The organism is Campylobacter sp. BCW_4338, from assembly GCF_001763255.1.
Classification (GTDB): domain Bacteria; phylum Campylobacterota; class Campylobacteria; order Campylobacterales; family Campylobacteraceae; genus Campylobacter_D; species Campylobacter_D jejuni.
This window is the reverse complement of sequence record NZ_MJYJ01000065.1, coordinates 1-115,343: the sequence shown is the minus strand read 5'-3', so window position 1 is coordinate 115,343 and position 115,343 is coordinate 1. Positions and strand designations below refer to the sequence as shown.

Below are 115,343 nucleotides of genomic sequence, written 5' to 3'. Positions count from 1 at the left end.
TGTTGTTTTAGATGATGCTTAGAATTGTGTTTAAAAAAGAGTTTGTTGCTGTTTAGGGTTTTTAAGAGAATAGGGTGTTTTTAGGAGTTTGGAAAGTTTAATATATTTGTATGGATTGTATAAATTTAGTTCTTTTAAAAAAGTTGTTTGGGTGATCGGCTACTTGGTTTATTGATATAATTTTAAATAAAAAATAGAAATTAATATATAAATTCACGATGAAATTGTTAATTTTATTAATTATTAAGTTTAATTAACATAAACTTTATATATAAAAGTTAATATAATTTAAATAAGATAATTTATATCTTAAACTATTTATTTCATAATTATATTATCTTAAAAATTTTATTTATAAGGTGTATCTTATGAAAAAGCTTATTTCTAAGGGAAAGGTTTTAACCCTATTACTTGGGGTGGGATTTGCTTTAAATGTGAGTAGTGCAGAAAATTCAAATGTTCTTATTCAAGGAGAAGTTGCACAAGATGGCGATACTAAACCAAGAACACTTGAGGGTTATGTGCACCAAGAAGATGCGTTTTTTAAATATCTTAAAGAACATCATCCTATGTTTAAATATGAAAAAGAAGGTCGTATAGTAGGTAAATATGCTATTAGTGATAGGGAAGAAGAATATGTAGAATTTTCTAATGGTCCTACTTTTGCACAGCAAAACAATCTAGCTCATACTTCAGTAACTTATCGTTTAGGAATGGAATCTTTTTTAGATTTTCCAAACAAATTTGTAGGTCCAAAAAAATGTGGTGAATGTCATCCTGCTCAATATAAAGCTTGGGAAAGATCACGTCATGCAAAAACCGTTCGTTTTCCTGATGAGTTTGAAGAAGTAGGAAATGATTTAAAAAAACCTATGTATAACTCACAATCTACTATTTTACCAGATGGAATTTATCCTGATGATGTCTATGCTGTAATTGGAACACCTAGAACAAAATATGGTTTTATTGATAGATGGTTGGTTCGTGGAACTTATCATGTTGAAGATGGAAATCTTAGCAATATGACAGGAAAAATAGTAGCCGGAGGTAATCAATTCTCAAGACTTTGGAGTGAGTTTTTAACACCTGAAATGACCAAAAAAATAGCAGAATTTTCTCCAGGTTTCCCTACTACTATGGAACAATTTGGAGGTAATGGCTCTCAAGTTTGGGGAACAAATTCTTATGCAGCACAATATCGTAAAAATATGCTTTTTCAGCCTGCAAGTTCTTATTGTGAAACCTGTCATAGTTTTAAATTTGATTTTAAAAGCAAAGAAGAATTTTATAAAGCTTTAGGAAATACTCAAGAGCTTAGAAAACATACAATTTCAAAAGGTATTTCTTGTGAAGAATGTCATGGTGCAGGTGCTCATCTTTATGGTGCTAGAGGTGCAGGTATGCCATCAAACTGCGAAAGATGTCATCAAAGATTTTCTTATAATGAAGAAGATGCTAAGAAAAATCCTAGAAAACCATTTAATGCCTTCTTCAAATCTAGCTGTCCAGCTTGTGGAACTGAAGGTGCGCAAATGTATAGTTCAGTTCACTATGATAAGGGTATGAGATGTTCTACTTGCCACGATCCTCATGAGGTTACTTTCAATGATTGGAAAGATGGATATACTAAAGTAGGGCTTAAAAAAACTTGTACAGATTGTCATGACACACAAGCTAGCTTCTTTAAACAAGGAGGAATTCATTCAAAAGATAATTGTACAGCTTGTCACATGCCAAATATGATGAGTTGTGAAAACTTTGGAGCAGTTCAAAATCCCGATAAAGGTGGATTTGATAATGTTAGAGCTTCTCACATTTGGAAAATAAAAGTTGATAAAACTGCTAAAACTCTTAATCCGCCAGAAGGTAAAGAAAGATCTCCAAAAACTCCAGGATGGACCATCGCTAGAGATGATGATGGAAGATTTTTCCTTGATTTAATGTGGGCTTGTGGACGTACAAGTTTTAGTGATCCAAATTTAATGGGGCCAGGTGCAAGTGGATGTCACAGTGCGGTTCAATCAAATTTACCTAAAAAACTTCATTTTACAGATCAAGAGACTATCTACGACATTGTCTTAGGTTGGCAAAAACCCGTAAAAGATGGATATGAAAATATTCTTAAAGGCGTGAAAGAAATTGATAAAGCTATGGCTGAAAATCCTAAACTTTCTGTAGAGAAAAAATCTCGTGTTATTACTTTGGCAAATCAAGCAAGGGCTATTGCAGAAAAATTGCAAAAAGATGGTTCTTGGGGTGTGCATGGTCCTGTTTACTCCAAAAAAATAGTAGATGAGGCTTTGGTTTATATACAAGAAGCTAAAAATATTTTAAAATAAAATTTTCGCCCATTTTTTGGGCGAGTCTAAGGAGTAAATTTTGAAACAAAGTTTAATAAAATTTATATTGCTTGCTGTTTTTTGTTTTTCAACCCCTTTTTTACTTGCCGACGGAAAAATTCAAATAGGTATAGTTGAAGGTGTAACTCCTATCAGCATGAAAGATGCTGAAAAACTTTTAGGGCAAAAAAATGTATATTTTGTGGATATTAATTCCAAGGAAGAAAGAGAAGTTGCAGGTAATATACCTAATGCTGTTTTAGTTGATGCGCAAAATTGGCAAAATTTATTACCTGATGATTTTAATGCAACTTTAATTTTTTATGGGTCGAATCGTTTTACTTTTGATGCTTCTAATATTGCAAATTTAAGCCAAAAATTAGGTTATACCCATGTTTATGTTATGTTAGATGGTATAGAATCTTGGGTGCTTTCTGGAAGAAAAGTTCAAAAAGAACAAATAGAAAAATGGCAAAACGCTAAAAATTTAGATGATTTTAAAGATAGCATTCATTCAAGAATGTATTTTGGAGATGTTCCAAGTTGTAGGGATTGCCACGGAAAAGGCGAAGATAAAAAATCTATTCGCTACAATAATGCTGCAAATTTGGAACTTATTAATAAAAACTGCGCAAGTTGTCATAAAGATGTAGATAAAGAATTTAAACACAGCATTCATCAAAATATCAGCCAAATACAACTTGATAAAGATGGAAAAAAGAAAAAAATTCCAACTTGTACCACTTGTCACGATATCCACAACAACGATCCGTTAATGAATGCAATGACCTTAAAACAAAGAAGTGATTTTAAATGTGGCGAATGTCATCAAGATAAGCAAGATCGCTATCATGATACTTTCCATGGTAAGGCTATGGTATTAAATAGTCCCGGTAGCGCTCCAAAAATCGCAGCCTGTTATGATTGTCACGGCAAACACAATATTTTAAAAGTTGAAGATTTAAACTCAACCCTATCGTCTTTAAATCGTGTTCAAACTTGTGCGCAATGTCATCCAAATTCTAATGAAAATTTTGCCAATTTTATTGCACATGCTGATCATAGTGATGGAGAAAACTATCCTTTACTTCACGGTGCTTATATCTTTATGACCGCTTTAGTAATAGGAGTTTTTGTGTTCTTTGGTTTGCATACTTTACTTTGGAGTATAAGACTGATTTTAGCAAGACTTTCACATCCTATAGAATGGAAAAAAGCAAAAGAAAATGCACACAATGACAAGGTTTTAATCAAACGTTTTTCAACCTTCCATAAAATTCAGCATTTCTTTATGGCGGCAAGTTTCTTAGGACTTGCTTTCTCAGGTTTGCCGCAAAAATTTTATACCGCTCCTTGGGCGCAAACCATGATAGATCTTATGGGTGGACCAATCGGTGCAACCATAGTGCATCATATTAGTGCTATTGTTATGTTTATAGTCTTTTTCTCTCATATTGGAGAAATCATACTTGTAAACTGGAAAAGAAGAGATTTAGTGCGTGATCCACAAACAGGAAAACTTGATAAAATGAAAATTTTAAAAGCCCTTTTTGGACCTGATTCTTTAATGCCAAATTGGCAGGACTTTAAAGATATGAAAGCACATTTTAAATGGTTTTTTGGCATGGGTGAAAGACCACAATTTGACCGCTGGACTTATTGGGAAAAATTTGATTATCTAGCAGTATTTTGGGGTATGTTTGTTATAGGACTTTCAGGATTGGTTTTATGGTTCCCTACTTTCTTTAGTACCTTTTTACCAGGTTGGATGATCAATCTTTGTTCTTTAGTGCACTCTGATGAAGCTTTACTTGCAACAGGATTTATCTTTGCAATCCACTTCTTCAATACTCATTTTAGAGCAGATCGCTTCCCTATGGATATGGTAATTTTCTCAGGAACCCAAAGTGAAGCCGAGATTAAACAAGAAAGAAATGCGTATTATCAACGCCTAAAAGAAAGCGGAAAGCTTGAAAGTTTATATGAGAAAAACTCTAAATTTAATTCTTATAAAGGCATTGCTAAATTAGCAGGTTATTTGATGCTGATTACAGGAATGATCTTTTTATTCTTGATGATTTATGCTTTTATAGTGGATTTGTTAAAATAATAATTGCCTAGATTTTCTAGGCAATTTTAAATGAAAGGATTTGATGTTAAAAAAACTGATTTTAGGATTTATAATATTATTATTTTGTGCTTGTAATGATGAAAAAATAGATGAAAATATTCTTTCCAAAGGAACAAAAACTACAGAACAATACAAACAAGATACAAACAATCTTGATCTCAACTCTTACAAAGAAATCGCAGAATTTTTTAAAGACAATCAAAATATTGTTTTTTCTGACAAACCTGTGCTAATTATTTTTAGTGCAAATAATTGTGTTTATTGCGATAAATTAAAACACGAAATTCAAAACAACAAAGAAGTTCAAAATATCTTAAAAAACACATATAATTCTTATTATATCAATACAAGTTATCATAAAATTCATAATTACGACAATAAAAAAACAAGCACAGAAGAACTTTCAAGAGAATTCAATATAGACGCTACGCCTACTTTGATATTTTTTACTCCTAAACATAAAACTTTACTGATTTATCCTGGTTTTATGAGTGCTAAACGCCTTGCTTTGACTATGGAAATTTTAAAAGATGAAAAAAATCAAAAGCTTAATGAAGATGAGCTTTTTAAAACACTTTTTCTAGCATACAAGGAGAAAAATGTTTAAGAAAATCTTTTTTTCCTTTTGGATGAGTCTTATTTTACTTTTTATCTATGCTCTTTCTTGTGCAGTAGCGACTTTTGTCGAAAATGATTTTGGTGCAAATACTGCTAAAGCCTTAGTTTATAATGCTTTATGGTTTGATATCTTACACTTTTTGCTTTTAATCAATCTTATAGGTATTATTTTTATACATAAACTTTTGCAAAGAAAAAAATACGCTTCCTTGCTCTTGCATAGTGCTTTTATAGTAATTTTACTTGGCGCTGCAATCACGCGTTATTTTGGCGTAGAAGGAGGTATGCACATTAGAGAAGGGCAAAGTTCTGATATCATTGTGACAAGAGATGAATTTATAGCCTTAATGCTTTATAATGATGAAGGTAAGGTTATAGAATATCAATCCTTTGGGGTGGCTTTTAATCCTTTACTCCATAATAGTTTTGAGAAAAAAGTTTCCATGCAACAAAATAAAACTATAAATTTAAAACTACTTGATTATGAAAAAGCCCATAATGCAATGAGCAATCCTATCATCAAAATGCAAATTTCTTTTAATAATGAAAGCAAAGAAATTTTACTCACTCCAAATTACAACAATGAAAATGTTTTACCTTTTAGACTAGGAGGTGAAATTTTTGCACTCAACTGGGGTCCTGAAGAGATCAAATTGCCTTTTTCTTTGGCTTTAAAAGATTTTATCCTAGATCGCTACGCAGGTTCTATGAGTCCTTCTTCTTATGCTTCAGATATCGAAGTGATCGATCAAGATAAAAGTTTTGAGTATAAAATTTTTATGAATAATGTTTTAGATTATGGCGGATATAGATTTTTTCAAAGTTCTTATGATCAAGACGAACAAGGCACGATACTTTCAGTCAATAAAGATCCTGGAAAAATTCCAACCTATATAGGCTATACTTTGCTGACTTTAGGTTTTTTATGGATTTTATTTGCTAAAAACTCAAGATTTCAAAAATTATCAAACTATCTTAAAAATCAAAAAAATCTTTTATTAATTCTTTTTTGTCTTTTTGCTTTTAATATAAAAAGTTTTGCCGATGAAAATACCTTAAAGCTTATACAAAATATCAAAGAAAATTCTGCAAAACATTCTATGCTTTTTGGAAGCTTACTTGTGCAAGACTTTGATGGCAGGATAAAACCTATCGATACTTTAGCGATGAATTACATCCATAAAATTACCAAAAAAAATGATTTTTTAGGTTTAAACTATAATCAAATTTTTCTTGGCATGATGATGTATCCACAACATTTTAGACAAATAAAAATGATTAGCGTAAAAACTGCAAAGCTAAAAGAAATTTTAGGTGTAGATAAAAATGAAAAATATCTTGCTTACGATGATGTTTTTGATGGAGATTTTTACAAACTTTCAAACTATATAGAAGAAGCAAACCGCAAAAAACCTGCTCTAAGAGATCAGTTTGATAAAGATATTTTAGCTCTTGATGAAAAAATCAACACTGCTTTTTATATCTATAGCGGAGAAATTTTTAGAATATTTCCTGATCCAAGCCAAAAAACCTATACTTGGTATTCTCCTGCTACACCTATGCCTTTTGATTTAAAGGATATAGAAAATATACAAAGCTTATTGGCAAAATATTTTTTTGATTTTGAACAAGCTCTTAGTACCAAAGATTTTTCTAAAGCCGATGAAAGTTTAGAAAGACTTAAAAATTTCCAAAATTTTTATGGATCAAATCTTATCCCTACACCTACTCAAATTTCTTTAGAGCTTTTTTTAAATCATTATAATATTTTTGATAATCTCACCCCTATTTATCTTTTACTAGGTAGTATGCTTTTTATCTTATTAGTCTATGAAATTTTAAGCCTTAAAAAAGCTCCAAAAATGCTTAAAAATGCCATTTTCATTCTCATTGCTTTAAGTGTTTTAGCTCATGCTTTAGCTTTAATCTTTCGTTGGTATGTAGGAGATCACGCTCCTTGGAGTAATGCTTATGAAAGTATGGTTTATATAGCTTTTGCTTGTGCTTTTGCGGGACTTGTTTTTTATAAAAGATCTTCTTTAGCGCTTTGTACTGCAAGTATTATGGCTGGAATTTCTCTTTTTGTAGCACATCTTGGTTTTATGGATCCACAAATTACAAATCTTGTGCCCGTTTTAAAATCCTATTGGCTTAATATCCATGTTTCTATCATCACTGCAAGCTATGGATTTTTAGGACTTTGCTTTTTGCTTGGAGTATTTAGCTTGATTTTATTTATGTTAAGAAATCCAAAAAAAGCTCAAATAGATCAAAGTATTTTAAACTTACATTGTATCAACGAAATGGCGATGATAATAGGACTTGCTTTACTCACTATAGGAAATTTCTTAGGTGGAGTTTGGGCAAATGAAAGCTGGGGAAGATACTGGGGCTGGGATTCTAAAGAAACTTGGGCTTTAATTTCTATTATTGTTTATACTATGATTTTACATCTTAGATTTATCTCAAAATTTAACAATCCTTACGCCTTTGCAAGTGCGAGTGTTATAGGATTTTATTCTATTTTGATGACTTATTTTGGGGTAAATTTCTATCTTTCAGGATTGCATTCTTATGCAGCAGGAGATCCTGTGCCTGTGCCTAAATTTTTATATTTTTTCATTGCTTTTACAGTGATTTTAATTTTAGGAGCATTTTTTAAAAGAAGACTTAAAAATCCTGTATAAATTTACCCTTGAAATTTCAAGGGTAAATAAGAAGTTAGAATTCTTTTCTTGTATCCATGGAGCCTACGATTTTTCCAGTTTTTGGATCGACCATGATAGCATTTACATCACCCATATAAGGTTCTTTGGTGATTTTATAGCCCATTTTTTCAAGATTGTTTTGCACATCTTTGATGATTCCAAAAGGCTCTATTCTGATTTCATCAGGTAGCCACTGCATGTGAAATCTTGGAGCTTCTACTGCTGTTGATATGTCCATTTTATGATCGATCACATTTGAAATCACTTGTAAAACTGTCGTGATGATCCTAGAACCACCTGGACTACCTACTACCATAAATACTTTTCCATCTTTTAGTATGATAGTTGGACTCATAGAGCTTAAAGGTCTTTTTTTAGGTTCTATAGCATTAGCTTCTCCGCCTACAAGTCCGTATAAATTTGGCACGCCTGGTTTGATTGAAAAATCATCCATTTCATCATTGAGTAAAAACCCTGCCCCTTCAACCGCAGCGCCCGAACCATAACTCGCATTGATAGTATAGGTAATGCTTACAGCATTGCCTTTGCTATCTAGTACAGAATAATGAGTGGTATTATGTCCTTCGTGAATTTGTCCTAAACCAGGTTTTACTTTTGAGCTTGGTAAAGCCTTGTCTTTTGGAATTTTTGCATAAATTTCTTTGGCGTATTCTTTGCTTGTAAGTTTATCAAGTGGGATTTTTACAAAATCAGGATCACCCATGTATTCTGATCTATCCGCATAAGCTTGACGCATAGCTTCAGCCATTATGTGTAAAGTTTTAGAGCTTGCAAAGCCTAAATTTTCTATATTGGCATTTTCCATGATATTTAAAATTTCGATAATATGAGCACCCCCACTGCTAGGTGGCGACATGGAAATGATATCATAACCCCTATAAGTGCCTTCTACAGGTTTTCTCCAAATAGCTTGGTATTGTGCTAGATCTTCTTTAGTGATAATGCCTTTGTTTTTAGCCATATCCGTTGCTATTAAATCAGCGATTTTTCCCTTATAAAAAGCATCAGGACCTTCCTTTGCGATAAGTTTTAAAGTTTTTGCTAGATCTTTTTGGACAAATAAATCCCCGCTTTTATAAGTGCTACCATCTTTTTTAAGGAAATATTTGCTTGAACTAGGAAATTCTTTAAACATATCTTTAGCTTCTAGCATGGTTTGTTCTTGTCTATCATTGATGAGATAACCTTTTTCAGCTAGTTTTATAGCAGGAGCCATCAAGTCTTTTAGTTTCATAGTGCCGTAGCGATCAAGCATAGCACTCATACCTTTAACCGTTCCTGGTACTCCAGCAGCTAGATAACCTATAGTTGAAGCATCTTTTATAACTTCTCCTTTGCTATCAAGATACATATTTCTGCTTGCTTTTAAAGGTGCCATTTCTCTAAAATCAAGCGTGGTATTTTCTCCATTGGCTAGATGAATGACTGCAAAGCCACCACCACCTATGTTTCCTGCTGCAGGATGCACTACAGCCAAAGCATAACCTACAGCTACAGCTGCATCTATGGCATTTCCGCCTTTGTCAAGAACTTCTTTGCCTATTTTATTGGCTAGCTCGTGACTTGATAAAACAAGTCCTGTGCCCGTTCTATCTTGTATAGGTGGATTAGCTGCACCAAAACTTAGCGTGATTGAAATCGCAAATATAGCTAAATAACGCATTTTACTCCTTTTTAATGATATATAGAATTATTGTAACAAAACTAGGGGTATTGATAAATTTAAAAAATGATATATTTTTATAAAAATATTTAAAATTTTAAAATTTTGTATCAAATATTCTCATTTTATATAATTATTTTTTTATAAAATTACAAAAAGTAACTTTTAAATTTTATACCAAACTTGAGATTTTTTTGCTAAAATATTTAAAATTTATTGAAAGTGCAATATGAAATTTGAAGCTATAAATGAAAAAGAATTTTTAAATCCCTACCACCGCAAAAAGCCTATCTTAGAAACAGAACTAAACGAATTTATCAAAACTTTAAAAGACTACAAAATAAATTTAGAAAACAATCTCAAAAACAACGAAGATTCCCTTGTGGCAAACGCTCTTAGCAAATTTTTTGAAAATTTATCTTTTCAATGCGAAGTCAAAAGCATACACAAAGGCAACAGCGGTATAGACTTAGCCTTAAAAAAAGATGGTCTTACTCAAGTCATCATCGAAGCAAAACTGCCTAATTCTAGGGAATTTTTTAGCCCAAGCAAACCCAACTGCAAGGCTTTGCATGAGTGCATTTTATACTATCTTCGCGAAAGAAAAGCGTTAAATTCATCGCTTAAGCACATCATCATCACGGATTTTTATAGCTTTTTTATCTTTAAGGCGGATTTGTTTGAAGAGCTTTTTAACAAAAACAAGTATTTTAAAGAAGCTTTTGAAAATTTTGAAAGCAAAAACTCGCTTTTTAAAGGCAATACCGATGAAATTTATCAAGAATTTGAAAAGATTTTAAATGGCGATAGCACTTTAAAAGGGCTTTTTGTGGATTTAAAACCTATCTTAGAACAAGATAAGTTAAGCTTTAGTAAGCTTAAGCCTTTGCTAAAAATTTTTAGCAAAGATTGTTTGCTAGGTGAGTTTAACTCCAACGATGCAAATTCACTCAACAACGCTTTTTACAAAGAGCTTTTATATATCTTAGGGCTTTATGAGAGCAAACAAAACTCAAAACTCATCATCACAAAAAGTGAAGAAAGCAAAGAAGAGCAAGGAACTTTCTACACCGCTATAAATTCTAAGCTTAAAGAAGAAAATTTTGAAACCATCTTAAAACTTTTGATCTTATGGCTTAATCGAATTTTGTTTTTAAAGCTTATAGAGTCAAATTTGGTGCGTTTTAATGATGATAAAAATTTGAAATTTTTAAATTTCAAAAAAATCCCTGATTTTGACAAGCTTAGCGAACTTTTCTTTGAAGTTTTAGCCAAAGAAAAAAGCACGAGAAAGAAAAGCGAATTTGCTTATCTGCCTTATTTAAATTCTTCTTTGTTTGAAAAACAAAGCATAGAAAACACACTTGAAATTTCAAGCTTAAGCAATGACTTAAAGCTTTTTTACTATAAAAACACTGTGCTAAAAGACGATAAATGCAAGGCTAAAAAAGGACAAGTGGGGCTTTTAGAATACTTGTTTGAATTTTTGGATAGCTTTGATTTTGGTAGCGATGATGAGCAAAGCGAAATTTTAACTCAAAAAGAACTCATAAGCTCAAGCGTTTTAGGAAATGTGTTTGAAAAACTCAATGGCTACAAAGAAGGGAGCTTTTACACGCCAAGCTTTATCACTTCTTATATGTGTAAAGAAAGTATCACAAAAGTTGTGATTGATAAATTCAACGCTCAATTTGATCTTGATGCTAAAAATATAAACGAACTAAGAAAGTCTTTAAGAAAAGAAGACAAAAAAGCACAAAAAGAGCTTTTAAACTCTATAAAAATTTGCGATCCTGCAGTGGGAAGTGGGCATTTTTTGGTTTCTGCTTTAAATGTTATGTTGAGCATTTATGATGAGCTAAATCTTTTTGATGAAGAGTTTTACCTAGAAGTACAAAACGATGAAATTCTCATCACGGGTAGAAAAGGCGAGTTTATAGAGTATAAACGCCCAAGTACGCCTAAAGATAAAGCCCATCTTATCCAGCAAGAACTTTTTCATACCAAAAAAGACATCATAGAAAACAACCTTTTTGGAGTCGATATCAACCCTAACTCATGCGAGATCACCAAGCTAAGGCTTTGGATAGAGCTTTTAAAACACAGTTTTTACCAAAACTTTGATGATGAGAATTATCATGATCTTAAAACCCTGCCAAACATCGATATAAACATAAAATGCGGAAATTCTTTGGTATCTTACTTTGAAACAGGCAAAAGTCTAAACCACTATCCTAACATCAAAGAACGCATTAACAAATACAAACGCATAGTAAAAGACTATAAAGAAGGCTTTTACACAGATAAAAGCCACATCAACCAAGAGATAAAAAATCTCAAAATTTCTTTTAAAAATTTCTGCTTTGCGGATAAATTTAAAAAAGAAATGAAAGGCTTTAACGACAAATGTGAAAAATACTCTAAAAAATACGGAAATTTCTTAGCTATAAATGATGAAAATTTGAAATTCTTTGTTAGTGCGAATTTGACTCTTTTTGACTTTGATGAAAAAGAAGCCACAAAAGAATTTGCAAATCTTAAAAAAGAATACGACAATATCTTCAACCTAGAAAGCAATCACCCTTTTGAATGGCGTTTTGAATTCCCTGAAATTTTGGACGATGATGGAAATTTCAAAGGCTTTGATCTCATCATCGGCAATCCACCTTATATAAGACAAGAGGAGCTTAAAGAACTCAAGCCCCATTTAGCTAAAAATTATAAGGTTTATAAAGGCACGAGCGATATTTATACTTATTTTTATGAACTAGGATTTAATGTTTTAAAAGATAGGGGGGGGGGTATTGAGCTATATCACTTCTAACAAATACACGCGTGCAGGATATGGGGAAGCTTTGCGTGAATTTTTGCTTAAAAATGTTAAGTTTTTAGAATACACTGATTTAAACGGCATAAAAGTTTTTGATAGTGCTACAGTGGATACTTCTATACTTTGTTTTGAAAAATCAAAAAGCAAAGATAATAAATTCAAATACCTTGCCCTAAGCAATGAAATTTTAAAAACTTGTGCTTATGACATTGGCTTATATAAGGACTTTGCAGAATTTTCGCAAAATTCTTTAAGCAAGGAAAGCTTCACTTTTAGCGATGAGAATACTAGTGCCTTAAAGGCCAAGATAGAACGCATAGGAACTCCGCTTAAAGAATGGCATGGGCTTAATATATATCGTGGAATTTTAACAGGCTATAATGAAGCCTTTATCATCACTACTGAAAAAAGAAATGAAATTTTAGCAAATTGCAAAGATGAAGCCGAAAAAGAACGCACCGCTAAACTTATGCGCAAAATGCTACGTGGACGCGATATAAAAAGATATAGTTACGAGTGGGCGGGACTTTGGGTGATAGGAACTTTTCCAAGTTTAAAAATCGATATAGAACAATATCCTGCTTTAAAGCAATATTTATCTCAATTTTTACCACGCATAGAACAAAGCGGAGAAAAAGGTTGTAGAAAGAAAACTAGCAATAAATGGTTTGAAACTCAAGACAATATCGCTTATTATGAAGAATTTGAAAGGGAAAAGATAGTGTATCCAAATATGAATAAGGAATTTATAGCGTTTTTTGACAATGAATTCTTTTTGTTAAATCAAAAATGTTTCATCTTATCTCATCAATCAAATAATAAAAAAGAATTATTATATTTAACGGCATTGCTAAATTCTAATGTTAATTTTTATTATTTTAAGCAAATTGGAGCGAAATTAGGTGTTAGTGGTTATGAAATGAGTAAAATATTTGTAGAAAAACTTCCTATACCAAAAATAAATTCTAAAAATGAAAAATTAGCCGATGAGCTTATAAATTTAGTCGATGAAATTTTAAAAGCCAAAGAACAAGACAAAAACGCAAATATCCAAGAACTAGAAAATAAAATCAATTCTTTGGTTTATAAACTTTACAACCTAAACGAAGAAGAAATAAAAATCATTGAAAATAAGGAGTGAAAATGAAATTTGCAGAATGTAATTTATTGGTAAATGAGCAAACGGTTAATAATTTTAATATTTTTTACAATATTTGCGAGGATCAATTTTCATATGAGAATACAGAGTATGTTATTAATTGTGAAATTATTAATCAAAATATTTTTTGGATATATGCTAGATTTGGAAAAATAAATCCGTATTCTAATGAAGTTTTTGATATAGAAACTAAAAAATCTGGAAAAAATCCAAAACAAAAGAAACAGGTAGAATTAAACAAGCAACTTTTTTGCATTTATGATTTACGCAGTCTTGTTTTATATATGTCAGATTTTCGCAAACAAAATTTTTTATCTTTTTATTTAAAAGAAAAATTCGGACAAAATTTTTTAATAAAAAAATATTTTATTAAGCCAGAAGAATTCGTAGAAACTATCACTTCTATTGAAAAAATTTCTTTTACATTTAAGAAAAATATTTTTACATCAGATATTTTTAATATGGTAGAAGATGAATTAGGATATGGAGCAACAGAATGTTTTTCATTGGAAACAAAAATAAACAAAAAAAGTATTTTTGATAGCGTTAAGAGTTTAAATTTTTTATTAAAAGTGCAGAAAATGAAAGATAATCATCAAATAGAAAAAATGAAATGTATAGGCAAAAACGATGATGGTATAGAAAGTATTTTTAATCTTGATAGTTATTTAAAAAAAATCGAGTTCAATTTAGAATTAGATGAAAATGGAATTTATGATGCACAAAAAGTTAAAGATATGGTTTTAAGAAAAATTAACTCTAAACAAGGATAAAATTATGCTAGGTAACATTTATGATGAGGATAAAAGAAAAATATTTATTTCTTTTACTTTAATTATTGTTTTGGTTTTTATAAGTAATTTTTATTTAAATTTTGAATATAGCAAAATAGAAAAACTTATAGAAAATTTTATTAGCAATGCAATTACTTTTGTTTCAATATGTTTTGGTTTTTATTTAACCACTCTTTCGATTCTTTTTTCATCAAGATACATTAAATTATTAAACAACGAAGACTCAAAAAAGAAAACTCAAAGACAAATTCATACTTTAAAAGAATATTTTAGATTGGCTATATATTGTGCTTTAATTACTATTGTTTTTTGTTTTTTAATTTTAATAACACTGAAGTTAGAAAATAAAAACATAACATTTATTCTTTTTTCCTTTTTTTTGGGATTTTTTGCTGAGAATTTTATTTTTATTTTTTTATTACTCAAGGTTTTTTTAAATGCTCTTGTTATTCAAGCAAAAAACGATAAAGAATAATTCAAATATGTTTATTTTAAAACACGATTTTTAAAAAATTCCATAGTGCCAAGTTAAAATGATGTAATAAAAAAATGAAAGGTTAAAAATGACAAATACACAAACCGGTGATGGGATTTTAGAACTAGCTAATTATTTAAAAATAGACGATAAATGTGTTGCCCATAATGCTAGATTACAATCCATACAAATCAATAATGCTACTATAAAGAATTTTAGTTTTAAATTATTTAATGAGTATAAATTATCATTTTTTCAATGCACATTTTTGTGTGAAATAAACGAAGTTCCTGGTTTTTTCGAGATAGAAAATCCAGTTTATATCTATGATTGTACTTTTGAAGAAAATGTTATTTCATATAATATCAAATTTAAAAGCAATGTGGTTATAGCTCATTGTAGTTTTAATAAAAATTTTTATTTTGAGGCAAATACATTTTGTAATTCGTCTAATTTTGAAAGAAATTTTTATAATTATGCTAGTTTTAAAAAAAGCCATTTTGAAAAAAGTGGAACTTTTTATAATTCTACTTTTAAAGGTTTAAATTTTTCACAAGTAGTTTTCAATGAAAATTTAAATATGGTTAATACAAAATTAAATTTTACTTTTGCTAATTTAGAAGAAAAAATCAAACAAGAGTGTAAAGATTTTAATGAAAAAAATGAGCAAGATAAAAAACTTTTAGATGAAATTGCAAATGATTTTAGAGATTCTTTTAGGACTTTTAAAAGCGCTTTGATAAAAGATAACAATGCCTTAGACGCTTCAAATTTTCATAAATACGAGCTTTATTGCAAAGAAATAGAATTAAAAAATAAAAAAGGCAAAACATTTAAAGATGTAGTTGATAGATGGCAACTTTTCTTTTATCGCAAGCTTTGCGATCATCATACGGATATTTTACAAAGTTTAAATTCGCTTATTTTAGCGATAGGAATTTTTGTGATATCAAGCGTTGCGATAGTTGTTGGTTTTAACTATAGTCTTGGATATAAGCCTATTTTGGAACATGGGTATTTTTTATTGGATTTTTATAATCATCATATAAATTCTATCATACAGGATAATTATTTACTTATGATATTTGTAAATTTTATGATATTTTTTATTTATTTGGGTTTAGTTGGATTTGCTTTATGCCTAAAATACATGAGAGAATTTTTTATAATCATATCTTATGTGATAACTCTTTTGGTTCTAGCGATTTCACCAAAAATTCTTATCCCTGCTATGGGAATTTTTACAGATAAAAGAGCTATGTTAGATCCGCTTAGTGTGCTTGGTGGAATTTATACAATAATTTTTGGTTTTGTTGCATTTTCTTTTATAAAGACAATTAGAAAAAATTCTATAGTGCCAAGTTAAAAAAGATAGGAAGGAAAAATGATAAAAGAAACACTTGAAAAAATACTTAATACCTTAGAAAAATGTTGTGAAGAAACACATCAAAATCATAAGAGTGAAAGTGATGGCAAAGAAACTGCTGATATTGACGAATTGTCCAATGATATTGACGAATTGTCCAAAGTTTTATCTATAGATAAACGATATATATTTGCTCCAAGTCATAAAGAAACAAATGAAATAATAGAAAAAATAAAAGGAAAAGAAGACTTTAGGCAAAGGGATGATTTATTTTCTAGTGATGAAAAATGGTATTTGGTTTGTGGCAAAGAAGATAGCAAAATAGATATATCTTTATATAATAATAAAGTAAAGAAGATTCCGTGTAATGTTATTTTTAATAATTACAATATTGATTTACATATAGATGAGTCAAAAGGCGTGAAAAAAGATAATACAGAGACAATTAAAAACCATCTATATTTTTACAATTGTGCTTTTGAAAAAGGATTAATCAAATTAACAAATATTATTTTTGAAAAAACATTAACTTTTAATCAATGCAATATCGAAAGCGAAGTGCAAATATACAAGAATCGCTTTTCAAGCCATTTAGTTTTTCGAGATTGCTACGATAAACAAAGTAAAAAAATTACATCCTTAGATTTGCAAGAAAACAAATTTGAAGGATATCTTTTTATAAAAAACTGTGCTATAGAAAAAATAAATTTGTGGAAAAATAAATTTAAAAATAGATGTTATTTTATGGATTCTGTTTTTGGAAACAAAAACAATGAAAATATTAAATTAAATTTTTCAAATGCCCATTTTGAAGATAATGCTTATTTTAATAATTCTGAATTTTATAGTTATGCTGATTTTCACGAGTGTGAATTTGATGATATAGCTTGTTTTTATGGAGTAAAGTTTCATAAGATTCCGAATTTTTCTCAAGTAGTTTTAAAAGGTAATTTTAATGCTTTAAATATAACTTCAAATTTTGTATTTGATGACTTAAAAAAACAAATCAAACAAGAATATGAAAATTTCAATAAAGATATAAAAGAAAAAGAAAATAAAAAACCTTTAGATAAATTTGCAAATGATTTTAGAGATTCTTTTAGGATTTTTAAAAGTGCTTTGATAAAAGATAATAATCTTTTAGACGCTTCAAATTTTCATAAATACGAGCTTTATTGTAAAGAGATAGAGCTAAAACAAAATTGGGATAAAAAAGGTGAGAATGTAAAAAATATGACAAATTTAGAAAAAAATATTTCGAGAATTCGGGATTTTGTGGATTTTTTACTTTTAGGATTTTATAGAAAGCTTTGCGATCATCATACAGACTTTTTAAAAGTTTTTAATAATCTTATATTATTAATTGCTTTGTATGCTTTGTTTGTTTTTGGTTTTACTTGGCTTCACGATGATAAACTAGAAGATACAAGAGCGATTTTAACTTTATTTGGATTTTTTGATAAATTTAAGTTTTGTTTTAATATCGGAGTTGGTATTTGTATAGTCATTGGGGGTATTTTGATATTGTATAAGATGGATAAAATTTCTATTGAATCTTTTTTGAATATTTTAAAAATTTTTCAATTTTTGTCTCATATAAGAAAATGGTTGCTAAAAATCTTTAAAAAAGAAATTTTTGTAAAACTTTCTTTAGCATTAAAGATAATATTATTAGATTTAGGATTTTTGGTAGAAAGTTTAATTATTATATTGTTTATCCCTTGTGTTTTTTATGTGTTATTTTCATTATTTGGATTTTTTTTAAATTTAGGTAAAGACTTTGAATATTCGCTACTTATAAATACTTTGTTTGTTAGTTTATATATTTGTTTAGTTTATACCAAATCTTTGTTTTTTGGTAGATATGTGGTGCTTATCTTTTCATATATAGGATTTATTATAATGCTCATAAAACAACCTAATGTAATTCACCCTTTAATAGGAAAAATCGCAAACGAATCTGATAAATTTTTTAATTACCCAAGTTTAATAGTGCTAAACATACTATATACCATACTTTTAGCTTTAGTCCTTTTCTCACTCCAAAAAACCGCACGAAAAAATTCCATAGTGCCAAGCTAAGCCTTAAAGCTTAGCTTGAAATTTTATCATCAGTCTTTTAAGTAGTATTCTATAGTAGAAACCACTCTTATGGTTTTGATATAAGGGGTGTTTTTATCTCTGTTATTGATGCTAAATTGTCCTTGAGAAGCCTTTTTTATCTTGCCTAGATGGCTGTTTGAATCTTGTGCGAATTTTATCGCTGCATTTCTAGCATTGAGCGTTGCTTCTTCTATCATTTGAGGTTTTATCTCATTGAGTTTAGTATAAAGGTATTCTATGTCATAATTATCGATTTTCGTTACTATGCCAAATTTTGCAAGACTTGAAATGTTTTCTAGTATGCTTTTTCCAAGCTTTACATTTTGCGTATAGATGAGTAAATTTGCAGTGCCTATGTATCGGTATGTAGCTTGAGTGTCGTTGCTATAAGGATCGCTTAAACGATCTATGATATTTGGCGAATTGTAGCTGATCTCATCTTCTTTTACGCCTTGTTTTTCTAAAAATTTGATGATATTTTCTTTATCTTGTTCTAGTTCTTCGTATAAATTTGTAAGATTGTTATTTGATCTTGTGAATTTTATAGGAAGTATCAAAGTATCCGCTTCGACTTCTTTTTGGCTTAAACCCTTTACGCTTACACTTCTTTCAAGTGTTTTAAAATCACTTAAAGCCTTGTTAAATCCAAAAGCTAGAATCAAACTTGCCAAAACTATGGCTAAAGCCATAAAGATATTATTTGTTTTCATTTTTTCTCCTAGTTAAAAAATACACTCCATTAGCAACCAACACACAAGCACACATTACAAAAGCAAGGATTATCGGCGTATTTGCGTTAATAGCCCCAACCACAAAAGAAATAAGCCCTGCAAAACCAAATTGCACCGTTCCAAGCACCGCAGAAGCAGTTCCGCTATGTTCTTTAAACCTTGCCATAGCCAAAGTCGTGGTATTGGGTGCGATGAAACCAAGCATAGCGATACTTGTAAAAATACTAAGTTCAAAAAGCAAGAAATTTGGATGAAAAAAGGCATTTACAAGTAAAATCACGGTCGATATAAACATTATCATCAAAGCTTTTGCCAAAATTTTTTCGCTTTCGTATTTTAAAACCAATCTTGCATTGATATTTGCACAGATGACAAAACCTAAAGCATTTGCCCCAAAAAGCAAGGCAAATTTTTGCTCACTTAAGCTAAAAAACTGCGTAAAAACAAAGCTTGATCCTGTGATATAAGCAAACATCGCCGCCAAAGCAAAAGAAGCACATAGTATATAAACTAAAAAGCGTTTATCGCTTAAAACAAATTTGTAGCTTTTCATCGCTTCATGATGGGAAAATTTTTTGTTTTTAAGATGAGGTGCGGACTCTTTTAAACCAAAAAGTATCATCAAAAAAAGCAAAATTCCCAAAGCAAACAAAGTCGCAAAAATACTATGCCATGAAAAATACTCTAACAAAAATCCCCCAAAAGTTGGTGAAAGCATAGGAGCAAGAGAACTAAAAACCATCATCAAAGCAAAAATCCCTGCAGCTTCTTTGATCTCAAACAAGTCATTGACAATAGCCCTTGCGATAACCACACCTGCACAACCCCCAAGTGCTTCAAAAAATCTCAAAGCGATAAAAGCATAAATATCATCGATAATCACACAAAACAAACTCGAAACGATGAAGAAAAATATCCCTACCAAAGCTGGAATTTTACGCCCAAAAATATCACTTAAAGGACCATATATAAGCTGTCCTAAGGCAAAAGCGATAAAAAAACTTGCGATACTAAGTTGGGTTAAAAAAGAATTAGTTTGAAAACTTTGCTCCACATGAGAAAGTGCAGGCAAATACATATCTGTAGAAAGCGGTGCTATGCTTGACATCAAAGCAAGGATAACGATGAGTTTAAATTTAGCAAAGCCGTGAATTTTGGTGTGTTTTTGCATTTGTAATCCTAATTATTTTAAAAGAATGATTTTAACAAGTCAATCTTAGAATAATCTTTGTTTTTCTATGTTAAATTTAGGGAAAAATTCTAAGGAAATTTTATGCAAAATTTAAACCAAAATGAACAAATCAAATGCCCAAGTTGTGGAAGTTTTATCGATATCAGCACTGCTTTATATGCTCAAATTTTAGATAAAGCTAAGCAAGAAATGCTAAAACAAAAAAAAGAATTTGATGATGAGGTAAATGCTAAAAGAGCTGAATACACCAAAGCTTTAAATGATTTAAAAACTCAAAAGATAGAACAAGAAAAACTCATAAGCGAGCAAGTAAGCCAAAAGCTTCTTTTAGAAAAGCAAAAATTTGAACAAGAACTTCTCACGCAAAAGCAAAATTTCCAAAAAGAATTCAGCGAGAAATTTAACAAAGAGCATGAAAATGAAATGAAAATCATGCAAGAAGAACTCGAGAAAAAAAGCAAAGAGCTTAGCGAGTTTTTAAGCATAAAGGCTGAAAATGAAAAACTCAAAAGAGAGCAAAAAGAAAATGAAGAAAGACTGAAATTTCAAGCCAAAGAAGAGGCTTTTAAAGAATTTAAAGAACAAGAAAGCAAAAATTTGGAATTTGAAAGAGAAAAAATGCGTCTTGAATTTCAAAAAAGCACTCAAGAGCAAGATCTTAAATACAAAGAGCTAGAAACGAATTTTAAAAGTGTAGCCCAAAAGTTAGAAGACGCACAACGCAGGATAGAACAAGGCTCACAGCAACTCCAAGGCGAAGCAGCCGAACTACTCATAGAAGAATACATACAAAGTGAGTATTTAAGCGATGAAGTAAAAGAAGTGCCAAAGGGCGTAAATGGAGCTGATTGTCTGCATATAGTAAAGGATAATTTTGGAAATATTTGTGGAAGTATTTTGTATGAGAGCAAACGCACTAAAGAATTTAATAAAGAATGGCTTGATAAACTTAAACTAGACAGTATAGCCGCAAAAAGTGATATAGCGGTTTTGATTACAAAAACTATGCCAAAAGATAAAGAAAAAACGCATTTTAAAGAAGGAATTTTGATCTGTACTTTTAATGAATTCAAAGGTGTTTTAGCAGTGCTTAGAGAAAGCATTATAAACGCTTACAAACTCAAAAATGCCTTGCAAAACAAAGATGAAAAAAATCACATTTTATACGAATACTTAAATTCTAAGGAATTTAACACGCAAATCACTTTTATACTCAAAACTTACCAAAATATGAAAGAAGAGTTAGAAGCTGAAAAAAGGGCTTTGCAAAATATATGGAAAAAAAGAGAAAGAGCTATAGAAAATCTAAGTTTTAATTCCACTGCCATAGTGAGTTCTTTAAATGCGATATTTAGCGACTTACAAGGTGGAAATTTGATAGGCGAAGAAGGGATTAAAAGTCTTGAAAATTTAGCAAAAGATGAGGATTAATTTTGGGCTTAGCCCAAAATTAATCATTCTCCTGGGAAGTGATTTGGATTTTTCCAAGGTCCGTATTTTACTTTTATGTATTCTTTAGGGTCTAAATTTTGTTGCGGTGAGGCAAAATACTCAGGTTTTAATGATGGGGATTTGCTATAAGCTGTATCAAGTCCTGCACGATTTTCTGTAGTGGTTATAGGCATTCTTACAAAACCTGTATTGACATAAGCTGCTATATCTAGTGCATCTTCATCGCTTAATATAGGATTATCTGCACTCGCACCAAAAGGCATGGCTGATTTTAAAAATCTTGCTAAAAATGGTATCATAGCCATGTGTCCACCATCAGGATAGATAAGTAAAGATGGATATAAATGTCCGCTACCTTGTTCGTAATTATCATTTTTTACCCCAAGTCCTCTTTCGCCATGGCAAGCAACGCAATTTTCTTCAAAGAGTTTTTTTCCACGCACAGGGTCAGCTGGGCGATTTGGAAAATTCATCTTAGCGAAAAAATCTCCTTCAAGCTTTACGCCGTCTTTGATACCATAAGCTTCTTTTAGCCATTTAAAATAAGCTAAAATTGCTTTCATTTCTTTAGAATCATTAGGAAATCTATGAGAGTCAGTTCCGCCCATTCCGCGAATTCTATCTTCAACAGAGATGATTTTCATCGTTTCTATATCAAGTCTTGGATAATTGTTTAGGACATTTAAAAATGGAATAACATATTTTTTTGTCCCTGGTAAACCATTGCCGTCATTGTCCATGTGACAGGAAATACAGTTTACTTCGTTGCTTGTCTTTTTTAGCTTGCTATAGGGTCCTAGAGTACTTTCTGTCTTGCTTAAAAGCTCTATGCCATAACGGATTAAATCCCCTTGCTTGCCTTTTGGAACATCATTGATGCTTAAATTTTTATTTGGCCATTCTTGCACAGGTCTTTTGGAAAGTTCCTTAAAATACTCTACTCCTTCCTTGTCGCTTAATTCTTCTCCTACTTTGTAATCACTCACGCTTTTAGCACTAAGACTCAAACTAAGACATAAACCAAGCAATAAAATGTGTTTTTTCATGATTTTCCTCCTTTTTATTTGCAGTTCAAATTGATTTTAGTGTATTTTTTCTTAAATATTAAGCATAATAAGAATAATTTAAATAAAATTAAATTTTAAAGTGTTACTAAAAGTAATATATTTTTAAAGTATATAATTAATATTTATTAAAATTTTATGATATTAACTTTATGTTAATTATTTAAATAGTTTGTTTTTTATAGAGTTTAGATTTTCTTCTAAATTTTTGAAATTGTTTTCTAAATCTTTTTTTATATCTATAAAGAAAGGATTGCTTAAAGTAGCGATAAGATAATGATTTTCTTTAGAAAAGATATGATTTAAAGTGAAATTTTTATCTTTAAGTTTGATATAAATTTGGTCTTCGTTTTCAAAGCTAGGATTTTTGTTTGCACTTAAAATTTCGAGTAAAATTCCGCAAAAAAAGCGTTTGTTTTCGTCCAAAAACTGAATATCATAAATTTTAAAATCCTTAAATTCAAAGCAGTTTTGACTTTTAAATTCTTTCAAATCCTTTGTAAGTCCTAGTTTTAAAAAGTCTTTTTGGCTTAAACTTTGCTTTTTAAATTTCGCCCCAAAACGACGCAAAAACAAATTTAAAGCATCAATTTGTAATTCTTTTTGTGCGAGTTTTAGTTTTTTGGCTGTAAAACGAAAGAAAAAAACACCTACAAAAACAGCTAAAATTACTGCGATTAAGGCATCTCTTATAAAAACAAAGGCTAAAAAACCTACAAGTAAGGCTTCGATAATGCTTAGGAATTTTAAGATTCCTAAGCGTTTAAGTATATAAAGTCTATTATTTTCTAAGCTTTTTAAATCCATTAAGATTTTGCTTTTTCCATTCTTTTTCTTTGAGTTGGATCAAGATAGCGTTTGCGAACACGCACATTTACAGGCGTAACTTCTACAAGTTCATCTTCTTCTATCCACTCTAAAGCTCTTTCAAGGCTTAATTTTCTAGGTGGTACAAGTTTGATTGCATCATCGCTTCCACTCGCTCTTACATTGGTAAGATTCTTTCCTTTGATAGGATTAACATCTAAATCATTTGGACGAGAGTGCTCACCTATAATCATACCAGTATAAACTTTAGTTTGAGGCTCTATGAAAAGCACTCCACGCTCTTGAAGGTTAAACAAAGAATACCCCAAAGCCACGCCATTTTCCATAGAAATTAACGCTCCATTGTTACGCTTTTCAACCGCACCACTAAAAGGACGGAATTCTAAAAAACTATGATTCATCACGCCTTCGCCTTTGGTATCGGTTAAAAACTGGCTTCTAAAACCTATAAGTCCGCGTGCTGGAATTTCAAACTCAAGTCTTGTTTGTCCATCGCCTGTTGGTGCCATAGTTTTCATTTCAGCTTTTCTTTTGCCAAGTTTTTCTATTACCGCACCACTAAATTCCTCAGGTACATCGATAACTAAATGTTCAAAAGGTTCTGTTTTAACCCCATCTTCAACCTTTACGATAACTTCAGGTCTTCCCATGCAAAACTCAAAACCTTCACGACGCATATTTTCAGCTAAAATAGTGATTTGAAGTTCACCCCTACCGCTTACTTTAAATTTACCTTCGCCTGTGCTTTCGTATTTCATAGCAATATTAGTTTTCATTTCAGCTTCTAAGCGCTCAGCGATTTTATTTGAAGTTACATGTTTTCCTTCAGTTCCTGCTAATGGGCCATCATTTACAGAAAATACTATACTTAAAGTCGGCTCTTCAATGTGTAAAGGATCAAGTGGCATAGGATTGTTTGGATCTACAACGCTATCGCCCACATCTAAAGCTTCAAAACCTGCTATAGCTACGATATCTCCACTTCCTGCTTCTTCAATATCCATTTTTTCTAAGCCCATAAAGCCAATGAGTTTTGAAATTCTACCATTTACTTTGGTGCCATCAGCTTTTGCAAGCATTACGCTTTGGTTTTTCTTCACAACCCCATTGAAAATTCTAGCAATGCCTATTTTACCTACGAAATTATCATATCCTAAAGTGAAAACTTGAAGTTGTAAAGGATTATCATTTGTGCCACTTGGTGCTGGAACGCGTTCAAGTATGGTTTTAAAAAGTGGCTCCATATTATCGCTTTCATCGTTTAGATCAAGCTTAGCATAACCATTTTTTGCTGCAGCATAAACTATAGCAAAGTCAAGTTGCTCATCGTTTGCATCTAGGGCTACAAAAAGATCAAAAATTTCATTGATCACTCTTTCAGGATCAGCAGCTGGTTTGTCGATTTTGTTGATTACAACTATAGGTTTAAGCCCTAAAGATAAAGCTTTTTTAACCACGAATTTAGTTTGTGGCATAACGCCTTCTTGAGCATCTACTAAAAGCAAAACTCCATCAATCATTTTTAAAACGCGTTCTACTTCTCCGCCAAAATCAGCATGCCCTGGAGTATCTATGATGTTGATTTTTGTACCTTTGTAATTGATTGCTGTATTTTTTGAAAGTATGGTAATGCCGCGTTCTTTTTCTATATCGTTGCTATCCATAACGCGTTCTGAAATTTGTTCTCTTTCGCTAAAGGTGCCTGATTGTTTTAACAATTCATCTACCATAGTGGTTTTACCATGGTCAACGTGAGCTATAACTGCTATATTTCTAATGTTTTCCAAATTTTCTTCTCCAAAGCTAAATTTTTAAAAGCTTAGATTATACAAAAATTTAACTTAAACTACAAAGTATCAAAACTTGGAACACTTCTTGCTTCAAAAACTTATGAAATTAAAATTTTAAAAAGGAAGTTAAAATGTCAAAACCATTAAATGAAGAGATTTTTGTTGAATTTAAAAGTGATTTAGCTGAGAGAAAAAATGAAGTTTTGCTTCAAGTTTTAGAACTTTTAGAAACTTTTAGATTAGATGAAAACGAAAAAATGGCAAGAATTTCAAGCGAGCTTACAGAAATTTTAGAAAATGAAGAAAATTTAGAGAAAATTTTAAATGCTAAAAATTTAGAAGAGCTTTTAAATATCTTAACTGCTTTAAATGAAGATAAGATGATTAAAGTATATGAAGATTCTTATTTGAAAGAAAAATTTCCTAATGTAATGGTAGATAAATTTTTAAAATAATTTTTTTGAAGGAAAAGTGATGTCAAATTTAGCTCCACAAAATGATGTTTTAAATCTTACGCCGAGTAAAACTTCTACTACTAGCAGTTCTTTTAGCAAAACCAGTAAAAATAAGGAACATGAAAGTAGCGATAGCAAAAATTCAACTAAAGATGATACGGAGAGTTTTTTAAATTCTTTGCTTAATTCTATCGATGAAACCAATGAATTTTTACCTGATCATATGAAGATCAGTCAAAAAGAAGTTGTTAATGAAGCGATGAACAGACTTCAAAAAGGAGCTTTTGATGAGAGTGATAAGATAAGCATTTTCGAATCTGCTTCTTTTATGCAAATTCTTTCTTTGTTGGATAAGCTAAAAACAGATACAGCAGATGTTAAACTGGCAAATCTTTCTACTCAACTTTCAAGTCTTATCAAAACAGAGGCTAATTTTAATGCTTTAAAAGGCGCATCAAATCTTAGTGAGCTTTTGGATATAGCTAAAGATCTGGGCTTAAATGTAAAAAATATTAAAGTAGATCGTCTTCTTGATCTTAAAGCAACTTTTCCAAATTTAGATAAGGCTGATTTTTTTAAAGGTGCTGTGGATAATGTTTTTAAAGAAATCATCAATAATAAAATTTCCAATATGAGTAAAAATTTAAATCACAATTTACAAAATACAACTCATACTACAAGCACTCATTCTACGCAAAAAACAAATTCTAAAGATAGCGGTTCTTTGCTTTCTCAAACTTTAAAAAATTTAGATTCCATGCTTTCATCCAAAGAAAGCAAACACGAAAAAAATGATAAAGTTAAATCAAAAATAGAAGAAGATACCACAGATGCTAAAAATACTTTAAAAAATATCAAAAATGATGAGTTTGCAAAAAATTTAACAGAAGAGTTGAATATAAAAGATAAAAAAAACCAAGATAATTTAAATAAAGATAACACAAAAGATGCAAAAAATAATGAGCAAATAAAAAAAGATGAAAAAGAATTAAACAACCTAAATAAAGAAAGCAAAGACTTAAACAAAGACTTAAACAAAGATTTTAATAAAGAGTTAAATAAAAATCAAGAAAAAAACAATTTAAATCAAGAGAATATACAAGATCAGAATAAAAATTTAAAGAACAATAATCAAAATTTAAATCTTGATAAAAATTCAAATCAAGAAATTGTCAAAGATGCTCAGAATTTAGTTTCAAATTTAACACAAAAAGATTTTAGTTTAAATAAAGAGCCTAAAAACAACAAAGAAAATAAAGATATAAAACAGAATTTCTTTGATCAAAAATTAAATTTTGAAAATTTAAATAAAACTCAAGCAGTTCAAAACAAAGAGAATAATGCTAATTTTAGCAACAATACCAATAAAGAAACTTTTACTCAAGAGCAAACAAAAACGCACAGTGAAAATGTAGATAAAAATAATTTAGATGACTTAAATTCTTTAGTCAAAGATTTAAGTAAAGTAACACAAAACAATGCTCGCAATATCACGCCTAAAGAGACTTTGCAGTATTTTTCACAAGATTTAAAAGAGGCTGTAGATCAATATAAAGCGCCTATCACTAAACTTAGTATCACTCTAAATCCTAATAATCTTGGAGAAGTGGAAGTAACTTTGATACAAAGAGGTAATAACCTCCATATCAATTTCAACTCCAATACCAATGCAATGAATTTGTTTATCCAAAATCAAGTCGAGTTTAAAAATTCTCTTGTAAATATGGGATTTACTGGACTTGAAATGAATTTTAGTGATCAAGGTAAAAGAGAGCAAAATCAAAATCAAGGAAAAAATCGTAGCGGATATGGTTTTAAAGATGCTTTAGATGGAAAAAATGAAAGTGAAAAAGTCAATCTAGAGCTTGTTTTAGCGAAGTATTTCTAAGTTGGAACACTTATTGCTTTTAATTAAAAAAGACTGAATGTAAAAAAAGGATTTTATCATGGCGACAACAAATTGGAATAGCAATCTTAACTGGACAAATACTGCTAATACTAACCAAACAAGCAACAAGGATACGAAAGTGGATAATTCATCTAGTAGTAATAGCTCTGGTGTGGTTAGTAATCCAAATGCTACTTTAGACAAAGATGCGTTTTTAAAACTTCTTTTGATAGAGCTTCAACATCAAGATCCAACAGATCCTATGGATAGTGATAAAATGCTTACACAAACCTCACAGCTTAGTGCACTTGAAATGCAACAAAATACCAATACAACTATGCAAAAAATGGTTGAAACTATGGAAAAACTTTCCAATTCTTTTAGCACGAGCATGAGTACTGCAGCAGTGGGAGCTATAGGAAAAATGGCTACGGTAAATGAAAACAAAGTCAAATTAACAGGCGCAGATGAGGTTATTGCATTAAAAATGTATTTGCCCGAAGATTCGGATGATAAAGGAATTACCTTAGAGGTTTATGATAAAAATAATAAGTTGGTATTTAGTGAAAAAAGTAATGAGGGAAAAGAAGTATCAAAAGGTTTATTTACATTAGAGTGGCCTGGTAGAAATAATGATGGTGTTTATGCTGGGGATGGAGAGTATAGTGTTAAAGTGGTTTATAATAATAAAAACGGGGAAAAAATAACTGCAAATTATGGAACTTATCCTATAGAGGGTATTAAATTTGTTGATGGGATTGCTTATGCAAAAATGGGTGGTCAATATGTAAGTTTTGATGATATTGGTGAAATTAGTGATTATAAACTTGGTTCATCTTCAACTTCCGTTGGAGATAGTTCAAGTGGAGACTCAAGTGATGGAGATTCTTCTAATTCTGGATCTACAGAAGATGGTGATAAAGAGGAAAAGGCATAAGCCATGATAAATTCATTTTATAATGGAATTTCTGGAGTTAAAACAAATAGTTTTGGTATTGATATTTATGCAAATAATATAGCTAATGTTAATACTACAGGTTTTAAGTATTCTGATGCTCAATTTAAAGATGTTTTTTATAGCACTATAACCACTCAATCAACTAATCCTGCTCAAGGTGGATATGGCTCAGGATCAGCTTCTTCTAATGTGGTTTTTGAGCAAGGTTCTCTTGTGGCAAGCGATAGCGAATTTGATGTGGCTTTACAAGGAAAAGGATTTTTTGGGGTTTTGGGAGCGGATGGTAATGCTTACTATACTAGAAATGGATCGTTTAAAAGAGATGCAAATGGATATTTGGTAGATTCTTATGGAAATTTTGTTTTAGGAACAATGAACCCTGCTTTTACCGGTATCAACTATAGCGATAGGGTTGCGGGGCTTATGGGGGATTATCTTAACACAGGAACTCCGGTAAATAATGGTTTTACCGTAAATTCAAATAATTCTTTCGGTATAGGCACAACTGCTTCTCAAGGGGCTATTAAAGTACCTGTGAATATGTATTTACCTCCTCAAGTAACTCAAAATGTAAAATGGAGTGGAAGTTTAAATACTAACACAACAACAGAAGTGGTCAAAGTAGATCTTGATCCTGGTAAATTTAACATTACAAAAACCGAAGATGGAAAATATGTAGTTAGCGGTAGTGTTAGCAAAGAAGATGTGTTTAGTGCTAAAGTGGGTGATAGGATCATTTTAAATTTCACTGACGATAATGGCGTAAAAAAAAGCTTTGAAGCAACTTTAGATGAAAATCTTAATTTTAAAAGCAATGAGCTTGATTTAAAAGGATTGGATGAAAATAGCATCAAGCTTGATACAGCTCAAATTTCAACAGAACAACAAAAAGCCAATAAAGATATTTTAGAATCCCCTATTTATAATGCAGATGGAAGTAAAAGTACTTTAAGGGTTACGCTTGAAAGAGTTTTGCCGCAAGAAGGCGATAATATACAATATAAAGCCATTGCTCAAATTTATGATTCTAATGGCAATGCCGTAGGCAATCCAACTGAAGGAAATATGGTTTTTGATAAAAATGGTGCTTTGCTTCAAAACAATATTACAAGCATTGCAAACCCAAATGGCGGAACAATTAATATTGATTTAGGCTCTCCTTATGATGCTAATAAACCTGGTTCGGGTTATAGTGGGATTTATATTAAAGAAGGCGTTGAAAAAAATGTAGTTACACAGCAAGATGGTGTAGCCGAAGGATTTTTTAAACAATATGATATATCTGATGATGGAAGTATTGTAGCACAATTTAGCAATGGTAAAAATGCTATAGTTGGAAAGCTTGCTTTATATAATTTTATCAATGAGCAAGGATTGGCTGCTATGGGCGATAATATCTTTGCTGCAACAGCTAATAGTGGTGAAGCAAGTTTTATTATGAAAAATGGACAGATTGTTAATACAGCCAAATTTAAAGGCGGATTCTTAGAACAATCTAATGTTGATTTAAGCGTAGAGCTTTCAAATCTTATAGTAACTCAAAAAGCCTTTGATGCAAGCTCAAAAAGCATTACCACAAGCGATCAAATGATACAAAAGGCTATTAATATGAAAAGATAATTTTTAGGAATTATCTTTTTCTAGTTTTTCAAAAATAATTTTAATTTCTTCTATATCGCTTTCACTATAATCATGACTTGATTTAATATAGCTTGCTTGTTGCCCTTTTTCAAGGTATAAAACTTTTTCATAATCTTTTAAATTTATTTGATGCTTTAGTTCAAGCTCGGTGTTTGTTTTAGGATAAAATTTTAAAAAATTATCCTCTCCAATATTTTCAGCTTTTATGTATATTTTTACATTATAAACCATTTCATCTAAAAAATTTAGCTTTGCGTCAATATGATATTTTAATTTTATAAGTTTTTTATACAAGACACTAAGATGATTATATTTTTTTATGATATCACGATAAAGATTTGAAAATTTCATATCTATAGTATTAAGTTTTTCAGTTTTTTGAAGTTTGATAATCTTGATTTGATTTTTGATTAGATAATCATAGTAATTTTGCATTTGACTTATGATATTATTAAGTTTACTCTTTGTTTTAAGGCTTAAATTTGTAAGATTTTCAGTTTCTGAGTTTGATTTATTGTTAATAAAATCTAGTGGAGAAATTACAATATTATTTTTAAATTTTATATTATTTGTTATGATTAGATTTTTTTTGGGATATAAGATATTATCTGCTAATAAATTGCAAATATAAATATTTTCTGCTTCTATTTTTCCACCCATGCAGTTTTCAACAAATACATTTTTGGCTATAACTATCCCGTTTTCTAAATTTTTTATATACACAGTATCAGCTTGCAAAGTTCCTTTGTGTGTTGTAATAAAAATATCTTGTGCAAAAATTTCGCTTTTTGCATGAGTTAGGCCTTTGATGCTGATATTTCTTCCATAAAGTTTTGTCGCTCCAATGCTTCCATTTACTTTTATGTCTGAAGCTTGAACATTTACAATACCTGATTTAACAGCATCATCATTTATATCAAAATTAGTGATTTCTAAGTTTATATTTTCATCAGTATTTGTTTTGATTGAACCGGTTGTTTTAAGTCCTACTTGTGATAATTTTAAATTATTTGTAACACTATATCCTGATCGGTCTTTATTTAAAAATCCATAATTTGCACTAAAATATTTAATTCTATCTTCTAGTTCTTCTGTATAAATGCTTTCATCTTTTATGATAAAAGGATTATCAAAAAAAGCTATTGGATTTAAATGAAGGATTTCTCCTCTTAAATTTCGTCCTTCTTTTCCAAGAATTCTATAAATGTATTCAAAAAGTAGCTCATTTTTTTCAATAGGTTTACAGTAGTTTCCTTCATCATAGTTAATATTTTCGTCAAAACATTCTTCGTTAACATCTCTATGATAAATAATTTCATCACTTTTATGTTCAATCTTATCTACACCTTTGGCAATTTCAAGCTCTATTTCTTTAATAGATGGACTTTTTTGTATTGATAAGATAAAATCATCAATCTTGTCAAATAAATTTTTATCAAGTCTTAAGATTAAAAATTTTTGTTTGATCATTACTTTATAAATATTTTGTAAAATGTCAAATTTTAAATTTGGATAGTATTTAAAATTATCCAAAAAATTAATATTGGCCTTAAGATAAGTTAAACTAGGATTAGATTTAAGCTTAACCACGAAACAGTTTTTTTGTGTTTTTGGATAAATTTCTATAAGAAATTTTTGCACCATGGTATTGTAATTTTTTACAAAAAAATCATCCGCATAAAATAAGTCAAAATCCTTTCTTTCATAAGTTTTTGTTTTTGCTGGTTTTATATTAGAACACAGAAGTTTAAAATCTATAATTCTAAAATCAAGAATTTGATCTGTGCTGGCTTGTTCATATTTTAAACTTTCAAAAGGATTGAAAGTTTCTAAAGTTTTTATTTCATAGCTCATCATTACACTCCTATGTTTTCGAGGATATGATTTAACATTTCATAATTTTGATTTAAATCAATATGATCTAAATGCACTAAAATTTGTCCACATTTTTCACATTTTAAAGTATTTTCTTTGCTAACAAGTTCTTCGTGTATGGTTTGTGGAACTGCATGAGTACGCAAATAACAGTTGCAAATATAATCATAGGTTTTTTCAGTCTTTAAATCTTGCCTAATCGATTTTAATTTTATGTATTGCTCTAGATTATAATGAATCTCTTGAAGATGTAGAGCTTTTTTTGTGAAGTTAGCTATCCATAAATCTTCAATAGCAAAATGATCTAAAATCCAATCTTTGGTCAATGTTGAAAGTTCAAATGACATTTTAACAATATCATTTGAGTGTTCTAAAAGTTCTTTAGTCTTTTTTAATAATATTTGATGAGATTTTCTATGTTCTTCAATCAAAGGAAAATCAATGCTTTCCATAAATTTTTCTTCATCTTTGAAATGAATTTTTACATATTGGAATAACTTTGTAAGAATTTGTTTTAAATCATTTTTGTGTTGCACATCATTATCTTGAATTTTTAAAGCTAAATCGTTTGCAATTTCAGCAATTTCAAAAATTAGTTCGTGTTGTTTATCTAATTGTATGTTTTTAATGCTAAAATCTTTACTCCATTTGATTTCCATGATTTTTCCTTAAAAATTTTATATAATATATCTATATAATCGTATTTCCTTGAAAAAAACAATAATTTTGCAAATTAAATTTAAAAATTTATATAAAATATAACCAATTTGTTACATATTTATACATTTTTATATTTAGTTTTTATAGCTCAACACTTTTTAAGTATATTATGATATAATTTCTTTGCCTTTTCTTAGACCTGTGCAATGCTATTTTTAAGCACCGCTTCAGGGTGGGAACACAGCAGAGCACTTGATTTTAGTGTGTGCCGCAGTTATCTGGGGAAGGGTTTTCTTCATTTAAAATTCCCTATTTATTTTTCAATTAGACTAGCTTCTTTATAAAGTAAAAATTATGTATATTTGTAACAATAAATTAAAAATTTATTTAAAAATTATAATTTTAAGATTTATTAAAATATTAGTTAACTAGAATTTAAGCATTGCAAATTACATTACCAATATCAAAGGATAAACAATGGATAGAAAGAAAATTCCCTTGTTGGTGCTGTGTATTTTAATTGCAGCTGTGTTTTGGCTTATACCTACTCCTGTAGGTTTGGAAGATAATTCTTGGCATTTTCTTGGGCTTTTTATTGCTGTGATTATGGCAGTGATTTTACAAGTAATGCCTTTGGGGGCTGTTTGTATGGTAGCTATTGCCATAATAGCTCACTACCCAAAGTTCTGTGCGTGCTACACATATAAAAACTCTTGAGGGAATTGTTTTAAGAGATAATTCTAATATCTATAAAACAACTATGGATGAGGCAGTTGAAGCCACTATTTTGCAGGCTTTAATCAATGCTAATATAAGTAGAAATTTAAAAGCAAAAGTTAATGAAATTTTAAAATCAAGCACAGATATAAATTACCAGATTGAAAATCTAAGTAAAATTTACACCAAGGCTACTTCAAAAACTTCTACGCAACAACTTATTGATGAGACTAAAATTTCAGCTTTAAATACTTTAGCACTTGATTTTTTATCTCAAAAGAGTATAGATGAAAAGGTAAATACTGCTATATCAAATTTAAAATCTAAAACAGGTATAAAAGATGCTTTAAGTGGTTTTTCAAATTCTCTTATTTGGCTTATAGTGATTTCTATTATTGTGGCTCGTGGAGTTATTAAAACAGGACTTGGAGAGCGTTTGGCTTATCATTTTATCAGTATTTTTGGTAAAAAAACCTTAGGTATTGCTTATTCTATAGCTTTTTGTGAAACCATTTTAGCTCCAGTTACTCCTTCAAATACTGCAAGAGCAGGGGCTATCATAAATCCTATAGTTCAAGCTATTGCAAGAAGTTTTAAATCCACTCCTGAAGATGGAACGCAAAATAAAATAGGCACTTATCTTTCTTTGGTAAATTATCAAGCTAATCCTATTTCATCAGCTATGTTTATTACAGCTACAGCTCCAAATCCTTTGGTGGTTGATCTTATAGCACAAGCTACAAATTTAGAAGTGCATTTAACTTGGGGGCAATGGGCTTTAGGAATGTTTTTACCTGGTATAGCTGCTATGCTTTTGATGCCTTTGGTGCTTTATTTTCTCTCTCCACCAGAAATTAAATCCACGCCTAATGCTTCCACTTTTGCTAAAGATAAATTGAAAGAACTTGGAAAAATGAAAAATAGTGAAAAAATCATGCTCAGTGTTTTTGTCTTGCTTTTGCTTTTATGGGCTGGGACTTTTGGTTTGCTTTTTGGAATTTCTCTTGATGCGACTAGTGTGGCTTTGCTTGGGTTGTCTTTGGTGTTGATTAGTGGAGTTTTAACTTTTGGGGAAGTTTTGGCTGAAAAAGCTGCTTGGAATACTTTAGTATGGTTTTCAGCTCTTGTAATGATGGCAACTTTGCTTGGCAAACTTGGTGTTACTCAGTTTTTAGCTGAAGCTTTAGGTGAATTTGCTTCTGCTATGGGACTTGGGGAAATTTCTATTATGATATTTTTAAGCCTTGCTTTTTTATATACGCACTATTTCTTTGCTTCTACTACAGCTCATATATCAGCAATGTTTTTTGTTTTTTATAGCGCAGGGCTTGCCTTAGGAACACCACCACTTCTTTATGCTTTTATTATGATAGCTTCAGGTAATGTTATGATGGCATTAACTCACTATGCAACAGGAACAGCTCCTGTTATTTTTGGAACAGGCTATGTAACTCTTAAAAAATGGTGGAGTTTAGGTTTTGTGATTTCCATAGTTGATATAGTAGTGATGATAGCTGTTGGACTTATTTGGTGGAAAATTTTAGGATTTTATTAATAATTTCTAGGAATTAATTCCTAGAAATTATTCTATAAAACCGCTTGCTATGACTTTATCATAATCATAAAAGACTGCCATTTGTCCGCTAGCAAGTCCATAAACAGGATTTTTTAGAGTGATTTTTGCACTTTTATCTTCATAAATTTCTACCTTGCAAGGTGTAGATTTTGAACGATAGCGGATTTTTACTTCGCAATCAAGCTCTTTAGCATCTATAAAAAGATTGATATTTTTTAGCTTAAATTCACTGATTTTAAGTTCTTCTTTGGTTCCTACGATGATTTGATTTTGCTTAGGATTGATTTTTAAAACAAAATGTGGTTCATGTGCCCCATGCACTTCAAAGCCTCTTCTTTTGCCTATAGTATAGTGCATATAGCCCTCATGTTTGCCTACTACTTTTCCGCTGCTATCTAATACTTCTCCAGGAATTTTTGTATCCATAAACTGATCTAAAACTTGCACATAAGTATCTTCAACAAAGCAAATTTCAGAACTTTCCTTTTGAGTGGCAAAAGATTTTAAAACCTCTATAGTGGAAGCAAATTTTTTCACATCTTCTTTTTTCATTTCGCCTAGCGGAAAAATAAGATATTTTAAAGCTTCTTTATCTGCACTGGCTAAAAAATAGCTTTGATCCTTGCTTTCATCTACTGCGGTTTTTATTAAGTTGTTTTCAAGTCTTGCATAATGCCCCGTGGCAAGTTTTTCACAACCTAAACTTTTAGCAAATTCTAAAAGTTTTCCAAGTTTGATAAAACGGTTACATAAAGCGCAAGGATTTGGTGTTTTACCCTCTTTATAAGTATCTACAAAAGGCATATAAACTTTGTTTTTAAAATCTTCTTGTAAGTCTAAAATATGATAAGGAATTTGTAAAAAATTTGCAACTTTTTCTACTTTTTTGATATTTTCTTCGTGGTAATTTGGTTTGCCATGAAGCTTCATATAACAACCTATAACTTCATGACCTAAATTTTTAAGTTTATAAGCAGTGACTGTACTATCAACTCCACCGCTCATAGCGACTAGAATTTTCATTAAATTTCCTTTAAAGTATTAATTATAAAATTCAAGTCGTCAGTGATTTTATACTTTAACTCATCTCCTTTAGAAATCACTTCAAGTTTGAGCAAAGAATTTCTGACGAACTCATCAAAACCTCGCCAAAATTCACCCCCAAACAAAATAATAGGAACATCTTTTTTAAATTCCAGTTGTTTTAATGTAAGAATTTCACACAATTCATCAAGTGTTCCAAAGCCGCCTGGGAAGATCACAAAAGCTAGACTCTTTTCAATAAGAGCCATTTTGCGTATGGCTAAGCTCTCAAAAGTAATATTATATTCTACAAAATCATTAAGTTTTTGCTCGTGAGGTAAAAATATATTAAACCCTACAGAACTCATTGAATTTGTATTATTTTTTTGTGAAAAAGCACCTTCGTTGGCTGCACGCATAATGCCTCCTCCTCCACCACTTATCACACAAAAACCATTTTGAACACATTTTTGTGCCAAAATTTTAGCCTGCTGATAATAAAAATTATCTTCTTTAAGTCTTGCTGAACCAAAAAAAGTTACGGCATTTTTTAGGTTTGGTATGTTAGCAAATTTTTCTAAATCTTGGCTTATTTTTTCATTCATTTTTCAACCTTTAGTTAAAATAAATTCCATTCTAGCTAAAAATTTATAATAAGTTCTTTATTATATAAGTTTTAATAGGTTTATTTTATTAAGATTAGGAATTTAAAGACTTTTAAATCTTTAAGCCTTAATATCTATACTTTTTGGTGCAGAATTTGAAGAAAGGATTTTGTTAAATTCTCCTGCATCATCATCACTAAATTTCACACCAAAAAGAAGTTCTAATTCTTTACTTATGTTAAATTTACCTTCTAATAGTTTTTTTACAAGCTCGTTTCTTGTGCTATCATCTTTGTAAGTTTCTTTGTTTTTACTTTCTGCTTGTATAGGTTTAAAAGCTTCTTCTTTGTTTTCTTCTGAATTTTTTTGCGATGAATTAATATTTCTAAAATCGACTAAATATTTTTGTTGAAGCTCAAGATATTTTGTTTTAAATTCGTCTATATTTTTACTTGTATGAAAAACTTTAATATAAGCTTCATCATAACTCACCCCATCAACTTCCATCCAATGGGGTGATTTTGTATTTTCATCTATCCATTTAAATAAGCTTTTAACCTCAGATTCTGAAAATTCATTTTTCCTAAGTTTATCTTCTATTGATCCTTCAACCAATTCTACTTTATCGCTTAGTTTCACATAATCCTTATACATATTTATAAAACTATTACCAAGTTTTTCTCTTGCTTCTTTTGTAAGCTCAGGATTTCCATTTTCGATACTTTCATCTCTAATTTTAGTAAGTGTCTGTAGAGGATTATTTCCAAAATATCTATTAAAAGAACTTAAAGTAATCATCTTGCATACCACCCTCCAAGAGCAGACTCCATTTGCCCTTTGCATTTGTTTGCCATTTCTTTAATAATCATATTATTATTTAACATAGGGCTAGAATTAAATTTATACATTTGCTGATTTTGTGTATCATATGCTCCAACTCCATAAGTGAAAAGAACATAAGGTTTTCCTAAATCAGAAACTTTTACTTGTCTTTTAACTGTATATACAGGAAGGATAGAGAGAGAATTTTGTGTTACTTGTAAAAATGCTGTAAATCTATTTTTACTAGGATTTGAGCAAGATGTTTGATCTATACCACAAAGCCCTTGTGGAGCGTTTGCATTGCCTTGAAGGTAGTTTGCCATATATTGCAATTCTCCTTCAGTGTATTTTGCTATGGCATATAGTTCATCTGCTGGATTCCATTGAGTTCCATTATGTAAGAACACAACTTGATACCCACCCTTAATTTGTTTCATCTCATCTAAATTAAGAGCTTTAACCCCTTGAGAATTATCACTTAAAGCACCATTACTAACTTTAGCTAAAAAATCCCCAGCAAAAGCAGAACTAGCTAACAAAGAACCTAAAATCAATGAACTTGCTAATTTTTTAAGCATAATTTCTCCTTAATGTGATTTAAATTGTTATATCAATTTTTTGTTTTCTCTGTAAGTATTTTATTAATTCTTTTTGCCCTTTTTGCATTATCAAGCTTTAATATCTATACTTTTTTGTGCAGTATTTTGAGAAATAATTTTGTTAAATTCTCCTGTATCATCATCGCTAAATTTCATACCAAAAAGAAGTTCTAATTCTTTACTAGTGCTAAATTTACCTTCTAATAGTTTTTTTACAAGTTCGTTTCTTGTGCTATCATCTTTGTAAGTTTCTTTGTTTTTACTTTCGCCTTGAATGGCTTTGAAGGGTTTTTCACTTTGTTGAGTGATAATTTCATCATCACTAGAAAGCAACATTTTATCACCCATAGCCATTTCGTATTCTTTCACAAATTCATCGTGTCTTTGCTTAAAATCTATGTATTTAGTTTTAAACTCATTTAAGCTTAAATCTTTACTTATAAGTGCGTCAAATTCTTTATAAAATTCATCGGCTTTTTTGATGATGTCGTAGCCCAAATGAAACATCTTAGAATAAGAAACAAAAAAACCTAACATCATTTTCTCCGTAGTTGGGTCCCATTTTGTATAAGCAGGATTAAAATCTTTTAAAGGGGATTTTTCTATTTTATTGGGGTCTTTTAAAGCATTTGACTTCATAAAGTTGTTAAATTCTTGCATATCTTTTTTGCTAATACTTTCATCAAGTCCGAATATTTTAGGATTATACTCAAATTTTTTTCCACGATAAGGCAAAGCACCTTCTCCTGTTATAACGGCTACTCCGTGTTTGTTGATTTTAAAATCAATATTTTTATCTTGTTTAAAATTTGAAGTGTTATAATCATAGTTTAAATTTGAGTTTAGACTATTTATCATTAGTTTTTCCTCTTTACTTGATAGAATACCCACCAAGATATCTTTCTAAAAAGTCTTTATAGTTTGAACTGATTTCCTTAACTACTCTGTAATTATTCAAAACAGGACTTGATTTTACTCTATACCAAGAACCTGATTGTTCGTTGATTACAGCCACTCCATAAGAAAAATACACAAATCTTTTCCCTAAATTAGAAATACCAATATTTCTTTTCACAGTATATCCAAGAAAGTTACGATAAGGGTCATCGCCCACTATACTCATAGTTTCCCAAAGTCTTTTTTGATTGATATAGGAATGCTTACCATTAACCAAACAATTTGTAGTTTCTATACCGCACATTCCACCAAATCGAACAAGTCCTTCTCTATTCCAATAATATTGATCTCCGTTACTATCTTGAAATAAAGTTAATTCCAAATTCCAATCAGGTTTGGCAAAGGCTATAACTTCATTATCACTAAGTCGTTTTAAATAGGTTATATACCCACCCTTAATTTGTTTCATCTCATCTAAATTAAGAGCTTTAACCCCTTGAGAATTATCACTTAAAGCACCATTACTAACTTTAGCTAAAAAATCCCCAGCAAAAGCAGAACTAGCTAACAAAGAACCTAAAATCAATGAACTTGCTAATTTTTTAAGCATAATTTCTCCTTATTTAATTATTTTACTCTTTATTTGAATAATATCACAAATTATATATTAAAATCAAATTTTTTTATTTGGAACATTCATTGCTTTTAAAAAAATTTGAAAATATTTAGAAAGGCAACAATGAAAAAGATTTGTTTAAGTATTTATGGTTTTAGTTAATTGTGTTTTTGCTAGTGATGAACTAAATATAGACAGTTTATTTAAAAAGCAAATAGGCTTAAGAAGCATTACAAGCTTTTCTTTGCTTAGCACAGGAAATGCAAACTCGTATTCTCTTTATCCTAATATAACAATAGGCGGAGATCCTACAATTTGGAATGATACAAAGCAAGTGTTTTTAACTCAAACTTTCATTTATACCATAACACCTAAGTTTGACATACTTATTTCAGGGGGCGGAAGTTATGCAAGAGGGGAATATACAAACTTTTTTACAAATGAGTATTCTAGTAAAAACAGAATAGGTTTTGATAATTTATGGCTAGGTTTTATTTATACAGGCGATAGCATTGCAGATTTAATTCCACAAATTACCTTTCAAACTGCAGTCGTTCAAAGAGAAAAAGCAATCAATCAAACCAAAAACTTTTATCTAAAATCACAAAGCTTACAAGCTAGTTTAAGGGGATATAGCGATCCTGTGGTTTATAGTATTTATACAGGATTTGGTTATAATCAATCAAGAAAATTTAAAACCCTTAAAATAGAGTATGGAAATAGTATTTATGTGGGTGGGGATTTATCTATTATTCTAAGTCCTAAAATTCTTTAGATTTAGGAGCAGAGCAAAGATTTCAAACCGAGCAAAAAATTAATGGTTATCAAAATTCTGAAGTGCGTTCTATTCCAACTTTAAGTTTAGGTTCTACTTATAGCATTAATTCAGATACCGCAGTTTCTGTTAATGCTAGTTTTGGAGGAAGCTCTGCTTCTCCTGATAGCATATTTGGGATAAGCTTATGGAAAAAATTCTAAAAATTTTATTATTTTTACCCATTCTTGCTTTGAGTGCAAAAGCCGAATGGGTAGTTAAGTCTTATCAAGAAATTAAAAACGAAAGAGTAATAAGACAAACTTATGAGCAATCTTGTGGGGCTTCATCTTTAGCAACTTTACTTAATATACTTGATGATCAAAAAAAGTTTGATGAACTTGAACTTTTAAAGATTATGAGCGGACAAGAACTTTATACGGATATGGTAAGCTTTGCAGATTTAAGCGATGCAGTTAAAAAACTGGGCTTTCAAAGCAATTCATATCAAATCAATAGAGAAAACTTGGATAAACTTGTAAATATTCCAATGCTTGTAAAAATTGAAGATGATCCACGCTTTCCACATTTTGTTATAATTATCAATCATAAAGGAAATTATTTGCAAATACTTGATCCAAGCCATGGAGAATATATAAGTTCTAAAAGTCAATTTTTTAGTATTTGGGATAGATATAATAAAGGTGGTTATGCTTTAATTGTTGCTCCTAAAAAAGAGCTAAAACCTTTTAAGTTAAATACTCCAAAATCTTTACATTTTGATTTCAGCCCTTTTAGTTTGTTTTAGTTTTAATTCGTTTATATTTATTATTCTTAATTTGTAGGCTAAAACTTTTTATCTTAGTTGTTCTAATCTTTCTTTTTTAGAACCAATTTCTGTAATTTGAACGCCGAAGTTACCATCGACAATTACTACCTCGCCATAAGCAATTCTTTTATCTCCGATTAAAATTTCAAGCGGATCATTTGCAAGTTGATTAAGCTCTACAACTGAACCTATATCCATAGTTAAAACATCTTTTAAAAGCATTTTTTTATTGCCTATACGCACACGAACAGGTAAGCGTACATCCATGATAAGATTGATATTTTTAAGTTCTTCGCTAAGCATGATTGTTTTTTCTTCAGTATTGTGATTAGAATCAGTGCTTGTATTTCCTGTTTCAGCAGGTTTCCCGCTTAGGATGTTATGGAGTGTTTGATCCATGGCTAAAGAAACTTGTTCTTCTAAATCGCCTATTTTTACATCATATAAAAATAATTTTTTAAAATCTTTAAAATCTACGCTTTCAGGCACAAATTCACAAGATTCTATACTAAAATCCATTTTTGGAATGTCTTTTTGGGCTCCTAAGGTTGTAGAAAATGCTGAAACGATGTTTTGGATAGCTTCTTTAGCTGCATCCATTTCATCAGGACCTAGTTTATCGTTTTTGGTGATCTCTTCTTCACCCATCATCCATTCACCAATAGCACTCATTAAAACAGCACCAGCTAAAATTCCTATTTTTCCACCATTTGCTATATCAAATATAGCATACACTAAAGGTGCTTTTAAAGTATCACTTGCATTGACATCAAATTCTTTATATTCGCTAAATTCAGCACTTTTTCCTGTTAAACCTTCAATGGTGCTGATGCATTCATTTGTAAACATTTTTAAAAAATCATTGATCATATTTCTTCATCCTCCTCTTCAGGCTCATCATAAACACTAGCTTTAGCTTTACGTTCTTCTTCGTATTTTTCCAAAATTTCTTTGATTTCATCTTTATCTGTGCGTATGAGTTCTAAAATTTTAATAGATTTTCTAAAACGATGCAATCCAATTTGTGCTAAGAAAACATCTTTTTTATCGATGCTTACTATAGCTTTATCATCTGCTTCTCTATCAAGCCTTAAAATATCGCCTTGTTTAAGTTCTAAAAATTCATGAACATTAATTAAGGTTTTTCCTAAAATTGCCTCATATACCACTTCAGCGCGACCGATTAAAGTTTTAAGTTCTTTGTTGCGTGATTTTTTGGCTGAGGTTTCACCCATCATAATGTCGCGGTTTGCCAAACGGCTTAATATACTTTCTAAATGCACTACAGGATAGCAGATATTTACCATACCACTTGAATTTCCTATGATGATTTCCATTACCACCATGATAACAATCTCATTTTGAGATACGATTTGCACAACATTTGGACTTGATTCTTTAGCTTCAATACTAGGATAAATTTCAGTTACAGTAGCCCAGCTTTCTTTAAGTCTTTGCATAATGATACGCAAAATAGAATCAAGCAAATTAAGCTCAATATCCGTAAGCTCACGCGAAGCTTCATAGCTATCACCTTGACCACCTAAAAGCCTATCTATCATAGGAAAAGCTATGCTTGGATTGATTTCTAAAACACAGTTTCCATCTAAAGGTTTGATAGAAAAAACGTTAAAACTTGTTGGGCTTGGCAAAGACATTAAAAACTCTCCATAAGTCATCTGATCGACTGAATGAAGTTTAGTTTCAACAATACTTCTCATCATCGATGAAATTTGAGAGGCTAAATTTCTTGCTAATTTATCGTGTATGCCTTTAATCGTCCTAAGTTGTTCTTTTGAAACTCTGTTTGGACGCTTAAAATCGTATACAACGATATTTCTTTCATCTTTTTCATCTTTTGAATTTGAGGCTATGGGCGTGTCGGTGTTATCATCGACAACTTCAAGTAGGGCATCAATTTCTTCTTGGGAAAGTATCTCAGCCATTACACTAGCCTTTCTCTAAGTTTTTTAAGAAGTTTTTTGTGAATTTGTGAAATTCTGCTTTCACTGATTTGTAAAATTTCACTGATTTCTTTTAGGCTTAATTCTTCATAATAATAAAGCTGAATAATTAACTGATCGCGCTCTTTAAGATCATCTAGCACTTCGTGAATTTTTTCTAAAAGTTCTTCTTTTTCAATTTTTTCTAAAGTATTGTCTTTGTTATAAAGTTCGATTTGCTCATCGATGGGCAGGGTATAGCTAATAGCATGAGCTGTTCTTACCTCTTTGATTTTTTCTACATCTAAATCAAGTTTTTTGGCTAGATACTCATCATCAGGTTCGCATTCATTCTCAAGGAAATATTCATCCATGATTGCATCAATATCTTTAATAATTTTGCGATTATTGCGACTCATTACATCAAGACTTCTAAGATAATCAAGCATAGAGCCATTAACTCTTTTTCTTGCAAAACCCCAGAAGTTATCATTTTGTTCTTTATCGTAACGGCGTGAAAGCTTTATCATTTCTTCAACGCCTATGCTAATAAGATCATTAACATCTATGCTTGAAGGCAAGCGTTCTTTTAGTCTAAAAGCCATAGCACGTAGGGCTGGCATGTAAGAAAGCACAAGCTCATCTTGCTCTTTCTTTAGCATTTGTGCATAAGCTTTAGGCGGCTCTTTTAGCATTTCTTCGTCTTTCTTTGGATTCATTTTTCTTTAGCTCTTCTCTTTCTTCATTGAGCTTTTCTAAAATTATATCCATTTTCTTTTCACGAATAACTAAATCGTTGATAATATTATTGCTAGTTTTTTCATAATCGTGTTTATTAAAGATTCTGCCACTAATTTTCTTTACATCTATAAAATTCATAATAGCAATATGAACAAAAACATAAAACATAAAAGTAATAAAACAAGTAAAAATCAGTATATCAAAGGCTTCATCTATACTAATAATGCTAAATGCAAGTCCTATAAAAAATCCACAAACAGTGAAAAATGCTACGTAATTTTCTGGCCTCATAATCTCTTCTCTTTATTGCTAAAATCTTTCAATAATTTTTCTAAAAAAACTTGAAAAACTACGATTTGAAACATTATCAAGCACTTTCCGTTCCAATCTATATAAAAGCTTGGAAGCTAGGGCTTTAAGCTCATCACTTGAGGCTGTGTTTTCATCGCTAAATAAAGTTCTTTTTTTAATACTACCACTTACATCTTTAGAAGCGCTTAAATGGCCTAAGAATTCTAAATTTAAAGGATTTTTAATGTTTGCATCTGCAACTTTTTTAATATTTTCAAAAACTTTTAAAGCTTCATTTTCATTTTTTACAACATTAAAGAGCATTAGTAAATTTTCTTTTGTCTTAGAAGTTGTTTTTATGGTTGCATACGCATCAGTGATTGCTGCAGGATCAGGAACAGTTACTACTATAACTTCATCAGCCATTTCTAAAAAATTTAAAATATTTCCACCAATACCCGCGCCTGTGTCGATAATAAGAAAATCAAGCTCATCTAAAATACTTGCTTGATTTAAAAATCTCTCGTAAATATTTTTATCATTATATTTTAAAATCTCATCTCCACTTTCGCCTGGGATGAGCCATAAATTTGGCTTAACTTCTATTAAAATATCTTCCAAGGAGCATTCTCCACGTAAAACATGCAAGAGATTTTTTTGTATGCGTACATTTAAAATGACATCCAAATTTGCCAAGCCAATATCAGCATCAAAAAGCCCAACTTTATAGCCATTATTTGCTAAAACATTGGCTAGATTTGCGCTAATCGTACTTTTTCCAACGCCACCTTTTCCACTTGTAATAGCTATAAAATGAGTGTTTTGGGATTTTTTGGTTCCATTTTGACTCATGAGATTGCGAAGTTTATTTGCTTGGTTATTCATTATTTTTTCCTTTATTAAACCCTTCTAAAATACAATGAACTAGAAAATCACTATTGGCTACTTCTAAATCATCTGGCACTTCTTGTCCTGTAGAGAAAAAGCTTAGAGGAATATTCGTTTCATAAATAAGAGAGAAGATATTTCCAAAAACCTTTGTTTCATCAAATTTAGTAATAATCAAAGTATCAATATTTAAGAATGAAAAATTTTTATAAATTTCCATTAAATCTTCATGTTTGGTGTTTGCAGAAACCACTAAATTTACATCAATTTCTGCATTTGAGTGCATTAAAAATTCTTTAGTTTTAGAAAGTTTACTTTGATCGTATTGTGAATTTCCTATAGTATCAACCAAAATTACTTCGCAATTATTTAAGCTTTTTATCGCTTCATCTAAATCCTTTGGTTCTATGCTATCAATAATAGGAAGTTTCATCATTTTTGCATACTGAAAAAGTTGCTCAACCGCACCGATTCTATAAGTATCAAGCGTAATAATACCTGTTTTATAACGCTTATCTCCATAAGCATAGCGAAAAGCTAACTTAGCTAAGGTTGTTGTTTTTCCGACTCCTGTTGGGCCTACTAGCATCATGATTTTTTGTTTTTTTATATCGCTTTCAACACGACAAGGCAAGATATTTCTTAAAAGTGAGTGAAAATATCTTTGAACCGCATCTTTGTTGGTTTTCATAGCAGCTGGCATATTTTCTATAGTTGCTTTCATAATCGCTTCTAGATGATTTTCAAGCATTCCACTTTCTTTAGCTTGTTTATAAATACTTGCAAATTCAGGAGGTATCATAAGATTTTTTCTAGCTTCGGCTTTATCGTCCCACATCATATCTGCAAGAAGATCTATTTTATCGTTAAGCTTGTTGATTTGTTTTTCAAATTGCTTTTCAAAATTTTCTATTTTTTTATTATAATTTGGATTAGGGGTGTAATTTTCTAAAGGTGTGTTTGTGACTTTAGAAATTTCATTACTAACTTCACTTAGCTTTTCTTTAAAATCATCAAAGTCTAGAGTCTTATTTTGATGAGGGTTGATTTTGTTTTGTGGAAAATCTTGATAGGTTTTTTTAGTTAAGTCATTGTTTTTTACAGTGTTTAAATTTCTATTTAAGCGAGCATTTGAGAAATCCAAGACTACATCTTCATCTTCTTGAGGGATTTGAGATCTAATTTTTTCTTCTGCAAGAGAGGTAGAAGATGGTTTTGGCGAGCTTTTTTTTGCAGGTAAAGATTTCCCTTGTTTTTTTAAGTGTTCTTCATAGTCGCTTTCTTCTATGGCTACCATAACCTCATAAAGTGCATTGCGATTTAAGGTTTTAGGACGAATTTGTTTATTTGTTATAATTAAAGCTTTATCTCCGTAATCTTCTTTTACTTTGGGTATAATTTGTTCTGTATCTTCAACAGTAAAAGTATGTATAAGTTGTCCCATATTATATTCCTTATATCATGCCTAAAGGCAAAATTACACTCACTCTTTCTTTAGCCCCTTTATGAGGCACCTCACACCACTTATCACGCTTGACTTTTTGTGAAAAGTATAAAAGATCTAAATCAAGCGTTCTAGGAGCGTTTTTGAAAGTTCTCTTGCGTTTAAATTTTACTTCATAATAAAGTAAAACTTTCAAAAGTGCTCGTGCATGCAAATTAGTTTGTATCAACATAACAGCATTGGTAAAATCTTTTTGCTCTTTAAAACCAAAGGCTTCATTTATCAACATAGGAGATGTGGATAAAATTTTAAATCTTTTATCATCCATCATTACTCGAAAAAGCATATCAAATCTTTTTTTTTCAGGTTCTATATTGCTTCCTAAGCCTATAAGGGCTAAATATTTAAAAGATCGTATATTTTGACTAAAAAAAGGAAAAAAACGACTTTTTTCAAAGTGTTTTACTCCTTGAATTTTTAGCATTATTATTTATTTGTTTGTTGTGCTTGTTGCATTGCGTGCAAATTTTTTATTTGTTCGCAAATTTGAATTACGCCCATTAAAGCCAAGTGATAGCCAAAAGGACCAAAACCAACAATAGTTCCAGAGCATACAGGCGCTATAAGACTTTTTTGGCGAAATTCTTCTCTGCGATAAACATTGCTAATATGCACTTCAATTGTAGGCAAAGCTACTGCTGCAATAGCATCTCGAATAGCTATTGAAGTATGAGTATAGCCTGCTGCATTGATAATAATTCCATCAACTGTTCCAAGGCATTCTTGAATTTTGTCTACGATTTCACCTTCAAAATTACTTTGGAAAAAGTCAAGTTCTACATTGCTTTGAGCGGCAGCTATTTTCATTTGCTCATGAATTTGCTCCATTTTCATAGCACCATAAATTCCCACTTCTCTTACGCCAAGCATATTAACATTTGGGCCTTGGATAATCATTATTTTCATGGATTTAACCTTAAAAATTTATTTTTAACCTTATATTATAACATTTTAAAAATAAATTTTTGCTACAATGTAATTTTTGAAAGGAAAATCGTGTTTATAGCTGCTGCAAGATATCTTTTTTTATGTGATGAAGATTTTACGATACTAGAAAATCAAGCCTTTGTTTTTGAAGATAAAATTTTAGAATTAGGTAAATTGGATAATTTAAGAAAAAAATATCCTAAGGCTAAAATCATCAAAACACCTAAAAATTCGGTTATTTTACCTACTTTTATAAATCCTCACACACACTTAGAATTTAGTGCAAATTCAACAACTTTGCATTTTGGAGAATTTTTAACTTGGCTTAAAAGTGTTATAAATTCTCGTTCCATGTTAAATGCGCAGGCCAAAGAAGAATTAATATTTCAAAGCATTAAAAAAATGCAAAAAAGCGGCATAGGCACCATAGGTGAAATTTCAAGTTTTGGGAGTGATTTAGATCCTTGTTTAAAGGCTAGTCAAAAGGGGATGCGTGTAGTATTTTTTAATGAAATTCTAGGCACAAATGAAAATCAATTTGAAGATAAAAAACAAGAATTTTTAAAAAGATTTGAAAATTCTTTGAAATTTAAAAATGATTTTTTTATCCCAGCAATTTCAATTCATTCTCCTTATTCAACTCATCCTAGTTTGGCTCATTTTGCTCTTGATTTAGCTAAAAAGCAAAATTTACTAGTTAGTACGCATTTTTTAGAAAGCAAGGCTGAAAATATCTGGCTTAGAGAGTCTAAAGGGGGTTTTAAAAAATGGCTTGAAAATTTTACACTTCACCCTAAGCCTCTTTATACAGCAAAGGATTTTGCTAAACTCTTTAAAGGAGTAAGGACTCTTTTTACGCATTGTGTTTATCTAAAAGAATATGAATGGTTAGATAAAAATTTACATTCTATTACACATTGTGCATTTTCAAATCGTCTTTTAAGTCAAAAAAGCTTAGATTTAAAAACGGCTTTAAAAAGTGGATTAAATATCCATTTAGGAACCGATGGACTTAGCTCAAATATTTCATTGTCCTTACTTGATGAAATGCGCGCGAATTTGCTTATACATAAGAATTTTGATTTATTAGAGTTAGCATCTAAGCTTTTGCAAATGGTAACACTTTATCCTGCAAGGGCTTTAAATTTAAATTTAGGAGAGCTTAAAAAAGGTAAAATTGCTGATTTTAGCGTATTTGAGCTAGGAGAATGTGATAAAAAGCAAGCTCCTTTGCAGTTTATTTTAAATGCTAAGGAAGTGGATAAATTATTTATAAAAGGAAAAGAATGCAAATTTTAAAATCATTTTTTAATGCTTTAGGGTGTGGAATAAAATTTATCAATACTTATTTTAAAACCTTTGTTTTATTGTTGATTGTTATATGGATTTTAATGCCTAGTGCAAATTCAAGCTCCAATCTTGCAAATTTAGAACGCATTGATTTAAAGGGTGAAATTTTTGATAGCTCTGCGGTTTTAGAAAAAATTATCAATACTAAAAATGATAGCAATATCAAAGGAGTGCTTTTTGTTATAGACTCTCCTGGTGGAGCTTTTGCTCCTAGTATGGAACTAGCTCTAGCTATAAAGGATTTAAAAATTAAAAAGCCCGTGCTTGTCTATGCAAGCGGAACTATGGCAAGTGGAAGTTATTTAGCAGGAGTTGGAGCCAATAAAATTTTAGCCAATCCGGCAAGTTTTATAGGCTCTATCGGTGTGATTATGCAAGGAGCTGATTTAAGTGGATTGGCTAATAAACTCGGTATTAAAGAACAAACTATTCAAGCAGGTGAATTTAAAAGTGCTGGAACTTTTGCAAGAGCTTGGAATGAGAATGAAAGAAATTTTTTACAGGGTTTAATTGATCAAAGTTATGATCTTTTTACAGGTTTTGTTGCTAAGGAAAGAGCATTAGATCTTAACAAAAAAGACCAATGGGCAAATGCAAGAGTGTTTTTAGCTGCCAAGGCTAAGGAGCTTGGTCTTATAGATGAGCTTAGTAATTATGAAAATGCTAAAAAGGAGCTTGAAAAACTTGCTAATGTTTCAAATCCCGTTTGGAAAGAAGAAAATAAGATTGATAAATTTCTTAACCGCCTAGAAGGACAAGTATCAAGCTTGATAAGTAAAAGCTTAATCGAAATCGCTTATAAGACTAATAGCAGTTTTATAAACGCTAGATAAAATATATAAATATTTTTATTTAATTTTTGTAATATTTTTATGCAATAATTATTTATATTTTAGATAAGGAGTAAAATAATGAAAAAAAATATTGTTTTTTTTGAAGTTAAAGGTGGGAGTGATAAAGGTGAAGATGGTTATAGAAAAGATACTATACCTATGGTAAATGCCTTAAAAGCTAAGGGTTGGAATGCTGAGGTGATTTTTTTTGAAGTGAGTAAAAAAGATGAAATTTACAAATATGTGAAAGAAAATTTTGATGGTTATGTTTCTCGCATCAATCCTGGTAATCTTAAAGAAGAAAATGAGTATTTTGATATGTTAAGAAAACTTTGTGCTGATAAGCTTGTAGGTATGCCTCATCCTGATGCTATGATAGGTTATGGTGCTAAAGATGCACTTACAAAATTAGCAGATACTGATCTTGTTCCAAGCGATACTTATGCTTACTATGATATTAAGACTTTTAAAGAAAATTTTCCAAAAAGTTTGGCTAAAGGTGAAAGGGTTTTAAAGCAAAATCGTGGCTCTACAGGAGAGGGAATTTGGCGTGTGAGTGTAGAGGGTAGCGTTAGTGGAGATAGTTTGCCTTTAAACACAAAAATCAAGTGTACGGAAGCTAAGGATAATCATGTAGAACATAGAGAGCTTGGGGAATTTATGGATTTTTGTGAGCAATATATCATAGGTGATAATGGTATGCTTGTGGATATGACTTTTTTACCGCGCATTAAAGAAGGTGAAATCAGACTTTTAATGCTTTATAACACTCCTGTAAATGTAGTACATAAAAAACCAGCCGAAGATGCCGATGCTTTTTCTGCTACGCTTTTTAGTGGGGCAAAATATCGTTATGATAAGCCAGAAGATTGGAAAACTTTGGTGGATATGTTTTTAGGCGAGCTTCCTAAGGTAAGGGAAAGATTAGGCAATTACGACTTACCATTGATTTGGACGGCTGATTTTATTTTAGATACTGATGAAAAGGGCAATGATAAATATGTTTTAGGCGAGATTAATTGTTCTTGTGTAGGCTTTACTTCTCATTTAGAGCTTGCTGATGAAGTGGCTTCAAATATTATTAATATTGTAAGTAAAACTAAGGCTTAGTTTTTAAGTTTAATGTCCATTTTATTATTGCAAAATGGACATTCTTTTTCTATTGTTTTTAAGTTTGAGCTATATTCTATTGGGAAAAAATTTTCACAAAATGAGCATTTTGTATCTTTGGTTAGTATAGGATAGGAATAGTCAAATTTATCCAAAATAAAATATTTTATTTTTTATCCATTAAATTTCCTTCTTTGACTAACTTATACTTTATTTATTATTTTAACGCATAAATAGTTAATTAGAAATTTTCTGAATATTTTTTATAAAACTGTATGGCTTCTTTACATTTTTTACATTTAAATTTTACACCCTTAAGTTGAATTTTTGATGAATTCCAAAAGGTACATCATGCATTTGTCCTACGCATTCACATGTATAAAGATAAACTGCATTTTCATCATCTTTTTCTTCTTTGACTTCTTCAAAGCTTACCTCCCCCCCCCCATCATCTTCAGAAGCTAAAGAAGATCTTCTGTATTGTTCAACTTTCATATCTTCATAGAGTATATGTTCTAAAAGCAATTTTTTAGAAACTGTGTAAAGCTTCTCTTTTAAATCATTAGTGGTTTTTATGTTTTGTATAAGATAAGACATATCATGAACGATATTTTATACATGATTTTGTGTTCATTTAAACAAGGATAATGAATTTATTGCATATAATCTTCTTCGTTGCTAAAATGTTCTTTTATTATAGTTAAAAAGTTCTATTAAAATTTCTTTTAACTCATCTCTTTGAACAAATTTATAAACCATATTTTCTATTTTTGCTGCAAGTTCAAAAAGTTTTTGCTGTTGAATGTCAATCATTGTGTCATGAATACTGTATTTTTCATTCCAAGTTGGAATTAGTTTATCCAAAAGCACCTTCTTTAATTTTTGTATTTAAAATTAATTTCATATATTTGAGTGAAATATTATATTTTATTAAAATATTATTAATTGAAAATTATTTATTTTATTTATATTTGTATAATATAAAAAATATATATAATTAATATTAAAAATTAAGACTTACTGATTCTAGTATAGAATCAGTAAATAATAATATGTGCAATTTGTGGCCCATGAACACCAAAAATAGTGATAAGTTCTATATCTGCTGTTCTTGAAGGCCCTGCTATAAATAAGATATTAGTAGGTAAGATTTCATTTTCTTTTTTTACCAAATTTAAAGCCTCGCTAAGACTTTTAACAACATTTTCTTTTTTAAGTAGCACTATACAAAGTTTAGGTGCAAGGCTTAGCATTCTAGGTTGAGTTTTGCTTGAAGGTACAAGTGCAACTCCGTGAGAGCTTACCCCTGCTCTTGCATGAATGATGGAAAAATCACTATGAAAAACCTCAGATCTTAAATTTTCGATTTCTTTATCAAAGCAAATCTTTTTTTCTGCTTTGATTTGTTCTAAATTTAAATTTAAATCTAGCCCATAAATCATACTTTTAAAGTCATATTTTGCGATAATTTCATTGATTTTTTCTTCTAAGGTATCTTTTGTAGCATTTTCAACGATGTATTTGTTATCATTCATTTTTTGTTTCATTTCTGCAAGCATATCTTGGGTGGTTTGGATATGTTCTACAGGATCTATACTTTCAATGCGTGTGAACGTTGTTTCTTTGTAAGCTTTTTTAAGATGTTCTAAAATACTTGCTTTACTTTTGCTTGAAATTTCATCGATTTTACTCATAGCTTACTCCTTCTAGTTTTTGCACTTCTTTATAAAGATCCATTTTAATTTGAGGTAATTCTTTAAAAGCGTGCCATTTTTTAATCACAGGTAAAACGCTTGCGAAATTTTGTACCGTCCAGTTGAAATAATGTGCTTTTGAAAGTGAAAAACGCCATTTATTGCCATTGGTTGCGATATTTTTAAATTGTTTAAAAGCAAAGGCTTCTAAGGCATTGCGATGAACATTATTTGCTCCTAAAGGTGGATTTTTACCTTGTCCTATTTTATCACATCTTAATTTACGAATAAGATCAGCCAAAGGAATTTGCACTGGACAAACTTCAGAACAACGCCCACAAAGTGAACAGAAATTTAAAATATCTCCTGTATGATCTATACCAAAAATATTAGGACTGATTACTTCTCCTATAGGTCCTGGATAAGTGGTTTGATAGGCATGTCCGCCGATTTGATCATAAACAGGGCAAAAATTCATACAAGCCCCACATCGAATACAACGCAAAGCCTCATAATAATCCTCATGAGCTAACATTTTAGAGCGATTGTGATCAAATAAAATCACATGCACTTCTTTAGGACCATCTAAATCCCCATTTTTTCTAGGGCCTGTAATGATATTATTATAAGTTGGTATAAATTGTCCTGTGGCTGAAGGAGTGAGTAAAGAAACCATAGTAGCCGCATCTTCAAAGCTTTCCATGACTTTTTCTATGCCGCAAAGTGCGATATGAATATCAGGTGCTGTAGTGCACATTCTACCGTTTCCTTCATTTTCTATAAGCCAAAAAGCTCCTTCTCTTGACATGGCAAAATTGACCCCACTAAGTCCAAGTTTTAAGCCTTCAAAATCTTTTCTTAAATGCTCTCTAGCTACCGCATTTAAACTTTCAGGTTCATTGTTTTCTAAATTCGCTCCTAATTTTTCTTTGAAAATTTCTCCGATTTCATGGCGGTTTCTATGTATAGCAGGTACAACTATATGTAAAGGAGGCTCTTCATTAAGCTGTAAAATAAGCTCTCCAAGATCGGTTTCTATAGCTTTTAAACCTTTTTTTTCTAGGTAGTGATTTAGGCCTATTTCTTCGCTTGCCATAGATTTACCTTTTAAAAGCTTGGTAATATTTTTTTCTTTCATGATTTCATAGACGATTTCACAGGCATCTTCATCACTACTTGCCCAATGCACTTTAATGCCATTTTTTGTAGCATTTTTTTCAAATTCTAAAAGCCTTTCTTCTAAACTCATTAAGGCATTGTTTTTAGCTTGTTTAGCTTTAGCTCTTAAACCCTGCCAGTCTTTAAATCTAGCATCAATAACATTGAGTCTATTTTTTTGTAAAGTATGCATGGCAGTCATTAAATTTTCTTGCATTTGCTTGTCATTGAGTTTAATTTGAACGATTTGTTCGTGAGGAATTTTTTGACTCATAGTCTTTCTCCTTCCAAGCGTTTAAGTAAAAAGTCATATAAATGTATGCCTTTTATATCTAAACCCATTCTTTTCATTGTGCCATCTATGTTTAAAAGACAACCTCCATCGCCACTGATGAGATATTTTGCACCGCTACTTTGTATATCTTTGATTTTGCTTCTTGCCATAGCATTTGAAATTTCAGGCTCTTTTACTGAAAAAGTTCCGCCAAAACCACAACATTCTTCCTCGTATTGAAGTTCTACTAATTCTACATTTTTTAGTTTTTTGATAAGATTTTTACTCGCTTGTATGCTTTTTTGCACTCTTAAAGCATGGCAATTAGAATGCCAAGTTACTTTTATAGGTGCACCTTTATCTTCATAATCTACTTTTAAAACTTCATCAAGGTATTGTGAAAGTTCTATGACTCTAGAGCTAAAATCTTTGACTTTAGAAAATTCAGGTTTGTTTTTAAAAAGTTCTTTATAGTCATGACTCATCATACCCGCACAAGATCCGCTTGGCACAACGATGGGGTAATCTTTATCAAATAAATCCACATTATATAAAGCAATCTCACGACTTTCATCGAAATAACCTGAGTTAAAAGAAGGTTGAGCGCAACAGGTTTGATTTTTTTTAAAAATCACTTCAATACCTTCACGCCTTAAAAGTTTTATTGCATTTAAAACGCTTTGTTGCATAGCAGCACTTCCTAAGCATGTGGCGTAAAAATACACCTTTTTCATGATCTCTCCTTTTGGGATAATTTAGGATAAATATTTTAATCCTGTAAAAATAAAAGCAAAGTAAATTTTCCAACAAATATTCTAAAAACGAATATTTGTTGAAGCAAAACTTAAATTTTTAATTATTTCACTATAGCTTCAGGGATGATTTCTTGTAAGAAAAAAGCTATAATGCAAGTCCAAATTCCTATTAAAATAATAAAAGCTACAGAATATTTTAATGTGAATTTGAAAAGATCAGATTCTTTTCCTACAAGCCCAACTGCTGCGCAAGCTATAGCAATGCTTTGTGGACTGATCATCTTTCCAACGACTCCACCTACTGAATTAGCTGCTAAAAATAAAGCTTCACTAACACCTAGTTTTTGAGCACTTACTTGTTGCAAGGTTCCAAAAAGTAAATTAGCACTTGTATCAGAGCCTGTTAAAAATACCCCTATCCAGCCAATGATTGGTGAAAAGAAAGAAAAAGCATCACCTGTATGTGCAAAAGCAAGTCCTAAAGTAGTGCTCATACCACTATTTTTAGAAATAAAAGCAAAAGCCACAACTAAACCTATGGTGATACAAGGTATAGCCATTTCTTTTAAAGTAGCCCAAAAGCATTCTGCTGCATCTTCAGCTTTGATTTTTAAAATAGCTATAGTTAGAAAAGCGGCAAGTAAAATCGCTGTTCCTGCTTGAGCTACGGTTTTTCCATTGATTAAATCTACACCCAAGGCCAAAGATAAAGGCTTAGCTTCTCCTATGCCTGTGATAGAAGGGCTTAAAATTCCAGTTGTGATATTGCTAAATTGTAAAGTAATGCTTGTATAGCTTAAAATTCCGTCCTTATCAAAGAGAGCTTTAAACCAAGGTTGTGTCCAAATGATAATACAAACAATAAGTAAAATAAAAGGCGACCAAGCTTTTAAAATTTGATTAAAACTTAAGGTGTTATCTTGAGTGAAATTGCTTTCATTATCAAATCTAAAAATATTTTTTGGTTTCCAAAATTTTAAAAATACAGTTGTAACCGCTAAAGAAACTACAGCTGAGATAATATCAGGTAATTCTGCTCCTAAGTGATTTGAGCTTAAAAATTGAGTAGTTGTAAAACTTAGTGCCGCAACTAAAATAGCTGGAAAAGTTTCTTTAACGCCTTTAAATCCATCCATTAAAAAAACTATGAAAAAAGGTATAGTAAGACTTAAAGGAACTAGCATTCTACCTACCATGGCAGAAACTGAATGCTGTTCTATGCCGACAAGATTTGCCATAGCAATAATAGGAATTCCCACCGCACCAAAAGCAACAGGAGCGGTATTTGCGATAAGACAAAGTCCTGCAGCTTGCAAAGGACGCAAACCAAGTCCTACTAAAAGTGCAGCAGTTATAGCCACAGGGCCACCAAAACCTATAGCACCCTCTAAAAATGAACCAAAACAAAAACCTATTAAAATCACTTGAATTCTATGATCTGGAGTAATACTCATCACGCTTTTTTTAATGATTTCAAAAGAACCCGACTTAATAGAAAGTTTGTAAAGAAAGATTGCCGCAATGATAATCCAAGCTATAGGCCACATACCATTTGTAAAGCCTTGAATAAAACTTGCGCCCACTAAATTCCAAGGCATTTTATAGGCAAATAAAGCTACCAAAGTAGCAAGTATAACAGTTAAAAAACCTGCTTGATAACCTTTAAGTTTTAAAACAACCAAACAAACTAAAAAACATAGTATAGGTAAAAATGCCACTAAAGCACTTAGCCAAATGTTTGAAAAAGGGTCGTAAACTTGTTGCCATGTTAAAATTTGCTCCAATTTTTCCTCCTTGATAATTATTTATGTATAAATTTATTGTAACAAAAAATTAAATTAAAATAAAAAAATTATAGAGTAAAGTAAATTACATTGTGTTATTATTGATTATTTTGTGTATTTTTGTAATATCATAAATATTAAATAAATATAAAAATAGAATAAGAAAAAATCTTATTCTAAAGGGGTAGAAGCTGTTAAAGGTGGAGTTATAATCATTAGTTCGTTTACTTCATAAAAAATTAGGATCTAAGGTGCAAGGGGCTATTCTAAAGCGTTTTTGTGTAGGAATATTTGGATTAAAAAGTTACCATACATTCATCAGATTCCAAAACTAAAGAACAAATTTGCACAGCTGAAGTTGTTGTTGGCATTATAGAAAATACAGTTTCTAGTTTACTATCTTTTAGATTATCTTGACAAGATTTTGCTCCAAAGGTTCCATCTTCTAGGATGGTCAAACAAAGATCGCTTTCTTTTGGATTTGTAAATTGCACATAACCAAAAGGAAGTTCATTAGCTAATTTATCTTTTTGTTTTAACTCATTGCTTAAAACAATTTCTTTAATATTCCAATTTTGATCAATAGGATCTTTTGAGATATCTCTAAAGGCACTTAAAAAAATTCCCGTTTCCAAGCTTCTTATAGAAACCATTTCGGTAAAATCTTTCAAATCTCCAGTAGGAGTTGCAAAGGCTAAAGTTATAAACATAAAAAACAAAGTAATAATTTTTTTCATATTAAATGTCCTAAAATTTTCTAAAATTTACTGGAAAATGATCCGAAACTATATGAGATCTTAAACTTGCAAGCATTAAAATCGCAGCTAAAAGCGGTGGAGTATAGGTTTGTTGTCTATTTGAATTTCCTGTAATTGCATAATCAAGAGTCCCTCCGTTTGCTTGAGTTGCACTAGTTGGAAAAACCACTCTAATTTTATTTGCTAATCCTCTATCCACTGTATTTGTTATAGTAGAAGGATCACGGTTAAAATCCCCTGCTATCATCCAGTTAGCTTGAGGTATATTTACAAAATGTGTATTTACGGGCTGTGATAATTGCTCCTACATCTGTTCCTTCATTGGCTAAAACATAGATATTGAAAAAAGCATCACTTCCATCGCGAATTCCTATAATGGGTCTTGAAACTATAGCTAAATTTACACGATTAGCTCCTACATCAACGCGAGAATAATAAATTAAAAACCCTATCAGGTCTTGAAAGAGTCCTCAAATTCTACTCATATTCGTCAATAGGCGTTCCACCTTGTTGCACATGGCGTCCTATTGGAGTGGCTATTCTTAGTAAAGTTCCTATTTCTTGTATCATTAAGATATCTAAGGGGTTTGCTCCACTTGCAAGTTGTTTTATTGCATTATTGTTGATGCTACTAGTTAAAGGTGGGGTAAATAGGAGTAATAAGTACTAAATCAGCATTGCTAATTAAACTTGGAATTTCTTGATTGGTAGGAAAAATAGGTTCAAGTCCTAATTTTAAAGAAAAAGAATTAGTATCTTCAAATTCTCCAAATGAACGCCCCAAAGGATTTACATTTTCAAAATTTAGAAGAACATGCATTAAAGAAAAAAAATCATAAAAAAAATAAAAACTTTAATTTTTTGCATTAAAAACCTTGATTATGTATTTAAATTTTTTAAGAAAATAATAACATAATTTTCATTATAATTTTCCGCTTCTTAAAATGTTTTATTTTGTTGTTTTTAAAGGTAGAATTTACATGCATCTTAAACACTTATATTTTAGTATTTCTCAAATTTTTAATTTTTACAAAGAAGGTTTTAAAAATTTAACTCTTGGAAAGACCCTTTGGAAAATTATCTTTATCAAACTTTTTGTTATGTTTGTGATTTTAAAACTTTTTGTTTTTGATGTAAATTTTAATTCTATTTTTAAAAGCGACAAAGAAAAAAGCACTTTTGTACTCAAAAATCTTACACTCGAAGGAAAATAAATGAACGAACTTAATAGCGTTGATTGGTCAAGAGCGCAGTTTGCTTTAACTGCACTTTATCATTTTTTGTTTGTGCCTTTAACCTTAGGCTTATCTTTTATCATTGCTATCATGGAGACTATCTATGTAAAAACTAAAAATGAAAGATGGAAAAAAATCACCAAATTTTGGCTTTCATTATTTGCTATAAATTTTGCTATCGGTGTAGCTACAGGTATTATAATGGAATTTGAATTTGGAACAAACTGGGCAAATTATAGCTGGTTTGTGGGAGATATTTTTGGTGCACCTTTGGCGATTGAAGGTATTATGGCATTTTTTTTAGAGGCTACTTTTTTTGCAGTTATGTTTTTTGGCTGGGATAAAGTAAGTAAGGGTTTTCACTTACTTTCAACTTGGTGTGTGGCTATAGGAAGTAATCTTTCTGCTTTTTGGATTTTAGTGGCAAATGGTTGGATGCAATATCCTGTAGGAATGAGCTTTAACCCTGATACAGCAAGAAATGAAATGCAAAGCTTTTTTGAAGTAGCACTTTCTCCTGTGGCTATTTCAAAATTTTTACATACCATAGGCAGCGGTTATGTGATTTCAGCTTTATTTGTAATAGGAATTTCAGCTTGGTTTATGTTAAAGGGACGCCATACTATCGAGGCTAAAAAAAGCTTAGTTGTAGGAGCTAGTTTTGGTTTGGTTTGTTCAATCTTTTTGTTTTTCAGCGGAGATGAAAGTGCTTATCGTGTAACTCAAACTCAACCTATGAAACTTGCAGCTATGGAAGGGGTTTATCAAGGTGAACATCGTGCAGGACTTGTACCTTTTGGAATCTTAAACCCTAAAAAAACCATAGATAATAACGAAAGTGTGTTTTTATTTGACATTACTATACCTTACGCTCTTTCTATATTAGGAAACCGTGATCCAAATTCTTTTGTTCCAGGAATTGAAGATTTAATCTATGGAAATGAAAGCAAAGGTATAGAACCTATGCAAAATCGTATCGATAGAGGAAAAATCGCTATACAAGCTCTAAAAGACTATAAACTTGCTAAAGAAAACAATGATACAATAGCTATGGCAAATCACAAATCTATTTTAGAAACTCATTTTAAAGATTTTGGCTATGGATATCTAGAAAAACCAAGCGATACTATTCCGCCTGTGGCTTTAACTTTTTATAGCTTTCATATCATGGTTGCTTTAGGAAGTTTTTTCTTTTTACTTTTCATCGTTACTCTTTATCTTACTATGGCAAATGATATTGAGAAATTTAGAAAAGTACTTTGGGTGTGTTTATTATCCATTCCATTGGGTTATATCGCCGCTGAAGCAGGCTGGATTGTTGCTGAAGTAGGCAGACAACCTTGGGCAATTCAAGACTTACTTCCTGTACATATCGCAGCAACGCAACTTGGAAAAGTCAATGTTCAAATTTCATTTTGGATTTTTGCAGTACTTTTTACAGCCTTATTGATTGCAGAAGTTAAAATCATACTTACTCAGATTAAAAAAGGTTTTGACGCACATGCAGGGCATACTCCACTTATGGGCAAAGGAGAAAAATGATGTTTTTTGGTTTAGAACTCGAAGGTTTGCAAATTTATTGGTGGTTGATTTTAAGTTTGCTCGGCGGACTTTTAGTTTTTATGTTTTTTGTCCAAGGTGGACAAACTTTAATCGATGAGCTTAGCAAGGATGAGCTTGAAAAAACCATGCTAGTCAATTCTTTAGGGCGTAAATGGGAGCTTGGTTTTACAACTCTCGTACTTTTTGGCGGAGCTGCTTTTGCAGCTTTTCCACTTTTTTATAGTACAAGTTTTGGCGGAGCTTATTGGGCTTGGCTTTGTATTTTATTTTGTTTTATTTTACAAGCTGTGGCTTATGAGTATCGTAAAAAAGAAAATAATGTTTATGGCTCTAAAACCTATGAAATTTTTCTTAAAATTAATGGCTATTTAGGTGTGTTTTTAATCGGAGTTGCAGTAAGTAGCTTTTTTAGCGGTTCCGAATTTATCTTAAATGAGCATAATTTTGTTTCTTGGCAAAATCCTTTGCACGGCTTAGAGCTTTTACTCAATCCTTTTAATTATCTCTTAGGCTTAGCTTTGGTATTTTTAGCAAGGCTTTTAGGCGCAGCGTATTTTATGAACAATATCAATGATGAGAATATCAAAATAAGAGCTATGAAAAAACTTATGATCAATAGCATTTTATTTTTACCTTTTTTCTTAGGTTTTTTAGCGTGGATTTTCTTAAAAGATGGTTTTAGTGTAGATGCAAATGGAACTGTAAGCATGAGTGCGAATTTATATTTATATAATTTCTTAAATCAAATGATTTTTGCTGTTTTGCTTGTTATTGGTGTGATTTTAGTGCTTTTAGGTATGGTTCAAGGAGTAAAAGGTTGCTCTAAGGCTATTTTTACTCTAGGACTTGGAACGGTTTTAATAGTTTTTGCTTTATTATCAAGTATTGGTTTAGGTCAAAGTGCTTTTTACCCATCTTTAAGTGATTTACAAAGTTCTTTAACTTTAAAAAATGCAAGTTCAAGCTATTATACTCTAAGCGTCATGGCTTATGTGTTTTTGCTTGTACCTTTTGTTTTAGCTTATATTATCTATGTTTGGAATGCAATGGATAAGGTAAAAATCACACGCGAAGAAATCGCAAACGATGATCACGCATATTAAGGAGAAAAAATGTTACATGCTTTGTTTTTATTGACTTGGCCTTTAGTAATTTATCTAAGCTATAAATTTATAATGCTAAATATCAATCAATTAGAAAAAGATAGCAAACTATAAAGCAAGATAAGATTTAAACCGATATAAGTATAAATCTTTTCAAAATATTGCAATTTGCCCATTTTTGGGCATCTTTTAATCATAAATCTTTTAAAGCTTCATTAGCGGCATCAAGGGCGTGAATAAGGCTTGTGTCAAAAATTTTGATATTTGTATCATTTTTGGATATTAATAAACCAATTTCAGTGCAAGCTAAAAGCACTCCCTTTGCACCTTTTTCTTGTAGTTTTTTTATAATATTTAAATATTTTTCTTTAGATTCTTGCTTGATTTTACCCTTGCAAAGCTCATTAAAAATAATATCATTAACGATTTTTATATCTTCATCGCTAGGAATAATAACGCTAATATTTTCTTCAATAAGCATTTTTTTATAAAAATCCTGAGTCATTGTGTATTTAGTACCCAATAAACCAATTTTTTGTATGTTTTCTTGTTTTAAAGCCTTAGCAGAGCTTTTTGCAATATGCAAAATAGGGATATTTATGTTTTGTTGAATTTCATCAAAAACCTTATGCATAGTATTAGTTGCAATTATTATAAAACTAGCCCCTGCAAGTTCTAATTTTTTAGCACACTGAGTTAAAATTTGCGCAGCTTCTTGCCATTTATCTTGGCTTTGTAAATTTTCTATTTCTTCAAAATTAACACTGTAAAGTAAAATTTTTGCAGAATTTAAAGATTTTAATTTATCATTTATAGCTTGATTTATTGTTTTATAATAAGTAATAGTACTTTCAAAACTCATTCCGCCTATAATACCAATGGTTTTCATTTTTCTCCTTAAAAATTAATTTTTGAGTTGTTTTATTATAATATATTTCATAGAAATACGATTTATTTTTAAATAAATAAATGTATTTTAATATTTTTATTAAAATTTAAAATAATTTTTTAAACTATTTTCCAATCTACAGGAATTTTACCAACTTTTTTTAAAAATTTATTAGCCTTTGAAAAATGTTTACAACCTAAAAATCCTGTTCTAGCTAAAGGGCTTGGGTGAGCTGCTTTTAAAATCAAATGCTTAGTATTATCAATCAAAATCTCCTTGCTTTTTGCGTAATTTCCCCAAAGCATAAAAACAAGCCCTGATTTTTCATCGCTTAATTTATGTATTATAGCATCACTAAATTCTTGCCAACCCCACGAACTATGACTAGCTGCTTTATTTGCTTCAACGCTAAGAATAGAATTTAAGAGCAAAACTCCTTGTTTTGCCCAAGAGCTTAAATCTCCGCTTTTTGCTGGAGCGATGTTTAAATCATTTTGCAATTCTTTAAAAATATTATTAAGACTTGGTGGGATTTTTACATTTTTTGGAACCGAAAAACTAAGCCCCATTGCTTGGTTTGGTTGATGATAGGGATCTTGTCCTAGGATAATAATTTTAATTTCTTTTAAGGGACATAAATTAAAAGCATTAAAAATTAAATTTGCAGGCGGATAAATAATTATATTTTGATCAATCGCATTTAGGTATTGTTTTTTGATTTCTAGAAAATATTTTTTTTGAAATTCGTCTCTTAAAAATTCTTTCCAGTCATCATTTATTTTAATCTTATCTATATTTATTGTAATTTCTTCCATGTTATCCTTAATTATTTAAATTATTAAAAATTTTATTCTAGCAAAAAAAGCTTGCAAAAATATATTAATTTTTTTTGAAGTAAATAAAATTTTTTATATTAATAAAAATTAAATATAAAGACATAATAGGATATAAAAATACTTAATTTATTATATTTTGAAAGTATTTTAATTATTAACCAATTATTAACTAAAAATGCAATATCATTATTTTATGATTTAAATCAAAAATTTTTGATTTTAAATTAAAATACTTTTATGAAAGGTTCAAAATGGGAACAAGAAAAGAACATGATTTTATTGGGGAATTGGAAATCTCTGATGAGGTTTATTATGGAGTGCAAACTTTTAGAGCTGTTGAAAATTTTGATATTTCTCATGATAGATTAAAAGATTTTCCTCGCTTTGTTAGAGCTTTGGCTAGAGTAAAAAAAGCTGCAGCTATGGCAAATCATGAATTAGGTCTTTTGGATAAAAATATCCAAGATGCGATTATTAAAGCGTGTGATAAAATTTTAGAAGGCGGGTATTATGATCAATTTGTAGTAGATATGATCCAAGGAGGTGCTGGAACAAGTACAAATATGAATGCTAATGAAGTTATAGCAAACATAGGACTTGAACTTATGGGTCATAAAAAAGGTGAATACCAATATCTTCATCCAAATGATCATGTTAATTTAAGCCAAAGTACTAACGATGCTTATCCTACAGCTTTACACCTTGCTTTGCATGATTATTTAAGTGATTTGGCAAAAGCTATGGAATATCTAAAAAAAGCTTATGAGAAAAAAGCTGAAGAATTTAAAGATGTTCTTAAAATGGGTAGAACCCAACTGCAAGATGCTGTACCTATGACTTTAGGTCGTGAATTTAAAACTTTTGCCGTAATGATAGGTGAAGATATACAAAGAGTATTAGAAGCTAGAAAATTGATTTTAGAGATCAATTTGGGCGGAACTGCTATTGGAACGGGAATTAATTCTCATCCTGATTATCCGAAGGTTGTAGAAAGAAAAATAAGAGAAGTGACAGGTTTTGAATATACTGTGGCTGAGGATTTGATCGAGGCGACTCAAGATACGGGAGCTTATGTACAAATTTCAGGTGTTTTAAAACGTGTTGCAACAAAACTTTCTAAAGTATGTAATGACTTAAGACTTTTAAGTAGTGGTCCAAAATGTGGTCTTAATGAGATTAATCTTCCAAAAATGCAACCAGGTAGTTCTATCATGCCAGGTAAGGTAAATCCTGTTATTCCTGAAGTAGTTAATCAAGTTTGTTATTTTGTTATTGGAGCAGATGTAACTGTAACTTTTGCTTGCGAGGGTGGACAATTACAACTTAATGTTTTTGAACCAGTTGCAGCATATAGCTTATTTAATTCTATTGTAATGCTAGAAAAAGCAATGTATACTTTAGCTGATAAATGTATAGATGGTATTACTGCAAATGAAAAAATTTGTTCAGACTTTGTCTATAATTCAGTAGGTATAGTAACAGCTTTAAATCCTTATATTGGTTATGAAAATTCAGCTTCTATAGCTAAAGAGGCAATGAACACTGGAAAAAGAGTGGCTGATATTGCGCTTGAAAGAGGGCTTTTAAGTAAAGAACAAATTGATGAAATTTTAACACCATCAAATATGCTAAATCCTCACATGGAAGCTAAAAAATAGCATTTTAGGATTTAATATGGATATAATGATAATTTTGCAAGTAATCGTCCTTCTTGGGGCAATTTTTATCGGTATTCGCCTAGGCGGTATTGCTATAGGTTATGCTGGAGGATTAGGTGTAGTTATACTAGGACTTGTTTTAGGTATGAAACCTGGTAATATTCCTTGGGATGTTATTTTAATTATTGCTGCAGCTATTGCAGCAATTTCTGCTATGCAACAAGCAGGTGGACTTGATTATATGGTAAGGGTGACAGAAAAAATTTTAAGATCAAGCCCTAAATTTATAAATTATTTAGCTCCAGCTTGTGGATGGTTGCTTACAATCTTAGCAGGAACAGGAAATGCAGTATTTTCTTTAATGCCTGTTGTAGTTGATGTTGCAAAATCTCAAAACATAAAACCTAGTGCTCCACTTTCATTAATGGTTGTTTCTTCACAAATTGGAATCACTGCTTCTCCTGTGAGTGCAGCTGTGGTTTATATGAGTGGCGTTTTAGAGCCACTTGGATGGAATTATCCAACTTTAATTGGAATTTGGATCAGTACAACTTTTATAGCTTGTATGCTTACAGCTTTTATAGTGAGTTTAATCACTCCTATGGATTTAAGCAAAGATAGCGTTTATCAAGAACGCTTAAAAGCAGGACTTGTTAAAGATGCAGGAGCTATTTTACATGGTGAAGATAAACCAGGTGCTAAACTTTCAGTAGGAATTTTCTTGATCACTGTTTTGGCAGTTGTACTTTATGCAACCGCAATTTCGAGCAATATTAAATGGATCGATCCTGTTGTGGTTCCAAGAGATGCAGCTATTATGAGCTTTTTACTTACTGCAGCAACTTTGATCACTTGGCTTTGTAAAGTTGAACCAGGTAAAATTCTTGACACTAGTGTATTTAAAAGTGGTATGACTGCTTGTGTTTGTGTTTTTGGTGTAGCATGGCTTGGAAATACTTTTGTTGCAGGACACGAAGCTTCTATTAAAGAAGTAGCAGGCGACTGGGTTAAACAAACCCCTGCTATGTTAGCAGTTGCATTTTTCTTTGCAAGTATGCTTTTATATTCTCAAGCAGCAACCGCAAAGGCTATTGTACCTGTAATTATCACCGCTTTAGGAATTTCAGCAACAAATCCGCATGATTCTTATATGCTTGTAGCTTGTTTTGCAGCAGTTTCAGCACTTTTTGTGCTTCCAACTTATCCAACCTTACTTGGCGCTGTGCAAATGGATGATACAGGAACGACTAGAATTGGTAAATTTATATTTAATCACTCTTTCTTTATACCAGGAGTTTTAGCTATTGCAATTGCTGTAGCATTAGGCTTTGTATTAGCTCCTATGCTTATTTAAATCAAACCCTAGGTTTTTCTCCTAGGGTGAAAATTTTTTCATTAGTTTTTAAGTATATACTACGCTATAATATTCATTTTTAATTTTCTTTAAGAAAGGAATTTAATGAAGATAAAAGTTGGGTTGATTTTTTCAGGTATTGTTTGCCTTTTTTTAACAGCTTGTGTTAATCAGGTTAAACAAAATACAACATTTGAAAATGCTTTAACACAAAAATATTGTGGTGATGATTTTTTCAATCAAAATTTAGAAAAAATTAAAAAAAATGATGATGTCATTTATACAGGATTAAATGCAGGTTTGATTGCTAGAAATTGTGGTGATTTTAACAAAAGTAATGTATTTTTTGATGCTGTGGAAGAATCTTATAAATATGATGTGGATTTAGAAAATGTAGGCTCTAAAGCAGCTAAATTTGTTGGTACAACCTTGCTTAATGATACTATAGTTGATTATGATGGTTCTTTATATGAAAGAATTATGGTTAATATATATAAAGCTCTAAACTATATGGAAGAAGATGATTATGAAAATGCAAGAGTTGAGTTTAATCGTGCTTTAATGCGTCAAGATAAGGCAAAAGAATATTTTGCTAAAGAAATTGAGAAAAATCGTGCTGATTTAGATAAGGCAAAAGAAGATAAAAATTATGATAAAAATATGAATGAAAACTCAAAAGTTATAGAAGCACAATACGATAACTTATTTAAAGAGTTTGATACAACAAAAAATTTCATAAATCCTTATGCGACTTATCTTGCTTCAATATTTTTCTTTATGGATAAAGATTATAGAAAAGCTGCAGATTTATTTAGAGAAGTAGCTATTATTTATCCAAAAAATAAAACTATCAAAAAAGAGGCTAAAATTTTTAAAGAATATGCCACAAAAATAAAAGTCAAAAAAGCTAAAAAATATGTTTTTGTAGTTTATGAAAATGGATTTGGTGTAGTTAAGGATGAATTTGCTTTAACCTTACCTTTTATAGTGGATAAAAAAATTATTAGCACAAATATTGCTTTACAAACCTTGAAAAAAAGGGAAGCTTCTTTTGCAAATTTAAATATAAATGGTCAAAATACAAATGATTTTGTAGATTTAGACAATATTGTCGCTACTGAATTTAAAATAAATATGCCTGCAATGATTGCTAAAGCCTTAGCTCAAACTATAATTAAAACCACTTTAAATGTAGCTGTTGCAAATAATGACTCTACAGGTGGATGGCTAAGTCTTGCAACAGCAGTAGCAACTGCTGCAACCAACAAAGCTGATGTGCGTTCTTGGAGAGGTTTACCAAAAAGTATTGCCATAGCAACAATAGAAAACGACGGAAATTTAGAAATCAAAGATCCACAAGGCAATATTTTGTTTCAAAAATCATTGGATAAAAATAAAAATGCTCTTGTTGTAGTGCGTTCTTTTGCTCCGTATTTACCTGCAAGTGTTGCTATCATGGAAAAATAAGGCTAAAAGATGAAAAAAATTATTTTATTTATTTTAATGTTTTTACTTAGTGCTTGTGCACCAAGTTATCAAATAAATTCAAATCAAAATACTGTAATTTTAGGTTCAAATTTACCAAAAAGTTTAGTAAAACAATTTCAAAAGCGTATAAATAGCAATGGTTATTTAGAATTTGAAGTGATTTTACGCAGTACTTTTGCTAAAGATGTAATTTATAAAGTAGATTGGTTAGATAAAGATGGTTTTGTGCTAAGAGATGTTTTAAATGAGGATTATCAAGCCCTTAGAATTCCAGCAGGACAAGAGGTAATTCTTCGTAAACTTGCATCTGATACAAGAGCGAAGGATTTTAGATTAGAAATTAAAGCAAAAAATTAATCTCATTTTAGGAAGGATAAATCATGAAAAAAACAAAAATTTTAGGAACAGCTCTTATTGGAGCTTTGCTTTTTAGTGGTTGTGCGCAAACAGCTTATACAGATGGAAAGGCAAGTCAGGTAAAAAAAGGCGATGCTTTAACCTTGGGTCTTGATAGACAAGATTTTGAAAGTGCAGCTGAAACTATGATAAATAGTATGTTAAGCGATCCTGCTTTTGCAAATATTAAACCAGGTACAAGAAAGGTTATTGCTATTGGTAGGGTTGTAAATGATACCCCGCAAAGAATCGATACTGAAAAACTCACTGCAAAAATCACTTCTGCATTAAGAAAATCAGGTAAATTTGTTCTAACTTCGGCAGTTGCTGCAGGCGGAGCGCTTGATAGCATGAGTGAAGATGTAAGAGAGTTAAGAGATAATGATGAGTTTAATCAAAAAACCATAGCAAAAAAGGGTACATTGGTATCGCCTGATTTTTCTCTTGCGGGTAAAATTAGACAAGATAATGTAAAACTTAGCAATGGTAAAACTCAAGTAGAATACTTTTTCTTACTAAGACTTACTGATTTAACATCAGGTTTAGTTTATTGGGAAGATGAACAAACTATTGATAAAACCGGTTCTAGTAAATCAGTTACTTGGTAAAATAAAAATTAATTTATGAATAAAATTTTTAGCTCAAGTGTTTAGCTTGGGCTTTTTTTATCATTTTTAAAAGGATACGAAATGAAAAAAATATTATTTATCGGCTTTTTAGTTATGGCAAGTTTACTTTATGCACAAGGTTCCCAGCCTGTAGAAATTACACAACAAGATATAAATACTCAAAATGAAATGTCTGACGCAAGTACTAAGGATATTACCCCAAAATCAATTGAAGATTTTTTTGAAGAATTTGCCGATAATTTCGGTATAGAATATGGTATAACCAAAGATGGAAAAACTTTTTATACGGGAAAAAGTACTGTTGCTGTAAATGATACTGATCCACAATTTGCACAAGCTTTACAAAATGCTTACCAAAAAGCAATGTTAAATTTACAAAGCGAATTTATAAGAGATGCTTTTGGAAGAATTGCTACAAGCAGGATTCAAAATTATGAAGCAGATAATTCTACTAATGCTAAAGAATTTGATGAATTGCCAAAAGGTGATAAGGTTGATCAAATTTTAAATAAACTTACACAATTAGCTGGTGCTCAGCTTGATAAGGCATTAAAAGATTTAGGTATAGATACAAATTCTTTAAGCGAAGACAGAAAAAAGACTTTATTAAAGCAAGAATTTCTTAATAAAACTATGACAAATGCCATAGGTTCTATGAGTGGACTTGTTCCTGTGCAAACTATAGTTACACAAAGAAGAGGTGAGTATGATGTAGGTGTTATTGCTGTTATTTCCAATAAAACTCGCCAATTAGCAAAAGATATGGCACTAGCAAGACAGAGTGCTATTAAGGGTAAAGGCAAAGCAATAAGTGAGTATCTGCCAAAAGATACAAAAGGTTTTTTAAATGAATATGGAATTCGCTTAGTTTATGATGAAAATGGTGCGCCTATTATTTTAAGTTATGGAAACTGGGGTTATGTAGCAGATTCTAGCAATGCTAAAAAAACAAATATTTTAGAAGATAGAGCCAAAGAAACAGCACTTGCTATGGCTGATGCTGCTATTATAGAGTTTATTAATACAAATTTAAGTCTTAAAGATGAAAAAACAACTGGTGATACTTACGAGGAAATTATCAAACAAAGTATTAATGTTAATGATAGTTCCACTCAAGAACAAACTCAAAACATAACAAATATTATTGATAAAGTAAATAGTAAAATAAAAGCAAGTGCAAGCGGTAAAATTCGTGGTATTCGTACTCTTAAAAAATGGAGCTATACAATTGAAAATGGTATTGAACATGTAGGAGCTGTGAGATTTTATTCTTATGAAAATTTAGCTAACACAAATGAGGCTTTAAATTCAAAGTCAAATACAACAAAAAATGAAGCTAAAAAATCTTCTAGCATACAAAGAAGCTCTAATGTTGTAAATAGCATGGATGATTTTTAAAGGTAAAAGATGAAAATAATTAAAATTCTTTTTTTAGGCTTATTTTTAAGTCTAAGTCTTAATGCTAAAGTTATAACCACAACTTCAACAAAATCAAGCACAGGCGAAGGCACAGGCTTGACTAGGGAAGATGCGATAAACAATGCCATTATAGAAGCTATAGGAAAAATGAGCGGAGTAAGCATCAATTCTCTTAAGAAATCTAACACTAGCGTTTCAACTGATAATTCAGGTTCAAACATACAAGATAATTACAGCGAGCAAATTTCAAAAGCCACCAAAGGTAGAGCTGATACTTATGAAATCAATAGTGTTGAACAAGATGCAAATGGTAAATATACAGCCAATGTAACGATTTTTAAAACCACAACAACAAAAAAGTATCAAGCTCCAGGTTTAAGCGCAGATAATAGAAGAAGTATTACTGTTTTTGATTCTACTCCAGATGCTGCAAAAAGAGGTATAGGCTCAGCTTTGCAACAAAAAATCATTTCTGATTTATTGCAAAGTCGTAAATTTAATGTTTTAGACCGTGATTCTAGTGGCTATTATGAAATGGAAAAAGCTTTAATCAAAAGTGGCGACGCAGCTAGCGATGAAGTTTATAAACTTAAAAATGTGTTAGCAACAGATTATATTTTATTGTTTTCTATTTCAGGACTTGAAGGTAAACAAAAAACAAGCAATTTAACAGGAAAAAGCAAAACTGAAATTGAAGTTATCGTAGATTATCGTGTGCTTTTATTTGCTACAAGACAAATTAAATTTTCTAATACTTTAAGTATGAAAGTCAATCTTAAAGACAATAGTCTTAGTGCCAATGAAACCGCACTCAAACAAATTGCAAATCGTATTGCAGGAGATATTTTAAATGCAATTTATCCTTTGAAAGTTGCAAGCGTTGAAAACAATGAAGTAGTATTTTCTCAAAGCTTAAATCAAGGTGATATTTATGAATGTTTTACTCTTGGGAAGGTTATAAAAGATGCTTATACAAAAGAAAATACAGGAAGAGTAGAAAGCAAAACAGGAAGTATTGAAATCACTCGCACAAGCCCTAAACTTTCTTATGCAAAAATCACAAAAGGTAGTGTAAAAGTAGGCGATATTTGTAGACCTTTAATTGGTAGCAATAGTGGAAATGGTTATATTATAGGTCGTGATGCAAATTATGAAACTCAAGAAGGTGGCGGAGTAAATCTAGGCTTTTAAATTTTTAGAGTTTGATTTTTCTCAAACTCTAAACTCTTTCTTAAATTCATCAAAAATTAAAGAAAAATTTTGTAAAATCAAAACTTTATTAAACCACTAAAGCTTTTAAATCCGTTATTGCGGTGCTTTATGGTGCTACCAATTTATAAGGAAAAGCAATGTATGCTATTATCAAACACAGCGGAAAGCAATACAAAGTAAGTGTTGGCGATGAGCTAAAACTAGATCACTTTGAAGCTGAAAGCAAAGCAAGTATTGAAGTAAGCGAAGTTCTTGCTATCAATGATAAAGAATTAAAGGTAGGTGCGCCTTTCGTAGCAGGTGCAAAAGTTGTTTTGGAAGTGATCAATCACGGAAAAGATAAAAAAGTTGTGATTTACAAAAAAAGACGCAGAAAAGATTCTAAACTCAAACGCGGTTTTAGAAGACAATTTACTCGCGTTGTAGTAAAAGATATCAAAGCTTAAGGAGTAAAGAATGGCACACAAGAAAGGTCAAGGTTCAACTCAAAATAACCGCGATTCTATAGGTCGTCGTTTAGGTGTTAAAAAATTTGGTGGCGAGTTTGTTAGAGCTGGAAATATCATCATCCGCCAAAGAGGAACTGCAACTCATGCAGGTAACAATGTAGGTATGGGAAAAGATCATACTATCTTTGCTTTGATTGATGGTTTTGTAAAATTCGAAAGAAAAGACAAAGACAGAAAAAAAGTTTCTGTATATCCTGCATAAGTTTTTAGGACGCTTTTTAGCGTCTCGAAAACTTTAAATTTATAAATTTAACTTCTTTTATTTACTCAAATTTAGCTTTATAAATTTAAAGTCAAAGGCAATTTAAATGTTTATTGATAGTGTTAAAATTACTTTAGCTTCAGGCGATGGTGGTAAAGGTGCTGTAAGTTTTCGCCGTGAAAAACATGTTCCACTTGGTGGCCCTGATGGAGGCGATGGTGGAAATGGTGGCGATATTATTTTCGTATGTGATAATAATACCCACACTCTTGTAAATTTCAAAGGTAAAAGAGAATTACGCGCACAAAATGGTGCTGGTGGAATGGGACGCAATAAAAATGGCAAAAAGGGTGAAAATTTAGAACTTATAGTGCCCGAAGGAACGCAAGTTATCGATGCACAAACTAATGAAATTTTACTCGATCTTACCAAAGAAGGACAAAAAGAGCTTTTTTTAAAAGGTGGAAAAGGTGGACTTGGCAACACTCATTTTAAACACGCCACTAATCAACGCCCCGATTACGCACAACCTGGTATAAAAGGAGAAAGTCGCTTAGTTAGACTTGAACTTAAACTTATTGCCGATGTAGGGCTTGTGGGCTTTCCAAATGTGGGAAAATCTACTCTTATAAGCGTTGTTTCAAATGCAAAACCTGAAATTGCAAATTATGAATTTACCACCCTTACTCCAAAACTTGGACTCGTAGATGTAGATGAGTATAATTCCTTTGTTATGGCTGATATTCCAGGGATTATCGAAGGAGCAAGTGGGGGTAAAGGCTTAGGACTTGCCTTTTTAAAGCACATAGAAAGAACGAGCTTTTTACTTTTCGTGCTTGATCCTATGAGAGAAATGCCTTTAAAAGAACAATTTATAGTACTAAGAAAAGAACTTGAAAAATTTTCCAATGAACTTTTTGGGCGTAAATTTGGCATCATGATTTCAAAAAGTGATAGTGTTAATTTAGGAGAAGAATTTGCCGAGCAAATTGCTTTAAACATTAATGAGTTAGAAAATTATCTCAAAGAAATAAATAATCCGCAAAGCTTTTTAATCAAAGTCTCAAGCCTTGAAAAAACAGGACTTAAAGAACTTAAATTCATGCTTTTAGAAGAAATTAAAACTTTAAGAAATAACAAATAAAAATTTTAACAATCTAGGAAGTGTTTTATATTAAAAATTTCAAACACTCCCTATTTTTTCAAAAAATAACTAGTTTATATGAAATTTTGGCTAAAATTATAAAAATTTTTCAAGGAATAAGCATGAAAAGAATAGTTGTTAAAGTGGGTTCTCATGTGATTAGCGAAGAAAACACTTTAAGTTTTGAGCGTCTTAAAAATTTAGTCGCATTTTTAGCTAAACTCATGGAAAAATATGAAGTGATTTTAGTAACTTCAGCGGCTATTTCAGCAGGACACACCAAACTAGATATCGATAGAAAAAACCTCATTAATAAACAAGTTTTAGCCGCTATTGGACAACCTTTTTTAATCAGTGTTTATAACGAGCTTTTAGCCAAATTTAATAAACTAGGTGGACAAATTTTACTTACAGGTAAGGATTTTGACTCTAGAAAAGCTACCAAACACGCAAAAAATGCTATCGATATGATGATAAATTTAGGAATTTTACCTATTATCAATGAAAATGACGCTACAGCTATAGAAGAAATTGTCTTTGGTGATAATGATAGCTTAAGTGCTTATGCTGCGCATTTTTTTGATGCGGATTTGCTTGTGATTTTAAGCGATATTGATGGATTTTACGATAAAAATCCTAGCGAATTTAGTGATGCAAAGCGTTTAGAAAAAATCACTCATATCAAAGAAGAATGGCTACAAGCAACCATAAAAACAGGCAGTGAACACGGAACAGGCGGTATAGTAACCAAACTTAAAGCAGCTAAATTTTTACTTGAACACAATAAAAAAATGTTTTTAGCAAGTGGCTTTGATTTAAGTGTGGCAAAGACATTTTTATTAGAAGATAAACAAATAGGTGGAACTTTGTTTGAGTGATTAATTTATTAAATTCTCTTTTAAAATCAAATAAGTTATAATTAAAACTTTTAATTTCACACAAAGCGAAAAAATGAAAAAAATTATTTTTATGGGTACTCCATCTTATGCAACTTGTATTTTAAAAGCACTAGTAGAAAATGAAAATTTTAAACTCGTAGCACTTTTTACCCAGCCTGATAAAGCTGTAGGTAGAAAGCAAATTTTAACTCCAAGTGATACTAAGGCTTTTTTAAGTCAAAATTATCCTAGTATTCCTATTTTTACTCCAAGTTCTTTAAAAGATGAAAATATTATAAGAGAGATTAAGGATTTAAATCCTGATTTTATCGTGGTTGCTGCCTATGGAAAAATTTTACCTAAAGCCATTTTGGATTTAGCACCTTGTGTGAATTTGCACGCTTCTTTACTTCCAAAATACCGTGGTGCCAGTCCGATCCAAAGTGCAATTTTAAACAAAGATGAAAAAAGTGGAGTTTGCACCATGCTGATGGAAGAAGGGCTTGACACAGGTGCTATACTTGAAAGCTTAGAATGTGATATAAAAGATAAAAATTCAAGTGAAGTTTTTGAACTTTTAGCAAATTTGGCCGCTAAGCTCATCCTCTCTACTCTTTTAAATTTCGATAAAATCACCCCTAAAAAACAAGAGGAAAGTCTAGCAACACTTTGTAGAAAAATCAAAAAAGAAGATGGACTTATAAATTTGCAAAATGCAAGAGAACTTTATCAAAAATATCTAGCTTTTACTCCTTGGCCTGGAGTTTTTTTGGAAAATGGACTTAAATTCTTAGAACTTGAACTTGTGGATGAATTAAAACAAAATGCTAGGATGGGTGAAATTTTAGAATTAGAAAAAGAAAGTTTTTTGCTTGCTTGCAAACAAGGAGTTTTGCGTATTAAAAAACTTCAAGAAAGTGGAAAAAAAGTTCTTGATGGTAGGACTTATTTAAATGGAAAAAGGCTTAAAAGTGAAGATAGTTTGTGTTGAAAGTATAGACTCAACTCATCTTTTTTTATGCGAGCAAATACGCAATGGAAAGATTGATGGAAATTTTGCTATTTATGCTTTAGAACAAACAAATGGAGTTGGAAGCAGGGAAAATTCTTGGCAAAGCTCTAAAGGAAATTTACATCTTTCTTTTTGTATTAAAGAAGAAGATTTACCAAAAGATTTACCTTTGGCCTCTGTGAGCATTTATTTTGCTTATTTACTTAAAGAAGTTTTACAAGAAAAAGGTTCTAAAATTTGGCTTAAATGGCCTAACGATCTATATTTAGATGATAAAAAAGCTGGAGGGGTTATAAGTGCTAAAATTTCAAATTTTATCATAGGCGGTATGGGTTTAAATCTGAAATTTTCACCTCAAAATACAGCTTTATGCGATATAGAAATTTCGCTTAAAGATTTAGTGAGTGAGTTTTTGCAAAAAGTAGAAAAAAAATTTTTATGGAAGAATATTTTTAGCAAGTATATGTTAGAATTCGAAAAATCAAGAAAATTTAGCGTCCATCATGAAGGTAAAGTTTTTTCACTTGAAAATTCTTTTTTGTATGAAGATGGTTCAATTTTACTAGGTGATAAAAGGGTGTATAGTTTAAGATGAGCGAAATTATTACAATAGCAAACCAAAAAGGTGGAGTAGGAAAGACTACAACAGCAGTAAATTTAGCCGCTTCTTTAGCTGTGGCTGAGAAAAAAGTACTTTTGATTGATGTTGATCCGCAAGCTAATGCGACTACAGGACTTGGTTTTAATCGTAATAATTATGAGTATAATATTTACCATGTTTTTATAGGAAGAAAAAAGCTTTCAGATATTATTTTAAAAACAGAATTGCCACAACTTCATTTAGCTCCTTCAAATATAGGTCTTGTAGGTATAGAACAAGAGCTTGCTAAAGGTGAAAATAATGAGAAAAAAATGCTGCTTAAAAATCAAATTCAAGAAGTGATTGATGAGTATGATTTTATTATTATTGATTCTCCACCTGCTCTTGGAAGTATTACTATAAATGCTTTTGCAGCAAGCGATAGTGTAATTATCCCTATACAGTGTGAATTTTATGCGCTTGAGGGTGTAGCTATGGTTTTAAATACAATTAAAATTATCAAAAAAACTATTAATTCTAAACTCAGGGTTCGTGGATTTTTACCGACAATGTATAGCTCTCAAAATAATCTTTCTAAAGATGTTGTAGATGATTTGAAACAAAATTTTAAAAAACAACTTTTTACTATTAATGGAAATGAAGATGACTTTATTGTGATCCCTCGCAATGTAAAACTTGCAGAAAGTCCAAGTTTTGGAAAGCCTATAATTCTTTATGATATTAAATCACCAGGTTCTGTTGCTTATCAAAATTTGGCGTATTCTATATTAGGATAATTATAATGGGGTTAAATAAAGATAGGGGTTTAAGCAGTTTAATTAGTGATATGGATACTGTTTATAGTAAAGAATTGGGTTTTGATAAAAATCAAAGCACTATGATAGAAATTGATCAAATTTTACCCAATCCATTTCAGCCAAGAAAGAATTTTGATCAAGAAGCTTTAGATGAGCTTGCTAATTCTATCAAAGAATTTGGACTTATTCAGCCTATTATTGTATTTAAAAAAAATAGTAAATTTATTTTAATTGCTGGAGAACGTCGCTTAAGAGCGGTGAAAGCATTAGGAAAAAAAGAAATTCTAGCTTTTATTGCTGATATTGATGAGAATAAGCTTAGAGAATTGGCTCTTATTGAAAATATACAAAGAGAGAATTTAAACCCTATTGAGCTTGCTAATTCTTATAAGGATTTGATGCAAGTTCATAAAATTACTCAAGAGAATTTAGCAGAACTTATTCATAAGTCTCGTACTCAAATAACAAATACTTTAAGACTTCTGAATTTAGACATTAGAACTCAAGAGTTGATTGCTTCTGGAAAAATTTCTCAGGGTCATGCTAAAGTTTTGGTTGGTTTAGATCAAAAAGATGAAAAAATGTTGGTTGATAGTATAATAGGTCAAAAACTTAATGTTAGAGATACCGAAAAAATAGTTAAAAAAATAAAAAATAATGAAAGCTTACCTAATCAAGAATTTGAAGATGAAATAAAGAAATTAAAACACATACTAAATCGCTTTGGATTTGACTGCAAAAATAAAAATAATGATTTTGTAATTCATTTAGAAAATATTGATAAAATTAAAAAATTAATCAAAATGCTTGAAAAGTTTTAACCAAAATCTTAGCTTTTTTATGGTAGAATAGTCCTTCAAAAATTCTAACCAAGGAGAATTATGTTTGAAGATATGCATCCTTCCATAATGCTTGCTACTATGGCTATTTTTTTAGCTATGATAGTTATTTTAAATAGTATGCTGTATAAGCCGCTTTTAAAATTTATGGATGAAAGAAATGATTCTATAAAAAATGATGAGAATAAAGTAAAAGAAAATTCTCAAGAAGTTTTATGTGTGAATGATGAATTAGAAGTTATTCATATTAACACTAGAGAAGAAATTCAAAAAATCAAACAAAGTGCTATAGCTGCTGCTAAAGAAGAGGCAGAGCAAATTCTTAGAAGCAAGAAAGAAGAATTAGAAAGAAAAATGGCCAGCTTTTATGCAGATTTAGCTATTCAAAAAAAAGAGTTACAAGAACATTTAAACATACATTTACCTGAGCTTAAGCAAGCTTTGCAAAATAACATAAAGAAAATTTAAGAGGAGAGAAATGAGTAAGTTATTATTTATTATATTTTTGCTACCTTTGTATGCTTTTGGTGCATCAAATGGTAGTGGAGAATATGATATTATTCCAAGGACTATTAATTTTCTAATTTTTGTGGCTATATTGTATTATTTTGTTGCAACTCCATTTAAAAATTTTTACAAAAACCGTATTGTAAAAATTTCTTCTAAGCTTGATGAAATTCAAAAAAAACTTTTAGAAAGTAAAGCTAAGAAATTAGATACGATGAAAAAACTTGAAGAAGCGAAAGCAAATGCTGCTGCTGCTTTAGTTACAGCAAAAAAAGAAGCTGAAATCTTAGTTCAAAATATTAAGAAAGAAACTCAAGATGAGTTGGATTTACTTCAAAAACATTTCGAGGAACAGAAAGATTATGAATTTAGAAAAATGGAAAAAGAATTAGTATCAAATACTTTAAACGAAATTTTTTCTGATCCAAATATGACATTAAAACAGAGTGAAATAATAGAACTTATGATGAAGAAGGTATCTTAAATATGGAGAATATAATTGCAAGAAGATATGCAAAAGCGATAGCTTCAAGAGCTGATATAAATGATTTTTATCAGAATTTGTGTATTTTAAATTCTGCTTTTGTTTTGCCAAAATTTAAAAATATTATAGAATCTAATGAGATTAAAAAAGAAAGAAAAATGGAATTTCTTGATTCTTTTTTTGATATTAAAAATTCTAGTTTTCAAAATTTTTTAAGACTTTTGATTGAAAATTCAAGATTAGAATGCATTCCTCAAATAGTTAAAGAACTTGAAAGACAAAAAGCTTTTAAAGAAAATATTTTTGTTGGTATTGTATATTCTAAAGAAAAATTAAATCAAGAAAATCTTAAAGATCTTGAAGTAAAACTTAACAAAAAATTTAATGCAAATATTAAATTAAATAATAAAATCAGTCAAGATGATAGCATTAAAATAGAATTGGAAGAATTAGGTTATGAACTTTCTTTTTCTATGAAAGCTCTTCAAAATAAGCTAAATGAATATATATTGAAAATTATCTAAGGAGAAAAAGTAAATGAAATTTAAAGCTGATGAGATCAGTTCAATAATCAAAGAAAGAATTGAAAATTTTGATTTAAATCTTGAAATTGAAGAAACAGGAAAGATTATTTCTATAGCTGATGGTGTTGCTAAGGTATATGGACTTAAGAATATTATGGCTGGAGAAATGGTAGAGTTTGAAAATGGTGATAAAGGAATGGCCTTAAACCTTGAAGAGTCGAGTGTAGGTATTGTTATACTTGGAAAAGGAGAAGGTTTAAAAGAAGGTGCTTCTGTAAAAAGACTTAAGAAATTACTTAAAGTTCCAGTAGGTGAGGCTTTGATTGGCCGTGTTGTAAATGCTTTAGGTGAGCCAATTGATGCTAAAGGTGTGATCAATGCTAATGAATATCGTTTTGTTGAAGAAAAAGCAAAAGGTATTATGGCGAGAAAAAGTGTTCATGAGCCTTTACATACAGGAATTAAAGCTATTGATGCGCTTGTGCCAATTGGTCGTGGTCAAAGAGAGCTTATCATAGGTGATAGACAAACAGGTAAAACTACTGTTGCTGTTGATACTATTATATCTCAAAGAGGTCAAGGAGTTATCTGTATATATGTTGCAATTGGTCAAAAGCAAAGTACAGTGGCACAAGTGGTTAAAAGACTAGAAGAACATGGTGCTATGGAATATACCATTGTTGTAAATGCCGGCGCTTCAGATCCTGCGGCTTTACAGTACTTAGCTCCATATACTGGCGTAACCATGGGTGAATTTTTTAGAGACAACGCAAAACATGCTTTAATTGTTTATGATGATTTGAGCAAGCATGCTGTAGCTTATCGCGAAATGTCTTTGATTTTACGTCGTCCTCCAGGTCGTGAAGCTTATCCAGGCGATGTTTTTTACCTTCATTCAAGATTGCTTGAAAGAGCAAGCAAGCTAAATGATGAATTAGGTGCTGGTTCTTTGACGGCATTGCCGATAATTGAAACACAAGCAGGAGATGTTTCTGCTTATATTCCAACTAATGTTATTTCAATTACAGATGGACAAATTTTCTTAGAAACTGATTTATTTAACTCAGGAATTCGTCCTGCAATTAATGTTGGTTTATCAGTATCTCGTGTAGGTGGGGCTGCTCAAATTAAAGCTACAAAACAAGTTTCAGGCACATTAAGACTTGACCTTGCTCAATATAGAGAGCTTCAAGCTTTTGCACAATTTGCTAGTGATTTAGATGAGGCAAGTAGAAAACAACTTGAACGTGGACAAAGAATGGTTGAACTCTTAAAACAACCACCTTATTCTCCGCTTAGCGTTGAAAAACAAGTAGTTTTAATTTTTGCAGGAACCAAAGGTTTCTTAGATGATATTGCTGTTTCTAGAATTAAGGAATTTGAAGATGGAATTTATCCTTTTATTGAGGCAAAACATCCAGATATTTTTGAGCAAATTCGCTCTAAAAAAGCTTTAGATTCTGATTTGGAAGAAAAACTAGCTAAAGCCATTAATGAGTTTAAAGCAAATCATTTATAAGGTCTTTTATGTCTAATTTAAAAGAAATTAAAAGAAAAATTAAAAGTGTTCATAACACTCAAAAGACTACAAATGCTATGAAGCTAGTTTCTACTGCTAAGTTAAAAAAAGCAGAAGAAGCAGCTAAAAGATCAAAAATTTATGCACAAAAAATCGATGAAATTTTGAGTGAAATTTCATTTCAGATCAATAAAATTGTTCACAATGAAGATGATGTGCGTTTATCTTTGTTTCATAAAAAAGAACAAATTAAAACCGTAGATTTAATATTTATCACTGCAGATAAAGGCTTATGCGGTGGTTTTAATATTAAGACTTTAAAAACAGTAAGTGAAATGCTAAAAGAATATGAAGCAAAAAATATTAATATTCGTCTTAGAGCTATAGGTAAAACTGGGATTGAATATTTTAATTTTCAAAAAATAGAATTGTTAGAGAAATATTTCCATCTTAGTTCTAGTCCTGACTATGAGAAAGCATGTGAAGTAATTCATGCTGCTGTAGATGATTTTTTAAATGGAAATACAGATGAAGTGATTTTAGTTCATAATGGTTATAAAAATATGATTACCCAAGAACTTAAAATTAATCATCTTATTCCAGTTGAACCAAAGAGTATTGAACAGACTCATAATTCTCTTTTAGAGCTTGAACCGGAAGGAACTGAGCTTTTAGAAGATTTAATGAAAACGTATTTTGAGTATAATATGTATTATGCGTTAATCGATTCTTTGGCGGCAGAGCATAGCGCAAGAATGCAAGCTATGGATAATGCAACTAATAACGCAAAGGCAAGAGTGAAACAACTAAATTTAGCTTATAACAAAGCAAGACAAGAATCTATTACTACTGAGCTTATAGAAATTATCAGTGGTGTTGAATCAATGAAATAGTAAATTTTAAGGAGAAGATAAATAATGCAAGGATTTATTTCACAGGTATTAGGTCCGGTTGTTGATGTAGATTTTAACGACTATTTACCTCAAATTAATGAAGCAATTGTTGTAAATTTTGAAAGCGAAGGAAAAAAACATAAACTTGTTTTAGAAGTAGCAGCTCATTTAGGAGATAATAGAGTTAGAACTATTGCTATGGATATGACAGATGGTTTGGTAAGGGGCTTAAAAGCTGAGGCTTTAGGTGCTCCTATTAGTGTTCCTGTTGGTGAGAAAGTTTTAGGAAGAATTTTCAATGTTACTGGAGATTTGATCGATGAAGGTGAAGAAATTTCTTTTGATAAAAAATGGGCGATTCATAGAGATCCACCAGCTTTTGAAGATCAAAGCACAAAAAGTGAGATTTTTGAAACAGGGATTAAAGTTGTGGATTTACTTGCTCCTTATGCAAAAGGTGGTAAAGTAGGTCTTTTTGGTGGTGCAGGTGTTGGTAAGACTGTTATTATTATGGAGCTTATTCACAATGTTGCATTTAAGCATAGTGGCTATTCTGTATTTGCAGGTGTGGGTGAGAGAACTCGTGAAGGAAATGACCTTTATAATGAAATGAAAGAAAGCAATGTTTTAGACAAAGTTGCTCTATGTTATGGACAAATGAATGAACCACCAGGGGCAAGAAATCGTATTGCTTTAACAGGTTTAACAATGGCTGAGTATTTTAGAGATGAAATGGGTCTTGATGTGCTTATGTTTATTGATAATATCTTTAGATTTTCACAATCAGGTTCTGAAATGTCAGCACTTTTAGGAAGAATTCCATCAGCTGTGGGTTATCAACCAACCTTAGCAAGTGAAATGGGTAAATTCCAAGAAAGAATTACTTCAACTAAAAAAGGCTCAATCACTTCAGTTCAAGCTGTTTACGTTCCAGCTGATGACTTAACCGACCCAGCTCCAGCAACTGTTTTTGCTCACTTAGATGCTACAACGGTTTTAAATAGAGCTATTGCTGAAAAGGGTATTTATCCTGCAGTTGACCCACTTGACTCAACTTCAAGAATGCTTGACCCAAATATCATTGGAGAAGAACATTATAAAGTTGCTCGTGGTGTTCAATCAGTGCTTCAAAAATACAAAGATTTACAAGATATCATCGCCATTTTAGGTATGGATGAGCTTAGCGAAGAGGATAAACTTGTAGTTGAAAGAGCAAGAAAGATTGAAAAATTCTTATCACAACCATTTTTCGTTGCAGAAGTTTTCACAGGTAGCCCAGGAAAATATATAAGCCTTGAAGATACAATAGCAGGATTTAAGGGAATTTTAGAAGGTAAATATGATCATTTACCAGAAAATGCTTTCTATATGGTTGGAAATATAGATGAAGCTATTGCAAAAGCGGATAAATTAAAAGGTTAATTTATGAACGATTTGATTAATTTCGAGATAGTTACGCCTTTGGGTGTAATCTATCAAGGAGAAGTAAAATCTGTTACTTTACCGGGTAGTGAAGGAGAATTTGGCGTGCTTAAAGGACATGCTGCTTTGGTTTCTTCTTTAAAATCTGGAGTAATTGATATTGAAAAAGCTGATTTAAATCATGAATTAATTGCTATTGATGCTGGGCATGCAAAGGTAGATGAAGATAAGATTTGCGTGTTAGCAAAGGGTGCGGTTTGGGTTTGCGGAAGTGATGAAAGTGAGATTGAAAAAAATCTTGCTCAAGCAAAAGATTTGATCAAATCTATGAGTTCTGATAATGCAGCTTTAGCAGCAACTTTTTCAAAACTTGATAATGCAAGGATGCATTAATGAATTTTGAAGCTATATTTCATTTTTTCAATAGTTCAGGTATTATTACTTATATAGTTTTATTATGGCTTTCTTTATATTTTATTTTAGCATTTAGTATTTTGTTTGCTAGATTGACTTATTTGGCTACATGGAGAAATAAGGAAAAAGAAAGTTTAGAAACTTTGCTCTTGGGTGAGAAGGATTTAAGTCGTACTGATTCGATTTTAAGAAAATGCAATGATACAACTTCAAATCATTTAGAAATCTATAAAAATTTAGCAAGTCGTCGCGCTTCTGCTGGACTTACTTGGCTTAGTATTATTGCTTCAACTTCACCTTTTATAGGTCTTTTTGGGACAGTTATTTCTATACTTGAAACTTTTGGTGGGCTTGGAACTCAAAATTCTTTAAGTATCATAGCTCCTAAAATCAGCGAGGCTTTAGTTGCTACAGGTTGTGGTATTTTAGTGGCAATTCCTGCTTATACATTTCATCTTATCATTAAAAGAAAAGCTTTCGAACTTTTAAGCATTATTGATAGCGAGATTAAAGTTATAAGTTCGAGTAAATAAGGTTAAAAATGCCATTTGATGATGAAAAACCTGAACTTAATATCACGCCTTTAGTAGATATTATGCTTGTATTGCTTGCGATTTTAATGGTAACAGCTCCAAGCATTACTTATGAAGAAAAAATTAATCTTCCACAAGGTAGTCAAAAAAATACTAGCTCTCCAACTGTTAAGAGTTTAATTATTAGTATTAATGCAAAAAAAGAAATTTTTTTAAATCAAGAAAAATACGATTTTATAAGTTTTGCTGACAATCTTGCTCAAAGAAAAGCACAATTTAATACCGAAGATCCGGTTTTTATACGCGCTGATAAAAGCTTAAAATATGACGATGTTATTTTAGTCTTAAGAAGTGTAAAAAATTTAGGATTTAATAAAGTTGCTTTACAGACTGAATAATCATGAAAAATTATGGTTTGAGTAATTTAAATTCGTTTTTACTTGCTTTAGTAATATATATTAGTATAGTAATTCTTGTTTTTTTTAGACTTGTAAGCGAGGTTGAACCTGCTATACAATATACCGATATAAAAGATAGTTTTGTAGATATTGAACTTGCTGAACCATCAAAACAAGTTATTACTCAAAGCAACACTCCTAAAGAAATACAAAAACCAACAGAGCAAGTTGATATAGAAAAGCTTTTTGCTCAGACTACAAATAAAACAGTTAAAACAGAAGATATTGACCAAAAGGCAAGTAATTTTAATGAGCTTTTTGGAAATATCAAAGAAATACAAGAAGAAAAGACTACAAAAATTCAATCAAGTGCTAAATCAGGAGCTTCTAGTGCCCCAAAACCTCAAGCTTCCGAACTTGTAAAACAACTTAATGATAGTTTACTTCAAGAAGAAAGTTCAACACAAGGAGAAAGCACAAAGGCGCAAAAGATTGGAATTTATGATGAATTTTTAGGGAAAGTTGTGCGTATTATCACTCAAAGATGGACTCAGTATTATCCAAATAGTGAAAAAATTTCTGTTAAGGTAAAAATTTTTATTGATGAAAATGGAAAATTTGGCTATACTTCAGTTGAAAAAAGTGGGAATCCTTTATATGATGCTAAAGTGGCTGAATTTTTAGAAAGTCAAAAAGGTAAATTTATTACTTATCCTCCGCAAAATAAAAATATAAGCATTACCATGAATTTAAGAGATGAAGCAAAAGTTAAAAATGATTAGGAGAAAAAAATGAAAAAAATTGTAGCAATTTTTTTAGTCTTTTTAGGAAGTCTTTGGGCAGAAGATCCAGTGATTGATGTTGTTAATTCTGGTGTAGTTTTACCAAAGATTATCGTTAAAGATAATTCAAATTTAAGTGATGAGAATTTAAAGAAAAGCTTTTATAATATCATTGTGAACGATTTGAAAGTAAGTTCAAACTTTGAAGTTGTTGCTAATGCAACTGAGACAAGTAATTATACTTTTGAATACGCTTTAAATAAAAATGGTAACACTTTGAGTTTAAATGTAAAAATAAAAGCTGGCGGTTCTGATAAGTCAGAGCAAACTTATACTTTAAATGGTTTAGAGCAATATCCATTTTTGGCACATAAAAGCGTCAAAGCTTCTGTAAATGCATTAGGACTTGCACCTGTTGATTGGATGGATCATAAAATTTTGATCGCGAGAAATTCTAGCTCTAAAAAAAGTCAAATTATTATGGCTGATTATACTTTAACTTATCAAAAAGTTATTGTTGATGGTGGGCTTAATTTATTTCCAAAATGGGGAAATAAAGAACAAACTCTATTTTATTATACAGCTTATGATCATGATAAGCCAACTTTATACCGTTATGATTTAAATACCAATAAAGCTAGTAAAATTTTATCAAGTGGCGGCATGGTTGTAGCAAGTGATGTGAGTGTAGATGGAAGTAAACTACTTGTTACCATGGCTCCAAAAGATCAGCCTGATGTTTATTTATATGACTTAAATACCAAAAATCTAACACAATTAACTAATTATTCTGGTATTGATGTTAATGGAAATTTTATTGGCTCAGATGATAATAAAGTGGTATTTGTAAGCGATCGTTTAGGATATCCTAATATTTTTATGCAAGATTTAAATAGTAATAGTGCTGAACAAGTTGTTTTTCATGGTAGAAACAATTCGGCTGTTTCGACTTATAAAGATTTTTTGGTTTATTCAAGTCGTGAACCAAATCAAGCAGGTGTTTTTAATATTTATTTGATGTCAATTAATAGTGATTATATTCGTCAACTTACAGCAAATGGAAAAAATTTATTTCCAAGATTTTCTAGTGACGGTGGAAGTATAGTATTTATTAAATATTTAGGTGCGCAAAGTGCTTTAGGTGTTATTCGTGTAAATGCAAATAAGACTTTTTATTTTCCTCTTAGGGTTGGAAAAATTCAATCAATTGATTGGTAAAAATTTCAATTTTAGGTTAAAATTAATTAAAAATTAGATATAATAGTAAGAATTTATTAACTTTGAAAGGTCATAAATGAAAAAAATTCTTTTTACTTCAATTGCAGCTCTTGCAGTTGTTATTAGTGGTTGTAGCACAAAAAGCACTAGCGTAAGCGGTGATAGTAGTGTTGATTCAAATCGTGGTTCAGGTGGAAGTGATGGTTGGGATATTGATTCAAAAATTTCTCAACTTAATGATACTTTAAATAAAGTATATTTTGATTTTGATAAATTCAACATTCGTCCTGATATGCAAAATGTTGTAAGCACGAATGCTAATATCTTTAACACTGAAGTAAGCGGTGTAAGTATTACTGTTGAAGGAAACTGCGATGAGTGGGGAACTGATGAATATAACCAAGCTCTAGGTTTAAAAAGAGCAAAAGCTGTAAAAGAAGCTTTAATCGCTAAAGGTGTAAATGCTGATAGAATTGCTGTTAAAAGCTATGGAGAAACAAATCCTGTGTGCACTGAAAAAACTAAAGCTTGTGATGCGCAAAACAGACGTGCTGAATTTAAATTATCAAGATAATTAATGAAAAAAATATTCACAGTAGCTCTTCTTGGAGCTACTTTACTTTATGCAGAAAGCTCAGCTTTTGGTGCAGGAGATATAACAAGCAATTCTTCTTATGGTTTAACTTCAAATGAAAAATTATTTAAAGAAAAGTTAGATAATTTAAATAATGAAAATATACAAACAAATGCTAGAATTAATGAAATTAACGAAAGAATCGAGGGTTTACAAAGCACTTTAGAAGGTATAAATTCTCAATATGCTAAATCAAATTCTAGATTAAGTCAAGTTGAAGAGAATAATCAAAATATTGAAAATAATTTTACTAGTGAAATTCAAAAATTAAAGGCTTATGTTGAAGAAAGTAGAAAAATTCAAGAAGCTAATAATAAGCAAGTAAAAAAAGTTTTAGCCGAACTTAGTTCTTTAGTAGATGCTATTAATGCAAATTATGTTTCTAAAAACGAATTAAATGATGCAAATTTAAGCGTTAAAACTATTACACCTAGTGTTGTTGTTTCAACTGCAGATTCAAATAGTACCATTGAAAACAATAATACTCAAAATACCCAGGATGATAAAGCAAAACAAATTGATGAATCTTGGAAAAAGAAAAAAAATAATGAAATTTTAGAATTAGCGATAAAAGATGTTGATAAAAATGCTTTTGAAGATTCCAAAGCAAAATTAAATTTTCTCATAACAAAGCAGTATAAACCTGCAAGAGCAAATTTTTGGTTAGGGGAGATCGAGTATAAACAAAAAAATTATAACAATGCTATTGTTTATTATAAAAAAAGTTCTTCTTTGAGTACAAAAGGGGATTATTTCCCAAAACTTTTATATCATACTGCCATTTCATTGGATAAAACAGGTGATACAAAAACAGCAAATGGTTTTTATAAAGCTTTAAAAACTAATTATCCAAATTCACCCGAAGCAAAAGCTTCACCTAATAGAAAATAAATTAAGGAGATAAAATGGCTATAGAAAAAAATAGCGTAGTTTCAATGTTTTATGAGTTAAAAGACGCAAATACAAATGAAGTTTTAGAATCAAATTTATACTCTCAACCTATTTCTTTTATTTTAGGCAAAGGTCAGATTTTAGAAAGCTTAGAAGAAGAAGTGATGAAGCTTGATTGCCCTAGCAATGCTGATGTGGTAATTCAAAAAGAAAAAGGTTTAGGCGAATACGATGAAAATGCAATTCAAACTTTGCCAAAAGAGCAATTTGCAGGTATTGATTTAAAGGTAGGTATGGAGCTTTTTGGCGAAGGTGAAAATGGTGAAACCGTTCGTGTAACTGTAAAAGAAATTGGCGAAAATGATGTCACAATTGATTATAATCATCCTTATGCAGGTCGTGATTTGCTTTTTTCTTTAAATATCGTAGATGCTAGAGCTGCGAGTGAAGATGAAATTCTTACAGGTATTATCGCAGGAAGTCATAGTTGTGGTTGTGGAAGCGGACATAAACACGATCATCATCACGGACACGGTGGCGGCGGTTGCTGTGGCGGCGGCGGTTGTGGTTGTCATTAATGAATACTGCATTTATATTTCCAGGTCAAGGCTCTCAAAGTCTTGGCATGGGAAAAGATTTTTATGAAAACTCTATAAAAGCCAAAGAACTCCTTCAAAATGCAAGTGATTTTTGTAAGATTGATTTTAAACATTTGCTTTTTGAAGAAAACGAAAAACTCAATCAAAGTGAATTTACTCAACCTGCCATCGTTTTAAATTCCTTAATGGCTTATAGTGTTTTGCTTGAAAAAAAATCTGATTTAAGTTCGAAATTTGCCTTAGGGCATTCTTTAGGTGAATTTTCAGCCTTAGCTGTTAATGGTGCTTTTGATTTTTTAGAGGCTCTTTCTTTGGTCAATAAAAGAGGGCTTTTTATGCAAGAAGATTGTGTAAAAGTTGAAGCGGGTATGATGGTTGTTTTAGGGCTTGATGATGAAAAGGTTGAAGAGCTTTGCCAAAAAGCACAAAAAGAAAACAAGCAAATTTTCGCTGCAAATTATAACTGCGATGGACAAATCGTTGTAGCAGGTTTAAAACCTGATTTAGCAAGTTATGAAAGTGTATTTAAAGAAGCAGGAGCTAAAAGAGCTATGCTTTTAAATATGAGCGTGGCAAGTCATTGTCCTCTTTTGGAAAATGCTTCAGCTAAGCTTTGTGTGGAGCTTGAAAAGGTGTTAAAACCAAATTTTAAAGCCGTAATTTCTAATGCAAATGCTAAAATTTATACAAGCAAAGAAGAAGCCCTTGAACTTTTAAAAGCACAACTTATCTCTCCTGTGCTTTATAAACAAAGCATTAAGGCATGTGAAAATGAAGTAGATTATTTCATAGAATTTGGTGCAAGCGTGCTTAAGGGTTTGAATAAAAAAATCACTTCAAAAGAAACTTATGCTTTAACAAATATGAATGATATTGATGAATTTTTAAAGGTTATATGATGAAAATAGCAATTTTAGGAGCCATGAGTGAAGAAATCACTCCTTTGCTTGAAACACTTAAAGATTATACAAAAATAGAACACGCTAATAATACTTATTATTTTGCAAAGTATAAAAATCATGAACTTGTTTTAGCGTATTCTAAAATCGGCAAGGTAAATTCTACTCTTAGTGCTAGTGTGATGATAGAAAAATTTGGCGCACAAGCTTTGCTTTTTACAGGAGTTGCAGGTGCTTTTAATCCTGAACTTGAAATTGGTGATTTGCTTTATGCAACAAAATTAGCCCAATACGATCTTGATATTACCGCTTTTGGGCATCCTTTGGGTTTTGTTCCAGGTAATGAAATTTTTATCAAAACCGATGAGAAATTAAACAATCTTGCTTTAGAAGTTGCTAAGGAATTAAATATCAAACTTCGTGCAGGTATTATTGCAACGGGTGATGAGTTTATTTGCGATGAAGCAAAAAAAGCAAAAATTAGAGAAATTTTCAATGCGGATGCTTGTGAAATGGAAGGCGCAAGTGTGGCTTTGGTTTGTGATGCTTTAAAGGTGCCTTGTTTTATCTTAAGAGCTATGAGTGATAAAGCAGGGGAAAAGGCTGAATTTGATTTTGATGAATTTGTGATCAATTCAGCTAAAATTTCAGCCAATTTTGTGCTTAAAATGTGCGAGAAATTATGATAAATCTTAGCAAAAAACTCATACGCCAAGTTGCACAAGCTAATGCTAAATTTGGACTTATTAAAGATGGAGATAGGGTTCTTTTAGGGCTTAGTGGCGGGAAAGATTCTTTGGCTTTAGCCCATCTTTTAAATCGTATGCAAGCTCATGCTCCTTTTAAATTTGAACTTGAAGCGGTAACTTTGAGTTATGGCATGGGCGAGGATTATTCTCATCTTCATGCACATTGTGAAGAACACGGCATTAAACATAGCGTGCTTGATTCAAATATTTATGAAGTTTCAGGCGATACCATAAGAGAAAATTCAAGTTTTTGTAGTTATTTTTCGAGAATGCGTCGTGGAGCTTTATATACTTACGCTCTTGAAAAAGGTTTTAACAAGCTTGCTATAGCCCATCATTTAGATGATGCAGCAGAAAGCTTTTTTATGAATTTTATTCATAATGGAGCTTTAAGAACCTTAGCGCCTATTTATCAAAGCAAACGCGGTGTAACTGTGATACGCCCTTTGATTTTTGTGCGAGAAAGACAGCTTAGGGATAATGCTACACAAAATGAACTTAGCGTGATAGGAAATGAATTTTGTCCTGGTATGAAACTCAGCGAAAAAAATGTAAAATTCCCCCACGCTAGAGAAGAAGCTAAACAGCTTTTAGCAAATTTAGAAAAAGATCATCCTAAGCTTTTTACAAGTTTAAAAACCGCTTTTGCCAATTTACACACGGAGAGTTTTTGGCTTCAAAAGGCATAAAAGCATGAAAAAAGCTTTTGTTTTAGTGGATTATCAAAATGATTTTATTGATGGAAGTTTAGGTTTTGATAAGGCTTTAAAAATCAAAGAAAATATTCTTAAAGCCTTAAATCAAATCGATTTTAATAACACGCATTTGCTTTTAACCTATGATACGCATGATGAGCATTATCTACAAAGTAAAGAAGGTTTAAATTTACCTGTAAAACATTGTATTAAAGAGAGTTTGGGTTGGCAAATGCCAAAGGAATTTGAACCTTTTTTACAAAAAGCTCATAAAATTTTTTATAAAAATACTTTTGGTAGCTTAGAACTAGCTAATTTCATACAAAAAAGCGATTATGAAGAACTTCATTTTGCAGGGCTTGTTTCTCATATTTGTGTGTTTTGTAATATCATTTTAGCTTTTGGCGCTAAGCCTAATGCAAGGATAATTTTACACCAAAATTTAAGTGCAAGTTTTGATGAAAATTTAGAAAAATCCGCTTTTGATATACTTAGGGCTTATGGTATTGAAATTGTTTAATGCAAGGCTTTATACTTCATACTCAAAAAGTTAAAGATGAGGATTTGATCGTTTATATTTTAAGTCCTAAAATGCTTATTAAGGCTTATCGTTTTTATGGACTTAGACATTCTAGTATTTTAAGCGGCTATAAAATCGACTTTGCTTTAGAAGAAAATCCTAGTTTTTTACCAAGACTTAAAGATGTATTGCATTTGGGATTTTTATGGATTATGCAAAGGGATAAAATGCTTATTTGGCAAGAATTTATCCGTCTTTTATATAGACACTTAAAAGATGTGGAAGAGCTTGATAGTTTTTATTTTGATTTACTTGATGAGTGTGTGAAAAGGTTTGAAAAACAAAATCCAAAGCGTGTTATTGTTGATGCTTATTTAAAAATTTTGGAATTTGAAGGAAGATTGCATAAAGATTTTTTTTGTTTTGCCTGTGATGAGAAAATTCAAAATTCCATTACATTACTAAGGGCTTTTTTACCTTCGCATTCTCAATGTGCTTTAGGATTTGAGTTTGAAGAGAAAAAACTAAAACAATTTTATAGCAGTAAAAATTGTGCGATTTTTGATGATGAAGAAATAGAAAATTTATATCATTTGATTAAGGAAGGTTTATGATATTAAGTAATGAAAAATGTGATTTTTTAGAATCTATAGCAAGTTTTTTAAGTCCTAAAGATGTGGAGCTTGTCTTTGTGGATAGTAAAGAAATGCAAGAAATTAACTTAGAGCAAAGAAAACAAGATAAAACCACTGATGTACTTTCTTTTCCGCTTGAAAATATCGATGAGAGTTTGCCTTTGGGTTCTGTTGTGATCAATGTGGATTTGGCAAAAGAGAAGGCTAAAGAGTTAGGGCATAGCTATGAAGAAGAAATAAGCTTGCTTTTTATCCACGCTATGCTTCATTTGTTAGGTTTTGATCATGAAAATGATAATGGAGAAATGAGAGAAAAAGAGAAAGAACTTATAGAGCATTTTAATTTGCCTAAAAGTTTGATTATAAGGACTTTAAAAGATTAAGTAAGAATTTTTTCTTCGAGTGTTAGAAGGTTTTATATTATATATTTTAAATTATGAGTAGATATTTTAAGAAAAAATCATTTTTGCCGATTTATCTTAATAAATTTCATTTACAAGGAAGGCAAAAATGATTAATGGTATAAATTCTTATTCAAACTACAATTACACAAATACTTTTAGTAATACTACTTCAAATACAAAATCATCTAATGCCATAGCAAATAATAACCTTGTAAGTGATAAATCACAAGCGGTAGATAAAATTTTAGGCTATGGCGTAGATAAAGAGGGCTTTTTTACAAGTGATTTCAACGAAGCAGCAGGCTTGCCAAAAGATTATAAGATTTATGCAGATGGTTTAAATAATTTTGTAAATAACTTTATTAAAAGACAACCTTTTTACTCTCAAATAGACATTGCTAAAACAATAGGAAATGCTTATAACTCTTTTTCTTCTTTTGTTAAAGATAAGGGATTAGGAGAAAGCTTTCAAGAACAGGATTTAAAAAATCTATCCCAAAAAGATGGGGTAAATTATTGGCAAGAATTACAAAGCGATAATGCTTTCATTTGGAAGCTTACTGATGAAAATATAGCAGATTTGGGTTCTAATAAATATCAAATACATGATAACAAAATATCTAAAGGTGGTGCTTTAATTGCGTTTTTTATAAATAATCTTAGCACAATTAAAGGACAAACAACCTTACTGGGTAAATTAGCTGGACTTAATAGCGATACGGACAACAATGAAATAAAAGAATTTTTGTCCTTTATGAATAAAAATCCTTTAAAATATTCCTACGAGCAAGATGGCTGGGGCAATCCTATGGGAGATAGTTTATCAATATGGAATTATATAAATAGAGCTAAAAATTTAGGAGATGATAAACTAATAAAAACTATTGAGAATTTAGGAGATGAATACAATAAGCTTATTAATTCTAATATGAGCCTAGAAGAATTTAAAACTAAATATCTTGATTTTAAACAAAGGCACGATGAGTTTGTAAAATCACTAGAAGAAGCAGAAAAGGCAAAAGGTGTAGATTATAGCAATCCTTTAAAAAATACAAATAACAAAGAAACTTCAGAAGAAGACAAAGAAAAGCCTTTTAAACCTATACAAGCAGAAAGTAAAAACAAAGAAACTTACAAAGATGATAATGTAAGAAACGAGCTTGTAAAAAAACTATTAGAAGATAAATTTAACACTAGTAAAGAATTAGAAATTCTTTTTGGTGTGAAATTTAGTGATGATGATGCAGGAGAATTTAATAAAATTCTTTCTTTAAATTCTGCACCAAAAAGTATAGATATTAAGGCTTAAGGTTTTTTAAATTATAAAAATCGATCAAGTTAAACTAAAAAATTCTTCTATTTTTTTTCGCATTTCTTCGACATTGTCGATACGATTAACGCTATCTCTAAAGGCTGAAGCGTCTTTATAGCCTTTAGAATACTCGTGTAAATGTTTGCGAAATATACTTACGCCTTGATCTTTGTAGTGTTTTATCATTTCATCAAAATGAGTGAGTATGATTTCTTTTTTGAGTTTTTCATCTACGCTTTTACCGCTTTTGATTTCATAAAATATCCAAGGATTTCCCACGCTTGCACGCCCTATCATGAGTCCATCGCATTTTGTGATTTCATAAACTTCTTTAGCGTTTTGTGCGTTAATATCACCATTTGCAATCACAGGAATTTTCACGCTCGCTTTAGCACTGGCAATGGATTCATAATCGGCTTTTCCGCTATAAAGCTGTTTTCTTGTGCGTCCGTGGATGCTTACAAAATCCACCCCCAAGCTTTCACAAATTTTAGCCATTTTTTCAGGATATTTTTCATTAAATCCTAGTCGAAATTTCACACTTGTAAGGCTTTTTTTATTGTTTTCTTTAATTACTCCTACAAGATTTTTAAAAAGCTCTAATTTTTCTAGCAAAGCACTACCAGCGCATTGTTTAACAACTTTATTTACAGGGCAACCGCAATTAAAATCAATCCCATCTACAAAATCCATTTCATTTAGCATTTGCACTGCTTTTTTTAGCACTTCTTTATCTCCACCTGCAATTTGGACTATATAAGGATTTTCTAATTCAGCTCTTTCTAGCATATGTAGAGTTTTAGAACTTTCATAAACTAAGGCATTAGAACTTATCATTTCGCTTATGGTGATATCAGCACCAAATTTTTTTACTACATTACGAAAAGGCAGATCTGAAAAACCTGCCATAGGAGCTAAAAATAAAGGTTTTTTGCTAAAATCTATCATTGTATGAGTTGGTTTAGATTGATTTTGATATTTTTTTCACGCAAGGCTAAAAAGGCTTTAAAATCATTAAATTTCTTATCATCATTGTGAATTTGCTCTCTTAACTCATCTAAAAGTCCAAATTCAGCTAAAAGATATAAATGTGCTCTTAAAGCTTCGCTTTTTTCATTTTTAATTTTGTTAAAAATTCCTAAAATAGCATCAGGATTTAAAAGTTTAGTACTTAGTTTTGCTGCGTTAAGATAGTCTTTTTCGCTTAGTATATTGTGTGAAAGTAAAACTTCATATTCTGCTGCACTAAGTTCTAAATTTCCTTCTTTAAAACGCTTGATAAGTGTGAGAACTTCAGAAGGCTTTTTAGGGATTTTTACATTTTTAATTTGTTCATAACTAGCTTTTTCTATAAGAGTGTTAAAAGCAATTTCTTCAAATTCATCTTTGATTTCATTAAGGTTTTTAAGTTTGCTATAGGCATAATTTGCATCGTTTTTGAGATGATTTTTTTCATTTTGCAAATATAAAACATTGTTATTTTCGAGTTTAAATTTACTAAGGTTAAAAAATTCGTTTTTATTTAAACCATCAATAAGATCTAAAATTTCATTGATTTTATTTGAGTGTGGAATTTTTTCATGTGTTTTTAGGGTTTTAAAAAGTTGTGCCACAGCTCTAAATTCTTTTGTTTGAAAAGTGGTTTTAAGATCTTTTTCAAGGAGCAAATCTTGAGTATAAGCTTCAAATTTAGCTGCATCTTTAAAAAAATGCTTAAATTTTAAATAACGCAAAAATCCATAAAATGCTATGTGCAAAACGGCTAAAATCATATAAACAAATAAAGGAATAACAAGCCATATCATAATAGGTAGTTCAAAGGTATAAGTACTGATATTTAGAGTATAGCTTCCTAGTTCTAGATGCCAAGCAAAGGCAAAAATAAGTGCTATATAAATAAAACTTGCAAGTAAAAAGAGTTTAATTTTCATGTTTTTTTCCTTGTTCTGCAATTTGACGGCAAGTGATACAATATCTTGCGTGAGGTTTGACTTTTAGTCTTTGAGAGTCGATTTCATCATCGCAAGATTCGCAAATTCCATAAGTGCCGTTTTTGATTTTATCTAAAGAATTTTCGATTTCTATAAGTTCTTCTTTGAGATTGGTGCTGATAGTAAAGTCAATTTGAGAGCCTGTTTCTATGATAGAAAAATCTACACTATCGCTTGGGACGCTATTGTGAAGAGCTTCGATTTCATTTGAATTGCTTTGCAAATTTTCTAAGATGGTTTTTTTTCTTTCTTCTAAAATATTTTTGAAATTTTGTATTTCATTTTTTTTCATTTTAAAACTTTCTATTTGTGATAAGGGTGATTGTTGTTGATGCAAAATGCACGATAAATTTGTTCTAAAAGTAAGGTTTTAACAAATTGATGTGCTAAAGTAAGTTTGCTTAATGATAGTCTAAAATCCAAACTTTGATTAAATTCTTCTCTTAAACCATAAGCACCACCTATAAAAAAACTTAATTCATTTTTATCTTGGATGAGTTTTGCAAATTCTATACTTGTAAGTTCTTTCCCTTGTTCATCAAGAGCGATACAATAGCCTTTTTTATAAGGCATAAAAGCTTCTTCATAGCTTTTTTTTGCTTCTATGGCATTTAAATTTTGAGCTAAGGCTATTTTTTTATTAAAAACATTTATTTCTTTTAAAGTGGCGTATTTAGAAATAAGTTTAGAGTATTTCTCACTCCAAGTTTTAAATTCATCACTTTTTTGAATACAAAAGATATTAACTTGCAAATTATTTTCCACTGAAAAATTTTAGCACATCGCTAAGATATTGTTTTTGTTCTCCTCTTTCAACTATGGCATCTATAAGTCCATGTTCTAACAAGAACTCTGCTTTTTGAAAGCCTTCAGGTAAATCTGCTCCTATAGTTTGTTTAATAACTCTTGCACCAGCAAAACCGACTAAAGCTTCAGGTTCAGCGATGATTAAATCTCCAAGCCAAGCAAAAGAAGCACTTACTCCGCCCATAGTAGGATCAGTTAAAATGCTAATATAAGGAAGTTTTTCTTTGCTAAGAAGTTTAAGTGCGGCGCTAGTTTTGCTCATTTGCATCAAAGAATAAGTACTTTCTTGCATTCTAGCTCCACCGCTTGCACTTACGATGACAAGAGGGGTTTTGCTTGTGATGGCTCTTTGTACAGCTCTAACGATTTTTTCTCCTTCAACAGAACCTAAAGATCCGCCCATAAAAGAAAAATCAAATACAACAAGTTGGGTTTTTAAACCATTGATTTCACATTCTCCACTAATAACAGAACTTTTTCTACCTGTTTTACTTTCACCTTCGCTAAGGCGTTTTTTATAGGATTTGCTATCAACAAATTTTAAAGGATCTATAGCCTCTAAATTTGCATCATACTCAATAAAACTGCCTTCATCGCTTAAAAGTTTAATACGTTCATCAGCTGAAATTCTCATGTGATAATTACATTTAGGGCAAACATTAAAACAAGATTCTATTTCTTTATAATACATCAAAGCATGACAACTTTGGCATTTTACCCAGTGATTTGGAGCTTCTTTAACGCTAGGTTGTTGTCTTCTTATTTTTGAAAAAATATCTGCAAAATTCATATATTCACCTAATTATTTTTTAAAAATTTTAAGATTATATCAAAAATTTTTTTGTCTTGGCTTAGGAGAAGGAAATTTTCATTTTTTTCTATATATAAATTTTGATGAATTGTTAAAGCAGCTACTGTATCAAAAATTCGTGTTTTTCCAAGAATTAATACAAAACTAAAATACGAAGCATAAGCGAGACTTAAGGCTGTTGCGCCCAAAGAGCGAAATTTTAATTGATTTTTTGTTAAAAAATCGAGAAGTTCTGGATAAAGTGAAATTTTTTCAACTATACCTATTTTAGAAAATAGATTAGGTGTTAAGGGTGAGTATTTTGGATCGGAAAGATTAGATTTAAAAGCTTGATTGTTATTAAAAGCAAAAATTTCTTGACTGACAAGATTGCAAACAAAAGCGCTTTTTGCCTGATCTTTTTCTATGAGAGCTATAGAAGTTCCATAAAATGGTATTTTAGAAACAAAATTTGAACTTCCATCCAAAGGATCAAGAATCATTTGTTTTGGGTTATCTTTCCCGATCAAGCCACTTTCTTCAGAAAAAATTTGCCCAAAACAACTAAGGTATTTTATGAAAATTTGTTCACATTTTAAGTCAAGCTCATAGCCTTGATTTTTATCATAGCCTAATTTAGAGCAAAGTTTAAGATCATTTTGTGGGATATTGTTTAGATACTTGCGTATTTGCAAATTTGCATTCAAGCAAGCATCTAAAAATTCTTTCATTAAAAGCGTGTTCCAAGATTAAATTCAAAACTATTAGTATCATCACCTTTTTTATCATTAAGAGGTTTGGCAAATACAAGCTGTAAAGGCCCAATTGGTGTAATCCATTCAATGCCTATACCTGTACTCATTCTTTTTATTTCATCTAAATTTTTACGCCCTATCATACCATAATCAAAAAACACGCTACCACGAAGTTTGATTCTATCAATCAAAGGGAAGCTAAGTTCTACGGAATTGGCAAAAGCTATGGTTCCTCCCACTTCATCTCCCCATTGGTTTTTAGGACTTACCGTTCTGCTTTCAAAACCGCGTATCGATCTAATACCACCTAAATAAATTCTTTGATTAATTGGCAAATAGCCTTCATCCCATACTTTATAAAAACTCGCTTTATAACGATAAATAAGATCATATCCTATATAGTCTTGCAAACCTTGATAAAAGTTAAATTTAGAGCTTGATGAAATAAATTCTTGATCTCCGCCAAGTCCAGCGTATTCTAAACTAGTTGAAGCAATGATACCTGATCGTGGCAGATAATAATCATCTGTATTGTTAAAGGTGATTGCTGGAGTTATAGAGCTTTTAATACTTTTGCCAAGTTCATATCCTGTTCTTAAAAGAGTTGGACTTAAGTGATAAATATCGCTTTGTTCAAGATTATAAGTTAAGCTTACATTATAGTATCTTGCAAATTGGCGTCCAACTGTTATATCAAAGCCGTAATTTTTTTCTGAATAATTATCCCATTCATAGTTATTTGAATAAAGTGTTCCACCTAGGCTATATTGACTATCAAGAACGCGTGGATTTATGAGACTAATCCTTCCTGATAAGGTATCATCGCTTTTATCTACGCTTACAGAGCTTTTTATTCCTGAACCAAAGATATTTGTATCTGATAAAGAAGCATTAAGTAAAATACCATCGCTTGATCCATAGCCAATGCCTCCAGAAATAGCTCCTGTAGAAGCTTCTTTAACATCAACAATCAAATCAATATGTGTATCATCAACTTTTTCTTCTTTGATATTTACATCGTCAAAATAAGAAGTTCTTTTTAAAGCATTTTTTGACTCGCTTAAGTCTGTTCTATTGTATAAATTACCTTCTGTTATATATAATTCTCGGCGTATGACGCGATCTACAGTGCGTGAATTTCCTGAAATAATAACATTTCTTATATAAACTTTATCGTGAGGGATTACTTTAAATACAACGGTAGCTTCTTGAGTTTGATCATTTTTTTGAATATCAGGATAGACTTCTACAAACGCATAACCTAAATCAGCACTTTGTGTTTCTATGGTTTTAACATCTTTTCTAATGTCTTCAATATTGATAGTTTTGCCAGCGCTTGATCTTAAATCTTTTACGGTTTGTGCATTTTGTTTATCATCAAATAAAGGATTTTCTATGTTTATACTTTTAATTTTATAAGGCTTTCCTTCTTTGATAAAATAAGTCAAATTTGCTTGATAAGTATCTGTGTAGGTTTTAAGATAAGGAGGAGATACTTGAACATCTAAATATCCTTTTTTCATGTACTCATCAGCAATTCTTGAACTATCATTACTAAGCTCAAAAACTTTTAATTTTCCATCATTGCGCCCCCACATCCAACCCATAAATTCTTTTTCTTTATTGACAATTGAAGGTTCTATATCAGAATATGAAAATTTCTTGGCTCCACTTAAATGAACATTATCAATAATGATATTTTCACCACGATTTACTATAAATTCAAGCTCTAATCCATCGGTATTTTCTAAAGTCTTTTTTTTGTATTCTACAATAGTATCAAAATAACTTTTTGCTTCATAATAAGCTTTAATGCGTTCAATAGCTTCTTTTATACTTCCTTCATCAAGTAGCGTACCTCTTTTAATCCCTAAAATACTTTCAACTTGTTTTCTATCATTTGAAGCTATACCTGTGATAGTAACCTTTGCTATAGTTGGTTTTTCAGTAACTATAATTTCCAAAATTCCATTGTTGTTTTCTACTGCAATATTTTCGAAATAATTTTGTTTATAAAGATTAAGAATAGCAGTGTTGATTTTTGCAGGATTTATTTCTTCTCCTATTTTAAGCCCTGTAATATTTATGGCACTTGTATTTGATAAGTGGTTTAATCCGATAAATTTAATATCCTTAATGGTTGCTGCATTGGCTATAGCAACTAAAGCACAAATACTAATAAGATGTTTTTTCATTGATTTTTTACCTAAAGCTTTATTAAAAGCTGTATAATAGCAAAAAAAATTTAACAAAAAAACTAAGGTAGAAAGTATGAAAATAGCAATTATAGGGCTTGGGCTTATGGGTGGATCTTTAGGGCTTTGTTTGAAAGAAAATAAGCTTATTTCTTGTGTTTATGGTATGGATTTAAGTAAAGAAAATGAAAAAGATGCCCTGCGATTAGGTCTTATTCATGAGCTTATAGAATTTAAAGATTTAGCTTTATGTGATATGATTTTTGTCGCAACTCCTGTTAATGCTATTATAGAAATTTTGCAAAAGTTAGTTGATTTGCCTTCTAATGTAACAATTATAGAGCTTGGAAGTACAAAAAGAAAAATTATAGAAAGTTTGCCTAAGAATTTAATCAAACAAACTCTTTTTGCTCATCCTATGACAGGAACTGAAAATTCAGGTCCAAAAGCGGCTTTTAAAGAGCTTTATAAAGATGCAGTTTGTGTTCTTTGCGATAGTGAAATAGCTGATGATTTGCATCAAAAAAGAGCAGTAGAAATTTTTTCTCATTTAGGGATGAAAATTGTTTTTATGGATAGTAAAGCCCATGATCATCATGCTGCTATTATTTCTCATTTGCCTCATGTTATAAGTTTTTCTTTGGCTAATTTTGTAATGAAAGAAGAGGATAAAAGAAATATTGTTCATTTGGCTGGAGGATCTTTTAAAGGTATGAGCAGAATTGCCAAATCATCACCACAAATGTGGGAAAGTATTTTTTTACAAAATAAAGATAACTTATTAAGTTCTATTGATTTTTTTCAACAAGAATTAGAGAGATGTAAACAAATGATACAATTAGATAAAAACGATGAATTAAGAAAATGGATGAAACAGGCTAATACTCTAAGAGAAATTTTATAAATTTGCTAGATATTTACTGAAAATATAATAGAATTTATACTAAAAACAACAAAAACATCGAAAATTTTTAAGGAAGGTTATGGCAAAAAGAAAAGGCAAAACTTATTTATCTGTTTTAATTTTAGTTTTAATAGCAATTTTGATTTTTTTTATTTCAAGATTAAGTATTTTTGAAAAAAATCCTCCTCAAATTTTAATGCCAGATGTTGTATATACTGATCTTAAAAAACCTATTTTAGTGCATGTTAAAGATGATGAAAGTTCTATCAAAAATGTACAAATTATATTGCATAAAGACGACAATACTAGTGCAATGGTTATAGCAGATGAAAAGATTTCTAATTTAAAAGATATTACCTTACAAGTTGCTTTGCCAAAATTTGGTTACAAAGAAAATGTAAAATCTTTTGTTTTGGAGGTGATAGCTAAAGATTCTAGTTTTTGGAATTTTTTTAGTGGTAATGAAGCAAGAAAACAAATTGCGGTATTAGTAGATAATACGGCTCCAAAAATCAATATCATAAGCAATTCTTACCAAATCGAGCAAGGCGGTGCTGGGGCTGTTGTTTTCAAGGCTGATGATGCTAATTTAGATAAGGTATATATAGAGACAAATAAAGGTAAAATTTTTAAAGCTACGCCTTATATAAAACAAGGGTATTATGCAGCTTTAATTGCTTGGGATGCAAGAGATGAGGAATTTCGTGCATTTGTTATCGCTACGGATAAAGCGGGAAATATTTCAAAAGAACGTATAAGGTATTATTTTGTTAATCGTAAATATCGTGTTTCAAATATCAATCTAACGGATAAATTTTTAGATGGAAAGATTGAGAATTTAGCAAATCAATACGCTCCAAAAGATAATAATTTCAATCGTTATGAAAAATTTAAGTTTGTCAATGAAACTTTAAGAAATAGTAATGAAAAACTTATCCATGAAATCACTTCAAAAGTACCTGAGGAAAAAATTGATAATTTTGATTTGAATTTATTTTTACCTCTTAAAAATGGTATGAAAGTAGCGGATTTTGCTGATCATAGGTATTATTCTTATAATGGGCAATTTGTGAGTGATTCTTATCATATGGGGCTTGATCTAGCAAGCGTAGCACAAGCTCCTATCATAAGTAATAACGCGGGCAAGGTTGTTTTTGCTGCTGAAAATGGGATTTACGGTTTAAATTTAATTGTTTATCATGGTTTTGGTGTTTATAGTCTTTACGGGCACTGTTCTTCTAAAAATGTTGATTTAGATGAAATGATTAATAAACAAAGTATTATAGGCAAAACAGGAACAAGTGGGTTAGCCTTAGGCGATCATTTGCATTTTGGAGTTTTGGTTCAAGGAGTTGAAACGCGTCCTGAACAATGGCAAGATAAAAAATGGATAGAAAATAATATTTACAATGTTTTAAATGATGGTAAAAAGATAATTTTAGGAAAAAATTAATGAAACAATTAACTTTAGCAAAAACTGTCAAAGGCGTAGGTATAGGACTTCATAAGGGTGAACCTATAGAAATTACTTTAGAGCCTTTAGAAGCAAATAGTGGTATAGTATTTTTTAGAAGCGATCTTAATGCAAGCTATAAGGCAAGTCCTGAAAATGTGATCAATACTCAAATGGCAACTGTTTTAGGAGATGATCGTGGATTTATTTCTACAATAGAGCATTTAATGAGTGCGATTAATGCTTATGGAATCGATAATGTACGCATAGTTTTAAATGCAAATGAAGCTCCTGTTATGGATGGATCAAGTATTAGTTTTTGTATGATGCTTGATGAAGCAGGGGTAAAAGAACTTGATGCGCCTAAAAAAATTATGGTAATTAAAAAGCCTATAGAAGTAAGAGATGGTAATAAATTTGTGCGTTTAACTCCTACTAAAGAACCCCGTATTAATTACACAATTAAATTTGACAATGCTGTTATAGGTGAACAAAGTTACAATTTTGAATTTAGCAAAAAAAATTATATAGAAAACATAGCAAGGGCTAGAACTTTTGGTTTTTTAAAAGATGTTCAAGCTCTTAGGAGTATGAATTTAGCACTAGGTGGAAGTTTAGAAAATACTATAGTGGTAGATGAAAATCGTATTTTAAATCCTGAGGGTTTGCGTTTCAAAGATGAGTTTGTAAGACATAAAATTTTAGATGCAATTGGAGATTTAACTTTACTTGGATATCGTGTTTTTGGAGATTATACTTCATATGCTGGGAGTCATCATTTAAATCATTTGCTTACTAAAGAAGTTTTAAAAGATAAAGATGCTTATGAAATTGTAAGCCTTGAAAAAACAACCCAAAAAGCTTATGAAAAGGTATTTGCATAAAAACCTCTCTTTTGCTTAATGCTTTATCTAAGCCTTTAATGATCGGAATTTATCAAGATGATAAACTTATAAAAACTTATAAAAGTGAAGAAAAAGCAAGCGAATTTTTACCAAAAATTTTAGATGAATTGCTTAAAGAATATGATTTTACAAGTTTAATTTATGCTAATGGTCCAGGTTCTTATATGGGGATTAAAATTTCTTATGTAAGTTTGAGTACTTTAAGTATAGTAAAAAATATTCCTTTATTTGCGGTGAGTGCTTTTGAATTAAATGGCTATAAACCCATAAGTGCAAATAAAAATTTTTGTTTTGTATATAAGGAAGGTGAAATTTGTTTAGAGCAAAATATCCCAGCAGAGTTTTTTTTACCAAAAAATTTACAAGAGCTTAAACTAAATAATGATAATCTTCCCTTTTATTTTTTAGATGCAATTTAGGATGAAATTTGAAAATTTTAGTTCCCGCTACGAGTGCGAATTTAGGGCCAGGTTTTGATTGTTTAGGACTTAGTTTAAAGCTTTTTAATGAAACTCAAATTCAAAAATCAGGTGTTTTTAGCATTAGTATTGGAGGTGAGGGCAGTGATAATATTTTTCTTAAAAAAAACAATATATTTGTAAATATTTTTTATGAAATTTATGAAAAACTAAGCGGAAAAAAAGATAATTTTCGTTTTATTTTTCAAAATAACATTCCTCTTTCAAGAGGGTTAGGAAGCTCTTCAGCTGTGATTGTTGGAGCTATTGCCAGTGCTTATTATATGAGTGGATTTAAGGTAGAAAAAGAACGTATTTTAGATGAAGCTTTAATTTACGAAAACCATCCAGATAATATCGCTCCAGCTACTCTTGGTGGTTTTGTGTGTTCTTTGGTTGAAAAAAATAAAGTTTATAGCATCAAAAAAGAGATTGATAAAGATTTAGCTGCTGTGGTTGTGATCCCAAATTTGGCAATGAGCACGGAACAATCACGCCAAGCTTTGGCCAAAAATTTAAGTTTTAATGATGCGGTTTTCAACCTTTCCCATGCTTCATTTTTAACCGCTTGTTTTTTGGAGAAAAAATATGAATTTTTAAAATTTGCAAGTCAAGATAAGCTCCATGAAATCAATCGTATGAAAAACTTACCCGAGCTTTTTGAAGTGCAAAAATTTGCCTTAGAAAATAAAGCTTTAATGAGTACGCTTTCAGGTTCGGGATCGAGCTTTTTTTCTTTAGCTTTTAAAGATAATGCTTTAGCTTTGGCAAAGAAAATGCAAACAAAATTTAAAGATTTTCGTGTGCAATATTTAGAATTTGATGATAATGGCTTTGAAATTTGCTAAAAAATATAAAAAAAAGATATAATTTTGAAAAAACATATACCAATTAGAATGTGCATAGTGTGTAAAAACCGCTTTGAGCAAAATATGTTATTTAGATTTAAAGTTGTTTTAGGAGATATTGTGCCTAAAGCAGAACATGGAAGAAGCGGATATTTATGTCAAAATTGTATTGAGAAAGAAGATAAAATCTTACAAAAAGCATTTTCTAAAATATGTAAAAATTTAAATACTAAAATTACTCAGCAAGGACTTAAGGAGATATTTTTAAATGGCAAAGATTAGAATTCATGAAATCGCAAAAGAATTAGGTTATGATAGTAAGGAAATTATTGAAAAGGCAAATGAATTAGGACTTGGAATTAAAACAGCATCAAATGCTGTAGAGCCTGAGATCGCAGCAGCTATTTATGAGTATATACAAACAAGAGAAATTCCAGAAGCTTTTAAGAAAAATATCAAAACTCCTACGGCAAAAAAGCCTAAAAAAGAAAATATAAAAGAACAAGAAAAGCTAAATGAATCTGAAAAAAAAGAACCTAAAAAAGAAGAAAAGCTTAAAAAAGAAGTTAAAAAAGAAGAATTAAAAGTTGAAAAAGAAAATGCAAAAGAGGAAGAAAAACAAGAAATTATTGATACTCATAAGCCACAAAGCCTTGCTAGTGCAACTTTAGCCAAAAGACGCGGACTTGTCATTGTTAAAAAGAAAAAAGACGAAGAAGAAATTCAAGTTAAAAAAGAAGAAGTAAAAAATTCAAATGATATATCTATCAATAATGAAGAGCGCTTAAGTTTAAAAACTATGTTTTCAAATGCTGATGAGAGTTTAAAGAAAAAGAAAAAAGAAAAAAAATCTTTTGTTGCGAGTAAAAAAGAAAGTACCGAAAAAATGAATTTTTTAGATGAACATGATTTTGGTGATATTTCTTTAGATGATGAAGATGAGGTAGTGTTACCTGATTTTAGTGTAAAAGAACAAGAAAAACCACAAAATATCAATAAAAAACAACCTAATTTTATAAGACAAGCTGTTGGAAATTCTGCGGGTTTTGGGCTTGAAGGTGGAATTCAAAGAAGAAGTCGTAAAAAACCACCTAAAAAGATTGAAAAAAAGGAAGTAGAAGAAGTAAGTAGTGTTTCTATTTCTAAAGAAATTCGTGTGTATGAATTCGCTGATAAGATAGGAAAAAGCACTAGTGAAGTGATTTCAAAACTTTTCATGCTTGGAATGATGACAACAAAAAATGATTTCTTAGATGAAGATGCGATTGAAATTTTGGCTGCTGAATTTGGTATAGAGATCAATATCATTAACGAGGCTGATGAGTTTGATTATGTAAAAGACTATGAAGAAGAGACTGATGAAAAAGATTTAGTGACTAGAGCACCTGTGATTACCATCATGGGGCATGTTGATCATGGTAAAACTTCTTTGCTAGATTATATCAGAAAATCACGCGTTGCAAGTGGTGAAGCAGGGGGTATTACTCAGCACGTGGGTGCTTATATGGTAGAAAAAAATGGACGTAAAATTACTTTTATCGATACCCCAGGTCACGAAGCTTTTACTGCTATGCGTGCAAGGGGTGCAAGTATCACTGATATTGTAATCATCGTTGTAGCCGCAGATGATGGGGTAAAACCACAAACTAAAGAAGCGATAAATCATGCTAAAGCAGCAGGTGTGCCTATTATTATTGCTATTAACAAAATGGATAAAGAAGCAGCAAATCCTGATATGGTAAAAACTCAACTCGCAGAAATGGAAATCATGCCAGTAGAATGGGGCGGATCTTATGAATTTGTAGGGGTTTCAGCTAAAACAGGAATGGGGATTGAAGATTTGCTTGAGATCGTGCTTTTACAAGCTGATATTTTAGAACTTAAAGCCAATCCAAAAAGTTTTGCTAAAGCAAGCATTATAGAAAGTTCTGTGCAAAAAGGGCGTGGTGCTGTGGCTACTATCATCGTGCAAAATGGAACACTTACTGTAGGAAGTACTGTGGTTGCAGGCGAGGCTTATGGAAAAGTGCGTGCGATGAGTGATGATCAAGGTAAAGCTTTAAAAGAAATCAAACCAGGTGAATGTGGGGTTATCGTAGGGCTTAGCGAAGTAGCAGATGCAGGTGAAATTTTAATCGCAGTAAAAACCGATAAAGAAGCAAGAGAATACGCTAATAAACGCCACGAATACAATCGCCAAAAAGAACTTAGCAAATCCACTAAAGTTAGCATTGATGAGCTTGGAGCTAAGATCAAAGAAGGTAATCTAAAAGCCTTGCCTGTTATTTTAAAAGCTGATGTGCAAGGATCTTTAGAAGCCTTAAAAGCAAGTTTAGAAAAACTTAGAAATGATGAGATTAAAGTGAATATCATTCATAGCGGAGTAGGTGGAATCACACAAAGTGATATAGAGCTTGCAAGTGCGAGTGAAAACTCTATCGTACTAGGTTTTAACATACGCCCAACAGGGGAAGTTAAAGAGCGTGCTAAAGATAAAGGCGTAGAAATTAAAACCTATAATGTGATTTATAATCTTTTAGACGATGTAAAAGCCTTGCTTGGTGGTATGATGAGCCCGATTATTTCTGAAGAGCAATTAGGACAAGCAGAGATTAGACAAGTGATCAATGTACCAAAAATCGGACAAATCGCAGGTTGTATGGTAACTGAAGGGGTGATTAACCGTGGAGCCAAAATTCGCCTTATCCGTGATGGAGTTGTGGTTTATGAAGGAAATGTAAGTTCGCTTAAACGCTTTAAAGATGATGCTAAAGAAGTGGCAAAAGGCTATGAATGTGGCGTAGGTATAGAAGGGTGCGATGATATGAGAGTGGGTGATTATATAGAAAGCTATAAAGAAGTAGAGGAACAAGCAAGTCTATGAATCCAAGTGAGATTAAAAAGCTACGCACTGAAAGTATCTTAAAAGAGCTGATCCCTGAAGCTTTAGCAAATTTAGATGATGAAAATTTAAAAAATCTTTGTGTGATTGATGTGGAATGTAAAAAGGGTAGATACGATGCTTTTGTGTATCTTGATAAAATGTTTTTTAATGTTCATGAGCAAGAAAAAATTTTATCTTCTTTAAAAAAGGCAAGTAGAGCTTTGCAAAATTATTGCATGAGCGAGCAGGGCTGGTATAGGTGTCCGAATTTTCATTTTAAATTTGATGATAGGCTTGAGTATCAAAACCATATGGACGCACTTTTTGAAAAAATAAAAAAGGATAAAAATGAATCTTGAAGCCCTTTGCAAAGAAGCAGAACTTAGCTTTTATGATGATGAGCTAGTAAGTGAAAATGGTAAAAAAATTTATAGAATTTATGTGCAAAAAGAAGGCGGGGTAAATCTTGATGATTGTGCAAAGCTTAGTGAAATTTTATCGCCTATTTTTGATGTAGAACCACCTGTAAATGGGGAGTATTTTTTAGAAGTATCTTCACCAGGACTTGAAAGAAAACTGAGCAAGATAGAACACTTTGCTAAAAGTATAGGTGAACTTGTGAAGATCACAACCAATGAAAAAGAAAAATTCGAAGCAAAAATCATTGCTGTAGATGATGAAAATATCACTTTAGAAAATTTAGAAAATAAAGAAAAAACTACTATAAATTTTAATGATATAAAAAAAGCTAGAACCTTTGTGGAGTGGTGATTTAAATATTTTTTGTTTTTAAGGAATTTAAATGAATACTAGTTTAAATGAAGAACAAAAGAAAAACATAGAAAATAAATTTTTAGAATTTCAAAGAATTTGGACTTTAGAAAAAGTTGAAAGTATGACTCTTGAAGAATATACTAGTATTAAAAAAGATAATCAAGATAGGAATGATTTTACTTTTTGGATAGAAAATATACTTGATGACATAGGAAGTATTTGGGGTGGTTCAAGTTTTAAATTTGGTATATATAAAAGAAATTCTAATGATGATAAAGAAAATTTAAAAGGTAAAATTTACAATGATAATTATGCTTGGCTATCTAAATATGGAAATAATCAAGATGAAGCTTTTGATAAAATAAAACAAACAATTATAGATATAATACAAGCAAGTAAAAATAATGATTTAGAAACTATAGAAAATATAGATTTTGGAGACGCCATTAAATGGAAAATAGCTTTTCATTATCAAGATGTAAATAATATAAAAATAGTTAATATTTTTTCTAAAAATGTTTTAGGTTTAATATCTTTGAATGAATTTAAAGAAAAATTAAAAACATATCAAATTTATGAAAAATTGTTAGAAAATAAAAATTTATCATTAATCAAAATGGTGGAAAATTTATCTATTCCTTTATGGTTTCAATATAGGGAAAAATATACAAATAAAATTTTAGATTTATTTAAAAAATATCTTGAGGATATATCAAAAGATAACGATAGCAAGCTAAAAGAAGATACTATAAAAACATATATTAAAGATATTGAAAAAATTTCTAGTTGTTTAAAGAATAATAATTTATTAAATTGTAATAGTATAGATGATTTTTTATATTGCAAACAGCAAATAGAAAATAATGAAAAATTTAATAAAATAAATGATAATGTTAAAAGGCGATATATAGGTGTTTTAAATCATTATTATAATTTTTTAAACAATTATTTTAAAAAAAATAAATTAAATCCACCTTTAAATCAAATTCTTTATGGGCCTCCGGGTACAGGAAAAACTTATCATACTATAGATAAAGCTTTGGAAATTTTGGGCGAAAATTTAGAAAGTAGAGATGAGAAAAAAGCAAAATTTGATGAGTATGTAAGAAAGGGACAAATAGTATTTACTACTTTTCATCAAAGCTATGGATATGAAGAATTTGTAGAAGGCATAAAGCCTCGCATAGATAGTGAAGAAAATTCTAAAGAAATAGAATATGAAATAAAAGATGGAATTTTTAAAGAACTTTGCGAAAAAGCTTTGGATAATTATGAGAATAGTATCTTAAATGCAGATGAGTTGAATAAAAAAATAGAATTAAAAGAAAAGGTTGAAAATTTTTTAAATTGGCTTTTGGAAACAAATGAGCCTATTGGTAAAACAAAGGGTGGAAATTTCTTTGTTATTGAAATTGATAATAAAACAATTGTGATTTATAGTGAAGGCATAGAGAGATTCGATGGAATTTTTAATTTAAATTTATCTATATTTATGGAGTTATTAAAATGCAAAGATGAATTTAACAATGCTACTGAAATGTTTAAAAAGGTATTTAATAGAGATTATGCTGATAGAACTCATACTTATTACTTTAATTTAGTGAAAAAATTTAAAGCATATGAAAAACAATTAACTGCAAAGATTGAAAATAATAAAAACAATGATAATTCTTTAAAACCTTATATAATCATCATCGATGAAATCAATCGTGGTAATGTAAGTAAGATTTTTGGTGAGCTTATCACCTTGATAGAACCTAGTAAAAGGATAGGTGAAAAAGAAGAGTTAAAAGTGACTTTGCCTTATAGTGGTGAAAAATTTGGAGTGCCTAAAAATGTTTATATCATAGGCACTATGAATACAGCCGATAGAAGCATTACTTCGCTTGATACAGCTTTGCGAAGAAGATTTGAATTTATTGAGATGATGCCTGATGTTGAAGAGTTGGAAAAATCAAAATATAAAGATGTAAATTTAAAAAAATTATTAAAAGCTATAAACACTCGTATAGAATATTTACTAGATAGAGAAAAAACCATAGGTCATGCATTTTTTGTAAGTGTTGAAAATTTAGAAAGTTTAAAAAAGGTTTTTAAAAATAAAATCATCCCACTTTTGCAAGAGTATTTTTACAATGACTATGCTTTGATTGACGCAGTTTTAAATAAAAATGGTATGTTGGAAATTAGTGTTGAAAATAAAGATTATTTAAAAAATATGACAGAATTTATAGAAAGTGATAAGGTTGTTTATAAATTTAGTGATAGTAATAATTGGAGTAAAGATACTTTTATAAAAATATATGAATAATGAAAACAAGTAATACTTTTTCCATCATCGAACACCAAGCTTTTTCTAAAGAAGATTTAAAAGGAATTTTCAAAGAAAAGGCCGAAGGGTTTTATAAAGAGCTAGAAGACTTTGCAAAAAATAATGAAAATCTTTTAGGCTTTAAAAACAAAAATACCTTAAAAGCTAAAAATTATGTCGGCATTATACAGACTAAAAGCGGGGTTTTGGAGATTTTGCCAAAATGCACGAATTTAGATAGTTATAAAAAAGAAGATAGTTCTTCAAATCACGATAAAGAAAAACTAAAAAGATGTTATGAATTAGACAATATTTCTAAAAATAATGATTTTTATGAAAAAGATTTTAAATTTAATCCTAAAAATCTTTTGATAAATATGCTAAAAACCTTAAAAAACTCCCCCTTTAAAAAATCGCAAATTTCATCTTTGCAAAGTTCTAAAATTCCTTTATTTGAAGTGTTTATCACTATGTTTTTAGATGAATTTGATAGCGTGCATAAAAAAGGCTTGATGAGATCTTATCTAAGTTGCGAAGAAAATAGGGCTTTTTTGAAGGGAAAATTACTATTTAACGAACATATCAAGCAAAATTTGATACACAAAGAAAGATTTTTTACAAGCAATGATGAGTTTGTTTTAGATATAGCACCCAATCGTTTGATAAAATCAACGCTAAATTTTTTAAAATCCAAAACAAGTTTGAATAAATTTAGACTTATAAAAGCCATGCAAATGCTTGATGAGGTAGAATTTTCTAAAAATTATGAAAAAGATTTTAGTTATAAAATTTCAAGACATTTTGATTATTATGAAAACTTGCTTTTGTGGTGTAAAATTTTCTTAAAAAATGAAAGTTTTATGCCTTATCATGGTAAAAATGAAGCTTTTGCTTTGCTTTTTCCTATGGAGAAAATTTTTGAAGATTATGTAGCTTATATGCTAAAAAAAGTAAATCCAACTCAAGATATTAAAATTCAAAACAGTGGAAAGTATTTAATCTCAAAAAATGATGAAAATTGTTTCATGCTAAAGCCTGATTTATATATAGAAAATAAAATGATCCTAGATACCAAATGGAAAATTCCAAATGATAGCGAAGATGAGAAAAAACAGGGTATAGCACAAAGCGATTTGTATCAAATGTTTGCTTATGCTTGCAAATTTAAAATTTATGATATTAAACTTGTGTATCCTTTATGTGAAAAAACTCAAGATTTACAAAGAAAAATCGCAGAAAAATTTTTTGTTTTTAAGGCGAGCGAACATTTGTATTTTAAAGAACAAGGGCAAAAAGATATAAAAGTGCAAGTGTGTTTTGCACCTTTACCTTTTTAAAAATTTGCCTATCAAATGCACTAAAAAACCAAAGCAAGCTACAGCTATGATGCAAGCACCGCTTGAAAGATTAAGATAATAACTAAGTATAAGTCCTAAAACACAAAAAATCATACTTAAAAAACTTGCCAAAATCATGATAAAGCCAAGTCTTTTAGTGAAATTTTCAGCAATAAAGCTTGGGATACTAAGTAAAGCCATAACTAAAATAAGCCCTACAAGGCGTATGGAAATAACTATACAAAAAGCCATAAGGGCGATTAAAAGATAATGAAAAAAACTTGTATTGATGCCACGAACTTTTGCAAATTCCGCATCAAAGCTTAATGCTTCAAATTGTCTATAAAATAAAAAGATCAAAAGTACGACCACACCATCAACCAAAGCCATAAGCCATAAATCTTGCGTTCCTACAGCTAAAATACTCCCAAAAAGATAAGCCATTAAATCTGTGTTATAGCTAGGGCTTAAATCGATTAAAATAATCCCAACAGCCATTCCAAAAGCCCAGATTACAGCGATAATACTATCACTTCTGTGTTCATAGCGTTTAGCTAAAAAAGCTACTAAAAAAGCCAAAAATAAAGTAAATATTCCCGTGCTTAATAAAATAGGTAAAGAAAAATAAAAAGCTATACCTATACCACCAAAAGCCCCATGTGTTATACCTCCAGCCATAGAAAAAAGGCGATTTATCATCACCAAAGTACCTATGATCCCACAAGCTATACTGACTAAAATCGCTCCTAGTAAAGCGTTTTGAAAAAAGGTGAAATTTAAAATTTCAAGCATTATTTTCCTTTGAAAATTTTAAACAAAAATTTTCTTTTTTAAATTCTGTTTTTTTCAAATTTCTTCTTGTAAATTCTTGTTCGCATAGTTTTTTACTATCGCAATTTTCTTCATCGCAAAAACAAGTATTTAAACTCATTTCTACATCACAAAAATGAGAGTGGTTTTCGTATAAATGTTTTAAAAATGAACTTTTTTCTTTTTCTTTAGTGTTGGTATGCAAGAAAAGTTCTTTGTTTAAATGTGCAATTTTATCGCTATAAGCTAATACAAGGTTGATATCGTGACAAATGAGTAAAATTCCCATGCCTTTTTGGTGTAAAGAGCTTAGAAGTTCAAAAATTTGTATAGCAGACTTGTTATCAACGCTTGCGGTAGGTTCATCTAAAATAAGCATCTTACATTCACTAGCTAAGGCTCTTGCGATAAAAACACGTTGTCTTTGTCCTCCGCTTAGAGAATCAATGGTTTTGTTCCAAAATTTTTCCATCCCTACGCTTCTTAAAGCTTGCATAGCTTTTTCTTTATCTTTTTTCCCATAAAAACCAAAAATTTTTTTACTTACAAGTCCCATAAGAACGATTTCAAGTACTCTTGGATAAAAATTAGGATTGGCTAGAGTGTGTTGAGGAACATAGCCTATTTCTTTTCTTTGAAGAGCTTTGAAATGGATTTTATTTTTGGATTTTAAAAGTCCTAAGATAAGTTTTACGAGTGTTGATTTTCCTGCACCATTTGGACCTATGATAGAGAGAAAGTCTTTATTGTCGTAGCTAAGATTGATGTTTTTTAAGATGATTTCATTATCATAAGCGTAGTTTAGATTAGAAATTTCAAAAAAAAGCATTAAAAAGCCTGATTATAAATTATGAGAAAAGGCATCAGCAGTTTTTAAAAGCTCATTTTCCCAATCATAAGATAAATGATCTATTTTGTAAATTTTTGCATCACATTCTTTAGCAAGTGTTTTTGCTGCATTTTCAGGGAAACCATTTTGAACAAAAATGACTTTTAAATTTTTATCTTTCATTAGAGTGATAAGTTTTTGCAAATCTTTGCTTTTTGGTTCTTTGCCTAAAATTTCTACAGGAATTTGCGTAAGATTATAGCGTTTTGCAAAATATGTCCAAGAAGGATGATAAACTACAAATTCTCTATTTTTTAATTTTTCTAATTTTGAGGCAATTTGTAAATTTAAACTATCTAATTCTGCTAAAAATTTATCTAAATTTTGTTTATATAAATTTTTATTTTGTGGATATTTTTGAATTAAGGTGTCATAAATATTTAAAGCCATAGTTTGGACCAAAATAGGATCTAGCCAAGTATGAGGATCAAAATGCTCATGTTCATGAGAGTGTTCATGAGTGTCATGAGTTTGAATCAAAGCTATGTTTTTTTGCATATTTACAACTTGAAGTTTTGGAAAATTTTGTTTAAATTTATCCGTAAAAACTTTTTCAAATTCTAAGCCTATGGTGAAATAAATATCACTTTTTTCAAGTTTTTTCATAGTGTTTGGTTTAAATTCAAAATTATGCTCATTGCTATTTGGGGGCAAAATAACATTGACATCTAGAGTATCTGCAGCTATTTTTTTAACAAAAAATGCTTGAGGTGCTATGCTGACACTAACTAAATTGCTACTAGTATTTTGTTCTTGCTCTAAATTTTTAGCTTGTGTGAAAGTATAAAATATCCCTAAAGATAAGATAAATAATATAATTTTTTTCAAAATATTTCCTTTGATATAAATTTTTTTAAATTATAACGATATTAAGCTTAATACATAGAATTTTCGAAGCGATATTTATTTAAATAAAAATAATAAATATAAATTAATTTAATATTAATTAAATTAATTTTTTATAACTTTTAAATTTAAGTAAAAATTTAAATTTTTTAATTTATAATTCTAAAACTTTATGTAGATATCCCTAATAAAATAATATTAGAAAGGAGCGCTTAAATTATGAAAAGCGTAAAATTGAAGGTTGCACTGATTGCAAATTTAATCGCAGTAGTGTGTTTGGTAATTTTAGGTGTTATAACATTTATGTTTGTAAAGCAAGCAATTTTTCATGAAGTTGTGAATGCTGAAATAAATTATGTTAAAACGGCTAAAAATTCTATAGAGTCTTTTAAGGCAAGAAATTCTTTAGCTCTTGAAAGTTTAGCTAAAAGTATTTTAAAGCATCCTGTAGAACAGTTAGATAGTCAAGATGCTTTAATGCATTATGTTGGACAAGATTTAAAGAATTTTAGAGATGCTGGAAGATTCTTAGCAGTTTATATTGCTCAACCAAATGGTGAACTTGTTGTAAGCGATCCAGACTCTGATGCTAAAAATTTAGATTTTGGAACTTATGGAAAAGCTGATAATTATGATGCTAGAACAAGAGAGTATTATATAGAAGCAGTTAAAACAAATAAACTTTATATTACCCCATCTTATATTGATGTAACTACAAATTTACCTTGCTTTACATATTCTATTCCGCTTTATAAAGATAGTAAATTTATAGGAGTTTTGGCCGTAGATGTTCTTGCGGCAGATTTGCAAGCCGAATTTGAAAATTTACCAGGTAGAACTTTTGTATTTGATGAAGAAAATAAAGTATTTGTTTCTACAGACAAAGCTCTTTTACAACAAGGTTATGATATTAGTGCAATTGCAAATCTTGCAAAAACCAAGAAAGATTTTGAACCTTTTGAGTATACTAGACCAAAAGATCATAGTGAAAGATTTGCTGTGTGTGCAAAAGTTTCTGGAATTTATACTGCTTGCGTTGGAGAACCAGTAGAACAAATAGAAGCTCCAGTTTATAAAATTGCATTTATACAAACTGCGATTGTTATTTTTACAAGTATTATTAGCGTAATCCTCCTTTATTTCATCGTATCAAAATATCTCTCCCCACTTGCAGCTATCCAAACAGGTTTAACTTCATTCTTTGACTTCATCAATCATAAAACAAAAAATGTTTCCACTATAGAAGTAAAAAGCAATGATGAATTTGGACAAATCTCAAGTGCCATCAACGAAAACATCCTTGCTACTAAAAAAGGTTTAGAACAAGACAATCAAGCTGTTAAAGAATCAGTTCAAACCGTATCAGTTGTAGAAGGTGGTAATTTAACAGCAAGAATTACT

Annotated in this window: 107 protein-coding genes, 1 other RNA gene and 6 pseudogenes; 72 read left to right on the top strand and 42 right to left on the bottom strand. The window is 30.5% G+C overall.

Annotated elements, in window-relative coordinates; genetic code table 11:
- The first annotated feature begins 368 nt into the window (after window positions 1-368).
- The 4 genes from AJN69_RS08920 to ccsA are packed head-to-tail and all read left to right on the top strand — an operon-like array spanning window position 369 to window position 7,775.
- Window positions 369-2,339 carry a cytochrome C gene (locus AJN69_RS08920; RefSeq protein ID WP_070288127.1) on the top strand — a complete coding sequence of 657 codons (1,971 nt, stop codon included), beginning with the start codon at window positions 369-371 and terminating at the stop codon, window positions 2,337-2,339.
- 40 nt (window positions 2,340-2,379) lie between these two features.
- Window positions 2,380-4,449, top strand: coding sequence for a rhodanese-like domain-containing protein (locus AJN69_RS08915; protein ID WP_083262301.1), 2,070 nt, complete (start codon window positions 2,380-2,382; stop codon window positions 4,447-4,449).
- 43 nt (window positions 4,450-4,492) lie between these two features.
- The gene (locus AJN69_RS08910; protein ID WP_002922818.1) at window positions 4,493-5,077 is read left to right on the top strand and encodes a thioredoxin family protein; all 585 of its coding nucleotides are present in this window, start codon (window positions 4,493-4,495) and stop codon (window positions 5,075-5,077) included.
- Entirely contained in the window at window positions 5,070-7,775 is a 2,706-nt protein-coding gene (gene ccsA, locus AJN69_RS08905; RefSeq protein ID WP_070243391.1) for a cytochrome c biogenesis protein CcsA, read from the top strand. Before AJN69_RS08910 ends, ccsA begins: the two co-directional genes overlap by 8 nt.
- Window positions 7,776-7,809: 34 nt before the next feature.
- Here the strand turns inward: ccsA and ggt are convergent, their stop codons facing one another.
- Window positions 7,810-9,480 (bottom strand): gamma-glutamyltransferase, encoded by a 1,671-nt coding sequence (gene ggt, locus AJN69_RS08900; protein WP_070288121.1) that lies wholly within the window; start codon window positions 9,478-9,480, stop codon window positions 7,810-7,812.
- Between the two features lie 229 nt (window positions 9,481-9,709).
- On the opposite strand from ggt, the pseudogene AJN69_RS08895 reads away from it, so the two are divergent.
- The 5 genes and pseudogenes from AJN69_RS08895 (at window position 9,710) to AJN69_RS08875 (ending at window position 18,186) form a co-directional block, all read left to right on the top strand.
- A pseudogene (locus AJN69_RS08895) lies at window positions 9,710-13,451 on the top strand (class I SAM-dependent DNA methyltransferase).
- A gap of 2 nt (window positions 13,452-13,453) precedes the next feature.
- On the top strand, window positions 13,454-14,242 hold the full coding sequence (locus AJN69_RS08890; RefSeq protein ID WP_070288118.1) for a hypothetical protein: 789 nt from the start codon (window positions 13,454-13,456) through the stop codon (window positions 14,240-14,242).
- Window positions 14,243-14,246: 4 nt separating this feature from the next.
- Entirely contained in the window at window positions 14,247-14,738 is a 492-nt protein-coding gene (locus AJN69_RS08885; RefSeq protein WP_070288114.1) for a hypothetical protein, read from the top strand.
- A gap of 88 nt (window positions 14,739-14,826) precedes the next feature.
- Window positions 14,827-16,104: a pentapeptide repeat-containing protein gene (locus AJN69_RS08880; RefSeq protein ID WP_070288111.1), complete on the top strand. Its 1,278-nt coding sequence runs from the start codon at window positions 14,827-14,829 to the stop codon at window positions 16,102-16,104.
- Window positions 16,105-16,122: 18 nt separating this feature from the next.
- Window positions 16,123-18,186 (top strand): hypothetical protein, encoded by a 2,064-nt coding sequence (locus tag AJN69_RS08875; RefSeq protein WP_315940583.1) that lies wholly within the window; start codon window positions 16,123-16,125, stop codon window positions 18,184-18,186.
- A gap of 29 nt (window positions 18,187-18,215) precedes the next feature.
- On the opposite strand, the gene AJN69_RS08870 is transcribed toward AJN69_RS08875, so the two are convergent.
- Window positions 18,216-18,917 (bottom strand): SIMPL domain-containing protein, encoded by a 702-nt coding sequence (locus AJN69_RS08870; RefSeq protein WP_070261749.1) that lies wholly within the window; start codon window positions 18,915-18,917, stop codon window positions 18,216-18,218.
- Window positions 18,904-20,109: a multidrug effflux MFS transporter gene (locus AJN69_RS08865; RefSeq protein ID WP_070288109.1), complete on the bottom strand. Its 1,206-nt coding sequence runs from the start codon at window positions 20,107-20,109 to the stop codon at window positions 18,904-18,906. Before AJN69_RS08865 ends, AJN69_RS08870 begins: the two co-directional genes overlap by 14 nt.
- Before the next feature lie 102 nt (window positions 20,110-20,211).
- Here AJN69_RS08865 and AJN69_RS08860 point away from each other — a divergent pair, with 102 nt between their 5' ends.
- A complete protein-coding gene (locus AJN69_RS08860; RefSeq protein WP_070281242.1) occupies window positions 20,212-21,561 on the top strand; it encodes a DUF2130 domain-containing protein in 1,350 nt (449 codons plus the stop codon).
- A 23-nt stretch (window positions 21,562-21,584) separates the two neighbouring features.
- Here the strand turns inward: AJN69_RS08860 and AJN69_RS08855 are convergent, their stop codons facing one another.
- From AJN69_RS08855 to typA, 3 genes are all read right to left on the bottom strand, one after another.
- On the bottom strand, window positions 21,585-22,628 hold the full coding sequence (locus tag AJN69_RS08855; protein ID WP_002860887.1) for a c-type cytochrome: 1,044 nt from the start codon (window positions 22,626-22,628) through the stop codon (window positions 21,585-21,587).
- A gap of 177 nt (window positions 22,629-22,805) precedes the next feature.
- A complete protein-coding gene (locus AJN69_RS08850) occupies window positions 22,806-23,453 on the bottom strand; it encodes a hypothetical protein (protein WP_002860888.1) in 648 nt (215 codons plus the stop codon).
- Complete coding sequence (gene typA, locus AJN69_RS08845) at window positions 23,453-25,261, bottom strand: translational GTPase TypA (RefSeq protein ID WP_002799607.1); 1,809 nt, start codon at window positions 25,259-25,261, stop codon at window positions 23,453-23,455. The genes AJN69_RS08850 and typA overlap by 1 nt, the downstream gene beginning before the upstream one ends.
- Before the next feature lie 134 nt (window positions 25,262-25,395).
- Here typA and AJN69_RS08840 point away from each other — a divergent pair, with 134 nt between their 5' ends.
- From AJN69_RS08840 to AJN69_RS08825, 4 genes are read left to right on the top strand one after another with little or no spacing between them, the layout of a single operon-like run.
- Entirely contained in the window at window positions 25,396-25,719 is a 324-nt protein-coding gene (locus tag AJN69_RS08840; RefSeq protein ID WP_070288104.1) for a hypothetical protein, read from the top strand.
- A 16-nt stretch (window positions 25,720-25,735) separates the two neighbouring features.
- Window positions 25,736-27,607, top strand: a complete 1,872-nt coding sequence (locus AJN69_RS08835) for a flagellar hook-length control protein FliK (protein WP_079860924.1) — start codon at window positions 25,736-25,738, stop codon at window positions 27,605-27,607.
- Between the two features lie 58 nt (window positions 27,608-27,665).
- On the top strand, window positions 27,666-28,544 hold the full coding sequence (locus AJN69_RS08830) for a flagellar basal body rod modification protein (protein WP_096637118.1): 879 nt from the start codon (window positions 27,666-27,668) through the stop codon (window positions 28,542-28,544).
- A 3-nt stretch (window positions 28,545-28,547) separates the two neighbouring features.
- A complete protein-coding gene (locus AJN69_RS08825) occupies window positions 28,548-30,185 on the top strand; it encodes a flagellar hook-basal body complex protein (RefSeq protein WP_070288101.1) in 1,638 nt (545 codons plus the stop codon).
- A gap of 3 nt (window positions 30,186-30,188) precedes the next feature.
- On the opposite strand, the gene AJN69_RS08820 is transcribed toward AJN69_RS08825, so the two are convergent.
- Window positions 30,189-32,060 (bottom strand): flagellar assembly protein A, encoded by a 1,872-nt coding sequence (locus AJN69_RS08820; RefSeq protein ID WP_070288135.1) that lies wholly within the window; start codon window positions 32,058-32,060, stop codon window positions 30,189-30,191.
- Window positions 32,061-32,062: 2 nt separating this feature from the next.
- Window positions 32,063-32,740, bottom strand: coding sequence for a hemerythrin family protein (locus tag AJN69_RS08815; RefSeq protein WP_002860894.1), 678 nt, complete (start codon window positions 32,738-32,740; stop codon window positions 32,063-32,065).
- 191 nt (window positions 32,741-32,931) lie between these two features.
- Between AJN69_RS08815 and ffs the strand changes: the two genes are divergently transcribed.
- Window positions 32,932-33,029, top strand: an RNA gene (gene ffs, locus AJN69_RS08810) — signal recognition particle sRNA small type.
- 189 nt (window positions 33,030-33,218) lie between these two features.
- Window positions 33,219-35,013 (top strand): annotated as a pseudogene (locus AJN69_RS08800) (DASS family sodium-coupled anion symporter).
- A gap of 27 nt (window positions 35,014-35,040) precedes the next feature.
- Here the strand turns inward: AJN69_RS08800 and mnmA are convergent.
- The 6 genes from mnmA to AJN69_RS08770 form a co-directional block, all read right to left on the bottom strand.
- Complete coding sequence (gene mnmA, locus AJN69_RS08795) at window positions 35,041-36,057, bottom strand: tRNA 2-thiouridine(34) synthase MnmA (RefSeq protein ID WP_070288095.1); 1,017 nt, start codon at window positions 36,055-36,057, stop codon at window positions 35,041-35,043.
- A complete protein-coding gene (locus AJN69_RS08790) occupies window positions 36,057-36,662 on the bottom strand; it encodes a TIGR00730 family Rossman fold protein (RefSeq protein WP_002860897.1) in 606 nt (201 codons plus the stop codon). The genes mnmA and AJN69_RS08790 overlap by 1 nt, the downstream gene beginning before the upstream one ends.
- A gap of 120 nt (window positions 36,663-36,782) precedes the next feature.
- On the bottom strand, window positions 36,783-37,460 hold the full coding sequence (locus tag AJN69_RS08785) for a hypothetical protein (RefSeq protein ID WP_070288092.1): 678 nt from the start codon (window positions 37,458-37,460) through the stop codon (window positions 36,783-36,785).
- Window positions 37,457-38,062, bottom strand: coding sequence for a bacteriocin (locus tag AJN69_RS08780; RefSeq protein WP_070290232.1), 606 nt, complete (start codon window positions 38,060-38,062; stop codon window positions 37,457-37,459). The genes AJN69_RS08785 and AJN69_RS08780 overlap by 4 nt, the downstream gene beginning before the upstream one ends.
- Window positions 38,063-38,152: 90 nt before the next feature.
- On the bottom strand, window positions 38,153-38,941 hold the full coding sequence (locus AJN69_RS08775) for a hypothetical protein (protein ID WP_044780772.1): 789 nt from the start codon (window positions 38,939-38,941) through the stop codon (window positions 38,153-38,155).
- 13 nt (window positions 38,942-38,954) lie between these two features.
- Window positions 38,955-39,590, bottom strand: coding sequence for a hypothetical protein (locus tag AJN69_RS08770; RefSeq protein WP_186820429.1), 636 nt, complete (start codon window positions 39,588-39,590; stop codon window positions 38,955-38,957).
- 129 nt (window positions 39,591-39,719) lie between these two features.
- Between AJN69_RS08770 and AJN69_RS08765 the strand changes: the two are divergent.
- Together AJN69_RS08765 and AJN69_RS08760 are read left to right on the top strand one after the other, a co-directional pair.
- Window positions 39,720-40,574: pseudogene (locus AJN69_RS08765) on the top strand (hypothetical protein).
- Window positions 40,559-41,158 (top strand): C39 family peptidase, encoded by a 600-nt coding sequence (locus tag AJN69_RS08760; protein WP_053872216.1) that lies wholly within the window; start codon window positions 40,559-40,561, stop codon window positions 41,156-41,158. Before AJN69_RS08765 ends, AJN69_RS08760 begins: the two are co-directional and overlap by 16 nt.
- Window positions 41,159-41,206: 48 nt before the next feature.
- Here AJN69_RS08760 and fliY read toward each other — a convergent pair whose 3' ends face one another.
- From fliY to aroQ, 8 genes are read right to left on the bottom strand one after another with little or no spacing between them, the layout of a single operon-like run.
- Window positions 41,207-42,049, bottom strand: a complete 843-nt coding sequence (fliY, locus tag AJN69_RS08755) for a flagellar motor switch protein FliY (RefSeq protein ID WP_070288090.1) — start codon at window positions 42,047-42,049, stop codon at window positions 41,207-41,209.
- A complete protein-coding gene (fliM, locus tag AJN69_RS08750; protein ID WP_002851710.1) occupies window positions 42,046-43,125 on the bottom strand; it encodes a flagellar motor switch protein FliM in 1,080 nt (359 codons plus the stop codon). Before fliM ends, fliY begins: the two co-directional genes overlap by 4 nt.
- Window positions 43,125-43,817, bottom strand: a complete 693-nt coding sequence (locus AJN69_RS08745; protein WP_070288089.1) for an RNA polymerase sigma factor FliA — start codon at window positions 43,815-43,817, stop codon at window positions 43,125-43,127. Before AJN69_RS08745 ends, fliM begins: the two co-directional genes overlap by 1 nt.
- Entirely contained in the window at window positions 43,798-44,154 is a 357-nt protein-coding gene (locus AJN69_RS08740) for a hypothetical protein (RefSeq protein ID WP_002854547.1), read from the bottom strand. The genes AJN69_RS08745 and AJN69_RS08740 overlap by 20 nt, the downstream gene beginning before the upstream one ends.
- A gap of 18 nt (window positions 44,155-44,172) precedes the next feature.
- A complete protein-coding gene (gene flhG, locus AJN69_RS08735) occupies window positions 44,173-45,039 on the bottom strand; it encodes a flagella biosynthesis ATPase FlhG (protein WP_002854691.1) in 867 nt (288 codons plus the stop codon).
- Entirely contained in the window at window positions 45,032-46,486 is a 1,455-nt protein-coding gene (flhF, locus tag AJN69_RS08730) for a flagellar biosynthesis protein FlhF (protein ID WP_070288087.1), read from the bottom strand. Before flhF ends, flhG begins: the two co-directional genes overlap by 8 nt.
- A 10-nt stretch (window positions 46,487-46,496) precedes the next feature.
- Window positions 46,497-46,970: a 2-amino-4-hydroxy-6-hydroxymethyldihydropteridine diphosphokinase gene (gene folK, locus AJN69_RS08725; RefSeq protein WP_002851803.1), complete on the bottom strand. Its 474-nt coding sequence runs from the start codon at window positions 46,968-46,970 to the stop codon at window positions 46,497-46,499.
- A gap of 2 nt (window positions 46,971-46,972) precedes the next feature.
- Entirely contained in the window at window positions 46,973-47,452 is a 480-nt protein-coding gene (gene aroQ / locus AJN69_RS08720) for a type II 3-dehydroquinate dehydratase (RefSeq protein ID WP_070233984.1), read from the bottom strand.
- Window positions 47,453-47,542: 90 nt separating this feature from the next.
- Here aroQ and AJN69_RS08715 point away from each other — a divergent pair, with 90 nt between their 5' ends.
- From AJN69_RS08715 to AJN69_RS08705, 3 genes are all read left to right on the top strand, one after another.
- Window positions 47,543-48,772 (top strand): metal-dependent hydrolase, encoded by a 1,230-nt coding sequence (locus tag AJN69_RS08715; RefSeq protein ID WP_070288086.1) that lies wholly within the window; start codon window positions 47,543-47,545, stop codon window positions 48,770-48,772.
- Complete coding sequence (sppA, locus tag AJN69_RS08710; protein WP_070288084.1) at window positions 48,760-49,656, top strand: signal peptide peptidase SppA; 897 nt, start codon at window positions 48,760-48,762, stop codon at window positions 49,654-49,656. The genes AJN69_RS08715 and sppA overlap by 13 nt, the downstream gene beginning before the upstream one ends.
- A 78-nt stretch (window positions 49,657-49,734) precedes the next feature.
- Window positions 49,735-50,766, top strand: coding sequence for a Cj0069 family protein (locus AJN69_RS08705; RefSeq protein ID WP_002933934.1), 1,032 nt, complete (start codon window positions 49,735-49,737; stop codon window positions 50,764-50,766).
- A 241-nt stretch (window positions 50,767-51,007) separates the two neighbouring features.
- On the opposite strand, the pseudogene AJN69_RS10460 reads toward AJN69_RS08705, so the two are convergent.
- The 8 genes and pseudogenes from AJN69_RS10460 to AJN69_RS08655 all read right to left on the bottom strand — a co-directional run bounded on the left by AJN69_RS10460 (window position 51,008) and on the right by AJN69_RS08655 (window position 58,009).
- Window positions 51,008-51,630 (bottom strand): annotated as a pseudogene (locus AJN69_RS10460) (bacteriohemerythrin).
- A 173-nt stretch (window positions 51,631-51,803) separates the two neighbouring features.
- Window positions 51,804-52,460 (bottom strand): lactate utilization protein C, encoded by a 657-nt coding sequence (locus AJN69_RS08685; protein ID WP_002932947.1) that lies wholly within the window; start codon window positions 52,458-52,460, stop codon window positions 51,804-51,806.
- The gene (locus tag AJN69_RS08680; protein ID WP_002860914.1) at window positions 52,453-53,892 is read right to left on the bottom strand and encodes a LutB/LldF family L-lactate oxidation iron-sulfur protein; all 1,440 of its coding nucleotides are present in this window, start codon (window positions 53,890-53,892) and stop codon (window positions 52,453-52,455) included. The genes AJN69_RS08685 and AJN69_RS08680 overlap by 8 nt, the downstream gene beginning before the upstream one ends.
- Window positions 53,889-54,629 (bottom strand): (Fe-S)-binding protein, encoded by a 741-nt coding sequence (locus tag AJN69_RS08675; RefSeq protein WP_079860354.1) that lies wholly within the window; start codon window positions 54,627-54,629, stop codon window positions 53,889-53,891. The genes AJN69_RS08680 and AJN69_RS08675 overlap by 4 nt, the downstream gene beginning before the upstream one ends.
- A 119-nt stretch (window positions 54,630-54,748) precedes the next feature.
- Window positions 54,749-56,431: an L-lactate permease gene (locus AJN69_RS08670; protein WP_070210398.1), complete on the bottom strand. Its 1,683-nt coding sequence runs from the start codon at window positions 56,429-56,431 to the stop codon at window positions 54,749-54,751.
- Between the two features lie 171 nt (window positions 56,432-56,602).
- A pseudogene (locus AJN69_RS08665) lies at window positions 56,603-57,168 on the bottom strand (cytolethal distending toxin subunit A/C).
- Window positions 57,169-57,178: 10 nt separating this feature from the next.
- Window positions 57,179-57,804: pseudogene (locus AJN69_RS10145) on the bottom strand (cytolethal distending toxin subunit B family protein); the annotation flags it as partial.
- Between the two features lie 16 nt (window positions 57,805-57,820).
- On the bottom strand, window positions 57,821-58,009 hold the full coding sequence (locus tag AJN69_RS08655; RefSeq protein ID WP_002932941.1) for a hypothetical protein: 189 nt from the start codon (window positions 58,007-58,009) through the stop codon (window positions 57,821-57,823).
- Window positions 58,010-58,169: 160 nt separating this feature from the next.
- Between AJN69_RS08655 and AJN69_RS08650 the strand changes: the two genes are divergently transcribed.
- From AJN69_RS08650 to cydB, 3 genes are read left to right on the top strand one after another with little or no spacing between them, the layout of a single operon-like run.
- A complete protein-coding gene (locus AJN69_RS08650) occupies window positions 58,170-58,403 on the top strand; it encodes a DUF4492 domain-containing protein (protein WP_002860921.1) in 234 nt (77 codons plus the stop codon).
- Complete coding sequence (locus AJN69_RS08645; RefSeq protein ID WP_070274134.1) at window positions 58,404-59,966, top strand: cytochrome ubiquinol oxidase subunit I; 1,563 nt, start codon at window positions 58,404-58,406, stop codon at window positions 59,964-59,966.
- Complete coding sequence (gene cydB / locus AJN69_RS08640; protein ID WP_070288129.1) at window positions 59,966-61,090, top strand: cytochrome d ubiquinol oxidase subunit II; 1,125 nt, start codon at window positions 59,966-59,968, stop codon at window positions 61,088-61,090. The genes AJN69_RS08645 and cydB overlap by 1 nt, the downstream gene beginning before the upstream one ends.
- 193 nt (window positions 61,091-61,283) lie before the next feature.
- Here cydB and AJN69_RS08630 read toward each other — a convergent pair whose 3' ends face one another.
- Window positions 61,284-61,979: an aspartate/glutamate racemase family protein gene (locus AJN69_RS08630; protein WP_044779849.1), complete on the bottom strand. Its 696-nt coding sequence runs from the start codon at window positions 61,977-61,979 to the stop codon at window positions 61,284-61,286.
- A 119-nt stretch (window positions 61,980-62,098) separates the two neighbouring features.
- Window positions 62,099-62,794 (bottom strand): uracil-DNA glycosylase, encoded by a 696-nt coding sequence (gene ung, locus AJN69_RS08625; protein ID WP_070274133.1) that lies wholly within the window; start codon window positions 62,792-62,794, stop codon window positions 62,099-62,101.
- Window positions 62,795-63,066: 272 nt separating this feature from the next.
- Here ung and aspA point away from each other — a divergent pair, with 272 nt between their 5' ends.
- The 36 genes from aspA to AJN69_RS08445 all read left to right on the top strand — a co-directional run bounded on the left by aspA (window position 63,067) and on the right by AJN69_RS08445 (window position 92,982).
- Window positions 63,067-64,473, top strand: a complete 1,407-nt coding sequence (aspA, locus tag AJN69_RS08620) for an aspartate ammonia-lyase (protein ID WP_070288083.1) — start codon at window positions 63,067-63,069, stop codon at window positions 64,471-64,473.
- 16 nt (window positions 64,474-64,489) lie between these two features.
- Window positions 64,490-65,827: an anaerobic C4-dicarboxylate transporter gene (locus AJN69_RS08615; RefSeq protein ID WP_070274131.1), complete on the top strand. Its 1,338-nt coding sequence runs from the start codon at window positions 64,490-64,492 to the stop codon at window positions 65,825-65,827.
- 105 nt (window positions 65,828-65,932) lie between these two features.
- Window positions 65,933-67,294 carry a COG3014 family protein gene (locus tag AJN69_RS08610; RefSeq protein WP_070233964.1) on the top strand — a complete coding sequence of 454 codons (1,362 nt, stop codon included), beginning with the start codon at window positions 65,933-65,935 and terminating at the stop codon, window positions 67,292-67,294.
- Between the two features lie 9 nt (window positions 67,295-67,303).
- Entirely contained in the window at window positions 67,304-67,672 is a 369-nt protein-coding gene (locus AJN69_RS08605) for a YcfL family protein (RefSeq protein ID WP_002881373.1), read from the top strand.
- Between the two features lie 23 nt (window positions 67,673-67,695).
- Window positions 67,696-68,319 carry a penicillin-binding protein activator LpoB gene (gene lpoB, locus AJN69_RS08600; RefSeq protein ID WP_002851945.1) on the top strand — a complete coding sequence of 208 codons (624 nt, stop codon included), beginning with the start codon at window positions 67,696-67,698 and terminating at the stop codon, window positions 68,317-68,319.
- Window positions 68,320-68,400: 81 nt separating this feature from the next.
- The gene (locus AJN69_RS08595; protein ID WP_070288081.1) at window positions 68,401-69,738 is read left to right on the top strand and encodes a DUF6844 domain-containing protein; all 1,338 of its coding nucleotides are present in this window, start codon (window positions 68,401-68,403) and stop codon (window positions 69,736-69,738) included.
- 9 nt (window positions 69,739-69,747) lie between these two features.
- On the top strand, window positions 69,748-70,950 hold the full coding sequence (locus AJN69_RS08590) for a CsgG/HfaB family protein (protein ID WP_070288080.1): 1,203 nt from the start codon (window positions 69,748-69,750) through the stop codon (window positions 70,948-70,950).
- A gap of 158 nt (window positions 70,951-71,108) precedes the next feature.
- Window positions 71,109-71,417, top strand: coding sequence for a 50S ribosomal protein L21 (rplU, locus tag AJN69_RS08585; protein WP_002778820.1), 309 nt, complete (start codon window positions 71,109-71,111; stop codon window positions 71,415-71,417).
- A gap of 10 nt (window positions 71,418-71,427) precedes the next feature.
- A complete protein-coding gene (rpmA, locus tag AJN69_RS08580) occupies window positions 71,428-71,682 on the top strand; it encodes a 50S ribosomal protein L27 (protein WP_002800974.1) in 255 nt (84 codons plus the stop codon).
- A gap of 106 nt (window positions 71,683-71,788) precedes the next feature.
- Entirely contained in the window at window positions 71,789-72,826 is a 1,038-nt protein-coding gene (gene obgE, locus AJN69_RS08575) for a GTPase ObgE (protein WP_002860931.1), read from the top strand.
- Window positions 72,827-72,948: 122 nt separating this feature from the next.
- Window positions 72,949-73,704 carry a glutamate 5-kinase gene (gene proB / locus AJN69_RS08570; protein ID WP_070252765.1) on the top strand — a complete coding sequence of 252 codons (756 nt, stop codon included), beginning with the start codon at window positions 72,949-72,951 and terminating at the stop codon, window positions 73,702-73,704.
- Between the two features lie 73 nt (window positions 73,705-73,777).
- Window positions 73,778-74,695 (top strand): methionyl-tRNA formyltransferase, encoded by a 918-nt coding sequence (gene fmt / locus AJN69_RS08565; protein ID WP_002860933.1) that lies wholly within the window; start codon window positions 73,778-73,780, stop codon window positions 74,693-74,695.
- Entirely contained in the window at window positions 74,658-75,311 is a 654-nt protein-coding gene (locus AJN69_RS08560; protein WP_002860934.1) for a biotin--[acetyl-CoA-carboxylase] ligase, read from the top strand. Before fmt ends, AJN69_RS08560 begins: the two co-directional genes overlap by 38 nt.
- On the top strand, window positions 75,308-76,093 hold the full coding sequence (locus tag AJN69_RS08555) for a ParA family protein (RefSeq protein WP_002851697.1): 786 nt from the start codon (window positions 75,308-75,310) through the stop codon (window positions 76,091-76,093). The genes AJN69_RS08560 and AJN69_RS08555 overlap by 4 nt, the downstream gene beginning before the upstream one ends.
- 5 nt (window positions 76,094-76,098) lie before the next feature.
- Window positions 76,099-76,935 carry a ParB/RepB/Spo0J family partition protein gene (locus tag AJN69_RS08550; RefSeq protein ID WP_070274129.1) on the top strand — a complete coding sequence of 279 codons (837 nt, stop codon included), beginning with the start codon at window positions 76,099-76,101 and terminating at the stop codon, window positions 76,933-76,935.
- Between the two features lie 60 nt (window positions 76,936-76,995).
- Window positions 76,996-77,421, top strand: a complete 426-nt coding sequence (locus tag AJN69_RS08545; RefSeq protein WP_002873443.1) for a FoF1 ATP synthase subunit B' — start codon at window positions 76,996-76,998, stop codon at window positions 77,419-77,421.
- Between the two features lie 10 nt (window positions 77,422-77,431).
- A complete protein-coding gene (locus AJN69_RS08540) occupies window positions 77,432-77,944 on the top strand; it encodes a F0F1 ATP synthase subunit B (RefSeq protein WP_002881385.1) in 513 nt (170 codons plus the stop codon).
- Window positions 77,945-77,946: 2 nt separating this feature from the next.
- The gene (locus AJN69_RS08535; protein WP_002871100.1) at window positions 77,947-78,468 is read left to right on the top strand and encodes a F0F1 ATP synthase subunit delta; all 522 of its coding nucleotides are present in this window, start codon (window positions 77,947-77,949) and stop codon (window positions 78,466-78,468) included.
- Window positions 78,469-78,481: 13 nt separating this feature from the next.
- A complete protein-coding gene (atpA, locus tag AJN69_RS08530) occupies window positions 78,482-79,987 on the top strand; it encodes a F0F1 ATP synthase subunit alpha (protein WP_002881387.1) in 1,506 nt (501 codons plus the stop codon).
- Window positions 79,988-79,995: 8 nt separating this feature from the next.
- Window positions 79,996-80,880, top strand: coding sequence for an ATP synthase F1 subunit gamma (gene atpG / locus AJN69_RS08525; protein ID WP_002860587.1), 885 nt, complete (start codon window positions 79,996-79,998; stop codon window positions 80,878-80,880).
- Window positions 80,881-80,904: 24 nt separating this feature from the next.
- The gene (gene atpD, locus AJN69_RS08520) at window positions 80,905-82,302 is read left to right on the top strand and encodes a F0F1 ATP synthase subunit beta (RefSeq protein WP_002852005.1); all 1,398 of its coding nucleotides are present in this window, start codon (window positions 80,905-80,907) and stop codon (window positions 82,300-82,302) included.
- A 3-nt stretch (window positions 82,303-82,305) separates the two neighbouring features.
- The gene (gene atpC / locus AJN69_RS08515; RefSeq protein ID WP_002851752.1) at window positions 82,306-82,695 is read left to right on the top strand and encodes an ATP synthase F1 subunit epsilon; all 390 of its coding nucleotides are present in this window, start codon (window positions 82,306-82,308) and stop codon (window positions 82,693-82,695) included.
- Window positions 82,695-83,249 (top strand): MotA/TolQ/ExbB proton channel family protein, encoded by a 555-nt coding sequence (locus AJN69_RS08510; protein ID WP_070288078.1) that lies wholly within the window; start codon window positions 82,695-82,697, stop codon window positions 83,247-83,249. The genes atpC and AJN69_RS08510 overlap by 1 nt, the downstream gene beginning before the upstream one ends.
- 8 nt (window positions 83,250-83,257) lie before the next feature.
- A complete protein-coding gene (locus tag AJN69_RS08505) occupies window positions 83,258-83,647 on the top strand; it encodes an ExbD/TolR family protein (protein WP_002860941.1) in 390 nt (129 codons plus the stop codon).
- 2 nt (window positions 83,648-83,649) lie between these two features.
- A complete protein-coding gene (locus tag AJN69_RS08500; protein WP_070280650.1) occupies window positions 83,650-84,429 on the top strand; it encodes a TonB C-terminal domain-containing protein in 780 nt (259 codons plus the stop codon).
- A gap of 9 nt (window positions 84,430-84,438) precedes the next feature.
- A complete protein-coding gene (tolB, locus tag AJN69_RS08495) occupies window positions 84,439-85,647 on the top strand; it encodes a Tol-Pal system protein TolB (protein ID WP_044779377.1) in 1,209 nt (402 codons plus the stop codon).
- Window positions 85,648-85,723: 76 nt separating this feature from the next.
- The gene (gene pal / locus AJN69_RS08490) at window positions 85,724-86,221 is read left to right on the top strand and encodes a peptidoglycan-associated lipoprotein Pal (protein WP_002851617.1); all 498 of its coding nucleotides are present in this window, start codon (window positions 85,724-85,726) and stop codon (window positions 86,219-86,221) included.
- 3 nt (window positions 86,222-86,224) lie between these two features.
- The gene (locus tag AJN69_RS08485; RefSeq protein ID WP_002860944.1) at window positions 86,225-87,172 is read left to right on the top strand and encodes a tol-pal system YbgF family protein; all 948 of its coding nucleotides are present in this window, start codon (window positions 86,225-86,227) and stop codon (window positions 87,170-87,172) included.
- Window positions 87,173-87,186: 14 nt separating this feature from the next.
- Window positions 87,187-87,750 carry a peptidylprolyl isomerase gene (locus AJN69_RS08480; RefSeq protein WP_070274127.1) on the top strand — a complete coding sequence of 188 codons (564 nt, stop codon included), beginning with the start codon at window positions 87,187-87,189 and terminating at the stop codon, window positions 87,748-87,750.
- A 47-nt stretch (window positions 87,751-87,797) separates the two neighbouring features.
- Entirely contained in the window at window positions 87,798-88,670 is an 873-nt protein-coding gene (locus AJN69_RS08475; RefSeq protein ID WP_261663985.1) for an ACP S-malonyltransferase, read from the top strand.
- Window positions 88,667-89,356 (top strand): aminodeoxyfutalosine nucleosidase, encoded by a 690-nt coding sequence (gene pfs / locus AJN69_RS08470; RefSeq protein WP_002859787.1) that lies wholly within the window; start codon window positions 88,667-88,669, stop codon window positions 89,354-89,356. Before AJN69_RS08475 ends, pfs begins: the two co-directional genes overlap by 4 nt.
- Window positions 89,353-90,108 carry a tRNA 2-thiocytidine(32) synthetase TtcA gene (locus tag AJN69_RS08465; protein ID WP_002866734.1) on the top strand — a complete coding sequence of 252 codons (756 nt, stop codon included), beginning with the start codon at window positions 89,353-89,355 and terminating at the stop codon, window positions 90,106-90,108. Before pfs ends, AJN69_RS08465 begins: the two co-directional genes overlap by 4 nt.
- Before the next feature lie 4 nt (window positions 90,109-90,112).
- Window positions 90,113-90,634 carry an isochorismatase family cysteine hydrolase gene (locus tag AJN69_RS08460; RefSeq protein ID WP_002785057.1) on the top strand — a complete coding sequence of 174 codons (522 nt, stop codon included), beginning with the start codon at window positions 90,113-90,115 and terminating at the stop codon, window positions 90,632-90,634.
- Window positions 90,634-91,248: a recombination protein RecO gene (recO, locus tag AJN69_RS08455; RefSeq protein WP_002851895.1), complete on the top strand. Its 615-nt coding sequence runs from the start codon at window positions 90,634-90,636 to the stop codon at window positions 91,246-91,248. Before AJN69_RS08460 ends, recO begins: the two co-directional genes overlap by 1 nt.
- On the top strand, window positions 91,245-91,652 hold the full coding sequence (gene ybeY, locus AJN69_RS08450; RefSeq protein ID WP_070288075.1) for an rRNA maturation RNase YbeY: 408 nt from the start codon (window positions 91,245-91,247) through the stop codon (window positions 91,650-91,652). The genes recO and ybeY overlap by 4 nt, the downstream gene beginning before the upstream one ends.
- A 127-nt stretch (window positions 91,653-91,779) precedes the next feature.
- Complete coding sequence (locus tag AJN69_RS08445; RefSeq protein ID WP_070288074.1) at window positions 91,780-92,982, top strand: Cj0814 family flagellar-dependent secreted protein; 1,203 nt, start codon at window positions 91,780-91,782, stop codon at window positions 92,980-92,982.
- Window positions 92,983-93,006: 24 nt separating this feature from the next.
- Here AJN69_RS08445 and AJN69_RS08440 read toward each other — a convergent pair whose 3' ends face one another.
- From AJN69_RS08440 to bamA, 7 genes are read right to left on the bottom strand one after another with little or no spacing between them, the layout of a single operon-like run.
- On the bottom strand, window positions 93,007-93,933 hold the full coding sequence (locus AJN69_RS08440; protein WP_070243412.1) for a tRNA-dihydrouridine synthase: 927 nt from the start codon (window positions 93,931-93,933) through the stop codon (window positions 93,007-93,009).
- Window positions 93,930-94,916 carry a hypothetical protein gene (locus AJN69_RS08435; protein WP_002877207.1) on the bottom strand — a complete coding sequence of 329 codons (987 nt, stop codon included), beginning with the start codon at window positions 94,914-94,916 and terminating at the stop codon, window positions 93,930-93,932. Before AJN69_RS08435 ends, AJN69_RS08440 begins: the two co-directional genes overlap by 4 nt.
- Window positions 94,906-95,268 carry a molecular chaperone DnaK suppressor DksA gene (dksA, locus tag AJN69_RS08430; protein WP_002870403.1) on the bottom strand — a complete coding sequence of 121 codons (363 nt, stop codon included), beginning with the start codon at window positions 95,266-95,268 and terminating at the stop codon, window positions 94,906-94,908. The genes AJN69_RS08435 and dksA overlap by 11 nt, the downstream gene beginning before the upstream one ends.
- A gap of 11 nt (window positions 95,269-95,279) precedes the next feature.
- On the bottom strand, window positions 95,280-95,729 hold the full coding sequence (locus tag AJN69_RS08425; RefSeq protein ID WP_070210196.1) for a 23S rRNA (pseudouridine(1915)-N(3))-methyltransferase RlmH: 450 nt from the start codon (window positions 95,727-95,729) through the stop codon (window positions 95,280-95,282).
- A 1-nt stretch (window position 95,730) separates the two neighbouring features.
- Entirely contained in the window at window positions 95,731-96,573 is an 843-nt protein-coding gene (gene accD, locus AJN69_RS08420) for an acetyl-CoA carboxylase, carboxyltransferase subunit beta (protein WP_002877210.1), read from the bottom strand.
- Window positions 96,574-96,581: 8 nt separating this feature from the next.
- Window positions 96,582-97,304: an inositol monophosphatase family protein gene (locus AJN69_RS08415; protein WP_002870405.1), complete on the bottom strand. Its 723-nt coding sequence runs from the start codon at window positions 97,302-97,304 to the stop codon at window positions 96,582-96,584.
- Complete coding sequence (gene bamA, locus AJN69_RS08410) at window positions 97,304-99,523, bottom strand: outer membrane protein assembly factor BamA (RefSeq protein WP_070288072.1); 2,220 nt, start codon at window positions 99,521-99,523, stop codon at window positions 97,304-97,306. The genes AJN69_RS08415 and bamA overlap by 1 nt, the downstream gene beginning before the upstream one ends.
- A 76-nt stretch (window positions 99,524-99,599) precedes the next feature.
- Here bamA and AJN69_RS08405 point away from each other — a divergent pair, with 76 nt between their 5' ends.
- From AJN69_RS08405 to AJN69_RS08355, 11 genes are all read left to right on the top strand, one after another.
- Window positions 99,600-100,427 (top strand): prephenate dehydrogenase, encoded by an 828-nt coding sequence (locus tag AJN69_RS08405; RefSeq protein WP_070243413.1) that lies wholly within the window; start codon window positions 99,600-99,602, stop codon window positions 100,425-100,427.
- A 79-nt stretch (window positions 100,428-100,506) separates the two neighbouring features.
- Window positions 100,507-101,880: a M23 family metallopeptidase gene (locus tag AJN69_RS08400; RefSeq protein ID WP_052858945.1), complete on the top strand. Its 1,374-nt coding sequence runs from the start codon at window positions 100,507-100,509 to the stop codon at window positions 101,878-101,880.
- Entirely contained in the window at window positions 101,880-102,764 is an 885-nt protein-coding gene (lpxC, locus tag AJN69_RS08395) for a UDP-3-O-acyl-N-acetylglucosamine deacetylase (protein WP_002859351.1), read from the top strand. The genes AJN69_RS08400 and lpxC overlap by 1 nt, the downstream gene beginning before the upstream one ends.
- Window positions 102,765-102,802: 38 nt before the next feature.
- The gene (locus AJN69_RS08390) at window positions 102,803-103,204 is read left to right on the top strand and encodes a tRNA (adenosine(37)-N6)-threonylcarbamoyltransferase complex dimerization subunit type 1 TsaB (RefSeq protein WP_002851789.1); all 402 of its coding nucleotides are present in this window, start codon (window positions 102,803-102,805) and stop codon (window positions 103,202-103,204) included.
- A gap of 8 nt (window positions 103,205-103,212) precedes the next feature.
- A complete protein-coding gene (thrB, locus tag AJN69_RS08385; protein WP_070243415.1) occupies window positions 103,213-104,091 on the top strand; it encodes a homoserine kinase in 879 nt (292 codons plus the stop codon).
- 24 nt (window positions 104,092-104,115) lie between these two features.
- On the top strand, window positions 104,116-104,373 hold the full coding sequence (locus AJN69_RS08380) for a DUF448 domain-containing protein (protein ID WP_002870410.1): 258 nt from the start codon (window positions 104,116-104,118) through the stop codon (window positions 104,371-104,373).
- The gene (gene infB / locus AJN69_RS08375) at window positions 104,360-106,975 is read left to right on the top strand and encodes a translation initiation factor IF-2 (protein WP_052858947.1); all 2,616 of its coding nucleotides are present in this window, start codon (window positions 104,360-104,362) and stop codon (window positions 106,973-106,975) included. Before AJN69_RS08380 ends, infB begins: the two co-directional genes overlap by 14 nt.
- Window positions 106,972-107,334 (top strand): 30S ribosome-binding factor RbfA, encoded by a 363-nt coding sequence (rbfA, locus tag AJN69_RS08370; protein ID WP_070252779.1) that lies wholly within the window; start codon window positions 106,972-106,974, stop codon window positions 107,332-107,334. The genes infB and rbfA overlap by 4 nt, the downstream gene beginning before the upstream one ends.
- A complete protein-coding gene (rimP, locus tag AJN69_RS08365) occupies window positions 107,324-107,746 on the top strand; it encodes a ribosome maturation factor RimP (RefSeq protein WP_052854211.1) in 423 nt (140 codons plus the stop codon). The genes rbfA and rimP overlap by 11 nt, the downstream gene beginning before the upstream one ends.
- 31 nt (window positions 107,747-107,777) lie before the next feature.
- Window positions 107,778-110,060, top strand: a complete 2,283-nt coding sequence (locus tag AJN69_RS08360; protein WP_070288071.1) for an McrB family protein — start codon at window positions 107,778-107,780, stop codon at window positions 110,058-110,060.
- Window positions 110,060-111,397, top strand: a complete 1,338-nt coding sequence (locus AJN69_RS08355; protein WP_070288069.1) for an McrC family protein — start codon at window positions 110,060-110,062, stop codon at window positions 111,395-111,397. The genes AJN69_RS08360 and AJN69_RS08355 overlap by 1 nt, the downstream gene beginning before the upstream one ends.
- On the opposite strand, the gene AJN69_RS08350 is transcribed toward AJN69_RS08355, so the two are convergent.
- From AJN69_RS08350 to AJN69_RS08340, 3 genes are read right to left on the bottom strand one after another with little or no spacing between them, the layout of a single operon-like run.
- Window positions 111,386-112,189, bottom strand: a complete 804-nt coding sequence (locus AJN69_RS08350) for a metal ABC transporter permease (RefSeq protein ID WP_070288068.1) — start codon at window positions 112,187-112,189, stop codon at window positions 111,386-111,388. The two genes, AJN69_RS08355 and AJN69_RS08350, sit on opposite strands and share 12 nt — an antisense overlap.
- Entirely contained in the window at window positions 112,182-113,036 is an 855-nt protein-coding gene (locus AJN69_RS08345; RefSeq protein WP_002870415.1) for an ABC transporter ATP-binding protein, read from the bottom strand. The genes AJN69_RS08350 and AJN69_RS08345 overlap by 8 nt, the downstream gene beginning before the upstream one ends.
- A gap of 12 nt (window positions 113,037-113,048) precedes the next feature.
- Window positions 113,049-113,924, bottom strand: a complete 876-nt coding sequence (locus tag AJN69_RS08340; RefSeq protein ID WP_070288066.1) for a metal ABC transporter solute-binding protein, Zn/Mn family — start codon at window positions 113,922-113,924, stop codon at window positions 113,049-113,051.
- A gap of 237 nt (window positions 113,925-114,161) precedes the next feature.
- Between AJN69_RS08340 and AJN69_RS08335 the strand changes: the two genes are divergently transcribed.
- The coding region (locus AJN69_RS08335) for a cache domain-containing protein (RefSeq protein ID WP_261664015.1) at window positions 114,162-115,343 on the top strand (1,182 nt) is incomplete at its 3' end.

Coding starts and splice junctions, on each gene's coding strand:
- AJN69_RS08540 (WP_002881385.1), top strand. CDS start 77,432: ATGAGTAAGTTATTATTTATTATATTTTTGCTACCTTTGTATGCTTTT.
- AJN69_RS08535 (WP_002871100.1), top strand. CDS start 77,947: ATGGAGAATATAATTGCAAGAAGATATGCAAAAGCGATAGCTTCAAGA.
- AJN69_RS08780 (WP_070290232.1), bottom strand. CDS start 38,062: ATGCTTAAAAAATTAGCAAGTTCATTGATTTTAGGTTCTTTGTTAGCT.
- AJN69_RS08880 (WP_070288111.1), top strand. CDS start 14,827: ATGACAAATACACAAACCGGTGATGGGATTTTAGAACTAGCTAATTAT.
- AJN69_RS08850 (WP_002860888.1), bottom strand. CDS start 23,453: ATGGATTTAAAAAGCTTAGAAAATAATAGACTTTATATACTTAAACGC.
- AJN69_RS08875 (WP_315940583.1), top strand. CDS start 16,123: ATGATAAAAGAAACACTTGAAAAAATACTTAATACCTTAGAAAAATGT.
- AJN69_RS08350 (WP_070288068.1), bottom strand. CDS start 112,189: ATGCTTGAAATTTTAAATTTCACCTTTTTTCAAAACGCTTTACTAGGA.
- AJN69_RS08890 (WP_070288118.1), top strand. CDS start 13,454: ATGAAATTTGCAGAATGTAATTTATTGGTAAATGAGCAAACGGTTAAT.
- AJN69_RS08345 (WP_002870415.1), bottom strand. CDS start 113,036: ATGCTTTTTTTTGAAATTTCTAATCTAAACTACGCTTATGATAATGAA.
- lpoB (WP_002851945.1), top strand. CDS start 67,696: ATGAAAAAAACAAAAATTTTAGGAACAGCTCTTATTGGAGCTTTGCTT.
- AJN69_RS08760 (WP_053872216.1), top strand. CDS start 40,559: ATGGAAAAAATTCTAAAAATTTTATTATTTTTACCCATTCTTGCTTTG.
- AJN69_RS08595 (WP_070288081.1), top strand. CDS start 68,401: ATGAAAAAAATATTATTTATCGGCTTTTTAGTTATGGCAAGTTTACTT.
- atpC (WP_002851752.1), top strand. CDS start 82,306: ATGAACGATTTGATTAATTTCGAGATAGTTACGCCTTTGGGTGTAATC.
- AJN69_RS08405 (WP_070243413.1), top strand. CDS start 99,600: ATGAAAATAGCAATTATAGGGCTTGGGCTTATGGGTGGATCTTTAGGG.
- AJN69_RS08825 (WP_070288101.1), top strand. CDS start 28,548: ATGATAAATTCATTTTATAATGGAATTTCTGGAGTTAAAACAAATAGT.
- AJN69_RS08615 (WP_070274131.1), top strand. CDS start 64,490: ATGGATATAATGATAATTTTGCAAGTAATCGTCCTTCTTGGGGCAATT.
- dksA (WP_002870403.1), bottom strand. CDS start 95,268: ATGAAAAAAAATGAAATACAAAATTTCAAAAATATTTTAGAAGAAAGA.
- AJN69_RS08555 (WP_002851697.1), top strand. CDS start 75,308: ATGAGCGAAATTATTACAATAGCAAACCAAAAAGGTGGAGTAGGAAAG.
- AJN69_RS08610 (WP_070233964.1), top strand. CDS start 65,933: ATGAAGATAAAAGTTGGGTTGATTTTTTCAGGTATTGTTTGCCTTTTT.
- AJN69_RS08775 (WP_044780772.1), bottom strand. CDS start 38,941: ATGATAAATAGTCTAAACTCAAATTTAAACTATGATTATAACACTTCA.
- AJN69_RS08830 (WP_096637118.1), top strand. CDS start 27,666: ATGGCGACAACAAATTGGAATAGCAATCTTAACTGGACAAATACTGCT.
- AJN69_RS08590 (WP_070288080.1), top strand. CDS start 69,748: ATGAAAATAATTAAAATTCTTTTTTTAGGCTTATTTTTAAGTCTAAGT.
- AJN69_RS08840 (WP_070288104.1), top strand. CDS start 25,396: ATGTCAAAACCATTAAATGAAGAGATTTTTGTTGAATTTAAAAGTGAT.
- AJN69_RS08440 (WP_070243412.1), bottom strand. CDS start 93,933: ATGATAGATTTTAGCAAAAAACCTTTATTTTTAGCTCCTATGGCAGGT.
- rplU (WP_002778820.1), top strand. CDS start 71,109: ATGTATGCTATTATCAAACACAGCGGAAAGCAATACAAAGTAAGTGTT.
- AJN69_RS08510 (WP_070288078.1), top strand. CDS start 82,695: ATGAATTTTGAAGCTATATTTCATTTTTTCAATAGTTCAGGTATTATT.
- AJN69_RS08415 (WP_002870405.1), bottom strand. CDS start 97,304: ATGAAAGAATTTTTAGATGCTTGCTTGAATGCAAATTTGCAAATACGC.
- recO (WP_002851895.1), top strand. CDS start 90,634: ATGCAAGGCTTTATACTTCATACTCAAAAAGTTAAAGATGAGGATTTG.
- infB (WP_052858947.1), top strand. CDS start 104,360: ATGGCAAAGATTAGAATTCATGAAATCGCAAAAGAATTAGGTTATGAT.
- mnmA (WP_070288095.1), bottom strand. CDS start 36,057: ATGAAAATTCTAGTCGCTATGAGCGGTGGAGTTGATAGTACAGTCACT.
- fliY (WP_070288090.1), bottom strand. CDS start 42,049: ATGATCAATGATTTTTTAAAAATGTTTACAAATGAATGCATCAGCACC.
- ung (WP_070274133.1), bottom strand. CDS start 62,794: ATGGAAGAAATTACAATAAATATAGATAAGATTAAAATAAATGATGAC.
- pfs (WP_002859787.1), top strand. CDS start 88,667: ATGATGAAAATAGCAATTTTAGGAGCCATGAGTGAAGAAATCACTCCT.
- aroQ (WP_070233984.1), bottom strand. CDS start 47,452: ATGAAAATAATGATTATCCAAGGCCCAAATGTTAATATGCTTGGCGTA.
- rimP (WP_052854211.1), top strand. CDS start 107,324: ATGAATCTTGAAGCCCTTTGCAAAGAAGCAGAACTTAGCTTTTATGAT.
- AJN69_RS08400 (WP_052858945.1), top strand. CDS start 100,507: ATGGCAAAAAGAAAAGGCAAAACTTATTTATCTGTTTTAATTTTAGTT.
- AJN69_RS08815 (WP_002860894.1), bottom strand. CDS start 32,740: ATGGAAATCAAATGGAGTAAAGATTTTAGCATTAAAAACATACAATTA.
- AJN69_RS08545 (WP_002873443.1), top strand. CDS start 76,996: ATGTTTGAAGATATGCATCCTTCCATAATGCTTGCTACTATGGCTATT.
- AJN69_RS08445 (WP_070288074.1), top strand. CDS start 91,780: ATGATTAATGGTATAAATTCTTATTCAAACTACAATTACACAAATACT.
- sppA (WP_070288084.1), top strand. CDS start 48,760: ATGCAAATTTTAAAATCATTTTTTAATGCTTTAGGGTGTGGAATAAAA.
- AJN69_RS08685 (WP_002932947.1), bottom strand. CDS start 52,460: ATGAGTAAAATCGATGAAATTTCAAGCAAAAGTAAAGCAAGTATTTTA.
- AJN69_RS08360 (WP_070288071.1), top strand. CDS start 107,778: ATGAATACTAGTTTAAATGAAGAACAAAAGAAAAACATAGAAAATAAA.
- AJN69_RS08870 (WP_070261749.1), bottom strand. CDS start 18,917: ATGAAAACAAATAATATCTTTATGGCTTTAGCCATAGTTTTGGCAAGT.
- ybeY (WP_070288075.1), top strand. CDS start 91,245: ATGATATTAAGTAATGAAAAATGTGATTTTTTAGAATCTATAGCAAGT.
- AJN69_RS08435 (WP_002877207.1), bottom strand. CDS start 94,916: ATGAAAATTAAACTCTTTTTACTTGCAAGTTTTATTTATATAGCACTT.
- AJN69_RS08500 (WP_070280650.1), top strand. CDS start 83,650: ATGAAAAATTATGGTTTGAGTAATTTAAATTCGTTTTTACTTGCTTTA.
- AJN69_RS08605 (WP_002881373.1), top strand. CDS start 67,304: ATGAAAAAAATTATTTTATTTATTTTAATGTTTTTACTTAGTGCTTGT.
- AJN69_RS08820 (WP_070288135.1), bottom strand. CDS start 32,060: ATGAGCTATGAAATAAAAACTTTAGAAACTTTCAATCCTTTTGAAAGT.
- AJN69_RS08465 (WP_002866734.1), top strand. CDS start 89,353: ATGATAAATCTTAGCAAAAAACTCATACGCCAAGTTGCACAAGCTAAT.
- ccsA (WP_070243391.1), top strand. CDS start 5,070: ATGTTTAAGAAAATCTTTTTTTCCTTTTGGATGAGTCTTATTTTACTT.
- fmt (WP_002860933.1), top strand. CDS start 73,778: ATGAAAAAAATTATTTTTATGGGTACTCCATCTTATGCAACTTGTATT.
- AJN69_RS08390 (WP_002851789.1), top strand. CDS start 102,803: ATGATCGGAATTTATCAAGATGATAAACTTATAAAAACTTATAAAAGT.
- fliM (WP_002851710.1), bottom strand. CDS start 43,125: ATGGCTGAGATACTTTCCCAAGAAGAAATTGATGCCCTACTTGAAGTT.
- aspA (WP_070288083.1), top strand. CDS start 63,067: ATGGGAACAAGAAAAGAACATGATTTTATTGGGGAATTGGAAATCTCT.
- accD (WP_002877210.1), bottom strand. CDS start 96,573: ATGAATTTTGCAGATATTTTTTCAAAAATAAGAAGACAACAACCTAGC.
- atpD (WP_002852005.1), top strand. CDS start 80,905: ATGCAAGGATTTATTTCACAGGTATTAGGTCCGGTTGTTGATGTAGAT.
- flhF (WP_070288087.1), bottom strand. CDS start 46,486: ATGGGACAACTTATACATACTTTTACTGTTGAAGATACAGAACAAATT.
- rpmA (WP_002800974.1), top strand. CDS start 71,428: ATGGCACACAAGAAAGGTCAAGGTTCAACTCAAAATAACCGCGATTCT.
- AJN69_RS08885 (WP_070288114.1), top strand. CDS start 14,247: ATGCTAGGTAACATTTATGATGAGGATAAAAGAAAAATATTTATTTCT.
- AJN69_RS08475 (WP_261663985.1), top strand. CDS start 87,798: ATGGGAAAAGATTTTTATGAAAACTCTATAAAAGCCAAAGAACTCCTT.
- AJN69_RS08865 (WP_070288109.1), bottom strand. CDS start 20,109: ATGCAAAAACACACCAAAATTCACGGCTTTGCTAAATTTAAACTCATC.
- cydB (WP_070288129.1), top strand. CDS start 59,966: ATGTTTTTTGGTTTAGAACTCGAAGGTTTGCAAATTTATTGGTGGTTG.
- AJN69_RS08485 (WP_002860944.1), top strand. CDS start 86,225: ATGAAAAAAATATTCACAGTAGCTCTTCTTGGAGCTACTTTACTTTAT.
- proB (WP_070252765.1), top strand. CDS start 72,949: ATGAAAAGAATAGTTGTTAAAGTGGGTTCTCATGTGATTAGCGAAGAA.
- folK (WP_002851803.1), bottom strand. CDS start 46,970: ATGCTAAAAATTCAAGGAGTAAAACACTTTGAAAAAAGTCGTTTTTTT.
- AJN69_RS08790 (WP_002860897.1), bottom strand. CDS start 36,662: ATGAATGAAAAAATAAGCCAAGATTTAGAAAAATTTGCTAACATACCA.
- AJN69_RS08655 (WP_002932941.1), bottom strand. CDS start 58,009: ATGCATGTTCTTCTAAATTTTGAAAATGTAAATCCTTTGGGGCGTTCA.
- rbfA (WP_070252779.1), top strand. CDS start 106,972: ATGAATCCAAGTGAGATTAAAAAGCTACGCACTGAAAGTATCTTAAAA.
- AJN69_RS08645 (WP_070274134.1), top strand. CDS start 58,404: ATGAACGAACTTAATAGCGTTGATTGGTCAAGAGCGCAGTTTGCTTTA.
- AJN69_RS08770 (WP_186820429.1), bottom strand. CDS start 39,590: ATGCTTAAAAAATTAGCAAGTTCATTGATTTTAGGTTCTTTGTTAGCT.
- obgE (WP_002860931.1), top strand. CDS start 71,789: ATGTTTATTGATAGTGTTAAAATTACTTTAGCTTCAGGCGATGGTGGT.
- bamA (WP_070288072.1), bottom strand. CDS start 99,523: ATGAAAAAACATCTTATTAGTATTTGTGCTTTAGTTGCTATAGCCAAT.
- lpxC (WP_002859351.1), top strand. CDS start 101,880: ATGAAACAATTAACTTTAGCAAAAACTGTCAAAGGCGTAGGTATAGGA.
- AJN69_RS08740 (WP_002854547.1), bottom strand. CDS start 44,154: ATGAGGCCAGAAAATTACGTAGCATTTTTCACTGTTTGTGGATTTTTT.
- flhG (WP_002854691.1), bottom strand. CDS start 45,039: ATGAATAACCAAGCAAATAAACTTCGCAATCTCATGAGTCAAAATGGA.
- AJN69_RS08505 (WP_002860941.1), top strand. CDS start 83,258: ATGCCATTTGATGATGAAAAACCTGAACTTAATATCACGCCTTTAGTA.
- atpG (WP_002860587.1), top strand. CDS start 79,996: ATGTCTAATTTAAAAGAAATTAAAAGAAAAATTAAAAGTGTTCATAAC.
- AJN69_RS08910 (WP_002922818.1), top strand. CDS start 4,493: ATGTTAAAAAAACTGATTTTAGGATTTATAATATTATTATTTTGTGCT.
- AJN69_RS08355 (WP_070288069.1), top strand. CDS start 110,060: ATGAAAACAAGTAATACTTTTTCCATCATCGAACACCAAGCTTTTTCT.
- ggt (WP_070288121.1), bottom strand. CDS start 9,480: ATGCGTTATTTAGCTATATTTGCGATTTCAATCACGCTAAGTTTTGGT.
- AJN69_RS08650 (WP_002860921.1), top strand. CDS start 58,170: ATGCATCTTAAACACTTATATTTTAGTATTTCTCAAATTTTTAATTTT.
- AJN69_RS08630 (WP_044779849.1), bottom strand. CDS start 61,979: ATGAAAACCATTGGTATTATAGGCGGAATGAGTTTTGAAAGTACTATT.
- tolB (WP_044779377.1), top strand. CDS start 84,439: ATGAAAAAAATTGTAGCAATTTTTTTAGTCTTTTTAGGAAGTCTTTGG.
- AJN69_RS08855 (WP_002860887.1), bottom strand. CDS start 22,628: ATGAAAAAACACATTTTATTGCTTGGTTTATGTCTTAGTTTGAGTCTT.
- pal (WP_002851617.1), top strand. CDS start 85,724: ATGAAAAAAATTCTTTTTACTTCAATTGCAGCTCTTGCAGTTGTTATT.
- AJN69_RS08920 (WP_070288127.1), top strand. CDS start 369: ATGAAAAAGCTTATTTCTAAGGGAAAGGTTTTAACCCTATTACTTGGG.
- AJN69_RS08460 (WP_002785057.1), top strand. CDS start 90,113: ATGAAAAAAGCTTTTGTTTTAGTGGATTATCAAAATGATTTTATTGAT.
- AJN69_RS08745 (WP_070288089.1), bottom strand. CDS start 43,817: ATGCTAAAAGAGCCGCCTAAAGCTTATGCACAAATGCTAAAGAAAGAG.
- atpA (WP_002881387.1), top strand. CDS start 78,482: ATGAAATTTAAAGCTGATGAGATCAGTTCAATAATCAAAGAAAGAATT.
- AJN69_RS08480 (WP_070274127.1), top strand. CDS start 87,187: ATGGCTATAGAAAAAAATAGCGTAGTTTCAATGTTTTATGAGTTAAAA.
- AJN69_RS08560 (WP_002860934.1), top strand. CDS start 74,658: ATGGAAAAAGGCTTAAAAGTGAAGATAGTTTGTGTTGAAAGTATAGAC.
- AJN69_RS08550 (WP_070274129.1), top strand. CDS start 76,099: ATGGGGTTAAATAAAGATAGGGGTTTAAGCAGTTTAATTAGTGATATG.
- AJN69_RS08785 (WP_070288092.1), bottom strand. CDS start 37,460: ATGATTACTTTAAGTTCTTTTAATAGATATTTTGGAAATAATCCTCTA.
- AJN69_RS08680 (WP_002860914.1), bottom strand. CDS start 53,892: ATGAGTCAAAAAATTCCTCACGAACAAATCGTTCAAATTAAACTCAAT.
- AJN69_RS08705 (WP_002933934.1), top strand. CDS start 49,735: ATGAAAAAAAATATTGTTTTTTTTGAAGTTAAAGGTGGGAGTGATAAA.
- AJN69_RS08860 (WP_070281242.1), top strand. CDS start 20,212: ATGCAAAATTTAAACCAAAATGAACAAATCAAATGCCCAAGTTGTGGA.